Annotated in this window: 115 protein-coding genes and 1 tRNA gene (2 of these 116 cut by a window edge); 63 read left to right on the forward strand and 53 right to left on the reverse strand. The window is 63.8% G+C overall.

Annotated features, from left to right (window positions below; translation table 11 throughout):
- On the forward strand, positions 1 to 239 hold the 3' portion of the coding sequence (locus RMO95_RS08595) for a type II toxin-antitoxin system RelE/ParE family toxin (RefSeq protein WP_310450201.1). It extends 58 nt beyond the left edge of the window; the window shows 239 of its 297 coding nt (coding positions 59–297); the start codon falls outside the window, past its left edge; its stop codon occupies positions 237 to 239.
- 49 nt (positions 240 to 288) lie between these two features.
- On the opposite strand, the gene RMO95_RS08600 is transcribed toward RMO95_RS08595, so the two are convergent.
- From RMO95_RS08600 to RMO95_RS08625, 6 genes are all read right to left on the reverse strand, one after another.
- Entirely contained in the window at positions 289 to 822 is a 534-nt protein-coding gene (locus RMO95_RS08600) for a hypothetical protein (RefSeq protein WP_310450202.1), read from the reverse strand.
- Positions 823 to 851: 29 nt separating this feature from the next.
- Positions 852 to 1,817: a DMT family transporter gene (locus tag RMO95_RS08605; protein ID WP_310450203.1), complete on the reverse strand. Its 966-nt coding sequence runs from the start codon at positions 1,815 to 1,817 to the stop codon at positions 852 to 854.
- Complete coding sequence (locus RMO95_RS08610; protein WP_310450204.1) at positions 1,778 to 2,590, reverse strand: 50S ribosomal protein L11 methyltransferase; 813 nt, start codon at positions 2,588 to 2,590, stop codon at positions 1,778 to 1,780. Before RMO95_RS08610 ends, RMO95_RS08605 begins: the two co-directional genes overlap by 40 nt.
- A 48-nt stretch (positions 2,591 to 2,638) precedes the next feature.
- Complete coding sequence (locus RMO95_RS08615; RefSeq protein ID WP_310450205.1) at positions 2,639 to 3,295, reverse strand: SET domain-containing protein-lysine N-methyltransferase; 657 nt, start codon at positions 3,293 to 3,295, stop codon at positions 2,639 to 2,641.
- Positions 3,231 to 3,770 carry an SET domain-containing protein gene (locus RMO95_RS08620; protein WP_310450206.1) on the reverse strand — a complete coding sequence of 180 codons (540 nt, stop codon included), beginning with the start codon at positions 3,768 to 3,770 and terminating at the stop codon, positions 3,231 to 3,233. Before RMO95_RS08620 ends, RMO95_RS08615 begins: the two co-directional genes overlap by 65 nt.
- Before the next feature lie 108 nt (positions 3,771 to 3,878).
- Positions 3,879 to 4,814, reverse strand: coding sequence for a phosphatidylglycerol lysyltransferase domain-containing protein (locus tag RMO95_RS08625; protein ID WP_310450207.1), 936 nt, complete (start codon positions 4,812 to 4,814; stop codon positions 3,879 to 3,881).
- A 122-nt stretch (positions 4,815 to 4,936) separates the two neighbouring features.
- Between RMO95_RS08625 and RMO95_RS08630 the strand changes: the two genes are divergently transcribed.
- The 8 genes from RMO95_RS08630 (at position 4,937) to RMO95_RS08665 (ending at position 13,604) form a co-directional block, all read left to right on the forward strand.
- Entirely contained in the window at positions 4,937 to 5,353 is a 417-nt protein-coding gene (locus RMO95_RS08630; RefSeq protein WP_310450208.1) for a hypothetical protein, read from the forward strand.
- A gap of 37 nt (positions 5,354 to 5,390) precedes the next feature.
- A complete protein-coding gene (locus RMO95_RS08635; protein ID WP_310450209.1) occupies positions 5,391 to 5,660 on the forward strand; it encodes a DUF1778 domain-containing protein in 270 nt (89 codons plus the stop codon).
- Positions 5,661 to 6,158 (forward strand): GNAT family N-acetyltransferase, encoded by a 498-nt coding sequence (locus tag RMO95_RS08640; RefSeq protein ID WP_310450210.1) that lies wholly within the window; start codon positions 5,661 to 5,663, stop codon positions 6,156 to 6,158. It begins immediately after the preceding gene.
- Positions 6,155 to 6,802, forward strand: a complete 648-nt coding sequence (locus RMO95_RS08645) for a Fic family protein (RefSeq protein WP_310450211.1) — start codon at positions 6,155 to 6,157, stop codon at positions 6,800 to 6,802. Before RMO95_RS08640 ends, RMO95_RS08645 begins: the two co-directional genes overlap by 4 nt.
- Before the next feature lie 253 nt (positions 6,803 to 7,055).
- Positions 7,056 to 10,901, forward strand: coding sequence for an ATP-dependent RNA helicase HrpA (gene hrpA / locus RMO95_RS08650; protein WP_310450212.1), 3,846 nt, complete (start codon positions 7,056 to 7,058; stop codon positions 10,899 to 10,901).
- 30 nt (positions 10,902 to 10,931) lie between these two features.
- On the forward strand, positions 10,932 to 11,645 hold the full coding sequence (locus RMO95_RS08655; protein WP_310450213.1) for an EI24 domain-containing protein: 714 nt from the start codon (positions 10,932 to 10,934) through the stop codon (positions 11,643 to 11,645).
- A gap of 166 nt (positions 11,646 to 11,811) precedes the next feature.
- Positions 11,812 to 12,570 (forward strand): competence/damage-inducible protein A, encoded by a 759-nt coding sequence (locus RMO95_RS08660; protein WP_310450214.1) that lies wholly within the window; start codon positions 11,812 to 11,814, stop codon positions 12,568 to 12,570.
- An 89-nt stretch (positions 12,571 to 12,659) separates the two neighbouring features.
- Entirely contained in the window at positions 12,660 to 13,604 is a 945-nt protein-coding gene (locus tag RMO95_RS08665) for a GGDEF domain-containing protein (RefSeq protein ID WP_310450215.1), read from the forward strand.
- Positions 13,605 to 13,739: 135 nt separating this feature from the next.
- Here the strand turns inward: RMO95_RS08665 and tldD are convergent, their stop codons facing one another.
- From tldD to RMO95_RS08680, 3 genes are all read right to left on the reverse strand, one after another.
- Positions 13,740 to 15,209 carry a metalloprotease TldD gene (gene tldD, locus RMO95_RS08670; RefSeq protein WP_310450216.1) on the reverse strand — a complete coding sequence of 490 codons (1,470 nt, stop codon included), beginning with the start codon at positions 15,207 to 15,209 and terminating at the stop codon, positions 13,740 to 13,742.
- A 135-nt stretch (positions 15,210 to 15,344) separates the two neighbouring features.
- The gene (locus RMO95_RS08675; RefSeq protein WP_310450217.1) at positions 15,345 to 16,139 is read right to left on the reverse strand and encodes a carbon-nitrogen hydrolase family protein; all 795 of its coding nucleotides are present in this window, start codon (positions 16,137 to 16,139) and stop codon (positions 15,345 to 15,347) included.
- 103 nt (positions 16,140 to 16,242) lie between these two features.
- On the reverse strand, positions 16,243 to 20,214 hold the full coding sequence (locus RMO95_RS08680; RefSeq protein WP_310450218.1) for a YhdP family protein: 3,972 nt from the start codon (positions 20,212 to 20,214) through the stop codon (positions 16,243 to 16,245).
- 70 nt (positions 20,215 to 20,284) lie between these two features.
- Between RMO95_RS08680 and glnE the strand changes: the two genes are divergently transcribed.
- The 11 genes from glnE to RMO95_RS08735 all read left to right on the forward strand — a co-directional run bounded on the left by glnE (position 20,285) and on the right by RMO95_RS08735 (position 34,001).
- Complete coding sequence (gene glnE, locus RMO95_RS08685; RefSeq protein WP_310450219.1) at positions 20,285 to 22,972, forward strand: bifunctional [glutamate--ammonia ligase]-adenylyl-L-tyrosine phosphorylase/[glutamate--ammonia-ligase] adenylyltransferase; 2,688 nt, start codon at positions 20,285 to 20,287, stop codon at positions 22,970 to 22,972.
- Between the two features lie 99 nt (positions 22,973 to 23,071).
- Positions 23,072 to 23,329 (forward strand): AbrB/MazE/SpoVT family DNA-binding domain-containing protein, encoded by a 258-nt coding sequence (locus RMO95_RS08690; RefSeq protein WP_310450220.1) that lies wholly within the window; start codon positions 23,072 to 23,074, stop codon positions 23,327 to 23,329.
- A complete protein-coding gene (locus RMO95_RS08695) occupies positions 23,326 to 23,742 on the forward strand; it encodes a type II toxin-antitoxin system VapC family toxin (protein ID WP_310450221.1) in 417 nt (138 codons plus the stop codon). Before RMO95_RS08690 ends, RMO95_RS08695 begins: the two co-directional genes overlap by 4 nt.
- A 173-nt stretch (positions 23,743 to 23,915) precedes the next feature.
- Positions 23,916 to 25,529, forward strand: a complete 1,614-nt coding sequence (locus tag RMO95_RS08700; protein WP_310450222.1) for an RNA-directed DNA polymerase — start codon at positions 23,916 to 23,918, stop codon at positions 25,527 to 25,529.
- 489 nt (positions 25,530 to 26,018) lie between these two features.
- Complete coding sequence (gene argJ, locus RMO95_RS08705) at positions 26,019 to 27,269, forward strand: bifunctional glutamate N-acetyltransferase/amino-acid acetyltransferase ArgJ (protein WP_310450223.1); 1,251 nt, start codon at positions 26,019 to 26,021, stop codon at positions 27,267 to 27,269.
- A gap of 17 nt (positions 27,270 to 27,286) precedes the next feature.
- Positions 27,287 to 27,886: a DUF4202 domain-containing protein gene (locus tag RMO95_RS08710; protein WP_310450224.1), complete on the forward strand. Its 600-nt coding sequence runs from the start codon at positions 27,287 to 27,289 to the stop codon at positions 27,884 to 27,886.
- 44 nt (positions 27,887 to 27,930) lie between these two features.
- Positions 27,931 to 28,806: an NAD(P)-dependent oxidoreductase gene (locus RMO95_RS08715; protein WP_310450225.1), complete on the forward strand. Its 876-nt coding sequence runs from the start codon at positions 27,931 to 27,933 to the stop codon at positions 28,804 to 28,806.
- Positions 28,807 to 28,811: 5 nt separating this feature from the next.
- On the forward strand, positions 28,812 to 29,681 hold the full coding sequence (locus RMO95_RS08720; RefSeq protein WP_310450226.1) for an NAD(P)-dependent oxidoreductase: 870 nt from the start codon (positions 28,812 to 28,814) through the stop codon (positions 29,679 to 29,681).
- 109 nt (positions 29,682 to 29,790) lie between these two features.
- Positions 29,791 to 32,373, forward strand: a complete 2,583-nt coding sequence (locus RMO95_RS08725; protein WP_310450227.1) for an EAL domain-containing protein — start codon at positions 29,791 to 29,793, stop codon at positions 32,371 to 32,373.
- Positions 32,374 to 32,410: 37 nt separating this feature from the next.
- On the forward strand, positions 32,411 to 32,755 hold the full coding sequence (locus RMO95_RS08730; RefSeq protein WP_310450228.1) for an FKBP-type peptidyl-prolyl cis-trans isomerase: 345 nt from the start codon (positions 32,411 to 32,413) through the stop codon (positions 32,753 to 32,755).
- A gap of 73 nt (positions 32,756 to 32,828) precedes the next feature.
- Positions 32,829 to 34,001 (forward strand): pyridoxal phosphate-dependent aminotransferase, encoded by a 1,173-nt coding sequence (locus tag RMO95_RS08735; protein WP_310450229.1) that lies wholly within the window; start codon positions 32,829 to 32,831, stop codon positions 33,999 to 34,001.
- A 375-nt stretch (positions 34,002 to 34,376) separates the two neighbouring features.
- On the opposite strand, the gene RMO95_RS08740 is transcribed toward RMO95_RS08735, so the two are convergent.
- On the reverse strand, positions 34,377 to 34,934 hold the full coding sequence (locus tag RMO95_RS08740; RefSeq protein WP_310450230.1) for a phasin family protein: 558 nt from the start codon (positions 34,932 to 34,934) through the stop codon (positions 34,377 to 34,379).
- On the opposite strand from RMO95_RS08740, the gene RMO95_RS08745 reads away from it, so the two are divergent.
- Positions 34,933 to 35,157: a hypothetical protein gene (locus tag RMO95_RS08745; RefSeq protein WP_310450231.1), complete on the forward strand. Its 225-nt coding sequence runs from the start codon at positions 34,933 to 34,935 to the stop codon at positions 35,155 to 35,157. The genes RMO95_RS08740 and RMO95_RS08745 overlap by 2 nt on opposite strands.
- 21 nt (positions 35,158 to 35,178) lie before the next feature.
- On the opposite strand, the gene RMO95_RS08750 is transcribed toward RMO95_RS08745, so the two are convergent.
- The 5 genes from RMO95_RS08750 to RMO95_RS08770 all read right to left on the reverse strand — a co-directional run bounded on the left by RMO95_RS08750 (position 35,179) and on the right by RMO95_RS08770 (position 38,821).
- On the reverse strand, positions 35,179 to 35,955 hold the full coding sequence (locus RMO95_RS08750; protein WP_310450232.1) for an enoyl-CoA hydratase: 777 nt from the start codon (positions 35,953 to 35,955) through the stop codon (positions 35,179 to 35,181).
- Complete coding sequence (gene lptA / locus RMO95_RS08755) at positions 35,952 to 36,578, reverse strand: lipopolysaccharide transport periplasmic protein LptA (protein ID WP_310450233.1); 627 nt, start codon at positions 36,576 to 36,578, stop codon at positions 35,952 to 35,954. Before lptA ends, RMO95_RS08750 begins: the two co-directional genes overlap by 4 nt.
- Positions 36,575 to 37,150, reverse strand: a complete 576-nt coding sequence (gene lptC / locus RMO95_RS08760) for an LPS export ABC transporter periplasmic protein LptC (protein ID WP_310450234.1) — start codon at positions 37,148 to 37,150, stop codon at positions 36,575 to 36,577. The genes lptA and lptC overlap by 4 nt, the downstream gene beginning before the upstream one ends.
- A 193-nt stretch (positions 37,151 to 37,343) precedes the next feature.
- The gene (locus RMO95_RS08765; RefSeq protein WP_310450235.1) at positions 37,344 to 37,880 is read right to left on the reverse strand and encodes an HAD hydrolase family protein; all 537 of its coding nucleotides are present in this window, start codon (positions 37,878 to 37,880) and stop codon (positions 37,344 to 37,346) included.
- A complete protein-coding gene (locus tag RMO95_RS08770) occupies positions 37,880 to 38,821 on the reverse strand; it encodes a KpsF/GutQ family sugar-phosphate isomerase (protein ID WP_310450326.1) in 942 nt (313 codons plus the stop codon). The genes RMO95_RS08765 and RMO95_RS08770 overlap by 1 nt, the downstream gene beginning before the upstream one ends.
- A 160-nt stretch (positions 38,822 to 38,981) precedes the next feature.
- On the opposite strand from RMO95_RS08770, the gene RMO95_RS08775 reads away from it, so the two are divergent.
- Positions 38,982 to 40,961 (forward strand): monovalent cation:proton antiporter-2 (CPA2) family protein, encoded by a 1,980-nt coding sequence (locus RMO95_RS08775; RefSeq protein ID WP_310450236.1) that lies wholly within the window; start codon positions 38,982 to 38,984, stop codon positions 40,959 to 40,961.
- A gap of 48 nt (positions 40,962 to 41,009) precedes the next feature.
- Here the strand turns inward: RMO95_RS08775 and RMO95_RS08780 are convergent, their stop codons facing one another.
- Positions 41,010 to 41,720, reverse strand: coding sequence for a prepilin-type N-terminal cleavage/methylation domain-containing protein (locus RMO95_RS08780; protein WP_310450237.1), 711 nt, complete (start codon positions 41,718 to 41,720; stop codon positions 41,010 to 41,012).
- Positions 41,721 to 41,950: 230 nt separating this feature from the next.
- Between RMO95_RS08780 and RMO95_RS08785 the strand changes: the two genes are divergently transcribed.
- Positions 41,951 to 43,666, forward strand: coding sequence for an ATP-binding protein (locus tag RMO95_RS08785; protein WP_310450238.1), 1,716 nt, complete (start codon positions 41,951 to 41,953; stop codon positions 43,664 to 43,666).
- Here the strand turns inward: RMO95_RS08785 and RMO95_RS08790 are convergent.
- Positions 43,660 to 44,970 (reverse strand): adenylate/guanylate cyclase domain-containing protein, encoded by a 1,311-nt coding sequence (locus RMO95_RS08790; RefSeq protein WP_310450239.1) that lies wholly within the window; start codon positions 44,968 to 44,970, stop codon positions 43,660 to 43,662. The genes RMO95_RS08785 and RMO95_RS08790 overlap by 7 nt on opposite strands.
- Positions 44,971 to 45,123: 153 nt before the next feature.
- On the opposite strand from RMO95_RS08790, the gene apaG reads away from it, so the two are divergent.
- Positions 45,124 to 45,507 (forward strand): Co2+/Mg2+ efflux protein ApaG, encoded by a 384-nt coding sequence (apaG, locus tag RMO95_RS08795; protein WP_310450240.1) that lies wholly within the window; start codon positions 45,124 to 45,126, stop codon positions 45,505 to 45,507.
- A 108-nt stretch (positions 45,508 to 45,615) separates the two neighbouring features.
- The gene (gene grxD, locus RMO95_RS08800; protein ID WP_310450241.1) at positions 45,616 to 45,936 is read left to right on the forward strand and encodes a Grx4 family monothiol glutaredoxin; all 321 of its coding nucleotides are present in this window, start codon (positions 45,616 to 45,618) and stop codon (positions 45,934 to 45,936) included.
- A 1-nt stretch (position 45,937) separates the two neighbouring features.
- Here the strand turns inward: grxD and RMO95_RS08805 are convergent, their stop codons facing one another.
- From RMO95_RS08805 to argH, 3 genes are read right to left on the reverse strand one after another with little or no spacing between them, the layout of a single operon-like run.
- Complete coding sequence (locus RMO95_RS08805) at positions 45,938 to 46,828, reverse strand: fructosamine kinase family protein (protein ID WP_310450242.1); 891 nt, start codon at positions 46,826 to 46,828, stop codon at positions 45,938 to 45,940.
- Positions 46,825 to 48,138, reverse strand: coding sequence for a serine/threonine-protein kinase (locus RMO95_RS08810; RefSeq protein ID WP_310450243.1), 1,314 nt, complete (start codon positions 48,136 to 48,138; stop codon positions 46,825 to 46,827). The genes RMO95_RS08805 and RMO95_RS08810 overlap by 4 nt, the downstream gene beginning before the upstream one ends.
- A 10-nt stretch (positions 48,139 to 48,148) precedes the next feature.
- A complete protein-coding gene (gene argH, locus RMO95_RS08815; RefSeq protein WP_310450244.1) occupies positions 48,149 to 49,552 on the reverse strand; it encodes an argininosuccinate lyase in 1,404 nt (467 codons plus the stop codon).
- A gap of 323 nt (positions 49,553 to 49,875) precedes the next feature.
- On the opposite strand from argH, the gene RMO95_RS08820 reads away from it, so the two are divergent.
- The 6 genes from RMO95_RS08820 (at position 49,876) to ampD (ending at position 54,699) form a co-directional block, all read left to right on the forward strand.
- Positions 49,876 to 50,805 carry a polyprenyl synthetase family protein gene (locus RMO95_RS08820; RefSeq protein WP_310450245.1) on the forward strand — a complete coding sequence of 310 codons (930 nt, stop codon included), beginning with the start codon at positions 49,876 to 49,878 and terminating at the stop codon, positions 50,803 to 50,805.
- Positions 50,806 to 50,891: 86 nt separating this feature from the next.
- Positions 50,892 to 50,968 (forward strand) — tRNA-Pro (locus tag RMO95_RS08825).
- 23 nt (positions 50,969 to 50,991) lie between these two features.
- Positions 50,992 to 51,210, forward strand: a complete 219-nt coding sequence (locus RMO95_RS08830; RefSeq protein WP_310450246.1) for a PP0621 family protein — start codon at positions 50,992 to 50,994, stop codon at positions 51,208 to 51,210.
- A 2-nt stretch (positions 51,211 to 51,212) separates the two neighbouring features.
- Positions 51,213 to 52,793 (forward strand): sensor histidine kinase, encoded by a 1,581-nt coding sequence (locus RMO95_RS08835; RefSeq protein ID WP_310450327.1) that lies wholly within the window; start codon positions 51,213 to 51,215, stop codon positions 52,791 to 52,793.
- A complete protein-coding gene (locus tag RMO95_RS08840) occupies positions 52,784 to 54,151 on the forward strand; it encodes a sigma-54 dependent transcriptional regulator (protein ID WP_310450247.1) in 1,368 nt (455 codons plus the stop codon). The genes RMO95_RS08835 and RMO95_RS08840 overlap by 10 nt, the downstream gene beginning before the upstream one ends.
- On the forward strand, positions 54,148 to 54,699 hold the full coding sequence (ampD, locus tag RMO95_RS08845; protein WP_310450248.1) for a 1,6-anhydro-N-acetylmuramyl-L-alanine amidase AmpD: 552 nt from the start codon (positions 54,148 to 54,150) through the stop codon (positions 54,697 to 54,699). The genes RMO95_RS08840 and ampD overlap by 4 nt, the downstream gene beginning before the upstream one ends.
- A 101-nt stretch (positions 54,700 to 54,800) precedes the next feature.
- On the opposite strand, the gene RMO95_RS08850 is transcribed toward ampD, so the two are convergent.
- Positions 54,801 to 55,103, reverse strand: a complete 303-nt coding sequence (locus RMO95_RS08850) for a hypothetical protein (RefSeq protein ID WP_310450249.1) — start codon at positions 55,101 to 55,103, stop codon at positions 54,801 to 54,803.
- Between the two features lie 209 nt (positions 55,104 to 55,312).
- On the opposite strand from RMO95_RS08850, the gene RMO95_RS08855 reads away from it, so the two are divergent.
- Positions 55,313 to 55,885: a histone H1-like DNA-binding protein gene (locus RMO95_RS08855; protein ID WP_310450250.1), complete on the forward strand. Its 573-nt coding sequence runs from the start codon at positions 55,313 to 55,315 to the stop codon at positions 55,883 to 55,885.
- A 181-nt stretch (positions 55,886 to 56,066) separates the two neighbouring features.
- On the opposite strand, the gene RMO95_RS08860 is transcribed toward RMO95_RS08855, so the two are convergent.
- Genes RMO95_RS08860 through RMO95_RS08885 form a run of 6 tightly spaced genes read right to left on the reverse strand, consistent with a single transcriptional unit; the run spans position 56,067 to position 62,218 of the window.
- Positions 56,067 to 57,347 carry a sulfate adenylyltransferase subunit 1 gene (locus tag RMO95_RS08860; protein WP_310450251.1) on the reverse strand — a complete coding sequence of 427 codons (1,281 nt, stop codon included), beginning with the start codon at positions 57,345 to 57,347 and terminating at the stop codon, positions 56,067 to 56,069.
- Positions 57,347 to 58,270 carry a sulfate adenylyltransferase subunit CysD gene (gene cysD, locus RMO95_RS08865; RefSeq protein WP_310450252.1) on the reverse strand — a complete coding sequence of 308 codons (924 nt, stop codon included), beginning with the start codon at positions 58,268 to 58,270 and terminating at the stop codon, positions 57,347 to 57,349. Before cysD ends, RMO95_RS08860 begins: the two co-directional genes overlap by 1 nt.
- The gene (locus RMO95_RS08870) at positions 58,267 to 59,163 is read right to left on the reverse strand and encodes a phosphoadenylyl-sulfate reductase (RefSeq protein WP_310450253.1); all 897 of its coding nucleotides are present in this window, start codon (positions 59,161 to 59,163) and stop codon (positions 58,267 to 58,269) included. Before RMO95_RS08870 ends, cysD begins: the two co-directional genes overlap by 4 nt.
- 23 nt (positions 59,164 to 59,186) lie before the next feature.
- Positions 59,187 to 59,714 carry a DUF934 domain-containing protein gene (locus RMO95_RS08875; protein ID WP_310450254.1) on the reverse strand — a complete coding sequence of 176 codons (528 nt, stop codon included), beginning with the start codon at positions 59,712 to 59,714 and terminating at the stop codon, positions 59,187 to 59,189.
- Entirely contained in the window at positions 59,707 to 61,398 is a 1,692-nt protein-coding gene (locus RMO95_RS08880; protein ID WP_310450255.1) for a nitrite/sulfite reductase, read from the reverse strand. Before RMO95_RS08880 ends, RMO95_RS08875 begins: the two co-directional genes overlap by 8 nt.
- 19 nt (positions 61,399 to 61,417) lie before the next feature.
- On the reverse strand, positions 61,418 to 62,218 hold the full coding sequence (locus tag RMO95_RS08885; protein ID WP_310450256.1) for a sulfite exporter TauE/SafE family protein: 801 nt from the start codon (positions 62,216 to 62,218) through the stop codon (positions 61,418 to 61,420).
- Between the two features lie 74 nt (positions 62,219 to 62,292).
- On the opposite strand from RMO95_RS08885, the gene RMO95_RS08890 reads away from it, so the two are divergent.
- Both RMO95_RS08890 and RMO95_RS08895 read left to right on the forward strand, forming a co-directional pair.
- Positions 62,293 to 63,234, forward strand: a complete 942-nt coding sequence (locus RMO95_RS08890; protein ID WP_310450257.1) for a CysB family HTH-type transcriptional regulator — start codon at positions 62,293 to 62,295, stop codon at positions 63,232 to 63,234.
- Positions 63,235 to 63,334: 100 nt separating this feature from the next.
- Positions 63,335 to 63,607 carry a TIGR02647 family protein gene (locus RMO95_RS08895; protein WP_310450258.1) on the forward strand — a complete coding sequence of 91 codons (273 nt, stop codon included), beginning with the start codon at positions 63,335 to 63,337 and terminating at the stop codon, positions 63,605 to 63,607.
- A 6-nt stretch (positions 63,608 to 63,613) separates the two neighbouring features.
- On the opposite strand, the gene yjgA is transcribed toward RMO95_RS08895, so the two are convergent.
- Complete coding sequence (gene yjgA, locus RMO95_RS08900) at positions 63,614 to 64,165, reverse strand: ribosome biogenesis factor YjgA (RefSeq protein ID WP_310450259.1); 552 nt, start codon at positions 64,163 to 64,165, stop codon at positions 63,614 to 63,616.
- 82 nt (positions 64,166 to 64,247) lie between these two features.
- Between yjgA and pmbA the strand changes: the two genes are divergently transcribed.
- Positions 64,248 to 65,585 (forward strand): metalloprotease PmbA, encoded by a 1,338-nt coding sequence (pmbA, locus tag RMO95_RS08905; RefSeq protein ID WP_310450260.1) that lies wholly within the window; start codon positions 64,248 to 64,250, stop codon positions 65,583 to 65,585.
- Positions 65,586 to 65,823: 238 nt separating this feature from the next.
- Entirely contained in the window at positions 65,824 to 66,714 is an 891-nt protein-coding gene (locus RMO95_RS08910; RefSeq protein WP_310450261.1) for a dienelactone hydrolase family protein, read from the forward strand.
- A gap of 226 nt (positions 66,715 to 66,940) precedes the next feature.
- Here the strand turns inward: RMO95_RS08910 and RMO95_RS08915 are convergent, their stop codons facing one another.
- The gene (locus RMO95_RS08915; RefSeq protein ID WP_310450262.1) at positions 66,941 to 68,281 is read right to left on the reverse strand and encodes a fused MFS/spermidine synthase; all 1,341 of its coding nucleotides are present in this window, start codon (positions 68,279 to 68,281) and stop codon (positions 66,941 to 66,943) included.
- Between the two features lie 241 nt (positions 68,282 to 68,522).
- Here RMO95_RS08915 and RMO95_RS08920 point away from each other — a divergent pair, with 241 nt between their 5' ends.
- Positions 68,523 to 69,614 carry a class I SAM-dependent methyltransferase gene (locus RMO95_RS08920; RefSeq protein WP_310450263.1) on the forward strand — a complete coding sequence of 364 codons (1,092 nt, stop codon included), beginning with the start codon at positions 68,523 to 68,525 and terminating at the stop codon, positions 69,612 to 69,614.
- Between the two features lie 232 nt (positions 69,615 to 69,846).
- On the opposite strand, the gene RMO95_RS08925 is transcribed toward RMO95_RS08920, so the two are convergent.
- The 3 genes from RMO95_RS08925 to RMO95_RS08935 form a co-directional block, all read right to left on the reverse strand.
- On the reverse strand, positions 69,847 to 70,965 hold the full coding sequence (locus RMO95_RS08925) for a TRAP transporter substrate-binding protein (protein WP_310450264.1): 1,119 nt from the start codon (positions 70,963 to 70,965) through the stop codon (positions 69,847 to 69,849).
- An 82-nt stretch (positions 70,966 to 71,047) separates the two neighbouring features.
- Entirely contained in the window at positions 71,048 to 72,799 is a 1,752-nt protein-coding gene (locus tag RMO95_RS08930) for a TRAP transporter large permease subunit (protein ID WP_310450265.1), read from the reverse strand.
- Entirely contained in the window at positions 72,796 to 73,461 is a 666-nt protein-coding gene (locus tag RMO95_RS08935) for a TRAP transporter small permease subunit (RefSeq protein WP_310450266.1), read from the reverse strand. Before RMO95_RS08935 ends, RMO95_RS08930 begins: the two co-directional genes overlap by 4 nt.
- Before the next feature lie 354 nt (positions 73,462 to 73,815).
- On the opposite strand from RMO95_RS08935, the gene RMO95_RS08940 reads away from it, so the two are divergent.
- Entirely contained in the window at positions 73,816 to 74,511 is a 696-nt protein-coding gene (locus RMO95_RS08940) for a FadR/GntR family transcriptional regulator (RefSeq protein ID WP_310450267.1), read from the forward strand.
- Positions 74,512 to 74,587: 76 nt separating this feature from the next.
- Here RMO95_RS08940 and RMO95_RS08945 read toward each other — a convergent pair whose 3' ends face one another.
- Both RMO95_RS08945 and RMO95_RS08950 read right to left on the reverse strand, forming a co-directional pair.
- Entirely contained in the window at positions 74,588 to 76,612 is a 2,025-nt protein-coding gene (locus RMO95_RS08945) for an acyl CoA:acetate/3-ketoacid CoA transferase (protein ID WP_310450268.1), read from the reverse strand.
- A gap of 234 nt (positions 76,613 to 76,846) precedes the next feature.
- Positions 76,847 to 78,283 carry a sigma 54-interacting transcriptional regulator gene (locus RMO95_RS08950; protein WP_310450269.1) on the reverse strand — a complete coding sequence of 479 codons (1,437 nt, stop codon included), beginning with the start codon at positions 78,281 to 78,283 and terminating at the stop codon, positions 76,847 to 76,849.
- Positions 78,284 to 78,434: 151 nt separating this feature from the next.
- Between RMO95_RS08950 and RMO95_RS08955 the strand changes: the two genes are divergently transcribed.
- The 5 genes from RMO95_RS08955 to RMO95_RS08975 all read left to right on the forward strand — a co-directional run bounded on the left by RMO95_RS08955 (position 78,435) and on the right by RMO95_RS08975 (position 82,480).
- Positions 78,435 to 79,079 (forward strand): histidine phosphatase family protein, encoded by a 645-nt coding sequence (locus tag RMO95_RS08955; RefSeq protein WP_310450270.1) that lies wholly within the window; start codon positions 78,435 to 78,437, stop codon positions 79,077 to 79,079.
- 70 nt (positions 79,080 to 79,149) lie between these two features.
- Positions 79,150 to 80,394, forward strand: coding sequence for a serine hydroxymethyltransferase (gene glyA, locus RMO95_RS08960; protein ID WP_310450271.1), 1,245 nt, complete (start codon positions 79,150 to 79,152; stop codon positions 80,392 to 80,394).
- A gap of 21 nt (positions 80,395 to 80,415) precedes the next feature.
- Positions 80,416 to 80,889, forward strand: a complete 474-nt coding sequence (gene nrdR / locus RMO95_RS08965; RefSeq protein ID WP_310450272.1) for a transcriptional regulator NrdR — start codon at positions 80,416 to 80,418, stop codon at positions 80,887 to 80,889.
- 159 nt (positions 80,890 to 81,048) lie between these two features.
- Positions 81,049 to 82,116: a bifunctional diaminohydroxyphosphoribosylaminopyrimidine deaminase/5-amino-6-(5-phosphoribosylamino)uracil reductase RibD gene (ribD, locus tag RMO95_RS08970; RefSeq protein WP_310450328.1), complete on the forward strand. Its 1,068-nt coding sequence runs from the start codon at positions 81,049 to 81,051 to the stop codon at positions 82,114 to 82,116.
- Positions 82,109 to 82,480 (forward strand): hypothetical protein, encoded by a 372-nt coding sequence (locus RMO95_RS08975; RefSeq protein ID WP_310450273.1) that lies wholly within the window; start codon positions 82,109 to 82,111, stop codon positions 82,478 to 82,480. Before ribD ends, RMO95_RS08975 begins: the two co-directional genes overlap by 8 nt.
- A 118-nt stretch (positions 82,481 to 82,598) precedes the next feature.
- Here RMO95_RS08975 and RMO95_RS08980 read toward each other — a convergent pair whose 3' ends face one another.
- From RMO95_RS08980 to RMO95_RS09005, 6 genes are all read right to left on the reverse strand, one after another.
- Positions 82,599 to 83,354: a molybdopterin-synthase adenylyltransferase MoeB gene (locus RMO95_RS08980; RefSeq protein WP_310450274.1), complete on the reverse strand. Its 756-nt coding sequence runs from the start codon at positions 83,352 to 83,354 to the stop codon at positions 82,599 to 82,601.
- An 8-nt stretch (positions 83,355 to 83,362) separates the two neighbouring features.
- Positions 83,363 to 83,836 (reverse strand): hypothetical protein, encoded by a 474-nt coding sequence (locus RMO95_RS08985; RefSeq protein ID WP_310450275.1) that lies wholly within the window; start codon positions 83,834 to 83,836, stop codon positions 83,363 to 83,365.
- A gap of 24 nt (positions 83,837 to 83,860) precedes the next feature.
- Positions 83,861 to 85,267 carry a S41 family peptidase gene (locus RMO95_RS08990; protein ID WP_310450276.1) on the reverse strand — a complete coding sequence of 469 codons (1,407 nt, stop codon included), beginning with the start codon at positions 85,265 to 85,267 and terminating at the stop codon, positions 83,861 to 83,863.
- Positions 85,268 to 85,386: 119 nt separating this feature from the next.
- Entirely contained in the window at positions 85,387 to 86,604 is a 1,218-nt protein-coding gene (locus RMO95_RS08995; protein WP_310450277.1) for a murein hydrolase activator EnvC family protein, read from the reverse strand.
- On the reverse strand, positions 86,601 to 87,350 hold the full coding sequence (gpmA, locus tag RMO95_RS09000; protein ID WP_310450278.1) for a 2,3-diphosphoglycerate-dependent phosphoglycerate mutase: 750 nt from the start codon (positions 87,348 to 87,350) through the stop codon (positions 86,601 to 86,603). Before gpmA ends, RMO95_RS08995 begins: the two co-directional genes overlap by 4 nt.
- A 127-nt stretch (positions 87,351 to 87,477) precedes the next feature.
- Positions 87,478 to 88,374 (reverse strand): site-specific integrase, encoded by an 897-nt coding sequence (locus RMO95_RS09005; RefSeq protein ID WP_310450279.1) that lies wholly within the window; start codon positions 88,372 to 88,374, stop codon positions 87,478 to 87,480.
- Between the two features lie 764 nt (positions 88,375 to 89,138).
- Here RMO95_RS09005 and RMO95_RS09010 point away from each other — a divergent pair.
- Genes RMO95_RS09010 through RMO95_RS09030 form a run of 5 tightly spaced genes read left to right on the forward strand, consistent with a single transcriptional unit; the run spans position 89,139 to position 91,388 of the window.
- Positions 89,139 to 89,411 carry a DNA-directed RNA polymerase subunit alpha C-terminal domain-containing protein gene (locus RMO95_RS09010; protein ID WP_310450280.1) on the forward strand — a complete coding sequence of 91 codons (273 nt, stop codon included), beginning with the start codon at positions 89,139 to 89,141 and terminating at the stop codon, positions 89,409 to 89,411.
- Between the two features lie 19 nt (positions 89,412 to 89,430).
- Positions 89,431 to 89,676, forward strand: a complete 246-nt coding sequence (locus RMO95_RS09015) for a hypothetical protein (protein WP_310450281.1) — start codon at positions 89,431 to 89,433, stop codon at positions 89,674 to 89,676.
- Positions 89,677 to 89,687: 11 nt separating this feature from the next.
- Positions 89,688 to 90,848, forward strand: a complete 1,161-nt coding sequence (locus RMO95_RS09020) for a ParB/RepB/Spo0J family partition protein (protein ID WP_310450282.1) — start codon at positions 89,688 to 89,690, stop codon at positions 90,846 to 90,848.
- Positions 90,845 to 91,090 (forward strand): hypothetical protein, encoded by a 246-nt coding sequence (locus RMO95_RS09025; RefSeq protein ID WP_310450283.1) that lies wholly within the window; start codon positions 90,845 to 90,847, stop codon positions 91,088 to 91,090. Before RMO95_RS09020 ends, RMO95_RS09025 begins: the two co-directional genes overlap by 4 nt.
- A gap of 55 nt (positions 91,091 to 91,145) precedes the next feature.
- A complete protein-coding gene (locus RMO95_RS09030) occupies positions 91,146 to 91,388 on the forward strand; it encodes a hypothetical protein (RefSeq protein ID WP_310450284.1) in 243 nt (80 codons plus the stop codon).
- 78 nt (positions 91,389 to 91,466) lie between these two features.
- On the opposite strand, the gene RMO95_RS09035 is transcribed toward RMO95_RS09030, so the two are convergent.
- The 11 genes from RMO95_RS09035 to RMO95_RS09085 form a co-directional block, all read right to left on the reverse strand.
- On the reverse strand, positions 91,467 to 91,712 hold the full coding sequence (locus RMO95_RS09035) for a hypothetical protein (protein ID WP_310450285.1): 246 nt from the start codon (positions 91,710 to 91,712) through the stop codon (positions 91,467 to 91,469).
- Positions 91,713 to 91,724: 12 nt separating this feature from the next.
- The gene (locus tag RMO95_RS09040) at positions 91,725 to 93,017 is read right to left on the reverse strand and encodes a hypothetical protein (protein WP_310450286.1); all 1,293 of its coding nucleotides are present in this window, start codon (positions 93,015 to 93,017) and stop codon (positions 91,725 to 91,727) included.
- Positions 93,014 to 94,111: a zonular occludens toxin domain-containing protein gene (locus RMO95_RS09045; RefSeq protein ID WP_310450287.1), complete on the reverse strand. Its 1,098-nt coding sequence runs from the start codon at positions 94,109 to 94,111 to the stop codon at positions 93,014 to 93,016. The genes RMO95_RS09040 and RMO95_RS09045 overlap by 4 nt, the downstream gene beginning before the upstream one ends.
- A 137-nt stretch (positions 94,112 to 94,248) precedes the next feature.
- Entirely contained in the window at positions 94,249 to 94,524 is a 276-nt protein-coding gene (locus RMO95_RS09050; RefSeq protein ID WP_310450288.1) for a hypothetical protein, read from the reverse strand.
- 4 nt (positions 94,525 to 94,528) lie between these two features.
- On the reverse strand, positions 94,529 to 94,813 hold the full coding sequence (locus RMO95_RS09055; RefSeq protein ID WP_310450289.1) for a DUF2523 family protein: 285 nt from the start codon (positions 94,811 to 94,813) through the stop codon (positions 94,529 to 94,531).
- Positions 94,814 to 94,820: 7 nt separating this feature from the next.
- On the reverse strand, positions 94,821 to 96,236 hold the full coding sequence (locus RMO95_RS09060; protein WP_310450290.1) for a hypothetical protein: 1,416 nt from the start codon (positions 96,234 to 96,236) through the stop codon (positions 94,821 to 94,823).
- A gap of 78 nt (positions 96,237 to 96,314) precedes the next feature.
- Positions 96,315 to 96,590 (reverse strand): hypothetical protein, encoded by a 276-nt coding sequence (locus RMO95_RS09065; protein ID WP_310450291.1) that lies wholly within the window; start codon positions 96,588 to 96,590, stop codon positions 96,315 to 96,317.
- 70 nt (positions 96,591 to 96,660) lie between these two features.
- Positions 96,661 to 96,885 carry a hypothetical protein gene (locus tag RMO95_RS09070; RefSeq protein ID WP_310450292.1) on the reverse strand — a complete coding sequence of 75 codons (225 nt, stop codon included), beginning with the start codon at positions 96,883 to 96,885 and terminating at the stop codon, positions 96,661 to 96,663.
- A gap of 64 nt (positions 96,886 to 96,949) precedes the next feature.
- On the reverse strand, positions 96,950 to 97,300 hold the full coding sequence (locus tag RMO95_RS09075) for a hypothetical protein (protein ID WP_310450293.1): 351 nt from the start codon (positions 97,298 to 97,300) through the stop codon (positions 96,950 to 96,952).
- Positions 97,301 to 97,306: 6 nt separating this feature from the next.
- Complete coding sequence (locus tag RMO95_RS09080) at positions 97,307 to 97,645, reverse strand: hypothetical protein (RefSeq protein WP_310450294.1); 339 nt, start codon at positions 97,643 to 97,645, stop codon at positions 97,307 to 97,309.
- Between the two features lie 12 nt (positions 97,646 to 97,657).
- The gene (locus tag RMO95_RS09085) at positions 97,658 to 99,004 is read right to left on the reverse strand and encodes a phage/plasmid replication protein (RefSeq protein WP_310450295.1); all 1,347 of its coding nucleotides are present in this window, start codon (positions 99,002 to 99,004) and stop codon (positions 97,658 to 97,660) included.
- Positions 99,005 to 99,151: 147 nt separating this feature from the next.
- On the opposite strand from RMO95_RS09085, the gene RMO95_RS09090 reads away from it, so the two are divergent.
- Positions 99,152 to 99,367 carry a hypothetical protein gene (locus RMO95_RS09090; protein WP_310450296.1) on the forward strand — a complete coding sequence of 72 codons (216 nt, stop codon included), beginning with the start codon at positions 99,152 to 99,154 and terminating at the stop codon, positions 99,365 to 99,367.
- Positions 99,368 to 99,375: 8 nt separating this feature from the next.
- Here the strand turns inward: RMO95_RS09090 and RMO95_RS09095 are convergent, their stop codons facing one another.
- A complete protein-coding gene (locus tag RMO95_RS09095) occupies positions 99,376 to 99,525 on the reverse strand; it encodes a hypothetical protein (protein ID WP_310450297.1) in 150 nt (49 codons plus the stop codon).
- A gap of 80 nt (positions 99,526 to 99,605) precedes the next feature.
- On the opposite strand from RMO95_RS09095, the gene RMO95_RS09100 reads away from it, so the two are divergent.
- The 8 genes from RMO95_RS09100 (at position 99,606) to RMO95_RS09135 (ending at position 103,588) form a co-directional block, all read left to right on the forward strand.
- Positions 99,606 to 100,103 carry a DUF2726 domain-containing protein gene (locus tag RMO95_RS09100; RefSeq protein WP_310450298.1) on the forward strand — a complete coding sequence of 166 codons (498 nt, stop codon included), beginning with the start codon at positions 99,606 to 99,608 and terminating at the stop codon, positions 100,101 to 100,103.
- A gap of 141 nt (positions 100,104 to 100,244) precedes the next feature.
- Complete coding sequence (locus RMO95_RS09105; protein ID WP_310450299.1) at positions 100,245 to 100,553, forward strand: hypothetical protein; 309 nt, start codon at positions 100,245 to 100,247, stop codon at positions 100,551 to 100,553.
- A 56-nt stretch (positions 100,554 to 100,609) separates the two neighbouring features.
- A complete protein-coding gene (locus tag RMO95_RS09110) occupies positions 100,610 to 100,936 on the forward strand; it encodes a metalloregulator ArsR/SmtB family transcription factor (RefSeq protein WP_310450300.1) in 327 nt (108 codons plus the stop codon).
- A gap of 6 nt (positions 100,937 to 100,942) precedes the next feature.
- Positions 100,943 to 101,353, forward strand: a complete 411-nt coding sequence (locus RMO95_RS09115; protein WP_310450301.1) for a rhodanese-like domain-containing protein — start codon at positions 100,943 to 100,945, stop codon at positions 101,351 to 101,353.
- Positions 101,354 to 101,367: 14 nt separating this feature from the next.
- Positions 101,368 to 101,625, forward strand: a complete 258-nt coding sequence (gene grxC / locus RMO95_RS09120) for a glutaredoxin 3 (protein ID WP_310450302.1) — start codon at positions 101,368 to 101,370, stop codon at positions 101,623 to 101,625.
- 33 nt (positions 101,626 to 101,658) lie between these two features.
- Positions 101,659 to 102,114, forward strand: coding sequence for a protein-export chaperone SecB (secB, locus tag RMO95_RS09125; protein ID WP_310450303.1), 456 nt, complete (start codon positions 101,659 to 101,661; stop codon positions 102,112 to 102,114).
- A gap of 3 nt (positions 102,115 to 102,117) precedes the next feature.
- Positions 102,118 to 102,570 carry an SH3 domain-containing protein gene (locus tag RMO95_RS09130; protein ID WP_310450304.1) on the forward strand — a complete coding sequence of 151 codons (453 nt, stop codon included), beginning with the start codon at positions 102,118 to 102,120 and terminating at the stop codon, positions 102,568 to 102,570.
- A gap of 37 nt (positions 102,571 to 102,607) precedes the next feature.
- On the forward strand, positions 102,608 to 103,588 hold the full coding sequence (locus tag RMO95_RS09135) for an NAD(P)H-dependent glycerol-3-phosphate dehydrogenase (RefSeq protein ID WP_310450305.1): 981 nt from the start codon (positions 102,608 to 102,610) through the stop codon (positions 103,586 to 103,588).
- 101 nt (positions 103,589 to 103,689) lie between these two features.
- On the opposite strand, the gene RMO95_RS09140 is transcribed toward RMO95_RS09135, so the two are convergent.
- Positions 103,690 to 104,154 carry a tRNA (cytidine(34)-2'-O)-methyltransferase gene (locus RMO95_RS09140; protein WP_310450306.1) on the reverse strand — a complete coding sequence of 155 codons (465 nt, stop codon included), beginning with the start codon at positions 104,152 to 104,154 and terminating at the stop codon, positions 103,690 to 103,692.
- A 115-nt stretch (positions 104,155 to 104,269) separates the two neighbouring features.
- Between RMO95_RS09140 and RMO95_RS09145 the strand changes: the two genes are divergently transcribed.
- The 6 genes from RMO95_RS09145 to RMO95_RS09170 form a co-directional block, all read left to right on the forward strand.
- Positions 104,270 to 105,976, forward strand: a complete 1,707-nt coding sequence (locus tag RMO95_RS09145; protein ID WP_310450307.1) for a GspE/PulE family protein — start codon at positions 104,270 to 104,272, stop codon at positions 105,974 to 105,976.
- 7 nt (positions 105,977 to 105,983) lie between these two features.
- Positions 105,984 to 107,219: a type II secretion system F family protein gene (locus RMO95_RS09150; protein ID WP_310450308.1), complete on the forward strand. Its 1,236-nt coding sequence runs from the start codon at positions 105,984 to 105,986 to the stop codon at positions 107,217 to 107,219.
- Between the two features lie 8 nt (positions 107,220 to 107,227).
- Entirely contained in the window at positions 107,228 to 107,674 is a 447-nt protein-coding gene (locus RMO95_RS09155) for a hypothetical protein (RefSeq protein ID WP_310450309.1), read from the forward strand.
- A gap of 86 nt (positions 107,675 to 107,760) precedes the next feature.
- Positions 107,761 to 108,273 carry a type II secretion system protein gene (locus tag RMO95_RS09160; protein WP_310450310.1) on the forward strand — a complete coding sequence of 171 codons (513 nt, stop codon included), beginning with the start codon at positions 107,761 to 107,763 and terminating at the stop codon, positions 108,271 to 108,273.
- 47 nt (positions 108,274 to 108,320) lie between these two features.
- Positions 108,321 to 108,650, forward strand: a complete 330-nt coding sequence (locus tag RMO95_RS09165; protein WP_310450311.1) for a type II secretion system protein — start codon at positions 108,321 to 108,323, stop codon at positions 108,648 to 108,650.
- Positions 108,651 to 108,719: 69 nt separating this feature from the next.
- Positions 108,720 to 110,261, forward strand: partial view of a PglL family O-oligosaccharyltransferase gene (locus tag RMO95_RS09170; RefSeq protein WP_310450312.1) — the 5' portion only. It continues 288 nt past the right edge of the window; 1,542 of the gene's 1,830 nt are visible here — the first part of the coding sequence; it begins with the start codon at positions 108,720 to 108,722; its stop codon lies beyond the right edge, outside the window.

Raw genomic sequence — 110,261 nt, forward strand, 5'->3', positions numbered from 1 at the left:
ACGAAAAACAGCAGGCGGGACTGGGCGACTATTTTCTCGATTCCCTGTTTTCGGATATCGACTCCCTGCTGCTGTATGCGGGCATCCACCAGAAGGTATTCGGCTACCACCGTACGCTGTCGCGACGCTTCCCCTACGCAATCTACTATCGTGTCGAGGGCGAGGATATCCAAGTCTGGCGCGTTCTCGACTGCCGCCAGAACCCCGCTTTGATCACGGAACGGCTTAAACGCGGCTGACGCCGTCCCGCCAGCGCCGACTTTCGTCAAGCCGCGCTTCGCCGAAGCCTCAGAACTGGTAATTCACCGCCGCGACGGCCTTGGTCGTCCCGTCCGACTTGTCGCGCAGCAGCGCGCCCCAGAGATTGGCCTTTTCCCCGATGCGGAAGACCACCCGCGGGCCGCGACCCGAGTGGTCTTCCATCAGGCCGACCCCGAGCGAATTCCTCAGCCAGTAATTCAGGTACAGCTTGTGCGACGGGCCCGATGCGCCGTTCTCGAAATAGCCCGAGATCGAGCCGATCTCGCCATCGGCCGAGAAATGCGCGCTGCGGCGATGGCGGTTGCCCTCGTTTTCGCGGCCCATGCCGAGGCCAAGTTCCAGCCACGGCAGGGGGCGTATCGTCGGCCCGCCATAGATCTCCCGGTAGCCGTCGGAGTCCTGGTAGGCGAACACGAACCAGCCGAACGGGCCGCCGATCGGGCCATCGATCCAGGCCAGCACTTCGTCGATGCCATTGCCTTCCTGCGGGCGCTGCAGGCCAGCCTCGACCCACAGGTTCGGCCCGTCGGCCAGGGCGAGCGGCGACGCGAGCAGCGCCAAGGCGAGCAGAAAGGTCCTGATCCGGGTCGTCATCGCGCGACCAGCAGGAGGTAGGTGCCCAGTCCGGTGATGCATATGGCAACTCCTTTTAGCGCGACATGAGTCCGGTCGACGGCTTCCGTCGCAAATTGCGGAACGAATCTGGCAATCAGGATCGCCATGAGGAAAACGAAAATCGACTGGAATGTCTCGGTGAGCAGCACCAGCGAGACCGGCGCCAGCATGGCCGCGAGGCCGTAGGAGACCGTCCCCAGCATGTAGAGCACTTCGTTGAGCAGGTTGGCCGAGAGCAGGGGGACCGAATTGGTCCGCATGGCCGCCTGGAAACTGGCGCGGTAACGGGGAATCAACAGGTACATCAGCGCCCCCAGTACCATCAGCACGATGTGTTTCCAGAACAGCGAGCGCCAGGGGTTCTCCTCCAGCGCCACGACCTTGAAGATGGCCAGCTCCGCCGCCCAGCAGGTGCAGGCGAGCAGCATGTAGCCGACCGTGCGGCCCTTGAAGCGGAACCGGCCTTCGACATTCTCCAGCGAGACGATGCTCGTGCCGAGGATGACGACCCCCATCGCCACGAGCTGGTCCTTGCTGACGACCTCCCCGAGAAAGACCCAGCCCGCGACGATGCCGAAGATCGGCACCAACTGGTAATAGACGATGACCCGCGAGGAGTTGTCCCTTTGCATGGCGTTGAGATAGGCCCAGAGCAGAACGATGTCGAGCACGGCGGTGACAACGATGATGCCAAGGTTGCCCCTGCCGACATTGAGCACCGACGGATCGATGATGTACAGGAAGGGCGTCGCGATCACCGAGGCAAGCGCCGATACGATGATCAGCGTGCCGACGCCACCTTCCTTGAAGTAGCGCTCAAGGACGATCTTGTCGATGTGGTTGCACATTGCCCAGAGCAGGGGCGAGATCACCGCGAGGATGAACCAGGTCTGGATGGCGATTACTCCACGGAATATCGCAGCGTCTTCATTCCGCCGCAAATCGTGTAGCCGATCTTCACCTTCAACACCTGCCCCTTGCTCACCTCGCGCGTGTCGATGGGCAGGATCACCGGGTAGCTGTAGGCGTAGCTTGCGCCCAGGGTCGAGCCGTCGAAGAACCGGGTTTCACCGTTCAGGCGTAGGCCGTTGATCTCGCCGCGCCGGATTACGGTAATGCCCAGGTTCTGCTGCACCTCCAAGTCGGTGTTGATTCGGGTGAAATCCACATCGGAGATCAATTGCTTCTCTGAAAACGACTTTGATTTCAATTGGCGCATATCCGAATATTCGTAGCGCACGATCTTGAAGCTGTGCCCGTAGTAGGTCTCCGGATTGTTCACCAGGTCGAGGTAAGTCCGGTAGCCGCTGAGCAGAACGCGCGTCGCATGTCTGCCGCGTTTAGCGAAGCGCAGCATGTTGTTCGTGGCCAGCACCTGGAGTTCCTCGATCAGTGCCGTGGCGATCATTTCGCCGATGATCACGTCGACCTTTTCCGGCAGGTCGACCTTGCACACGTCGCCGTGGATGAGAACGATCCTGTCCTCCAGACCGTTGGCGCGGAACACGGCGTCGAGGGTGGCGATATTGCTTCGGTCAATTTCAATCGCATAGACCTTCTTCGCCCCGGCGCGGGCCGCCAGCATCGCCAGCACTCCCGAGCCGGTGCCCATATCGACGACCACGTCGCCCGGCCGGACGGTGGCGGCGATGGCCTTGGCAAAGGCCATGGTGCGTTCTTCGTCGATCAGGCAATTGAACGTGCCTTCGGTCATCGACCAGTACGGATTGGATTGCGGGGGGGGGGTAGAGTCATGGAGAAATCACCGTTGTTGAAAAGTCGGCGCTGGTAATACGGCGGCTTGCCGTACCTTCCCAGGTGGCTGGGCCGGCATGAGCCTTCGCAGGTCGGCGGAAAAATAGGCAAGCTTGTCCGGGTCGGACATCAGGCGCCGCCAATCCCTGCCGGTCACCACGCCACGGCAATCGTTAGCGCCGCAACGGCATTTCATGCGGAATTTCGGATTGCTCTCGGCGAAGCCATAATCCCAACACAGTTCCTCGCCGCGCCTGATCGCGCGCATGGCGACGAAATCGTCGGCGGCGGTGAAGCCGACATTGGGCCGGCAACTGTGATTCATCTGCCAGGCCGCCGAGATGTAGTTGAGGTCGGCGGGTGCGAGCAAACCTTCCGGCGTGCCGGGGCAGTAGCCCATGAGCTTGCGTTTCGTGACCGCATCAAGCGTCTCGAACACAGCCCACTCCAACAACCTGACATCGGCGAAGTGCGCGGCGGGCACGATGACCGCATCCTTGGCAAAACGTCGCATGGCGAATACGCGGATCTCGCCGGGCAGGATGATCGATGGCCTGATTTCGATGCGAGCTTCGGGGTAGAAATGCGGGGGGGCTTGGTCATCCTGTTGCCTTCCGATGAAAAGTCGGCGCTGGCGGGACGGCGATTTGCTGCGCTTGTTCATGATTGCGTCGATTCAAGCGTCGCTGTCTGAGCTTTGCGATTTCCGCTTCCAGATAGGGCTGAAAGTAGCCGTGATATTTCTCTTGCAGTGCGACGATCTTCCAGTCGTTTTCCGTGACCACTCCCCGGCACGTGCTGGCACCACACAGACAGGCAAGCCGGTAAGTCGGACCCTTGCCGGCCTTGTGCAAGACCATCGCGTAGTCGATCGAGATCTCTTCGTCCTTGGCGATATCGCGCATGGCAACCAATGCGATCTGTCCGTTGAAGCCTGCATTCGGCTCGCAACTGTGGTTCAGGTAGTTCACGCCGCCGTACTCCTTCGGTCGGACGGTGCATAAAACCAGATCCTTCGCAATCTGCACGCCGTTGTCGGCGCTCTTGCCAGGGAGCCGCGATTCTTCCTCGACCGTCAGGATGTAGCCGCCAATCATGAGCAGGCAATCGCCCTTCTTGAGCCTGCTTGTGGCGAACAAGCCGTCGCCGCGGGGGGGGTAGTGGGGCGCGGCTCGATCCTCGGATTGAGCCAATGGAACTTGAATTCGTTCATGTTCGCTTTCTCCGTCCCGGTATTCCTTCGCTTGTCAAACGGCATGCACGATGCATTTCGTGAGGAAATGGCAGGGCTGATATTTCTTCTTCGACTGATGCAGGCCCGGCAGCCCGAGGTCTTGTTCCCAGTTATAGTGCCTGATGCCCCCTGCGTGCAGGAGGCGGGCTTCTTCCCAGTAGAGGACATCGCAAACGCCGCCATGAAAGGCATGGTCGGCTTTTGAGAAATGGACGATGGCCGTATCGCCCGGCAGTCGTTCGAATGATGAAAACCCGACCAACCGCGTGCCGACGTACAGCCCGACAGTTTCGATGCTGGGATCGGCCGACCGCAGAAAGCGTTCGAAGGCGTGATGCTCGTGGCTGGCCTGCGGCGACGCGTAGCCTTTGCGCCGTGCCCACAGCGCGAACAGCGCGCGGAACTCGTCGGCATCGATGGCGTGCAAAGGCGAGTAGCGTACCGAGTAGTCCGGATGCTGCGTTGAAAACCGGCGGATGCGGCGGCGCGCGCTGTGCCCGGTCCATTCGTGCATGCCGGCGACGTGGTCGACGGCGAACACATAATCAGTCGCTCCCTCGTCCGCCGTCACGGCGAAGCCGGCCTCGGTCAGCGCGGGTGCCGCGCACGCGGGAACCAGGCGCAGGACCGCGCACTGGCATTCCTGCTTGGCCAGGTCCAGCAGTTGCATCGCGGTTTCCGCCACGTGGTTACGGCCGATGAAGCTGAAGAAGGGTGCGCCGCTGATGTAGTCGGCAAATCGCACCGCCAGATTGCCATGCAGGGACGATACCTGCGCCCCCCAGGCATACAGGTTGGTGAAACTGAAATCCGAGTAGGGCGGGAAGGAGTGGACCACCGCCTCGATGGCCGCGCGGTCAGCGAGTTCCAGTGACTTGAATTCGGGAAAGACAGGGATCACCCGCGAACGCGGCGGACGTTCGGCGCAGGCTTCCCGCATTTGGCGCATGGCCCGATCCGGCATGACTGGTTTTCCCCTTTGAAACAAGCGTAACCGATTGTAACGTATTGTAGTTGCATACAGCGATCGGTTAAGTAATGGGCCGATGGCGCGGCGGATAAGGTTGCGCCATGGAGACATCAAAGGCGGCGTTTGCGAAACGGTTACGCGAGGCGATGCGCAAAGCCGGCTACGAACCGCGCCCAGCCGTGTTGGAGCGCGAATTCAACCAGCGCTACTGGGGCAAGGCGGTGACGCTGCATGGGGTGCGGCGCTGGCTGCTGGGCGAGACCGTGCCGGCGCAGGACAAGTTGCTGGCTCTGGCCCAATGGCTGGGCGTCGAGCCTCAGACGCTGCGCTATGGCGACGCTGTACCAAAGGCAGTGCGTGATCGCCGCAAACGCTGGGACGAAGGTATCGGCTACCAGGAGCGGGAAATCTTCGAACTGTTCCTCAAGCTGCCGGTGCCGCAGCGCAAGCTGGCGCGCGAGGTGATCGTGGCGCTGGCGAAGGCGAATGGGGTATTGCCATTGAGTGTGGCAAATTGACGTACAATATAGCCTTCAGTTTATGGAGACGTCAGCCATGCCCACCGCCACCCATGCCCCTGAATCCGCCCGCATCAACCTGCGCACCAGCCCCGAAGCCAAGGCGCTGATCGAGCGCGCCGCGGCGCTGATGGGTACCACCGTGTCCGGCTTCATGCTGCAGAACGCCTACGAGGCGGCGCAGCGCGTGGTGTCGGACAACGACACTCTGGTGCTCTCGCAGAAGGCCTTTGATGCTTTCGTAGCGGCTTGCGAACAGCCGTCGGAGCCTAACGAGGCGCTGCGCGCATTGATGGCGCGACGCTGAGTGGCGCCGCGTATCGAATTGCTGGAGGCGCGGCACGGGCGCGAGGACTTCGACTGCGGCAACGCTGCACTGAACGATTTTCTGCTGCGTCGGGCAGGGCAGCAACAACGTCGGGGATTTGGCAAGACCTACGTGGTGCTGGCCGACAACGGGGTGGACATCATTGGATTCGTGACTGTCAGCGTTGGTCAGGTGGAAGCGCGGGCGCTGCCTTCGCAACTCAAACTGCCGCGTCACCCGGCGCCAATGTTGCGCATCGGTCGCCTGGCGGTGGATAAGCGGGCGCAGGGCAAGGGGATAGGCCGGGATTTGCTGGCGTTTGCACTTCATTTGGCGCTGGAGTTTGCCGAGCGCGTTGGCCTTTATGCCGTCGTGGTGGATGCCAAAGATGCCCAGGCTGCCGAGTTCTACCAACGCTTGCATTTCGAGCCGACGTTGGACGATACCATGTGCCTGTTCTTGCCCTTGTCGAGGCTGGCGAAGACCAAGACGCCATGATGTCTCGCTATGACGCTGCCGGCATCGAGGCTGAATTCGAGCCTGGCTCGCGTGACCGCGTGCTACGAAACAAACTTGGCATTCGCCGCGTCAGGGACATGCAGCAGGCAGAAACCGATGCGTTGGTGGCGGTGACGCGCTGGGCCGTGGGGCGCTTCGATGTCGCGCATCGCTTTACCGCAGACGATTTGTGCGAGCTCCATCATCAATGGCTGAGCGGCATTTACGAATGGGCTGGCCGGTACCGCAACGTAAATATCGCCAAGGGCGGCTTCATGTTCGCTGCCGCGCCGCAGGTTCCGCGCTTGATGGCGGAATTCGAGCGCAAAGAACTGGCGGCGGGAACGCCCTGTGCCCACATGGACGCGCCGCGATTGGCCAGGGCTTTGGCGCGAACCCATGCGGAGCTGGTGATCATTCATCCCTTCCGCGAGGGTAACGGACGCTGCGCGCGCCTGCTGGCCTATCTGATGGCTTTGCAGGCCGGGCTGCCGACTCTGGATTTTGATCTGCTGGCGGGGCGGGGCAAGAAGGCCTACATCGCCGCGATTCATGCGGCGTTTTCGGGAAACCATGCGCCGCTGGAAGAACGCTTTGCCGCGGTTATCGGCCGGACTTCGCGACCTTACGGGTTGTCGTCGTGACCGGTTTTTTGCCTGCGGCAAACGGCTTGCGGATGCCTTCGACAGCCGAGGAAGTGGAAACGGCAACCCGTATGGATTCCTCGCGCGTCTTCGGATCGCGCAGATACGGATTTTGCTGGAGGAGTGTTGCCGCCATGGCGAGTGCTGTATTCGTCGGAATTGAACGCATGGAGATTGTCCCATGAATCGAGGCCCAAGAGTCGGTACTGGCGAGACGGCGATGGTGGATCGTGTCCGGTTGTCGGAGTAGGTCTTGAAGTTCGATCCCGAGGCGCGGCGGGCGGCGCGGCCCGCGCTCAGCTATGACGAAGCGCTGCCGGTCAATCAGCGCCGAGCCGAGATCGGCGAGGCGATACTCAAGCATCAGGTCATCGTCGTCTGCGGCGAGACAGGTTCCGGCAAGACCACGCAGTTGCCCAAGATCTGCCTCGAAATCGGCCGCGGCCTCAACGGCCTGATCGGCCACACCCAGCCGCGGCGCATCGCCGCACGCGCCACCGCGACGCGCATCGCGCAGGAACTGAAGTCCGAGGTCGGGCAGCATGTCGGCTTCAAGATCCGCTTCACCGACAAGAGCACGCCGTCCTCCTACATCAAGCTGATGACCGACGGCATCCTGCTGGCGGAAACCCAGACCGATCCGCTCTTGCGCCAGTACGACACGATCCTGATCGACGAAGCCCACGAGCGCAGCCTCAACATCGATTTCCTGCTCGGCTACCTGAAGTCGGTGCTGGTGAGACGGCGCGACCTGAAGCTCATCGTCACCTCGGCGACGCTGGATGCCGAGCGCTTCAGCAGGCACTTCGACGGTGCTCCGGTGATCGAGGTCTCCGGCCGGCTGTTTCCGATCGAAACGCGCTACCGGCCCTTCGACGAAAAGAAGGACACGGACTTGAATGACGCCATCGTCGACGCCGTCGACGAAGCCCATCGCACGGGACCGGGCGACGTGCTGGTGTTCCTACCCGGCGAGCGCGAGATCCGCGAGGCGGCCGAGGCGTTGAGGAAACACCATCCACCGGGGCTGGAAGTACTGCCGCTGTTCGCGCGCCAGACCGCGGTCGAGCAGGGCCGCGTCTTCGCCTCGCATCAGGGACAGCGCGTGGTGCTGGCGACCAACGTCGCCGAGACCTCGCTGACCGTGCCCGGCATTCGCTACGTGATCGATTCGGGGTTGGCGCGCGTCAAGCGCTACAGCCATCGCAACAAGGTCGAGCAGCTGCAGGTCGAGCCGATTTCGCGCGCGGCGGCCAGCCAGCGCGCCGGCCGCTGCGGGCGGGTCTCGGCGGGCGTCTGCTTCCGCCTCTACGACGAGGAGGATTTCAATCAGCGGCCGGCCTACACCGAACCCGAGATACTGCGCTCCAGCCTGGCCGGCGTGATCCTGCGCATGAAGTCGCTGCACCTGGGCGACGTCGAGGACTTCCCCTTCCTCGAAGCGCCGCTGCCGCGCATGATTGCGGATGGGTATCAACTGCTGGCCGAGTTGGGCGCCATCGATGAGACGACGAAGGAACTGACCCAGGTCGGTTTCGAACTGGCGAAGCTGCCGCTCGATCCGAAGATCGGCCGCATGATCCTCGCCGCGCGCGAGCACGGGTGCCTGCGTGAGGTATTGATCATCGCCGCCGCGCTGGGCACGCAAGACCCCCGCGACCGGCCGCAGGAGCACGCGGCGGCGGCCGATCAGGCCCATGCCAAGTGGAAGGACGAGAAGTCCGAATTCCTTTCCTACCTGAAGCTCTGGGCCGCCGGCGACGAAATCTGGAAGCACGAAACCTCGAACAAGCAGCGCCAGTGGTGCCGCCAGAATTTCATCAACTGGCTGCGCCTGCGCGAGTGGCGCGACGTGCATGGCCAGCTGATGGCGCTGTGTCATGAACACGGCTGGAAAATTACGAGTGCCTACCCCCCGCCCCCTGCCCCGAGGGAGGGGGTGACGACAGTTCGCTCCGCTCCGGGTTCAAACGCCGCCCCCGCCTTGGGGCGGCCCGGCGGCGCGGGCGATTCCGGCTACGAGGCGATCCACAAGGCGCTGCTGACCGGCCTGCTCGGCCACATCGGCCTCGTCAGCGAAGAGGACAAAAACTATCTCGGCGCGCGCGGCATCCGCTTCTACATCCATCCCGGCTCCAGCCTGCTGAAGAAGGCCGGGCGCTGGATCGTCGCCGCAGAGATCGTCGAGACCTCGCGCCTGTTCGCCCGCTGCATCGCGAAAATCGAGCCGGAATGGCTGGAGCAGGTCGGCGGCCACCTGATCCGCAAGCATGTCTATGAGCCGCACTGGGAGAAGGGCCCGGGCCAGGTCGTGGCCTGGGAGCGCGTCACGCTGCACGGCCTGATGATCCATGCCAAGCGCCGCGTGCATTACGGTCCGACGGACCCGAAACTGGCGCGCGAAATCCTGATCCGCGAGGCGCTGGTCGAAGGCCAGGTCGGCGAGGACTGGGTCAAGAAGTGGCGCTTCTTTCAGCACAACGCCAAGCTCATGAAGGAAATCCAGGCGCTCGAGCACAAGTCGCGGCGGCCCGACGTGCTGGTCGACGACGAGCTGATCCATGCCTTCTACGATGCCAGAGTTCCCGAGGGCATCATCACCCTGGCGGCCTTCGACCACTGGCGGCGCGAGGCCGAGACCGCCAACCCGAAACTGCTCTGCCTGGAAAAGGAACAGTTGATGCGGCACGAGGCGGCGGGCATCACTACCGATGCCTTTCCGCCGGCACTGACGCATCGCGGCCAGAGCTTCAAGCTCAGTTATCACCATGATCCCGGCGCGGCCGATGACGGCGTCACGCTGACGCTGCCGCTGCCCGCGCTCAACCAGTTGCCGGCCAATCGCTGCGAGTGGCTGGTGCCGGGCCTGCTCAAGGAGAAGGTGCTGGCGCTGCTGAAGACCCTGCAGCAGAAGTACCGCCATCGCCTGCAGCCGCTCGACGAGTTCGCCGGCGATTTCTGCGACGCCGAGCATGACCGCGACGAGCCGCTGGTGCGCGCGCTGACGCGAGCGGCCGAGGAGCACCTGGCGCTGAAGCTGCCGCTCGATGCCTTCCGCAGCGGCGAATTGCGGCCGCACCTGTTCATGAACTTCCGCCTCACCGACGAGCACGGCGGCACGCTGGCAATTTCGCGCAACCTGGCGGAACTGCGCGCCGAATATCGCGGCCGCGTCGAGCAGGCCTATGCCACGGCCGAAGTGCAGCACGAAGCGGCGGCAGGCGACTTGTCGGGCCTCACCGCGTGGAGCTTCGGCGCCTTGCCCGAGCTCATGGAAGTGAAAGTTGGCGCTGGCACCACGGTGGGTTTCCCGGCGCTGGTCGACATGGGCGAGAGTGTGCGCCTGACGGCCTTCGATACCGAGGACAAGGCGCGCGCCGAACACCGGCGCGGCATGGCGCGGCTGTTTGCGCTGCAGTTGGCGGCTCAGGTCAAGGCCATCGAGAAGCTGCCTGGCCTGCGCGAGCTTGCGCTGCAATTCGTGTCGCTGGGCACCGAGAAAGAGCTGCGCGAACAGTTGATCGCGGTGACCCTGAAGCGCACCTGCCTGATGGACCCGCTGCCTGCCGACGAGCCGGCGTTCGCGGCGCGGCGCGAGGCGGCGCGCGGCCGCGTCCTGCTGGTGGCGCAGGAAATCCTGCGCCTGCTCGGCGGCATCCTGACCGATCATGCGGCGCTGGCGAAGAAGCTTGCGGCGCTGCAAAAGGCTTTCCCGCAGGCCTGCGCCGATATCGCGGCGCAACTGGCCGAACTGATGCGCAGTGGGGGAAATGCGAGATTCATCGCGACGACGCCCTTCGAGCGCCTGCAGCACTATCCGCGCTACCTCAAGGCGATCGGCCTGCGCCTGGACAAGGCACGCGCGGATCCGGCGCGCGACACGCGGCTGATGGCCGACTGGCAGGCTCTGGGTCGTCCCTGGGAGCGCGAACGCAATGCCATGCTCAAATCCGGCCAGCAGAATGACACTTTCCTCGACGAGTTCCGCTGGCTGCTCGAAGAGCTGCGCGTGGCGCTGTTCGCACAGGAACTGAAGACCACGTCGCCGGTATCGGTGAAACGCCTGCAGAAGATGTGGGATAGTCGGTTACACAAGTAAGCTGCACAACTGCTGTCGCGGGGGGCGAAAATGATCGAAGTATTTGCGGCCTTCAACAGATCGCTGCGCGACCTGACGCGGCGCGAGGTGCTGTGGCATGCGCTCTGGCCGCCGCTGCTGGCGCTGGTCTTGTGGTTGGTCGTGGGCTATGCGCTGTGGGCTCATGGCATCGACACGATGACGCGCATCCTGCCGCAGCTGCCGTGGGAAGGCTGGGAGTGGGTGGCGCGCTGGGCCGCGGTTTTCCTGCTGCTGGCGGCCTTCGCCGTTCTGGTCTATGTCACCGCGATCCTGCTGGTCGCCGTGTTTGCCTTGCCGCGCCTGATCGAGCTGGTGGCCGCGCGCGACTACCCGGATCTGGGTCGCCACGGCGAGAACGTGTTCTGGGGCAGCCTGGGCACCACCTTGGGGGCCGGCGCGATTTTCCTTTTCGGCAGCCTGCTGATGTTGCCGCTGCTGCTGATTCCGGGCGTCCTGCTGGTGCTGCCGCTGGCCTGGGGCGCTTGGTTGAACCAGCGCACCTTCCGTTTCGACGCGCTGGCCGAACATGCCACGCGTGCCGAAATGCAGCGCCTGGTGCACGAGAATCGCAGCCGCTTTTACGTGGCCGGGCTCGCCACCGCGGCCGCGGCGCATGTGCCGCTGCTCAATCTGCTGGCACCGGCCCTGACCGCGCTGGTGTTCGTCCATCTCGGCCTGGCGGCGCTGCGTCGCCAGCGCCAGCAAGGGGGAATAGAGTTATGAACGACATATCCCCCATCCCCTTCTCCAGGAAAACGCAGTTTCAGTGCAGGCTAACGCCGGCCGTATCGGCGTTAAGCGCAGCGGCCGAAACTAAAAGGGGTGACTACGGCTCGCTGCGCTCGCAGGGTATTGGAGGGGCTGCCTTGGGGCTGCCCGGCGGCAGGCCGTGAAAGGCATAGGCGCCATCGTCATCGGCGACGAGATTACGCGCGGCAAGCGCCCCGACAAGCATTTTCCCAAGCTCATCGAAATTCTCGCCGCGCGCGGTCTGGTGCTGGACTGGACGCTCTACATCGGCGACGACCGCGAACGCCTGACCGAGACCCTGCGCCGCACGCTGGCCAGCGAGGACATCGTGTTCAGCTTCGGCGGCATCGGCAACACGCCGGACGACCATACCCGGCAGGCCGCCGCCGCCGCGGCGGGCGTCGAACTGGTGCTGCATCCGGATGCCGAACGCGAGATCCGGGCGCGTTTCGCCGAGCTCAAGTTCGAGCTGACCGACATGCAACTCGCGCTGGGCAATTTCCCGCGCGGCAGCCGCATCATTCCCAATCCCTTCAACCGCATTCCGGGTTTTACACTGGGCCAGCACCATTTCGTGCCCGGTTTCCCGCAGATGGCCTGGCCGATGGTGGAGTGGGTGCTCGACAGTTTCTACTCCTGGCGCTTCCATGCGCATCCCAGCGACGAAGCGGCGCTGCTGGTGTGGAAGGGCAGCGAAGGCGCGCTGATTCCCCTGATGCGGCGCGTCGAAGCCGAGTTTTCCGGCGTCAAGGTGTTCAGCCTGCCCTTCCTCGGCTCCAAGGAAGTTCAGCGGCATATCGAGCTCGGCGTGCGCGGCCTTCCCGACCAGGTGCCGGCCGCCATGGCGGCACTGCGGCACGGCGTCGAGGAATTAGGTTACGCCTATGACGAAAAATGACGCTGCCGCAAGGGCGGCGTTTTTTTGCGGCCGTTGCGCTTTGTGATCTATGCTACGAATCTCATAGTGAGCAATCAGCAGGAAGGATCATGATCGATAGCATGGATCGCGAGTATCTCCAGCGGGCGAAGCTGTTCGCCAATGTCGGACTGGAAAGCGTCGAGCATTTGTTTGAGGGCTGTCGGCGGATGAAGCTGGAACGCGGTGATCGCCTGCTGCAACCCGGCGTGGCCAACAGCCACCTGTACCTGATTTTCGACGGCGAGCTGCGCGTCTATCTGGAGGATCGCAGCATGCCGGAGCAGGCGGTCCTCGGCGCCGGCGATTGCGTCGGCGAAATGTCGCTGCTCGACGGCCAGGCCGCCTCGGCCCTGGTGCTGGCGGCGCGCGACAGCGAACTCCTGGCGATTCCGCACGACGTGCTCTGGTCGCTGGTGGATTGCTCCCACGGCGTCGCGCGCAACCTGCTGGCGATCATGGCCGGCCGCATGCGCGAAAGCAATCAGTCGCTGGTGAGCTTGCAGACCCGCAGCCTCGAATTCGAACAGGCGGCCAGCGTCGATGCCCTGACCGGAATCTACAACCGGCACTGGCTGCTGGACGCCTTTCCGCGCGCCATCGCCCGTTGCGAGCGGGATGGCGCGCCGCTGTGCCTGGTGATGGCCGATATCGACCTGTTCAAGCATTTCAACGAACGCTTCGGCTATCTCTCCGGCGACGCCCTGCTGCGCCGCATGGCGCGCCGCCTGGCCGACGGCCTGCGTGCGCAGGACCTGATCGCCCGCTACGGCGGCGAGGAATTCCTGATCCTGTTGCCGCACACCAGCCTCGACGAGGCACTGCCGATTGCCGGGCGCCTGCGCGAACTGGTGGCCATCGGTTGCGGGTTGCCGACGGGCGAAGGTGTCACGCTGAGTTGCGGCGTGGCCCCGATGCTCGGCGGCGAATCGCTGGAGGCACTGATCGCCCGCGCCGACGCAGCATTGAAGCGCGCCAAGGAAAACGGCCGCGACCGGGTGGAAGTCGCGGTCTAACGCAATTGCTGTAGGGCCGGCTTCAGCCGGCCAAGGTTGGATGGCCTTGTAGGGCCGACTTCAGTCGGCCAGGGGGGATGGCGGACTGAAGTCCGCCCTACGTTCCGCCCTACGTTCCGCCGCCCGATTCGCTCGCTAGCCGGTCCCGCCCACCGTCAGTCCGTCGATGCGCACCGTCGGCTGGCCGACGCCGACGGGCACGCTCTGGCCTTCCTTGCCGCAGGTGCCGACGCCCGAATCGAGCGCCATGTCGTTGCCGATCATGGCGACGCGCATCATGGCTTCGGGACCGCTGCCGATCAGCGTGGCGCCCTTGACCGGCGCGGTGATCCTGCCGTTTTCGATCAGATAGGCCTCGGCGGTCGAGAAGACGAACTTGCCGCTGGTGATGTCGACCTGGCCGCCGCCGAAGTTGGCCGCATAGAGACCCTTCTTCACCGACTTGATGATTTCCTGCGGATCGTGGTTGCCGTTGAGCATGGTGGTATTGGTCATGCGCGGCAGCGGCAGGTGGGCGAAGGATTCGCGGCGGCCGTTGCCGGTCGGTGCGACATTCATCAGCCGCGCGTTCAGCGTGTCCTGCAGGTAGCCGACCAGGATGCCGTCTTCGATCAGCACCGTGCGCTGCGTCGGGTTGCCTTCGTCGTCGATGGTCAGCGAACCGCGGCGGTCGGCGATGGTGCCGTCATCGACCACGGTGACGCCCTTGGCCGCCACACGCTGGCCGATGCGTCCGGCGAAGGTCGAGCTGCCCTTGCGGTTGAAGTCGCCTTCGAGGCCGTGGCCGACCGCTTCATGCAGCAGGATGCCGGGCCAGCCCGGGCCCAGCACCACGGTCATTTCGCCGGCCGGGGCGGGCTTGGCCGCCAGGTTGACGCTGGCCTGGTGCACCGCCCGCTCGGCATAGTCCAGCAACACGGCGTCGCTGAAATAGGCGTAATCGAAGCGTCCGCCGCCGCCGGCGGAACCCTGCTCGCGCCTGCGTCCGGTGCCAACCCCGTCTTCCATGATCACGGAAATCGAAATGCGCACCAGCGGCCGCACGTCGGCCGCCATGTGGCCATCGGAGCGGGCCACCAGCACCACTTCCCAGGTGCCGGCGACGCTGGCCATGACTTCCCTGACGCGCGGGTCGGCGGCGCGCGCCATGGCTTCGAGCCGCTCCAGCAGTTTGACCTTGGCGGCGTCGTCGAGCGATGCGATCGGATCGTTGCCGGCATACAGCGCTGCCGGCTGCTTGCGGCGCTTGAGCAGCGGCGCCAGGCGCTGGGCGCCGGCCGCGGCGATCGCCCGGGTGGTGCCGGCGGCGGCCTGCAGCGCGGCCATGCTGATGTCGTCGGAATAGGCGAAGGCGGTCTTCTCGCCCGACAGCGCGCGCACGCCGACGCCCTGTTCGATGTTGAAGCTGCCCGACTTGACGATGCCCTCTTCGAGGCTCCAGGCCTCCGAACGCGCGTACTGGAAATACAGGTCGGCGTAATCGACGTGATTGCCGAACAGCTGGCCGAAGACCCGTTCCAACTGATGCGGCGCCAGTCCGTGGGGCTTGAGCAGGGTCTGTTCGGCGATTTCGAAGAGGGGGATGGGGCTGGCGGGAGCGTTCATGGCTGTCCTTGACTAATTGTTCAGAAAATCTTTTTTGCCGCAGAGGACACCGAGATCACAGGAAGAAAAACTCGCGGTGAGCTTGGCCTTTCTGTGTTCTCTGTGATCTCTGTGGCTAGTTGGTTTTGCGGATCGTCACAGTATGCGGTGTTTCAGGGCGGGCAGGCTGGTCCTGGTTTCGACCAGGCGCTGGCGGTCGAGTTCAGCGATGACTAGCCCTTCGCCCTTGTCCATGCGCGCCAGGACTTCGCCCCAGGGGTCGATGACCATGCTGTTGCCGTGGGTCATGCGCCCGTTCGGATGGCGGCCGCCCTGTGCTGCGGCCAGGACGTAACACTGGTTCTCGATGGCGCGGGCGCGCAGCAGGATTTCCCAGTGTGCGCGGCCGGTGGTTTCGGTGAAGGCGGCGGGCAGCACCAGCAGGTCCAATTCACCCAGAGCGCGGAACAGCTCGGGAAAACGCAGGTCGTAGCAGATGGCGACGCCGACGCGTCCGAGCGGGGAGTCGAAGCTCACCACCTGGTCGCCGCGTTCGATGGTGGCGGCTTCGTCGTAGGCCTCGTCGTCCTTCCTGAAATTGAACAAGTGGATCTTGTCGTAGCGCGCCACGCGCTCACCCTGCGGGTCGTACACCAGGCAGCTGTTGCGCAGCTTGGCCGGGTCGTCCGCGCGCAGCGGAATCGAGCCGCCGACCAGCCAAACGCCGTGGCGGCGGGCCGTCGCGGCGAGGAAGTCCTGCATCGGGCCGGCGCCATCAGTTTCGCGTGCCGCGAGCCGGTCGGCATCGGTGGCGCCGATCAGCGGAAAGTATTCGGGCAGCGCCACCAACTGCGCGCCCGCCGCGGCGGCCTCGGCGATCAGGCGGCCGGCGGTTTCCAGATTGGGCGCTACGTCCGGCCCTGAAATCATTTGTACGGCGGCGATCTTCATGGCCTGCCGCCGGGCCGCCCCAGGGCAGCCACTCCAAGACGCTGCGAGCGCAGCGATCCATAGCCACCCCTTTGCCTGGCAAAGGGGGTGGGGGATAAGTCGTTCATTTGTTCTCCTCCGTGGCTTTCTGCGCTCCCAGCTTTTCGACCTTGGGGTCGGCCCAGTTGCCGGTCACCGCGTATTCGAAGGCAAAGGCCTGGTCCAGAGGGTCCCGGAAAATCTTCTGCGCGGCCCAGACCACCGCGCCGGCGACCGGGTTGGCGATCATGGCGCCGACCGCAAGCGATTCTCCCACGGCGGGTTGCACGCGGACCTTGAGGTTCTGCGTCTCGGCGCCGAGGCTGACCGTGCCGTTCATCAGCACCTTGGCCGAGGGGCCCTTGATCTCCAGGTCCTTGGTTTCCATCACCCCGCGGTTCACCGCGAAATTGCCGGAGATATTGTCGAAGGCGAAACCTTCGCTGAAGACGTCGCGGAAATCCAGCGTGATGCGTCGCGGCAGGGATTGCAGGCTGAGGATGCCGAGCAGGCGGCCGACACCCGGTTCCAGCTTGACGAACTGGCCGTTGGCGGCATCGAGGCTGAGCTTGCCGCTGAGACTCGGATAGTCGATGGTGAAGGGCGAGCCGCTCCATGCCAGATTGCCGGCGAGGTTGGCGCTGCCGCGGCGCACCGAGTCGGGGTAGCCGATGCGCGCCAGCATCTTCTCGACACTCTTGGCGCCGAGCTTGAATTCGACATGGGTGGCGGCCGGGGTCGGGCTGGGGCGCCAGCGACCGCTGGCGTCCAGCGTGCCGTCGTCGTTCCTCATCTCGATCCGCGTGTTCCAGGAGCCGTCGACGTTCTCCGCCGCTATGCGCACGGTACCCAGCGCGCGGTCCTTGTAGGAAAGCTGGTCGACCGTGATGTCGAGCGCGGGAATCTGCTCGATGACTTCGCTGGCCTTGGCCTGGAGGACTTCCGGCGAGGCGACGACGGCCGGGATCGAAAACTGGGCGATGCGGCCGGACAGCTTGCCGCCGCCGGCGCTGTTCCATTCGAAGTTGCCGGCCAGCTCGCGGCTTTTCATGTCGAAACGCGTGCTGGTGCTCGCCTCCGGCCGGCTGCCGCTGATGCGTACCTCGTGAAAGTGTTTGTCGTGCAGGCTCAGGTCGGCCGTGCGCAGGTCGAACTGTACCGTGGGCAGCGGCAGCGGCTTTCCGTCTTTGCCGTTGTCATTGGCCGGCCTGGCCAGCAGGCCGCGCCAGAAATCGGCATCGATGTGCGGCAGATTGGCCGCCAGCATCAGGTTGCGTTCCGGCATGGCGGCGCTGACATCGCCGACCGCCAGCAAGCCGCGCGTGACTGCCGCCGGCGTGACATCGTGACGGCGCACCAACTGCAGGCGCAGCACGCGGCCGAGGCTGATGTCGAGCATGTCCTGGGTCGTTGTGCTTCTTGCCGCCGTAGCGCCAGCGCCAACTCTTGCGGCGCCGCGCGCCGCAGGCTCGGGCGGCGGCTTGCGTTCGAAGCTGAAGGCCAGCGCGTCGGTGGCTGGCTTGTTGAAGGGCGCGGGCAGGCTCGACGAAAGGCCGATCAGGTTGGATGTCAGCCTGACTTCCGCCGCGTTCTTCCTGACCTGCACGTTGGCGGCCCATTTCACGCTGCCCGCCAGATGGTCGAACACGGGTTGCGGGAACTCGCGGCGCAGCGTGGCGACGGCGGTTTCGCCGGCGGCATTGACCTGGACATTGCCGTCGCCGGCCGTCTTCACGTCGACCGTCAAGGGCGAACCGAGCAGCGTGCCGCGGATGCCGCGCGCTTCGAGATGGTCGGCGGAAAAGCGCAGGTTGCCGCGCACTTCGGCCAGCGGCGGCAGATCGTTATCCACGGTGAGGCGGTTGCCGTCGAAGCGATAGCTGCCGTCGACCTTGGACTGCGACAGGCGGCGCAGCGGCAGGCTGAGCTTGAGGTCGAGTTCGCCGCGGCCTTCCGCCCGCATCTCCTCGGTGAAATGGTCGATGCGTTCGCCGACCGGGCTGGCTTCGATGAAGCGCAGGAAATCCGCGGTCGGCCCGGCGGCCTTGCCGCTCACCGTGAGCAGCTCCTCGGCCTGCTCGATATCGGCAATCTCGGCGCGCACCTCGCGCAGGTCGACGCCGAAGATGCGGCCCTTCTTGCCGGTGATCAGCATGCGCTGGCCGGCGAACAGCAGTTCGCCTTCGATGTCGTTGATCTCCGGCCAGCTGTCGGCATAGCGCAGCGTCGCGTCGCGGAACTTGCCGCGCACTTCGAACACGCCGCCCAGGCCGTCGCGGTAAGGAAACCGGCGCAGGTCGCCGCGCAGCTTGAGCGTGGTTTCGCTGGCCTTGCCGCCGATGATCGCGACGCGCAGCCATTCGCGGACGTTCTTGCCCACCGCCAGCGGCATGTAGCGCCAGACCGAAGCGCCGCTGCCGCGCGTGAGCCGGGCGTCGAGATCGAGCTGGCCGGGGCCCGCGTCCAGCGCGCGCCAGTTGCCGCTGGCTTCACCGGCGGCATCCTTGTTGTGGAACGAGGCCTTCTGCAGCTTCACCTGCAGGCCATCGGCGGCGGCCTTCCAGTCGAGCTCGGCGGCGAAGGCTTCGAGTTCCAGCCTCGGTTCGGCGAATACGGTGGGCAGTTCGAAGGCGGCGCGCTGGCCGTCGAGCTTGAAGGTGCCGCCGCTCTGGTTGCCATCGACGCGGCCGTTGATCCCGGCGATGCCCGGCACCGGCCCCAGGGCAGTGAGCCCGAGGCCTTCGAAGCGGCCCTTGACGCTCCATTTTTCGAGCGTTCCGGCGCTCTCGGGTGCGCCTTTCCAGTCCAGTTTGAGGTCGAAGACCCGGCCGCGCGGTGCGTGGCGGGCCAGCCGGGCGCGGCTCTCGTCGTCCAGCGGCAGGTGGGCGGCCAGGCGCGCCAGGACGTCGAGGTCGAGGCCGTTGGCCGTCGCCGAACCCTGGGCCGCACGGTTGGCGGCGGCACCCTGCCACGCGAGTTTCAGGTCGGTCGGCGCCAGCGCAAGGCCGTCCCGGGTGGCCAGCGTCAGATGCTTCAATTCGGCCTCGAAGCCCGTATCGAGGCGATGCCCGGCCACGCGCCCTTCGAGTTGCAGCAGATCGAGTTCGGGCAGGTCGGGTCGCAGTTGCAGGCGCACGTCGGCCAGGCGCACGTCGGCGGTGGTCGACACTAGGCGCTGGTCGGCAATGCCCAGCCATAGCCGCAGGGCGCCGCTGCCTTGCGGCACGGCCACCGGGTAATCGACCCAGGCGCGCCAGCCGGCGAGGTCGGCGTAGTCCAGCTCGGCATACACCTCGCCCTTCCAGGCCTGCCACTGGTCGAGGTCCTGCCCCTTGAAATCGCCGCGGATGTCGATGCGTGCCGCCAGGTGGCGCGGCGGCTCGGCGGTAAGGCCGAAGCGATGGCGGCTGCCGCTGTTGTCGAGCTGGAAGTCGAGATGCTTGAGTTCCAGCGGCGCCGCGTTGCGCAGTTCGTCCTGCCAGGCGATGCTGGCGTCGCGCACGACGATGCGCTGCTGCGCCAGCAACCAGTCGGCAAAGCCGGCCTGCTGGTCCGCCTGGGGCGTGATTTCGAGTCCGGCGGCGAACAGGCGGCCCTCGCGATCGCGGCGCAGCACCAGGCTCGGCGTTTTGAGTTCGAGCCGGGCCAGGCGCAACTGGAAATGCCACAGCGAACTCCAGGACAGCTCGGCCTCGACCTGGTCGAAAGCCAGGGCGGCGCGTCCCTCGGCATCGCGGATTTCGAAGCCGCCGAGCTTCAGTGCGGGGTGCAGGCCGGCCCAGTGCGCCTCGATGCGGCCTATGCCGACCGGCCGATTGACGGCCGAACTGATCATCTGCTCGACATCGCCGCGATAGTTTTCGATCTGCGGCAGGATCGCGTAGCGCAAGGCCAGCAGCATCAGGCCGAAGGCAAAGTAGGCGATCGTGATTGCCCACAGCGAGGCGCGCAACAGGGTTCCCAGCCACCGATTGGCTTGCGCCAACCGGCGCAGACGGGAACCGAGGTGAGATCTGATCCGGGAAATGATGGGCGTCGAGGCTCGCGGTGGGGACATGAAGGGGAGGTGCCTTGGCCCACGCTAAAATGATGGGCTACAACAGCGCTTTAGCCGCAAATTCTAACCGATGCCCTCCCTCGCCGATATCGTCGAAACATCCCGTTACCTTGAGCGATTGTTGGCCGCCAGGCCGGCGCTGGCGGCCGAAGTCGAGGCTTCCCTGGAGCAGCCCGTCACCGCCGCCGAGCTTGCGGCCTGGCTCTCCGCGCAGCCGCTGGGCGAGGACAAGCTGAAGCCGGTGCTGCGCCAGCTCAAGCAGCGCGCCTACGCCCGCATTGCCGCGCGCGATCTGGCGGGCCTGGCGCCCCTGGCCGAAGTCACCGAATGCATGACCCAGATCGCCGAACTGGCGGTGAGCAAGGCGGTCGAGGTGCTCGGCCGCGGCCTGATCGAGCGCTACGGTGCGCCGCGCGGCGCCGACGGACGACTGCAGGAACTGATCGTGGTCGGCATGGGCAAGCTCGGCGGGCGCGAACTGAACGTCTCTTCCGACATCGACCTGATTTTCGTGTACCCCGAAGACGGTGAGACCGACGCCGTCAATGCAAGTTCGCGTTCCATTTCCAACTTCGAGTTCTTCACCCGCCTCGGCCGCGGCCTGATCAACGCCATCGCCGAAATCACCGGCGACGGCCAGGTGTTCCGCGTCGACATGCGGCTGCGGCCCAACGGCGAATCGGGGCCGCTGGTGTGCTCCTTCGACATGCTGGAAAACTACTTCATCACCCAGGGCCGCGAATGGGAGCGCTATGCCTGGATCAAGGCGCGGCCGCTGACGGGCAGCCGCCACGATGAGCTGGAGAAAGTCCGCCAGCCTTTCGTGTTCCGCAAGTATTTCGATTTCGGCGCGATCAACGCCATGCGCGGCCTGCACGCCCAGATCCGCCGCGAAGTGGCGAAGAAGGACATGGCGGACAACGTCAAGCTGGGCCCCGGCGGCATCCGCGAAATCGAATTCATCGCCCAGGTGTTTCAGCTGATCCGCGGCGGGCGCGACACGCCCTTGCAGATCAAGCCGACCCAGCAGGTGCTGAAGCTGCTCGCCGAGCGCGGCACCCTGCATGCCGATGCCGCCGCCGAACTGGCGTCCGCCTACAACTTCCTGCGCCGCCTCGAACATCGCCTGCAATATCTCGACGATGCCCAGACCCACAGCCTGCCGCCGGGCACCGAGGACCGCCGCCGCGTGGCCCGGGCCATGGGCTTCGGCAGCTATGAAGCCCTGCTGGAGGAACTCGACGACCATCGCGCCACGGTGTCGCGCCACTTCGAGCAGGTGTTCGCCGACCCGAACCACGGCGAGCATGCGCTGGCGGGTCTCTGGCAGGATGCCGGCGGCGACGATCAGGAGGAAAAATTCGAGCGCCTCGGTTACCGCAACCCGCCGGCCGCCGCGCAACGCATCGCGGCGCTGCGCGCGGGGCCGCTCTACCAGCAGATGTCGCAGGACATCCGCAGCCGTTTCGATGTCCTGGTGCCGCGCCTGATCGAGGCCGCGGCCGAGCTGCCGAATCCCGACGAGACCCTGTCGCGCGGCGTCGATCTGCTCGAATCGATCTCGCGCCGCGCCGCCTATCTGGCGCTGCTGCAGCAGTACCCGCAGGCCTTGCAGAAGGTCGCGCAATTGCTCAGCAGCTCCAGCTGGGCGGCCAACTACCTGCAGCGCCATCCGATCCTGCTCGACGAACTGCTCGACCCGCGCCTGCTCGACGCCGTCTCCGACTGGGCTGCGTTCCGCAGCCAGCTCACGGCGCGGCTGGAGGAACTGGAGCCCGACACCGAGCAGCAGATGGACAGCCTGCGCGAGGCGCACCACGCCCAGGTGTTCCGCCTGCTGACGCAGGACGTCGCCGGCCTGCTGACGGTGGAAAAGCTCGCCGACCACCTCTCGGAACTGGCCGACATTCTGCTCGCCGCGGCGATTCAGCGCGCCTGGCTGAAAATGCCCAAGCGCCACTGCGAGACGCCGAAGTTCGCCGTCATCAGCTACGGCAAGCTGGGCGGCAAGGAACTCGGCTACGCCTCCGATCTCGACCTGGTATTTCTCTTCGACGATCCCGCCCCCGAGGCCGGCGAAAATTACGCGCGGCTCGGCACCCGGCTGAACACCTGGCTGTCGGCGCAGACCTCGGCCGGGCAACTGTTTGAGACCGACCTGCGGCTGCGGCCCAACGGCGATTCCGGCCTGCTGGTCAGTTCCATGGCGGCCTTCCGCCAATACCAGCTCGAATCGGCCTGGGTCTGGGAACACCAGGCCCTGACCCGCGCCCGCTTTTCGGCCGGCGACCGCGCCGTGGGCGAGGCCTTCGAGCGCATCCGCTGCGAAGTGCTGCGCCAAAAGCGCGATCTCGCCAAACTGCGCGAGGAAGTGCTGGCAATGCGGCAGAAGATGGTCGACGCGCACGGCACCAAGGGCGACCAGCGCGAGTACGTCTTCGATCTCAAGCACGATCCCGGCGGCCTGGTCGATGTCGAATTCATGGTCCAGTACCTGGTGCTCGGCTACTCCCATCTCCACCCCGAACTGACCGGCAACCTCGGCAATATCGCGCTGCTGAAGATCGCCGCCGGCCTGGGCCTGATCCCCGCCGAGCTGGCCGACCAGGTGCGCAACGCCTACCGCGATTACCGCCGCATGCAGCACGAACTGCGTCTCAACGCTGCGCGCGCAAGGGTTGCGCCCGACCTGGTGCAGCAGCGTGTCGATGCGGTGCGCGAATTGTGGCGGGTCGTGTTCGATAGTGGGCAACGCTGATTCAAGTCGGTGCAAATCCTCGGAGCTGATCGTTGAACGCAGTTGAACGACAGCGGTAATCGGCTTACACTGACGTTATTCGAACCTCAGGAGGCCGCCATGACTACCATGATTCTTTCGGGCAAGCGACAAGTGGTGTTGCCCGCCGAGCTCTGCCGGCAGGTCTCGCTGGCGCCGGGTGCCCGTGTTCGTGTCGAGCTGGCACCGAATGGCGACGGAATTCTCGTGCGCGCCGACAGTGCAGGGGAGAGAAAGCCGGCAGCAGTCCTGTTTGACCGGGTTGCCCGTCGCGGCAAGCCGCTGGCGGTCGAAGACTTGCAGGGGCTGGCGGTGGCGAAGAAGCAAGGCAAGCCATGATCGCCCTGGACACCAATGTCCTTGCCCGCGCCATTGCGAACGAAATCGATGCCGACGCGGCGACCAAGGCACAAAGAAAGCGCGCCCAGGCGCTGCTGTCGTCGGGCCAGCAACTCTTCGTGCCGGTGACAGTGATCGAGGAACTCGAATGGGTGCTGCGCGGAGCCTACGACATGTCGCCGGACGATATCGCCGCCGTGTTCGAGGACATGCTCTCGGTCGAGAACCTGACCGTCGACCGTGCCGCCGCCGTGGGTCAGGCGCTTGCCTGGTATCGCCAGGGACTGGATTTCTCCGATGCCTTGCACCTGGCCCAGTCCGGTCTGTGCAACGGCCTCGCCACCTTCGATGCGCGCTTTGCCAAGACTGCGCGCCGTCTCGGCCTGACGCCTCAGGTGTCGGCGCCGGGCTAAGGTTCCGACTGGGAGTCGCAAAAAGTCGGCGTTGGTGGGACGGCGATCGATGTTGGGGGAAAGGTAATGCGACACCGACCACATTGACCACAAATCGAACAGTTCGTCGAGGACGTCAAGGCGCAGAAAGTCGGTGTTGGCGGGATGGTGATAGCATGCGATCAACCTCAATCATGACTACACCCCTCTCAATAATTCTCGCGCGAGGATACTTTCCCAAGGAGTTGCCTCCGCCATTCAACACGAAGTCGTTCGGCGCATTCGCGGATACGGCGCCGGCGGTGCTGTATCTGGACATCACCAAGAAGGGAAGCAAGTCCAACCTGACGACATTGCCGGCGATTCATAACCAAGCCCGGTCTGGAACCCTGCGAAGAAAGCTGACCATACCCAATCCGGTAAGCCAATATCAGATTGCTCGCGCTGTCGCCGAAGGATGGGGGACGCTGAAGTCCGCGTGCGCGGTGTCGCCGATTTCGCTGACAACGCCGCGATACCTTAAGCATGGCCTTCGCGCCATCAATACACGCTACGCGTTCGATGCAATGCCCGTGGCGCGGGCGCGCTCCCGAGTGGCGTCCCGATACCTGCTCACCACTGATCTGAGTCAGTTCTATCCCAGCATTTATACGCATTCGATTCCTTGGGCGCTGCATACGAAGAGCGTGGCAAAAGCCAGACAGAACGACTACACCCTGCTTGGAAATGTTTTGGACTTGGCGACACGGAACGGCCAGGACAAGCAGACAGTCGGTATCCCCATCGGGCCGGATACGTCCCTCGTGATTGCCGAGGCTATTCTTTCATCCGTGGATGCCAAGCTCGGCGGGGCAATTGCGAAACGAGGATTTCGCTATATCGATGATATTGGCTGCGGCTTTCGGACGATTGCCGAAGCGGAGGAAACATTGGGGCAATTGCAGCATTTGATCGGCGACCTTCAGCTTCAATTGAACCCGAGGAAGACCCGGATTACTGAACTCCCTTCGGAGCTTGAGGCATCTTGGGTTCCGCACCTCCGATTATTTGCTTTCCGTGTATTGTCTGCCAGCACCCAGCAAACGGATCTGCTGAGTTATTTTGGGAGGGCTTTCGAGCTGGCCGCGAGTAATCGGGAAGAGGCCATTCTTCGTTATTCGGTCCAGCGCATGCGGTCGGTGAATATTTTCGAGACGAACTGGGCGCTCTACGAAAGCTTGTTGCTTCAGTGCCTGTCCGTTGAGCCTGGAACTGCGCCGGCAGTGATTGGCGAGCTTTACAAATATCACCTACGCATGCCGCTTGATTTGTCCCGAATCGCCGAATCCCTGCAGCAACTGATTGAGCATCACGCGCCACTACATCATGGCAGTGAAGTGGTCTGGGGGCTATGGGGCGCGATTTGCCTTGACTGCAAACTTGACGCCAAGACCGTGGAGCAGTCCCTGTTGGCATCCGACCCCTGCGTGGCTCTCTGCGCCTTGCACGCGATATCGAAAGGGCTTGTTCTCGGGCCGGTGGATGTCTCAGGTCTTGCGGCGCTGATGCATGAAGGGGAGTTGGTCGAGAGCCAATGGCTTCTCGCTTATGAGTCCAACGTGAAGGGTTGGCTTCCAAATCTCGGCGGAATCGACTTTGTAGCCGCCAGCAAGCATTTCAGCCCGATGAAAGCGGCTGGCGTTTCGTTTTACGACGAAGCCGCTTCCCTTCCGATAACCGTCAAGCCGGTCGTTCCCAAAGACTATGGTAATGCGGACGACGATTTCGATCTTGAGCTGGAACACTTGCTTGGGGATGTTTCCGGATAATCCCATTGGCGTCAGCATGATTTGATTCTAGGCGCGGCCCAGGAAAAGGAGCCAGGATCGCAGTTACTTGGAGGATGTCGAGCAGCAATGCAGCGTAGCTCCGTGACCGATACCTCAATGCGTTTGAATCTACCCGCAGGGCCAGCGTCGGCGGGATGGTCGCAGCGGTGGCCCTTGAGAGCCGCCGCAGCGAGGAGCCGTGCCAGGGGGCGTCCGCTGGCGTTGTCCGACGACGATGCCGGCTTCATCGGCAGCGGCTAGTTTAGCCAGCGGCCTGGCGCGGCCCCGCAGTGAGGGCAGCCGCAGGCCGGCGAACCAGGGCCGGCGCTGCGACCGTCCCGCTGGTGCGGAACCCGGAGCATGGCCTTGCTCTGCACTACCTTCGGGGCTTCGCCAGCGCCGACTCTTGAACCAGCTTGGACCGGACGCGGATAAACTGCGCGTTTCGCTTGCCCTCCCTTCCATTTACAGCAAGAGCCATCACAAACCATGCCCGTCAACTACGCCACCCCCGCCCCTGAAGCCCTGTTCCCCGTCGCCGGCGTCCGGCTCGGCACTGCCGAGGCCGGTATCCGCAAGCTGAATCGGCGCGACCTGACCGTGATCGAATTCGCGCCGGGCAGCCGCGCCGCGGGCGTGTTTACCCAGAACCGCTTCTGTGCGGCGCCGGTCACCGTGTGCCGCGAGCATCTGGCCGGCGACAGCGGGATACGCGCGCTGGTGATCAACACCGGCATCGCCAATGCCGCCACCGGCGAGCAGGGCCTGCAGGCCGCGCGCGACACCTGCGCCGCGGCGGCCGGGCTGCTGGGCTGCGCGCCGCGCGAGGTACTGCCGTTTTCGACCGGCGTGATCCTCGAACACCTGCCGGTGGAACGCCTGATCGCCGGCCTGCCTGCGGCGCAGGCCGATCTGGCGGCCGATCACTGGCATGCCGCGGCGCACGCCATCATGACCACCGACACCGTGGCCAAGGCCGCCAGCCGCCGTGTCGCCAGCGCCAACTCTCAATTCACCGTCACCGGCATCAGCAAGGGCGCCGGCATGATCCGCCCCAACATGGCGACCATGCTCGGCTTCGTCGCCACCGATGCGGGGCTCAGTCCGGCCCTGCTGCAGCAACTGGCGAAGGATGCCGCCGATGCCTCGTTCAACTGCATCACCGTGGATGGCGACACCTCGACCAACGACTCCTTCGTCGTCATCGCCACCGGCGCTTCCGGCTGCATGATAGACAGCGAAGCCTCGCCGCACTGGCCGGCGTTGCGCGACGCCGTGATCGGCGTGGCGCAGGAACTGGCCCAGGCCATCGTGCGCGACGGCGAGGGCGCGACCAAGTTCATCACCGTGAAAGTTGGCGCTGGCGCCACGGTGGCGGAATGCCGTCAGGTGGCCTATGCCATCGGCCATTCGCCGCTGGTGAAGACGGCCTTCTTCGCTTCCGACCCCAACCTCGGCCGCATCCTTGCCGCGATCGGCTACGCCGGCATCGCCGATCTCGACAGCGCCGGCGTGCGCGTCTGGCTTGGCAACAATGACAAAAAACCGGGCGGGGAAGTGCTGGTCTCGGAGCACGGCGGCCGCGCCGCCAGTTACCGTGAGGAGGATGGCGCCCGCATCATGCAGGACGCCGAGATCACCGTGCGCATCGACCTCGGCCGCGGCCAGGCTCAGGCCACGGTATGGACCTGCGATTTCTCCTATGATTACGTGAAAATCAACGCCGATTACCGCTCTTAGTTCAATCCGAGGACACCATGACCATTCAAGACCCGCAGCGCTTCGAGCGCGCCATCGCCCTGTTCGACGCCGCCAATGCCGCCGACCCGAATCTCGACGAAGGCCAGCCCAAGGAGCTGCTCTATGCGCAGCGCATGACCGAGATGATCGGCCGCTACGCGCCGGATGCCAGCGAGGTCGCCCAGCTCGCCGTGCGCGCCCAGCACATCAAGCGCTGGACGGTGCCGCGCAGCAGCTACCCGATGACCAAGGAAGGCTATCTGGCCTGGCGCACCGGGCTGTACAAGTTCCACGCCGAGACCGCCGGCGAGCTGATGCGCGAGGCCGGCTACGACGACGCCATGATCGATCAGGTCAAGGCTGCCGTCGGCAAGCGCGGGCTCAAGGTCAATCCCGACACGCAGATGATGGAAGACGTCACCGACCTGGTGTTCATCGAGTACTACATGCTCGGTTTCGCCGGCCAGCATGCGGAATACAGCGAGGAAAAGTGGCTCGACATCATCCACAAGACCTGGCGGAAAATGTCGCAGCGCGCCCACGACTTTGCCACCGGTGGCGGCATCAAGCTGCCGGAACCGCTGGTGCCGTTGATTCTCAAGGCCATCAGCGCCTGACGACAAACTACAAGCCCAACCCAACCCAACAGAGGAGAAAAACCATGCAAGTAGGATTTATTGGCCTTGGCCTGATGGGCCGTCCGATGGCCCTGCACCTGGAAAAGGCCGGACACACGCTGCATCTGTGGGCGCGGCGGCCGGAGTCGCTGGCGCCGTTTTCGACGGTCAATGCCAAGACCCACGCCACTCCGGCGCAGGTGGCCGCGCATGCCGAAGTGGTGATCGTCATGGTCGCCGATGCGCCGGATGTCGAGGCCGTCTGCCTTGGAGCGGACGGTCTCGCCAGTGGCGGCAAGCCCGGCCTGATCGTGGTCGACATGTCCACCATCAACCCGAATGCGGCGCGCAACATCGGCCTGCGCCTGGCGGAGCAGGGCATCGACTTCGTCGACGCGCCGGTGTCGGGCGGCGAGACCGGCGCCATCAACGCCGCGCTGACCATCATGGTCGGCGGCAAGGCGGCGGCTTTCGACAAGGTGAAACCCTTGCTCGAGAAAATGGGCAAGTCGGTGACCCTGATCGGCGATTCCGGCGCCGGCCAGGTGGCCAAGGCCTGCAACCAGATCCTCACCGGGGTCGGTGTGATGGCGGTGGCCGAGGCCTTCAATTTCGCGGCGAGAAGCGGCGTCGATCCGGCCAAGGTGCGCGAGGCCTTGCTCGGCGGCTTCGCCTATTCGAAGATCCTTGAAAACCACGGCCAGCGCATGCTCGACCGCAACTTCAAGCCGGGCTTCAAGGCCTGGATGCACCAGAAGGATTTGCGCATCATCATGGAAGAGGCGCACCGCATGGGCCTGATGCTGCCCTCGGCGGCGGCGACGGCACAGATCTTCAACGCCATCGTCGGCAGTGGCATGGGCGAGAACGATTCGATCACGGCCTTGCAACTGCTGGAGAAGATGAGCACGCCGGAGTAGTCGCCGTGAATCTGGGCTTCATCGGCTTCGGCGCCATGGGCCACCCGATGGCGGAGCATCTGCTGAATGCCGGGCATAAGCTGTTCGTCTGGAGTCGCCGTCCCGCCAGCGCCAACTTTCTGTTGGCGCAGGGCGCGAGCTGGTGCGATTCTCCCGCCGCGGTGGCAGGCGCCAGCGAGATAGTCTGCACCAATGTCACCGGCAGTGCCGACGTCGAGGCGCTGGCCGGCGACCTGGCCGGGGGTTTTGCGCCGGGCGGCATTCACCTCGATTTTTCGACCATCGCGCCGAGCGCGGCGCGGCGCATCGCCGCGAGCTACGCGCCGCTTGGCGTGGACTTCGTCGATGCGCCGGTGTCGGGCGGCAGCGCAGGCGCCCGGGCCGCCACGCTGGCGATCATGTGGGGTGGAAAGTTGACGCTGGCGCCACGCCTCCAGCCTGTCTTCGAAACCCTGGGCAAGACCGTCGTGCATGTCGGCGAGACCGGAGCCGGCCAGGTGGCCAAGGCCTGCAACCAGATGGTGATGGTGGCGGCGATCGAGGCGGCGGCCGAAGCGGCGCGGCTGGCAGCGGCCTCCGGCATCGACTTCGCCAGGGTTCGCACGGCGATGCTGGGCGGTTCGGCCGGTTCGCGCGTGCTTGAGGTTTTCGGCGAGCGGATGGCGGCGCGTAATTTTGCGGCCGGCGTCGAGGCGCGGCTGCATCACAAGGACTACGCGCTGCTGATGGACGAGGCGACGCGCATCGGCGCCCCCTTGCCGGTTTCCGCCACGGTGTGGCAGCAACTCAACGCATTGATGGCACAGGGCCGCGGCAGGCAGGACACCAGCGCCTTGCTGCGCGTGCTGGAAACCGGCGCCGGACCGGCGCGATGAGCGCCCCGCACGGCCGCCCGAAGGTGCGCCAGTCATCACGCGGAGCCGCGCAGCGGCGAACCATCGTCACCCTCTCGCTTGGCGAGGGGGCTGGGGGGAGGGTAGTCCAGTGAGCGCCGGCCGGCCGGCGGTGCCGCCCAAGAAAGCCGCACTCGAACTCAACGCGATTTTCGAGAATGCCACGGTCGGCATCGTGTTCACCCACAATCGCCGGCTGGTACAGGCCAACCGGCTGTGCGCCGAAATGTTCGGCTACACCCTGGATGAATTCGTCGACCAGTCGGCGCTGATTCTCTATCCCGATCAGGAAGCCTATTCGGCCCTCGGGCGCGAGGCCGGACCGGTGCTCGCGGCCGGCCGTCCGTTTCGCGCCGAGACCCAGCTCAAGCGCAAGGACGGCAGTTGCTTCTGGTGCCGTGTTTCGGCCAAGGCGGTGGATCCGGAACGCCCGCGCGACGGCACCCTGTGGATCATCGAGGACATTGCCGAAGATCGCCTGATGCTGGAGGCGCTCGAAGGCAGCACGCGCGAACTGTCGGCCATCCTCGATACCGCCTCGATGGGCATTGCCGTGGTGCGCAACCGTGTGGTCGTGCGCTGCAACCGGCGTTTCGAGGAATTGTTCGAGCTGCCGCAGGCCAGCCTGGTCGGCCATTCGGTGCGGCAACTGTTCAGCAGCGACGAGGAATTCCAGCGCATCGGCGAGCAGGTCTATGCCGAATTCGCCGCCGGCGCGGTGCATCACCGCGAGCAGCTGCTGCAGCGGCGCGACGGCAAGCCGCGCTGGCTGCGCGTCAGCGGCAGCGCCTTCGACGCGGCCAATCCGCATCTCGGTTCGGTCTGGCTGGCGGAGGACTACACGGCGACGCGCGAGGCCGAGGCGCGTGCGCGGCAGGCCTTCGACGAACAGCGTTTGATTTTCGACAACGCGGCAGTGGGCATCCTGTTTGCGCGGGATCGCATGGTGCAGCGCTGCAACCGCCGCATGGCCGAGATTTTCGGCTACCGGCCGGAGGAGCTGGCGGGACGCTCGACGCGCGTGTTCTACCTCGGCGAGGAGGACTACCAGCGTCACGGTGCCGAAGTCATGCCGGTGGTCACGGCCGGCGCCACCTATGTCGGCGAGAACCGCGTGCGGCACCGTGACGGCCATCCCTTCTGGGTGCGCGCCACGGGGCGCCAGGTCGCCAGCCAGGCCGGCAGCGTCGACCTGATCTGGATTTTCGAGGACGTCACCGAGCGGCATCAGGCGGAGGAGGCGCTGCTGCGCGCCCACGAGGTGCTGGAGCAGCGCGTGGTCGAGCGCACCGCCGAACTGGCGAACGCCAACACACAGCTGCAGGAGGAGGTGTTCGAAAGGATGCAGGCCGAGCAACGCATCTGGCATGTCGCGCATCACGACAGCCTGACCGGCCTGCCCAATCGCGCGCTGCTGCACGACCGCCTGCAGCAGACGCTGGCACTGGCCCAGCGCGACCGCCACCGCGTAGCGGTGATGTTCCTCGACCTCGACCGCTTCAAGACGGTCAACGACACCCTCGGCCATGCCATCGGCGACGAACTGCTCAAGCATGTCGCGCAGCGCCTGACCGGTGTGGTGCGGGCGGTCGATACCGTGTCGCGCCTGGGCGGCGACGAGTTCGTCATCGTGCTGCACGAGATGTCCTCGCCCGACGATGCGGTGCAGGTCGCGGAGAAGATTCTCGGCGCCCTGGCCACGGTGGTGAGCATCGACAATCACCAATTGCGGGCCACGCCCTCGATCGGCATCAGCATTTTCCCCGATGACGGCGACGAGGTGTTCGCGCTCATGAAGAACGCCGACACGGCGATGTATCACGCCAAGGCGGCCAGGCGCAACAACTTCCAGTTCTTTGCCAAGCGCATGAACGAGCAGGCGGCGCACTTTTTTACCCTGGAGAACCGCCTGCGCCAGGCCATCGAGGGCGGGCAGCTGCTGCTGCACTACCAGCCGCTGATCGACTGGCCGCGCCGCGCGGTCTGCGGCATGGAAGCGCTGCTGCGCTGGGACGACCCCGAGCACGGCATGATCGCGCCGGGCGAGTTCATTCCGATCGCCGAGGAAACCGGACTGATCGTGCCGATCGGCGAATACGTGCTGAGCGAGGCCTTGCGCCAGAACCGCGTCTGGCAGCAGGAGGGCCGGCCGCTGCTGCCCGTTTCGGTCAACCTCTCGCCGCGCCAGTTCCGGCAGGCGGGCCTGGTCGACATGCTGCGCCGCATCCTGGCCGATACCGGGCAGCCGGCGCGGCTGCTGGAACTGGAGATCACCGAGTCGACCCTGATGCACGACATCGAAGAAACCCAGGCCAGGCTGCAGGAGATTTCGGCGATGGGCGTGCAACTGGTCATCGACGATTTCGGCACCGGTTATTCGAGCCTGAGCTATCTCAAGCGTTTCCCGGTGCACAAGCTGAAGATCGACCAGAGTTTCGTGCGCGACCTGACCATCGACCCGGAGGACGCGGCCATCGTCACCGCCATCATCGGCCTGGCCGGGAGCCTGGGCCTCGACACGCTGGCGGAGGGTGTCGAAACCCGCGAGCAGCTCGACGTCCTGCGCGGGCTCGGCTGCGAGAAGTTTCAGGGCTATCTGTTCGCGCGCCCCTTGCCGCCGGCCGCAGCCGATGAAATCTTCAGTCCGCAGTTGATCCGGGGCGCTGGGGCATAATGCGGGCCTTCACCCATAAATATTCTGGAGCAGCGCAATGAGTCAAATCACCACGGCCAGCGGCCTTGTGTTCGAAGAAGTCGTCGTCGGCGAGGGCGCGGAAGCCTGTGCCGGGCAGATGGTTACGGTGCATTACACGGGCTGGCTCACCGACGGTTCGAAATTCGATTCGAGCAAGGATCGCAACGACCCCTTCCAGTTCGCGCTGGGCCGCGGGCAGGTCATCGGCGGCTGGGACGAAGGTGTGCAGGGCATGAAAATCGGCGGCACGCGCAAGCTGACCATCCCGCCCGCGCTCGGCTACGGTGCACGCGGCGCCGGCGGGGTGATTCCGCCCAATGCGACGCTGGTGTTCGAGGTGGAACTGCTCGGCCTGGATTGAGTCCGGCGCTACCGGGCAGCGGCGGCGATCTGCCGGCGTTGCCTGCCCCACCGCTCCATCATCACTGACCGCCATGGCACTCTATCCCGCTTCCCGCCTGCCGAACGTCGGCACCACGATTTTCACCGTCATGTCGCGGCTTGCCGCGGAACACGGGGCGATCAACCTGTCGCAGGGTTTCCCCGACTTTTCGCCCTCGCCGCGGCTGCTGGAGCGCGTCACGCACCACATGGCCGCCGGCGCCAACCAGTATCCGCCGATGGCCGGCGTGCCGTCCCTGCGCGCGGCGATCGCGGCAAAGGTCGAACGGCTTTACCTGGCCGTGTACGACCCGGAAAGCGAAGTGACGGTGACCGCCGGCGCAACCCAGGCGATCTATACCGCAATCGCCGCCTGCGTCAGGCCGGGCGACGAGGTGATCGTCTTCGCCCCGGTGTATGACTCCTACGTGCCCGGCATCACGCTCAACGGCGGCCACGCCGTGTACGCTCATTTGCGCTTTCCCGAGTTCAGGCCCGACTGGGACGAAGTGCGCGCGCTGATCACGCCGCGCACGCGCATGATCATCATCAATTCGCCGCACAACCCGAGCGGCTCGGTGTGGTCGGCGGGCGACCTGGCGATGCTGGAAACCCTGGTGCGGGACACCAAGATCGTGGTGGTCAGCGACGAGGTCTACGAACACGTGGTGTTCGACCAGGATCACGGCGCCGGCGCCAAGCCGCGCCACGAGAGCGTGACCCGCTATCCCGGTTTGCGCGAGCGCAGCTTCGTGGTTTCGAGTTTCGGCAAGACTTACCACGTAACGGGCTGGAAAGTCGCCTATTGCCTGGCGCCGCGCAGCCTGATGAACGAATTTCGCAAGGCGCACCAGTTCATCGTATTCACGGTGCATCACCCGGCGCAGCTCGCGCTGGCGGATTTCATGAGCGAGCATCCGGAGTTCGCCGACGACCTCGCGGGCTTCTACCAGGCCAAGCGGGATTTCTTCCGCCAGCAGCTGCAAGGCTCGCGCTTTGTCCTGCTGCCCTGCGCCGGCACCTACTTCCAGCTCGCCACCTATGCCGCAATCAGCGACGAACCCGATACCCGCTTTGTCCAGCGCCTGACCAAGGAGCACGGCGTCGCGGCAATTCCGGTGTCGGTCTTCAATCCCGACGGCGACGACCAGCGCGTGATCCGTTTCTGCTTCGCCAAGAACGAAGCCACCCTGGCAGCGGCCGGGGAGCGTTTGCGCGCACTGTAAGCGCCGTTTATTCGTAGGAGCGAGCTTGCTCGCGAATCGGGCAGCCAAGGTATCGCCGAAGCTTTTCGCGAGCAAGCTCGCTCCTACCGGGCTTGGACCCGAGGATGCAACATCCCGGTCGGGATGCCGTCTCCGCATTCCGCACGGGGCTTTGCCTGCCGGGGATAGCGCTTTATGTCCCGCAGGGACGGTATCCCCTGGTGGGACGCGCGCCGGCAATATCGCTGGGATACCGTCCGTGTATTCCGCACAGGGCTTTGCCTGCCGGGGATAGCGCTTCGCGTGCCGGCAATAAAAAAGACCCGATGCATTGCGGCATCGGGTCTGAAACCAGCCCCTTTGCGGGGCCGGAGGAGGAGACGTTGCGAAAGTCGCTTAGGCGGCTTTCTTGGCCTTCGGCGCGCCGGTGCCGACAGCCTTGACGGTCGCGGTGGTGGCCGCGGCGACGTTGGCTTCAGCGATTTCGGCAACTTGCTTGGCAGCCTTGGTCATGCTGTCGTAGGCCGAGTTGGCGGCGGCGATCGCCGACTTCACGGCAGCCACGGCGACATCGGAGCCGGCCGGGGCGTTCTTGACGGCCTTGTCGAGAGCGGAAGTGACATTCTTGTTCAGTTCGGAAAACTGGCCTTCGACGACCTTGGACAGTTCTTCCTGGGTCTGGGTGGCGATCTCATACACGCTGCGCGAGTAAGCGACTGCCTTCTCGACGGCGGGCTGGGCCAGCGTGGTCTGCATGGCGATCAGTTGCTGCACGTCCTTGACGCCGAGCAGGGCCTTGGCGTTGGCAACGCTGTCTTCCAGCATGGCGCGGGCGGTGTTGAGGTTCAGCGCGGCAAGGCGCTCGGCGCTGGCGAAAGCCGTGTTGGCAATGGTCAGCAGGGTTTCTACGGTGGCCTTGTTGGCAGTGGCGAATTGTTCGGTGGTGGCGTTCATGGTGATCTCCTGGGACTGGTATCAAATCGGCAATGTGTCGGATTGGTATCGCTCACCCCTGACCGCCGGGGCGATGTTGCAGTGCATCATGGTTCCCATTATAGGGATGAAAGACGCCCTGTCAAGAGTTTTTTGGTGCGATGCAACAAAATTTTTCCATGGAATATTAACCAGCCTAAAACAATGGCTTGCAAAAACAAAAAAGGCCCATGAGGGCCTTTGATGCTGCGATGCAGAAGCCTGTCTAGGCGTCGCGGAAAATCGCCTTGCGCTTTTCGACGAAGGCCGTCATGCCTTCCTTCTGGTCGGCCAGGGCGAAGGCCGAGTGGAAAGTGCGGCGCTCGAACAGCAGGCCTTCCTGCAGGCTGGATTCGTAGGCGCGATTGACCGATTCCTTGATCATCATGACCACCGGCAGCGAGAATCCGGCGATGGTCGCCGCTGCCGCGAGAGTTTCTTCGAGCAGTTTGTCGGCGGCGATGATGCGCGACACCAGGCCGGCGCGCTCGGCCTCCTGGGCATCGATGAAACGGGCCGTCAGGCACATGTCCATGGCCTTGGCCTTGCTCACGGCACGCGGCAGGCGCTGGGTGCCGCCGGCGCCGGGCAGGATGCCGAGCTTGATCTCGGGCTGGCCGAACTTGGCGGTGTCGGCGGCGTAGATCATGTCGCACATCATGGCCAGTTCGCAGCCGCCGCCCAGCGCGAAACCGGCAACGGCGGCGATGATCGGTTTGCGACAGCGGGCGATGCGGTCCCAGTTGCGGCTGATGTAGTTGGCCTTATAGACGTCCATGAAGTCCCAACCGGCCATGGCGCCGATGTCGGCGCCCGCGGCGAAGGCCTTTTCCGAGCCGGTGATGACCATGCAGCCAATGGCCGCGTCGGCCTCGAAGCCGTCCAGGGCGGTCCCGATTTCGTCGATCAGGCCGTCGTTGAGGGCGTTCATGGCCTTGGGCCGGTTGAGCGTGATCAGGCCGACCTTGCCGCGGGTTTCGACGATGATGTTTTCATAATTCACTGTGCTGTCTCCTTGCGGGGGCTGAGGTTATCGGCGCCCTTCAGCGCCGGGGCGGCGTCGGCGGGGCTTTGCGCTTGCGCGCCGGTGTCCTTGTTTTTCGGCTGGATCACCGCGCGCACGCGCTCGTTGCTGCCTGGTTTGGCGCGGGTGCCGTTGGGGCCGCTGGTGACGAAGTAGTTCTCGGTCAGTGCGTTATAGGAAATGAACTGGCCGCGAACTTCGTCGCGCCCGCTCTTGACCCGGGCACGGTTGAAAAACTCGGTTTTCTCGGCCTTGGCGTCGTGCTCGATGCGCTCGGCTTCGCCGTCGATGTATTCGTCCAGGCCCTCGCGCTTTTGCCTGAAGCTCGCCAGCCCATTGGCGCCGCCGGTGGCGACGCCGCGCTGGTAACCGTTGTCGTCCTGGGTGACCACGATGCGTGCGGCGCGGATCACCAGCGTGCCCTTCTTCAATTGCACGTTGCCTTCGAAGGTCTGCATCTTTTTCACATCGTCGACCGAAACCCGGTCGGCCTCGATGTTGACCGGCTTGTCCTGGTCGGCTTTTTCCGCCCTTGCCGCGCCCGCGGCAAGCGTGAGGCCGGCAAGACCGGCAATGGCGGCGTGTCGAAGAAGAAATTTCATGGTGTCTCGGTCCGGTTGCGATGGAGGGTGCCCGTCACGCGGCCGTGCAGGACCGTGATGCCGGATTTGTTGTCTAGCTCTAGCCCGCTGCCGTGCATGATGCTGTTGCCCCGGGTGATGACGACGGGATCGCGGGTGCGGGCCTTTTCATCATCGGGAAATACCTTCAGCGTCCTGGTTTCCAGCACGGTGGCGGGCGAGCCGTCTTGCGTGCCGTGACGTATCACCTTCACCTCATCCACCAGGTCGATCTCCTTGCCGTCGCGGCCGACGTAGGCCATGCGGGCGGACACTTCGGACGGCGGTTGCCGGCGATAGCTGATGTGCGGCGCCGTGACGATCGTGGTGTCGTCGTCGGGGTAATGCACCAGCTTGTCGGCAACCAGGGTGTGCTGCAACTGGCCGTCGATGTCGAAGCGGCGCACCTCGAAGCGTTCGACCCAGTAGTCGGGATCGTGCCGCTGCGGGCCGCGCGGCCTGTCGTCCTGGATCAGGCGGTTGAGCCAGAAGGTCAGCGCGGCCAGGAGCACCAGCATGGCCAGCGGAAACAGCGAGGCGCCGCGATCTTTCATAGGTCTGCCGCCGGGCCGCCCACGCTGGCGCGGGGTAAGACAGGGCACCCCCTCCCATCCTCCCCCGCCAGGCGGGGGAGGTGACTAGTCACCTCCGCCCAATGGGCGGGGGATGGGGGGGGGGCCAATATATTCCCCGAAGGGGTGCGCGTGCGCACCCCTTCTCCTGGAGAAGGGGAGGGGGATAAGCTGTTCATGCCAGATATTCCGCCATCGCGGCGTCCCACTTGCCCTGCGCGCGCAGGATCAGGTCGCAGACTTCGCGCACGGCGCCGCGCCCGCCGCCCTTGCTGGCGACGTAATCGACGCGGGAACGGACTTCGTCGTGGGCGTCGGCCACCGTCGCGGAAAAGCCGCAGGCACGCAGGATCGGCAGATCGACGACGTCGTCGCCCATGTAGCCGGCCTGTGCGAGTTCGATGCCGCGTTGCGCCGCGAGTTCGGTGATCAGCCCGCGCTTGTCCTCGACCCCCATGTGTAGCGCGGCAATGCCGAGATTCTGGGCGCGCAGTTCCAGGGCCCTTGAACTGCGGCCGCTGATGATGGCCACCTCGACGCCGGCGCGCTGCAGCATCTTCAGGCCGTGGCCGTCGAGGCTGGAAAAGACCTTGATTTCGTCGCCCTGGGAGCTGAAGTAGAGGCTGCCGTCGGTCAGCACGCCGTCGACGTCGAAGCCCATCAGCGCGATCCGCGCCGCCCGGGTCATGGCCGCAGGCGCGAAACCGGCCATCAGACTACCTTGGCGCGGAACAGGTCGTGCATGTTCAAGGCGCCGCAAAGCTTGCCGGCCTCGTCGGTCACCAGCAGCTGGTTGATCTTGTTGGCTTCCATCATCTCGACGGCCTCGACCGCCAGGCGCCGGGCGCCGATGCTGCGCGGATGGCGCGTCATGACCGCGGCCACCGGTGTCGCGCGCAAGTCGCCGAGGCGCTCCATGGCTCGCCGCAGATCGCCGTCGGTGAAAATTCCCGTGATGCCCGCCTGCGCATCGAGCACCACCGCCATGCCCATGCCGCCCTTGGTCATCGCGGCCAGCGCGACGGGGACCGCTGCGCTTTCGTCCAGCATCGGCACGTCGGTCTGCATGACGTCGGCAACGTGGGTCAGCAGTTTGCGGCCGAGCGCGCCGCCGGGATGCGAGCGGGCGAAGTCCTCGGCACCGAAGCCGCGCGCGTCGAGCAGGGCCACCGCGAGCGCGTCGCCCAGCGCCAGCGCGGCCGTGGTGCTGGCGGTCGGCGCCAGGTTCAGCGGGCAGGCTTCCTGGTCGACGCGGGCGTCGAGATGGATGTCGGCCTCCTGAGCCAGGGAGGAAGTCTCGTTGCCGGTGATGGCGATCAGCTTGCCGCCCAGGCGCTTCACCAGCGGCACGATGGTCAGCAACTCGTCGTTCTCGCCGGAATTGGAAATCGCGATCAGTACGTCGTCGCGCGTGATCATGCCCAGATCGCCATGCACGGCTTCGGCGGCATGGACGAAATAGGCCGGGGTGCCAGTGCTGGCGAAGGTGGCGGCGAGCTTGCGCGCGATGTGGCCCGATTTGCCTATGCCGCTGACAACCACCCGGCCGCGGCTTTCGAGGATCAGCACCACCGCCTTGCCGAACTCGCTGCCCAGGCGCTGCCCCAGCGCGGCGACTGCCGCTGCTTCGATCTCCAGCACCTGGCGGCCCATGCGCACGGCGCGATCGAGATCATGGGCGCGAAGCGCGGACGATGGCTCGGTCGACTTGATGGCTTGGTTCATCGGGGGGCTGGCGTTTATGATGGAACCAAATTATAGCAACCGCGCCCCGCACTCCTTTGCATCTTCTTCGCTGCTACCCCTCTGCCCGATGACCGACGTCCTGCCCCTGATTCTGTTGCTGCTCGCCGCCGCCGTGGTTGTCGTGGTGATCTTTCGCATGCTCGGCCTGCCGCCGATCATGGGTTACCTGCTGGTGGGCGCGGCGCTGGGGCCGCATGCCGCGGGCTGGGTGCCGGACACCGAGCAGACCCGGCATCTGGCCGAGTTCGGCGTGGTCTTCCTGATGTTCAGCATCGGCCTCGAATTTTCGCTGGCGCGGCTCTACAGCATGAAGCGCATCGTGTTCGGCCTGGGACTGGCGCAGGTGACGGTGACGGTGCTGGTGGCGACCCTGCTGGCGCGATTGGCCGGCATCCCCTGGCTGGCGGGCATCGCCCTGGGCGGCGCGCTGGCGATGTCATCGACCGCCATGCTGTCGAAGCTGCTGGCCGAGCGCGGCGAACTCGATGCGCCGCACGGGCGCGAGGTGATCGGCGTGCTGCTGTTCCAGGACATCGCGGTGGTGCCGCTGCTGGTGCTGATCCCGGCCCTGTCGCAACCGGTCGAGGTGATGGCCGAAGCCCTGCTGCTGGCGGCCCTCAAGGCCGCGGTGCTGCTGAGCCTGGTGCTGTTCATCGGGCAGCGCGTGCTGTCCGCCTGGTTCTACATGGTGGCGCGCCGCAAGTCCGCCGAGCTGTTCATGCTGAATGTGCTGCTGATCACCCTCGGCCTGGCCTGGCTGACCGAACTGGCGGGCCTGTCGCTGGCGCTGGGCGCCTTCACCGCGGGCATGCTGATCGGTGAAACCGAATACCGCTATCAGGTGGAAGAGGACATCAAGCCTTTCCGCGATGTCTTGCTGGGCCTGTTTTTCATTGCCATCGGCATGCGTCTGGATGTGCCGCAGATCCTCGGCCAATGGGCGCTGGTGGCTGGCTTGCTGGTGGCGCTGGTGGCGCTCAAGCTGGTGATCGTCGGCGCCGCCTCAAGGCTGCTGGGCGGTTCGCCGGGCACCGCGCTGCGCAGCGGGCTGTGGCTGTGCGCCGGCGGCGAATTCGGCTTTGTGGTGCTGGCGCGCGCCGGCGACGTGAATCTGCTCGACGCCGCGACCTTGCAGCCGGTGCTGGCGGCGATGGTGCTGTCGCTGCTGCTGGCGCCGCTGATCGTGCATTTTTCCGACCGCCTGGTGTTCCGCTTCGTCGCCTCGGAATGGCTGCTGCGTTCGATGCAGTTGACACAACTCGCCGCGCAGTCGCTCACCAGCGACAAGCACGCCATCATCTGCGGCTACGGCCGCACCGGCCAGCATCTGGCGCGCTTTCTCGAAGCCGAGGGCGTCTCCTTCATGGCCCTCGACCTCGATCCCGAACGCGTGCGCGAGGCCAGCAAGGCGGCCGAGGCGGTCTCCTACGGCGACTCGTCGCGGAAGGAGACCCTGCTGGCGGCCGGCTTGTCGCGGGCCAGCGTGGTGATCATCAGCTTCGCCGACATCGATGCCGCGTTGCGGGTGATCCACCGGGTCAGGGAGCTGCGTCCCGACGTCGCCATCGTGTCGCGCGCCAGGGAGCAGGACGATGTCGAAAAACTCTACGCTGCCGGCGCTGCCGAGGTGGTGCCGGAGGCTCTCGAATCCAGCGTGATGCTGGCCACCCATGCGCTGGCCCTGTCGGGCATACCGATGCACAAGGTAATCAAGCGCCTGCGCGGCGTGCGCGAGCAGCACTACGCCCTGCTGCGCGGCTTCTTCCACGGCGCCGCGGACGCCGGCGCCCATCTGGCCGATGCCGACCAGCCGCGCCTGCATGCGGTGACGCTGGCGCCCGGCAGCTGGGCCATCGGGCGCCAGGTGGGCGCGCTCGATCTGGCAAGAGTTGGCGCTGGCGCCACGGCGATCCGGCGCCGCACGCAACGCGCGCTGAAACTCGAACCGGCCCTGGTGCTGATGGAAGACGACGTGGTGGTGCTGCTCGGGTCAGCCGCGGCCGTGGGGGCGGGCGAGGAACTGCTGCTGCGCGGCAAGCAGAAATGAAGAAGCCCGCCGAAGCGGGCTTCTCCAGCAATCATTTCCGATGCTGCTTCAGGTAACTTTCTTGCAGACGGTGTACATCGTGTTGCCGTCATCGACATAGGTTGTGGCCGGGCTAGGACTTCCGGTGGCCGCTGCCGTAATATCCACAGCGGTCGTGGCCGCGTCAGCCGCCACCAGCAGGCCTGCCCCCTGGGTCCATGACCTGACTGCGCCGCTGTTCGGCCTGCCGTCATCCAATTGATTGTCCATCGCTTCCGCGATCCTGCCCAAGATATTCGATTGGCAAACGACCAGACCGGCAAGCCCTTGCGTCAAAGCCGCAACCGTCTGGTTGCCGGCACCCCACTGCACGCCCGTGATGCCGCCGACGGCGTTGATCGGCTGGGTGGTGGTGGGGTCGCCGCCGATGAAGCCGGCCAAACGGAGATGTTGCCAGAACAACCGCGATTCGTCTGTGACCGTCGCCGAATTGAATACCCCTTGTAAGGTCGCATTGCCAACGGAAGTCGCGGGAAGGGCCGCCGCAGTGTTGGCTGCCCAGCGGCCAACGGCACCAGAGTCATCTCCCGGCAGGCCCTTGTATCGATCCTGATAAGCATAGACCGCGGTGCTGATGCCGTTCATGTCCGCTATGAGATTCTTGATCTTGGCGCTGTTGATCAGTTCCTGGCCCTTGAGCACGCCGCCCAACAGCAGGCCGATAATGACCAGCACGATGGCGATTTCGACCAGGGTAAAACCGGATTGTCTGCTTTTCATGATCATCTCCCCTGTGGGGTGGTTATAGGTAGCCTACATAAAGCACAACTCATACCTGTTATTTTAATGCATTAAATTCAACAGCTTCAAGTTTAATCTAAATTAAATTCGAACGGCATCTGTCGAAATTTGGACAGGTTTGTCGGTTATCTGGCGGATTCCTGGCCGCCCTCGCCGGCTAGAATCGGCCTATCCTCCGTTCTTCCTGCTTTGGCCGCCGATTCGATGCCGTGGTGATTTCTCCCCTTTCTTCGACGCTGTCGGCGCGGCTGATCACCCTGCGCCGCGGTTTGCTCATGGCGCTGCTGGTGGCCCTGTACCTGGTGCTCTGGCAGGGGCCGGACACGCTGATCGGCAGGACGCTGTTTGTCGTCCATCTCGGCCTGTTCATGCTCTGGCAACCCTTCGTGCAGGCCGAGCAGCGCCTGTCGCCACATTGGCTGCTGGTGGTGGGAGCCGTGGTTCTGGTCGCCGCGGCATTTCTCAAGGGCTGGATGATCGCGCTGTGGATCATGATGCTGGCAGGCATTGTCGGTGGCAAGGTGTTGCTCTTCGGCGCTCGCGCGTCCCGCCTGTTCTACCTGCTGGCGCTGGGCTTCCTGGTCATGGCGCTGATGCTGATGGCGGCGCCGCTGGCGGTGCCGCAGGCGCGACCGCCGGCGGAGATTCTCTGGCTGGGCCGTGCGGTCCTGCCCGTGGTGCTCGGGGTGATGGTCTTGTTGCCCCGCGGGCAGGAGATCGACAGCGGGCGCGAAGTGGTGGATTTCGTCTACAGCCTGTTCGTCTTCCTGTTGCTGGCCGTGCTGATGCTGGGCAGCCTGGCGGCCATGTTGCTGCTGGGCAGCGGCTATGTCGAGGCGCTGCTGCAGACCCTGCTGGTGACCGGCTTGATGCTGATGCTGCTGGGCCTGGTGTCGAATCCGCGTTCGGGCTTTTCCGGGATCGGCGGGCTGATTTCCCGCTACCTGATGTCGATCGGCCTGCCCGTCGAGCAGTGGTTGCAGGCCCTGTCCAACCTGGCCTTGCGCGAAGAAGACCCGCAGGACTTTCTGCAGCAGGCCTGTGCCGAAATCGTCCAGCGCCTGCCGTGGGTCAGGGGCGGGGAATGGATTGCCGGCGGCGGCAGCGGGCGCTTCGGCGTGACCGACGGGCGCCGCTGGGAATTCAGCCACGGCGGCATGGTGCTGGTGTTCTACACCCTGCACGCACCGTCGCCGACGCTGATCTGGCACTACAACTTGCTGGCCCAATTGCTGGCGCAGTTTTACGCCGACAAGCAGCGCGCGCTGGCGCTCAAGCATTTGTCTTACATGCAGGCGATCCACGAAACCGGGGCGCGGCTCACGCATGACGTCAAGAATCTGCTGCAATCGCTGAATACGCTGTGCTCCGCCGGCATCGAGCCCGGTGCCGAGTCGTCGCGCGACTATCAGGCACTGCTGCGGCGCCAGTTGCCGGCCATCACGGATCGGCTGGCCGATACCCTGGCCAAACTCAACGCGCCGCAAGGCCGATCCGCAGCCCGCCAAATCATCGCGGCGGAGTGGTGGCTGGCCTTGCAACAGCGCATGGCGGCGCTCACCTGGTTGAGTTTCGAGGCCGACCGGGTGGCGCCCGGCGAACTTCCCGCCGAGGTGTTTTCCGGCGTGGTCGATAACCTGATCAGCAACGCTGCGGAGAAACACCTGAGGGAACCGGGCATTCGCGCGCGCGTCGAGCTGAAGAGCACCGACGCCGGTTTCGAACTGCTCGTCTGCGACAATGGCGCGGCGGTGGCGGAGGACGTTGCGCCCAGGCTATTTACCGGTCCCGTATCTTCGGCGGGCGGCTATGGCATCGGGCTCTATCACGCGGCGCGTTACGCCCAGGTCGCGGGATACCAGCTTAGCCTGGCCGAAAATCGACCCGGCCGGGTTTGCTTTCGACTGGCTCTGGCAACTCAATAGTTGTCGTCGGGATCGGTCGCGCCCTTGCGGCCGATCAGCCGATACACGGTCATGTTGCCCTTGCCCTTGAGGTAGATGGTTTGCGGCTCGTGAAAATCGAAGCTCGTGGCCAGGCGGTGGTAGGTCATGGTGTCGCACTGGATCATGCCGGGCACGCCTTCCGAGGTGATCCGGCTGGCGATGTTCACCGTGTCGCCCCACAGGTCGTAGATGAATTTCTTCTTGCCCAGGACGCCGGCGACAATCGGACCGGTGCCGATGCCGATGCGAACTCCAAGATGGGAGGCATTGATCGCGAAGTCGCGCCTTAGCAGGTCGCGCATGGCCACCGCCATGTCGGCGACGGCCGCCGAATAATCGCTCAGGTCTTCATTGAGTCCCCCGGCGACCATGTAGGCATCGCCGATGGTCTTGATCTTTTCCAGGCCGTGGCTTTCCGCCAGCTCATCAAAGGCCGAAAAGATGCGGTTCAGCATGGCGAACACCTGGGACGGCGACATGTTGGCTGCCACCTGGGTGAAGTTCACGATGTCGGCGAACATCACGGTGACATCGGCAAAGCCGTCGGCGATGGTCTTGTCGGAGTTCTTCAGGCGTTCCGCGATCGTGCCGGGGAGGATGTTCAGCAGCAGTTTTTCGGAGCGTTCCTGTTCGATCTGGATTTGCCGGTGGGCGTCTTCGAGGCCTTTCTGCATCCTGCGCTTTTCCTCTATCGACATGCGCAGCAGCAGATAGATGATGGTCGCCACGGCGACGAAGTTGAGGGCAAAAAACACCACGGTGGTGCGGATCGGTACATCGGCTCTCAGCGAGATCGCCGCGTCGGCCAGATACCAGTCGGTGGCGGCCGACACGAAAGTCAGCGTGACCCAGGCAATGAACCAGCCCATGGATTGCCGGACACCGATGCAGAGGATGGCGCCGATCGGCGCGAGCAGAGCCCACAACACCACGCCGCTGGTGGACACGATGGTGCCGGCGGTCCATTGCGCGATAAAGGGCCAGAACAGGAACAGCCCCAACTGGGTGACGCGAAAGAATTCGAAGTTCTTCGACTTGATGTAGGCCAGCATGTTGCCGGCGAGCAGCAACTGCAGGAAGAAGGGCAGCGTGACAGAAAACTGCGGCCCGAGGATCGAGTAGATCCCGACCCAGATTATCGTCGCCAGACTCACCAGGCCGGTCGCGAACATCAAGAGCGACTTGTTCAGCCGCAGTTCTTCGCTGTCGCCCGGCTCTATGCCGGCGTTCTGCAGCCGTTCCAGAAAATGCGGCGGCGTGGCGCTTGATTCGGGAGATGTCATGAAACGGCTTTAGGCCGGTTGGTCGACCGTCAATTGGTTCGCATACTTGAAGTGTCGCGGAATCGCCCGCAATGGTCAAGAATGATCAGTGAATGGCACATCCGCCAAATGGATTCTTGCTCCGCCGCGCGAATTGGTGTTCAATGGCCGCCCATGGCGGAGTCAAAGAAATACGAGATCGAGGTTGCCGTGGCGACCCACTATATTGCGGAGCAATCCGATCCGGCGATCAATCGTCACGTCTTCTCCTATACCGTGACCATCAGCAACACCGGCAACGTGCCGGCGCAGTTGATTTCACGGCACTGGATCATCACCGACGCCGAGGGCCATGTGCAGGAAGTGCGAGGTCTGGGGGTGGTCGGCCACCAGCCTTTGCTGGAGCCGGGGCAGAGCTTCGAATACACCAGCGGCTGCCAGCTGGCCACCGCCGTGGGCACCATGAAGGGCAGTTACCAGATGACCGCGGAAGACGGCGTGCAGTTTGCGGCGCCGATCGCCGAGTTCGTCCTGTCCATGCCGCGCGTCCTGCATTGAACCTGGGCACAGCTGCGCGCCGACCGTAGCCAGACAATCAGTTGACCGAGGGGCATAGGCACCGTTAGAATATCCCGACTTATTTACTCAACTATTAAACGACAAACCATGGACACCAAGCAGAAGATTCACGATACCGTCACCGGCAACCCGGTGGTGCTCTACATGAAGGGTACCCAGCAATTTCCGCAGTGCGGTTTTTCCGCGCGTGCAATCCAGATTCTGCAGGCCTGCGGCGTCAAGAACCTGGTCACGGTGGATGTGCTGGCCGACCCGGACGTGCGCCAGGGCGTCAAGGACTACGCCAACTGGCCGACCGTGCCGCAGCTTTACATCAACGGCGAATTCGTCGGCGGCAGCGACATCATGACCGAGATGTATCAGTCGGGCGAACTGCAGAAACAGCTGGAACCGATCGTCAACGCCTGAATCAGCGCCGGAGTTCCGCCAGCAGGCGCTCGATCATGCGCTGCGCCTGACCCAGATAGGCGCCGCCGAACAGGTTGAAGTGATTGAGGATGTGGTACAGGTTGTAAAGCGGCTTGCGTAGCTCGTAAGCCGGGTCCAGCGGCCAGGCAGCGCGGTAGGCGGCATAGAAGCTGGCGGGGAAGCCGCCGAACAGTTCCGCCATCGCAATATCGGTTTCACGATCGCCGTAGTAGCAGGCCGGGTCGAAGATCACCGGCGGCCCGTCGCTGGTTTGCGCGGCGTTGCCCGACCATAGATCGCCATGCAGCAGGCTCGGCGCCGGCCGGTAGTCGATGAAAAGACCGCCGATACGCTCGATGACGCCATGGCCTTTTGTCACCAGCGCTTTGTCCATGCCGTTTTGCAGCGCGAGTTGCAGCTGCGGTCGCAGCCGGCGTTCGCCGAAGAAATGCGGCCAACCCGGATGCGGCGCATTCTGCTGCGGCGTGGCGCCGATGAAATTGTCCGCCGGCCAGCCGAACGAGTCGCCGGTCACGCGATGCAACTGTGCCAGCGCCGTGCCGAGCCGGGCAGCGCCGGTCTGATCCAGCGGCTTCAGGTCAAGATAGTCGAGCACCAGGAAGGCCTCGGCTTCGGCTTGGCCCAGGGTGATGAAAGTTGGCGTTGGCACCACGGCGGCAGCAGTCAGTGCCTGCAATCCCAGCGCTTCCGCGGCGAACATCGGTGCCGCGGCGATGCCGCCGGTCTTTACGAAGAAGCGGCGATGTCCGTCATCGAGCTGCCAGGCGCGATGAATCGAGCCGCCGCCGACCGGACTGACGGTGCATGGCGCGAAGCGAGTGCCCGTGCGCTCGTCGATCGCCGCTGCGATGGCGTCGAAGCCGGGCGTCAAAGCGAAGCCAGGCGGGCATTCGCATCGGCCAGGCGACCGGCGATGACGTCGAGGAAGCCCTGATAAAAGTGCATCCGGCATGCATCCGAGGCATGTTGCAGCGCCTGCGCCGAGATGGTGACGACGCGGGTGGCGGTCTGTGCCACGACATCGGCACCGCGCGTGTGTTCGCCGCGGCGGATGATGGCCATTTCGCCGAAGCATTCGCCGGCGGCCAGGGTTCCCAGCGCGTGGCCGCTTTTCGAGACCGTCAGTTCGCCGTCGAGCAGGAAGGCAAAAAAGTTGCCACGCTCGCCGTCGCGCATGATCACCGTGCCGGCGGCAACTTCGTCCCAGCGCGAGAAGCGCACCACTTCCCAAAGGTCGACGTCAGAAAACTCGCCGAAGAATTTCAGCGCGCGTAGCGCCTCGAATTTTTCGCTGTCCGGAAATGCCTGACGCTGCGACACCAGCAGCTTGTTGCGGAAGGACTGGGCGAGATCGTGGGAAAACTCCTCCCAGCTCTGGTATCGCGCCGCGATTTCCTTTTGCATGGCGCGCGCCACCACGGCATCCAGGCTCACCGGCATGTCGGCGCGGAAGGTCGACGGCGGTGGCGGATCGGTGTTGCAGATCTGGTAAATCATGCCGTAATTGGATGTCGACTGGAACGGCAGCCGGCCGGTCAGCAACTGGTACATCACCACGCCCAGGGAGTAGATGTCGGTCTGGTGATTGAGCGTCATGTCGCGCACCTGCTGTGGCGACATGTAGGCCGGCGAGCCGACGCCCGATACCTGGGTGCGGGTTTGTTCCCCGCTGCTCATCATCGCCGCGCCGAAATCCGAGATCTTGATGTCGCCGCCGGCCTGCTCCGGGTTGTCGCTCGGATTGACCAGCAGGATGTTGGCCGGCTTGATGTCGCGATGCGTGATGCCGGCGCGAACGGCGTAGTCGAGTGCACGGGTGCACTTGAAGATCATCTCCACCAGGCGATCCACCGGCAGCAGCGTGCTCGGCGTGCAGAAGGGTTCCAGCGTGCCGCCCCTGACATACTCCATGACGATGTAGCTCTGCTCCTGGTCCACCACGGCATCGAAAATCTGCACGATGTGCGGATGGTTGAGCTTGCCGGCCAGCGAAGCCTCGGTCATCAGCAGGTTGCGATAGAGCTTGCCTCTTTCCTTGTCGCGCAGCACCTCGGGAAAGATCGCCTTGACCGCCACTTCGCGTTCGGCGAAGGGGTCATAGCCGAGGTAGACGATGGAAGTGGCGCCTTCACCGAGTTTGCGGCGAATCTCGTACTTGCCGACGCGCTCGGGAATTGCCATCGATTGGCGGTTAGATCCGAGTGCGCGAACGTGCGATGGCGGCCCTCACCTGGGCCGGCGCAGTGCCGCCAAGGTGGTCGCGTGCGGCGAGCGAACCGGCCACGGTCAGCACGGCGAATGCATCCTCGGTCACCAGCGGCGAGAAGGAGCGCAGTTCTTCGAGCGTCAGGTCCGGCAGGTCGCAGCCGCGCGCTTCGCAGGCACGCACGGCGCGGGCGACCGCTTCATGGGCGTCGCGGAAAGGCAAGCCCTTCTTCACCAGGTAGTCGGCCAGGTCCGTTGCCGTGGCATAGCCCTGGCGCAATGCGGCCGCCATGGCCTCCGGCTTGACCCGAATGCCCGGTACCAGGTCGGCAAAGATGCGCAAGGTGTCGATCAAGGTGTCGGCCGTGTCGAACAGGGGTTCCTTGTCTTCCTGATTGTCCTTGTTGTAGGCCAGCGGCTGTCCCTTCATCAATGTCAGCAAGCCCATCAGGTGGCCGAAGACGCGGCCGGTTTTGCCCCGCGCGAGTTCCGGCACGTCCGGGTTCTTCTTCTGCGGCATGATCGACGAGCCGGTGCAGAAGCGGTCGGCGAGATCGATGAAGCCGACGCGCGGGCTCATCCACAGGATCAGTTCTTCCGAGAAGCGGGAGATGTGGGTCATCACCAGTGCAGCGGCGGAACAGAATTCGATGGCGAAGTCGCGATCGGATACGGCGTCCAGCGAGTTTTCGCAGACGGATTCGAAACCGAGCTCGCGCGCCACGGCTTCGCGGTCGATCGGAAAGGTGGTGCCGGCCAGGGCGGCGGCGCCCAGCGGCAGGCGATTGACCCGGCGCCGGCAGTCGGCTAAGCGCTCGCGGTCGCGGCGCAGCATCTCGAAATAGGCCAGCAGGTGATGGCCGAAGGTCACCGGCTGGGCCACCTGCAGATGGGTGAAGCCGGGCAGCGGCGTGTCGACGTGCGCCTCGGCTGCATCGAGCAGCGCGGCCTGGAAATTGCGCAGCAGGGCGTCGATGTCGTCGATGGTGTCGCGCAGCCAGAGCCGGATGTCGGTGGCCACCTGGTCGTTGCGCGAGCGGCCGGTGTGCAGGCGCTTGCCGGCATCGCCGACCAGCGCAGTGAGGCGTTTCTCGATGTTGAGGTGCACGTCCTCGTCGTCGAGATTCCAGTTGAAACTGCCGGCCTCGATCTCGCCGGTGATCGTCACCATGCCCTGTTCGATGGCGGCCAGATCGGCGGCCCCGATGATGTCCTGGCGCGCCAGCATGCGCGCATGGGCCAGGGAAGCGCGTATGTCCTGTCGCCACATGCGGCGATCGAAGAACACCGAAGCCGTGTAGCGTTTGACGAGATCGGAAACCGGCTCGGAAAAGCGGCCCGACCAGGCGGTCTGGTTTGCCGGAGAATTTGAAAGTTTTGGTTCGGTCATAATCGGGCTGGCACGTCGGGCACCGGTGCATTCCATAAAAACACTGGAAAATCAACGGTGACGGGCAATTGAGTCAAGCCCGAAGTATAAGGGAAAACCCCACCGTGCCGACGCATGGCGCAATGGTGAATGTCATCTGCGTGGCGGGGCCGCGCGCCCTTTGCCGGTGTCGGGAAATCCGCCGGCGAAAGCGAAGCCGGGACGCACCGGCCAACGATTGCGCGTTGACGCCGACTGATGCGCCGCCTAACATCGCGCCTTTGCTTGGCCCCTTGATATCCGCCGTGGACATTGCCAGTTTGTACGCCCCCATTGACGCCGATATGCGCGCGGTAGACGCCGTGGTTCGGACCCGACTTCATTCCGAAGTGGTACTGGTGCGCCAGGTCGCCGAGTACATCATCTCGGCCGGTGGCAAGCGCATGCGTCCGGCGCTGTTGCTGCTGTCGGCCGGTGCCTGCGGCTATTCGGGAACCCGTCATCATGAACTGGCCGCCGTGGTCGAATTCATTCATACCGCGACGCTGCTGCACGACGACGTGGTAGACGAGTCGTCGCTGCGCCGCGGCCGCGACACCGCCAATGCGGTGTTCGGCAATCCGGCCAGCGTGCTGGTCGGTGACTTCCTCTATTCGCGCGCCTTCCAGATCATGGTCGGCGTCGGCAGCATGCGCGTGATGCAGGTGCTGGCCGATGCGACCAACATCATTGCCGAAGGCGAAGTGCTGCAGTTGATGAACTGCCGTAACGCCGATATCGGGGTCGATGCCTACCTGCAGGTGATTCGCTACAAGACCGCCAAGCTGTTCGAGGCCGCCGGACGGCTTGGCGCGATTCTCGGCAACGTGAGCCCGGAGATCGAGGAAGCGATGGCGGCCTACGGCACGCATATCGGCACGGCATTCCAGTTGATCGACGACGTGCTGGACTACTCCGGGCAGGAAGCGGAAACCGGCAAGCACCTCGGCGACGATCTGGCCGAAGGCAAGCCGACCCTGCCCCTGATCCATGTCATCCAGCATGGCAGTCCGCAGCAGGCGGCCCTGGTTCGCAGTGCCATCGAGAATGCCAGCGGCGACAGTTTTGCCGGAGTGTTGGCGGCGGTGCGCGCCAGCGGCGCATTGGATGCCGCGCGTCAGCATGGCGTGGAGGAGGCCGAGATGGCCAAGGCTGCATTGGCTCCGTTGCCGGATTCAAAGTTTCGGCAAACGCTGCTACAATTAGCGGACTTTGCGGTGCAACGAAGTTTCTGACCGCCGCAATGTTTGCAAGGATGACCTCTCGGGCCGATATTTTTGGCCTGTTCCCGCAATGTCCTTCCTTGCCACCAACTTACCATCGGGGCGTAGCTCAGCCTGGTAGAGTACTGCGTTCGGGACGCAGGAGTCGGAGGTTCGAATCCTCTCGCCCCGACCAGCTTGCTGTGTGGGCTTGACGCCATGGCGAAATTTCTCCTTTTCGTCGCCGTGATCGCCGTGATCGTCATGCTGGTACGCGCATCGAATCGACGCAGCAAGACGCCACCCGCGGCGCCCAAGCCCGAGGCGATGACGCAGTGCGCCCACTGCGGCGTCCATTTCCCCCGTAGCGAGGCTCTCAGCCAAGACGGGCGGGACTATTGCTGCGAGGACCATCGCCGCCTGGGATCAAGGCCTTGAGCGTGCAGTCTGCGGAGTTGGAGGGCAGCGACGCAATCGAATCATTCTGGCGTTCGCTGCGATTCTTCTCGATCTATCGCCTCTCGATAGCACTGCTGTTCCTGGTTGCAGCCGTTGTTTTAGGCGATTCGGTGAGCCTTGGCACCCAGGATCCGCAACTGTTCGGCAGGGCTGCCGCCGTCTATCTGCTGCTTGCCGCGGCATTTCTTGTCGCCCTGCTGCGTCGGCCGCAGCGCTTCAATCTGCAGTTGTCGGTGCAAGTGGCGGTCGATATTGCGGCCTTGACGTTGATGATGTTCGCCAGCGGCGGACAGAAGAGCGGCATCGCCGTACTTCTGCTGGTTGTCGTGGCGGGCGCCGGTCTGGTGGGGCAGGGGCGCATGACCCTGTTCTATGCAGCGCTGGCATCTGTGGCGATGCTGCTCGAGGAGAGTTGGCGCGCATTGACCCGCGAGGCCGATCCGGCGGACTTCGTTCGCACCGGGATCATCTGCATCGCCTTTTTCGGCACGGCGATCATCGCCCGGCTGCTGGCGCGAAGGGTCGTCGCCAACGAAACCCTGGCCCGCCAACGGGGGCGGGAACTCAACGACCAGTTGCGGATCAGCGAACGGATCATTCGCGATATGGAGGACGGTGCGCTGGTAGTCGACGGCGATGGCCGGGTGCGACTGCTGAACCCGCGCGCCGAGTCCTTGTTGGGCGTGCAAGCGACCGATGGCGCCGACCTTGCATCCTTGTCGGGCGGACTGGCCGATCGCTACCGGGCATGGAGCGCGCAGCCGGTCGAAATGGTTGAAATGCTGCGGCAGGAAAGCGGACGCCTGTTGCGCGTGCGTTTCCTGCCTTCCTCCGAGACGGGGGGGCATGCGCTTATTTATCTGGAAGACATGGAGCGGGTTCAGTCCCAGGCGCAGCAATTGAAGCTTGCTGCGCTGGGGCGGCTCACGGCCAATATGGCGCACGAAATCCGCAACCCGCTGGCCGCCATCAGCCATGCAGCCGAACTGCTTGCCGAGGAAGACAGCGACCCGTTGCATCAGCGCCTTGCCCGCATCGTTCACGACAATACGCAGCGCCTCAACCGACTCGTGACCGAGGTCCTGGAACTCGGTCGCCGCGATCGCGCGCAGCCCGAAACGCTGCGCTGGCAGGTCTTTCTTGCCGGATTCATCGAGGAACTGGCTTTGCACGATCCTTCGGCCGGCAGGCGGATCCAGGTCGGCGACGGCGATTTCGAACTGCGTTTCGATCGCGGCCACCTCTATCGCATCTTGTGGAACCTGCTGGGCAACGCCTTGCGCCACGCCAGCACGGCAGACGGCTCGGTTCGACTTGAGGCGCGGGCGGCGACCACCACGCGTTCCATCGAATTGCATATCATTGACGATGGTCCCGGCGTGGATGAGGCGCAGCGCAGCCAGGTGTTCGAACCTTTCTTCACCACGCATGGAGCCGGCACCGGGCTCGGGCTCTACATTGCACGGGAGTTGTGCGAGGCCAACGGTGCCCGCCTCGAACTGCTGAGCGACGGGCCCGGTGCCCATTTCTGTATTTCCGCCGAGGGGTCTGCATGCCGCTGAAGAACGAACGCCGTCCTCGCAGTCGTGGTGAAGCCAAGCGCGTGCTGGTGGTAGACGACGAGGCGGACATCCGCGAATTGCTCGACCTGACCCTGGCGCGCATGGGTCTCCAGGCGGATTGCGTCGGATCTCTTGCCGAGGCGCGCCGCATGCTGGCCAGTCAGCGCTATCAGCTATGCCTGACCGACATGCGACTGCCCGATGGCGAGGGGCTGGAACTGGTGCGCCATATCGCCGATACGGTAGCCGACCTGCCGGTGGCGGTGATCACCGCCCATGGCAGCGCCGAAAATGCGGTGTCGGCGCTGAAGGCCGGGGCATTCGACTACATCGCCAAGCCAGTCTCGCTCGATCAGTTGCGCGGCATGGTCAAGTCGGCGTTGGAGCTACCCAATGCAAATCCGGCAGGCGAGTGCAGCGACGGCTCGGATTTGCTGGGCGAATCGCCGGCCATCGAGCAGGTGCGCAAATTGATCGACCGTGTCGCGCGCAGCCAGGCGCCGGTCCATATCACCGGCGAATCCGGAAGCGGCAAGGAACTGGCGGCGCGCCTGATCCATGCGCTGGGTGCCCGTCGCGACCGCGCCTTCGTACCGGTTAACTGCGGCGCGATTCCCGAAAATCTGATGGAAAGCGAGTTTTTCGGTTATCGCAAGGGCGCCTTCACCGGAGCCAACGACGACCGGGAAGGCTTCTTCCATGTCGCCGATGGCGGCACGCTGTTTCTTGACGAAGTGGCGGAATTGCCGCTGACCATGCAGGTCAAGCTGCTGCGCGCGATCCAGGAGAAGCGCGTGCGCAAGGTCGGTGCGACCGCCGAGGAAAGCGTCGACGTGCGAGTCATCTGCGCTACCCACCAGGATCTCAAGGCGCTGGTGGACCAGGAGCGCTTCCGCCAGGATTTGTTCTACCGGCTCAACGTCATCGAGTTGCGCATGCCGGCCCTGCGCGAATGTCGCGAGGACATTCCAATGCTGGCGCAGCACATTCTGACCCGGCTGGCGCGGGCCGCCGCCCTGACGCCGCCGCCGCTGACCGCGTCCGCACTTGCGGCCTTGCAGAGCTATCCTTTTCCGGGCAACGTGCGCGAACTCGAAAACGTGCTGGAGCGGGCGCTGGCCCTGATGGTCGATGACCGCATCGACGGCGCCGATCTGAATCTGGCGCCGACCCAGTTGCCCGGCATCGGTGGCAACTCGGCCGGCTCGCTGCAGGAGCACCTGGACCATGTGGAACGCCAGGCCATTCTCGATGCGCTGAAACAGTCGAACAACAATCGAACCGCTGCGGCAAGACTGCTCGGCGTCACCTTCCGCTCGCTGCGCTATCGCATGGCGCGGCTGGGAATGAACGAGTGACCCACCCGTCGCCGGCGGCCGACGACGCCGAATGGTGGCCCCAGGCGCGCCGCGTGTCGTCGCCGAATTTCGATGAGCGCCCGGAGCATGCGCCGATCGATTTGATCGTCATCCACGCCATCAGCCTGCCGCCTGACGAATTCGGCGGCCAGGGAATCATGCAGCTGTTCACCAACACGCTCGATCCGCTGGAACATGCCTATTACAGCGAAATCCAGCATCTACGGGTTTCGGCCCACTTCCTGGTTCGCCGCGACGGCGAATTGATTCAGTTCGTTCCCTGCGCCCGGCGTGCCTGGCATGCGGGCGTTTCGGCCTGGCGGGGCCGCGAGAGCTGCAACGACTTTTCCATCGGCATTGAACTCGAGGGTTGTGACCAGCTTCCATTCGAGGATGTTCAGTACCGGATCCTGAACCGACTCCTCGCGCAACTGCATGATCGCTACGGGATCGATGCGGTGGTCGGGCACAGCGACATCGCGCCGGGGCGCAAGACCGATCCAGGTCCGTGCTTCGACTGGCATCGAGTACGCGGCATCGGTGCATGACTGTCGCAAAGCTGCAACGCGCGCTGCCGAATCGACAGCAGAAAACTCTTGCAGTCAAAAAAATCAAACACTACAATTAGTAGCGAATTGTCGATGACCTACTAGATATAGTAGGTTGCCGTGCAGAAGGGGCGATGCCGGTTGTTCACCACAGCGTCCCGATCATCACCGGCTTCATTACGCCAAGACGGGAGATCTGAATGCAGGAAGCCGCGGGCACCGACCAAACCGATTTGAACCGGTCCGCCCAGCAATCTTCTGCTGATCTTGATACGGATCAGCGCCTGCATTCCTTCCCCTGCATCGAATTCAATCCCCTGATCCAGGCATTCGTTTGCCGCGCAGATTTGCCGACCGGCAATTTCCGCGGCGGGCACGCGTCCGCGCCAGTGTCCGCGGGACATCCGTGTCGCATCGGGGTTGCCGCGATATGATAAATGCATGCGTGTGCGTTTGTCATCGGGCGTTTCAAAACGAAGTGATAGGCGGATAAACGTGAGGAATTCGTCGCTTTCGATTGCATCGGAGCGTTGGATAATCCGTGCTAGCCCAGACGGGTTGCAGTAAAAAGTAGTGGTGGTTCTTTCCTGTTAATTTGTTAAGGAGGTTCAACATGGCTGATACCAAGAAAGCCAAGAAGCCGGCCGCAAAGAAGGCTGCGGCTAAGCCCGCCGCTAAGAAGTCTGCGGCCCCGAAGAAGCCAGCTGCCAAAAAGCCGGCTGTAAAGAAGGCGGCTGCCAAGCCCGCTGCGAAGAAGGCTGCGCCGAAGAAGGCGGCTGCCAAGCCCGCTGCGAAGAAGGCTGCGCCGAAGAAGGCTGCTGCCAAGCCTGCTGCGAAGAAGGCCGCGCCGAAGAAGGCTGCTGCCAAGCCCGCTGCGAAGAAGGCTGCGCCGAAGAAAGCTGCTGCCAAGCCCGCTGCGAAGAAGGCTGCGCCGAAGAAGGCTGCTGCCAAGCCCGCTGCGAAGAAGGCTGCTCCGAAGAAGGCTGCTGCCAAGCCCGCTGCGAAGAAGCCCGCTGCAAAGCCGGCTGCAAAGCCGGCTGCCAAGCCTGCTGCGAAGAAGGCTGCTCCGAAGCCGGCTGCAAAGCCTGCCGCTGCCGCAGCGCCTTCAACCGCTGCTGCACCCGGCATCAAGTCGTCGCTGAATCCGGCCGCAGCTTGGCCGTTCCCCACCGGTTCCCGTCCCTGACGGTAGCATCGGCCTGCGCTCGGTCCTGCGGGACTGATCGCGGTGCCAAGTGGATTAGCAAGCGCGTGCTGTCCCCAGCACGCGCTTTCTTTATGTCTGCCGTCTGCCGCAGACGGTATCCCCGGGTGGGATTGCAGCCGCTGGATGCCCTCGGTGCTGCAGCCCGGGCGCTTTTCCGCAATCAGAGAATCATGCCGGCGCCGACGGTGTTGTTGCTCGACTCGTCGATCACGATGAAGGCGCCGGTCGAGCGGTTTTCGCCATAAGCATCGACGCATAACGGCTGCGCCAGTTTGAAGGTCACGCGCGCGATGTCGTTCATGCCCAGGCGCTCGGCGGGCAGTTGCTGCAGGGTATTGATGTCCAGCCGGTAGTCGATGGCCTCGATCATGGCTTTGGTCTCGCGCGTGGTCTGGCGGATCAGGTATTTGCGCTGTGGATCGAGCGCTGTATCGCCCAGCCAGCAGAGCATGGCTTCGATGCGCCGTGTCACCAGCGCCAACTCTTGTGCGCGCACGATCATGTCGCCCCGCGAAATGTCGACTTCATCTTCGAGCAGCAGCGTGACCGACTGCTCGGCTATCGCGCGCGGCAGCGAACTGCCATGGATCTCGATTGCCTTGATACGGGTCCGCTGCTCCGATGGCAGGACCAATACTTCGTCGCCCACGGCAATCTCGCCGGACTCGACACGGCCCATGAAACCCCGGTAGTCATGGAGTTTCGGGTCGCCGGACTTTTGCGGCCGGCAAACATACTGCACGGGAAAGCGGAAACGTTCGTCGCGCTCGCTGTGCGCGGTGGGCGCATTCTCCAGGATATCGAGCAGCGTCGGACCCGAATACCAGTCGAGGCGTTCGCCGCGATCGACAATCATGTCGCCGTTCAGCGCCGACAGTGGAATGAAGGTGACGTCGCCGATGCCCAGCGTCGCGGCAAATTCCAGGTACTCGCCGCGGATGCGATCATAGACGGCTTGGTCGTAGTCGACCAGGTCCATCTTGTTGATCGCGACCACGATGTGCGGAATGCCGACCAGGTGCGCCAGGTAGGAATGGCGCCGGGTCTGGGTCAGCAGGCCCTTGCGCGCGTCGACCAGGATGATCGCCAGATTGGCCGTCGAGGCTGCGGTGACCATGTTGCGCGTGTACTGTTCGTGACCCGGCGCGTCGGCGATGATGTATTTGCGTCGCCCCGTGGTGAAGTAGCGATAGGCCACGTCGATGGTGATCCCCTGCTCGCGTTCGGCGCTCAGGCCATCGGTGATCAGGGACAAATCGACTGCCTCCAGCCCGCGCCGTTCCGAGGTGCGCGTGATCGCGTGCAGCGTGTCGGCAAGTATGGTCTTGGTGTCGTAGAGCAGCCGGCCGATCAGGGTGCTCTTGCCATCATCGACGCTGCCGCAGGTGAGAAAGCGCAGCAGGCCGTTGTCGATACCGGGCAGATGTTCGATTGCGCTCATCAAAAGTAACCTTCCTTCTTGCGTTGTTCCATCGAGGCTTCCGAGGTTTGGTCGTCCAGCCGCGTCTCGCCGCGTTCGGTGATGGTGGTCGTCGCGGTCTCCGCGATGATGCGGGCGACCGTGTCGGCACCGGATTCGACAGGCGCGGTGCAGGTGATGTCGCCGACCGTGCGAAAGCGCACGGTGAGCTCCTCGACCACGTCGCCGGCGCGCGCCGGCGTCAGCTCGGTGACGGGTTGCAGCAAGCCGTTCCTGCGGATCACCTCGCGCCTGTGGGCGAAGTAGATCGAGGGCAGCGCCAGCTCTTCGCGTTCGATGTACTGCCAGACGTCGAGTTCGGTCCAGTTCGAGATCGGAAAGGCGCGGATGTTCTCGCCCTTGTGTACCCGCGCGTTGAACAAGTCCCACAACTCGGGGCGCTGGTTCTTCGGGTCCCACTGGCCGAACTCGTCGCGGAAAGAGAAGATGCGTTCCTTGGCCCGCGCCTTCTCCTCGTCGCGCCGCGCGCCGCCAATGCAGCAGTCGAAGCCGAATTCCTCGATGGCTTCGAGCAGGGTCACCGACTGGTGCTTGTTGCGTGACTCGCCGGGCGACTTCAGCACCACGGTGCCGCGCCGCATCGAATCCTCGACCGAGCGCACGATCAGGCGTTCGTTCAACTGGCAGGCGCGCAAGTCGCGGAAGTCGATGACCTCGCTGTAGTTGTGGCCGGTGTCGATGTTGAGCAGGGGAAAGGGGAAGCGCCCCGGGCGAAATGCTTTTTCGGCCAGACGCAAGAGCACCAGCGAGTCCTTGCCGCCCGAAAACAGCAGCGCAGGATTGGCGCATTGCCCGGCGACTTCGCGCAGGATGTGGATGGATTCGGATTCCAGCCAGTCCAGGTGCGACAGCGTTGCATGCTGCTGCAAGGCGAGTGCACTCATGCCTCCACTCCCGGTTTGGCAATTCGTTGCAGGCGGCCATCGACCAGATGCAGGCCGCATGCCTTGGTCTCATCGATTTGGCTTCGGCCGGCACCTGACGGCGCCTTAACCTCGGCTTCGCCGACGTTAGCCTCCGCCGAAGCGCGGACAAGAGTACCGTCCGGCCTCCTGTGGAGGCCGCACTCTTTGGTGTCTGCGCTTTCCCACCACCAGCGGCCGGCGCGCACGTCTTCGCCGGGCTGGATGGCGCGGGTGCAGGGCGCGCAGCCGATGCTCGGATAGTTGCGGTCGTGCAGCGCGTTGTAGGGCACCTTGTTGGCGCGCAGGTAAACCCATATCTCGCGTTCGCTCCAGTCCGCCAGCGGACTGATCTTGACCAGGTTGTTGACGCTGTCGAAGCTCACGGTCTTGAGCTTTTCGCGGGTCTGCGACTGCGCCGCGCGCAGGCCGGTGATCCACGCCTGCTTACCGGCCAGGGCGCGCTGCAGCGGCTCGACCTTGCGTGCATGGCAGCAGGCCTTGCGCGCTTCGACCGAGTCGTAGAAACCGTTGATGCCGAAGCCCGTGACGAAGTCCTGCACCGCGTCGTGGCGCGGCGCAAACACCTCCAGGCGGCGGCCGTAGTGGCGCTCTGCACGCGCCATCAGCTCATAGGTTTCGGCCGGCAGGCGTCCGGTGTCGAGCGAGAAGATGCCGATCTGCGTGCCCTCGCTCCAGATCATGTCGGTCAGCACCATGTCCTCGGCGCCCAGGCTGTTGGCGAACACGGCGGGCGCATAGTCGCGTGCCACGTCGCGCAGCAGTTGCTTGACGCAGACGGCTTTTTGGGCAACGGCGGCGACCAGTTCGAGGTCGGCCAGATCCGGTATGGCGGGCAGGTTTTCACGCAGCATGGCAGGCTCCTTCCGGTCTTGGTTCAGGCGGCCCGTCGGCGGAACAGGGGCAGCGGCTGCACCGCATTGCCCTGATAGCTCTCGGGGAAATCGTCAAAGGCGGCCAGCGCGTCTTCGGCGCTCTTGCCCTCGCCGATCACGAAGGCATCGAAGCCGACGCGATTGAGGAAGAAAATCTGGTCGCGGCCGATGTCGCCGAAGGCGCGCAACTCGCCGTCATAGCCGTAGCGCTCACGCAGCAGGCGTGCGGTCGAGTAGCCGCGGCCATCGGCGAATTTCGGAAAATGCACGGCGATCACCGTGAAATCGTCGAGGTCGGCGGCGATCTCGGCGAGATCGTCCTCGGGCGCGAGCCAGATACCCAGCGGCGTGCCGTGCTCGTACTCGCGATGGATCAGGCAGGCCTTCTTCGCCTTCCAGACCGACACCGGCACCAGCAGCGGGCCGACCGGCAGGCAGACGTCGAACGGCGCCTCGCCGTCGACCAGGGTCACGACCTTCCACGCGTCATCCTGCAGGCGACGCTCCTTGATGATCTGTTTGCTAGCCATTTGCGACTCTCCTTGATTGATGGGGATGGGCGGTGTGAATATATGCGGCACTACGGAAGGGTTCGATTCCGACCCGCTGCACGGTATCGATGAAGCGTTCGTCGGCATGGCGGGCGGCGAGATAGACACCTATCAGGCGCTCGACCACGTCAGGAACTTCGGCGGCAGCGAAGGAACGGCCGATCACTTCGCCGATGCTGGCGCGATTGCCCTGCTGCCCGCCGAGCGTGACCTGGTACCACTCCTCACCGTTCTTGTCGACGCCGAGAATGCCGATCGCGCCGAGGTGATGGTGGCCGCAGGAATTCATGCAGCCGGAAATGTTCAGTTCGAATTCGCCGATGTCGTGCTGGTAATCGAGATCCTCGAAGCGCTCCTGGATCGCCGCCGCGATCGGCAGCGAGCGGGCGTTGGCCAGGCCGCAGAAGTCGCCGCCGGGGCAGGTGATCAGGTCCTGGATCAGGCCGACCGTGGGCGAGGCCAGGCCGGCGGCCTTGGCGCGGTGCCAGACGGTGTAAAGCTCGCGCTGCGGCACGTCGGCGAGGATCAGGTTCTGTTCGTGGGAGACGCGGATTTCGCCGAAGCTGTAGCGCTCGGCCAGGTCGGCAGCGGCTTCCATCTGCTCGCTGCTGGCATCGCCCGGAGCGGCCCCGGGCCTCTTCAGCGACAGCGTGACGGTGGCATAGCCGGCCACTTTATGCGTCTGCACGTTGCGTTCGACCCAGCGCGCGAAGGCCTTGTCTTCGCGCAGGTGGGCGAGGTGGCAGAGATCATCCTCGGCCAGGGTTTCGTAGGCTGGCGCCGCGAACTGCCTGGAGACGCGGTCGACTTCGGCTTGCGTCAGGGTGGAAGGGCCATCCTGCAAATACGCCCATTCCTCTTCGACCTGCCGCGCGAACTCCTCGCGACCGAGCGCCTTGACCAGGATCTTGATGCGCGCCTTGTAGATGTTGTCGCGGCGGCCGTGACGGTTGAACACGCGCACCAGCGCTTCGGTATAGGTCAGCAGATGCTGCCAGGGCAGGAACTCGCGCACCACCTGGCCGAGCAGCGCGGTGCGGCCGAGGCCGCCGCCGGCGTAGACCTTGAAACCGATCTCGCCCGCATCGCTCCTGGCCACCTGCAAGCCGAGGTCATGCACCTGGATCGCGGCGCGGTCCTCGGTGGCGCCCGAAATCGCGACCTTGAACTTGCGCGGCAGGTAGGCGAACTCGGGGTTGAACGTCGACCACTGGCGCAGGATCTCGGCCCAGGGCCGCGGATCGGCGATTTCGTCGGCGGCGACGCCGGCGAAATGGTCGGTCGTGACGTTGCGGATGCAGTTGCCCGAGGTCTGGATCGCATGCAGTTCCTCCTGCGCCAGATCGGCGAGGATCTGCGGCACCTCGGGCAGCTTGACCCAGTTCAGCTGCAGGTTGTGGCGCGTGGTGAAGTGGCCGTAGCCGCGGTCGTAGCGGTGGGCGATGTCGGCGAAGCGGCGCAACTGCGCGGCCGAGAGCAGGCCGTAAGGCACCGCCAGGCGCAGCATGGGGCCGTGGCGCTGAATGTAGAGGCCGTTTTGCAGGCGCAGCGGGCGAAACTCGTCGTCGCTCAATTCGCCGGCAAGATAGCGCTCGGTCTGGCCGCGGAACTGGGCAACGCGGGCCTGGACAATGGCGTGGTCGTAGTCGTCGTATTTGTACATGGCGCGTATTTCCCTGGGGTTAGACAAAGATCAGCTTGCCGCCGACCAGCAGCAGCACGGAGACGAGCAGGCCGCGTAGCGCCCGTTCCGGCACCCTGGCGGCGAAATGGGCGCCGAGCGCGATGCCGGGCAGCGAACCGATCAAGAGCGAGGCCAGCAGCACCACGTCGACCGTGCCCAGCCACCAGTGGCCGAGTCCGGCGACCAGGGTCAGCGGCACGGCATGGGCGATGTCCGAGCCGACGATGCGCCGTGTGGCAAGTTCCGGGTAGAGGAAGGCGAGCGCGGTGACGCCGAGCGCGCCGGCGCCGACCGAGGAAATCGTCACCAGCGCGCCGACGATGGCGCCGACGAGAATCGTCAGCGCCGCGGTGTGCTTTTGAAAGTTGGCGCTGGCGGGACGGCGATGCGCGAGTTCGAGCAGGCGCCGGCGGAAGATCAGCGACGCGGCCGTGAGCAGCAGGGCGATGCCCAACACTACAGAGATCAGGCCGGTGGCGCCGTGGCCTTGCACGCCGAGCTGCGCCAGCAGCAGCAGGGTCAGGCCGGCGGCGGGGACGCTGCCCAGGGCGAGGCGCCCGGTGATCGCCCAGTCGATATTGCCGTGGCGGTGGTGCACCCAGGAACCGCCGCTTTTGGTGATCGCTGCATACAGCAAGTCAGTGCCCACTGCGGTCGCCGGCTTGAAGCCGAACAGCAGTACCAGCAGCGGCGTCATCAGCGAGCCGCCGCCGACGCCGGTCAGGCCGACCAGCAGGCCAACGGCGAAGCCGGAAATCGACAGGGCGGGGTTGAAGATGAATTCCATGATGGAGGCCATCGTAGCGAGTTCATATAGGCCTGAAAAATACTTAATATGTATTTAGATAGAACCAATGGGTATATAATGAAACCATGAAACTCCAGCAGCTGCGTTACCTGGTCGAAGTCGAGCGGCGCGGACTCAGCGTGTCGGCTGCCGCGGAGGCTTTGTTCACGTCGCAGCCGGGGGTCTCCAAGCAGATCGGCATGCTCGAGGAAGAGCTCGGCGTGACGATTTTCGAACGCAGCGGCAAGCGCCTCACCGGGGTGACCGCTCCGGGCCGGATCGTGCTGGCGATGGCGCGGCGCATCTTGACCGAGGCGCAGAACATGAAGCGGGTGGGCGAGGACTATGCCGCGGAAAGCAGCGGCATGCTGTCGATCGCGACCACCCACACCCAGGCGCGCTACACCTTGCCGCCGGTGATCCAGCGCTTCGTTCAGCGACATCCGCAGATTCGCCTGCACATCCAGCAGGGCAGCCCCTTGCAGGTCGCGGACTGGGTGCTGGACGGCAGCGCCGATCTGGGCATTGCCACCGAGGCACTCGACCGCCATGCCGAGTTGCTGACCCTGCCCTGTTTCCAGTGGGCGCATCTGGTGGTGACGCCCAAGCGGCATCCGCTGCTGGAGCACCAGCCGCTGACGCTGGCGGCGCTGGCCGACCATCCGCTGATCACCTATGACGCGACCTTCACCGGGCGCTCCCGCATCGACCGCGCCTTCGAGCGCCAGAGCCTGCGGCCCAACGTGATGCTGACCGCGATCGATTCCGACGTGATCAAAACCTATGTCGAACTGGGCCTGGGCGTCGGCATCATCGCCGAAATGGCCTTTGATCCACTGCGCGACGCGGCGCTGGCCGCCATGCCGGCCACCCACCTGTTCGAGGGCAACACCACGCGGATCGCCTTTCGCCGCGACATCTGGCTGCGCGGCTACGAATACGACTTCATGGAACTGCTGGCTCCGCATCTGACGCGGCGCATGGTCGAGGCCACGTTAAAGGGCGAAGGCGCCGATCCCGGCCTGTGATTCACCGATCCGCGTAGATTTCGTCCGGGCAAAAGCCTGCGCTCGCGGATCCGGAAGCTAGAATGCGTCCATTGCCGTACATTCAAGAGCGAGGTTTGACATGCCCTACACGCCTGATCTGGTCCATGAACTGAATACCCTGATCCGCTTCGACCTGGAGACCAGCCAGCATGGCATCAAGGTGCACAAGACCGCCGACCCGGAAGTCATTGCCGCGACGCAGCGTTTGCATGCCAAGGGTCTGCTGACCCTGGTCGACGGCGGCTATCTGACGGGACTGGGGCGCGACGCGGCGGAACATGCGCAGGCGGTGCTGACCATACTGACCTCGAGCACCAGCCCGGCGGCCGCAGCGCAAAAGGATTTTGCCTAAGCGCCGTTAAACGGCGTCTTCGTCCGCCGCTTGGTCCGTCGTCTCGTCGGCGGCACTGCCTTCGAGGGCGCGCAGTTCGCGGAACAGTTCGCGGTAGGCGCGCGGCGGCTTGCCCTGCTGGGCTTCCTTCAGCGCATTGCGGCGCAGTTGGCGCAGATGCTGCATATCCGCCGCGGGAAAATCGCGGGCCACTTCGCTGAACACCGCCTCGTCTTCCATCAGCCGCGTACGCAATCTTTCCAGCTGGTGCTGGCGAATCGTGGCGGCTTTCGACACGCCGTTGATTTCGTCCATCGCCGCACGCAAGGGCGCCGCATCGACCGTGCGCATGACCTTGCCGATGTATTGCATCTGGCGGCGTTTGGCTTCGTGCTTGGTGATGCGCTGCGCTTCGAGCAAGGCGTCGCGCAAGCGTTCCGGCATGTCTATCTTCGCCAGGCGCTCCTTCGACAGCGCCACCAGTTCTGCGCCCAGATCCTGCAAGGCGGTCATCTCGCGCTTCAGTTGCGACTTGCTGGGACCGGAATATTCGTCCGGTTCGTTATCGATCTCTTCCACGGTTATGTCCCCGGAGCTTGCGAGGGGGACGGTATCCCCCGGTGGGATATGATTATAGCTTCGCCAATCGAAGGGTTCCCGCATGTCCCAAGGTTTCGCTCATTCTCAAGTGGTGTTGCGCGCATTGGCGCAGACCGTCCTCGATCACGCGGCCAGCAAAGGCGCGACCGCATGCGAGGTCGATGTTTCGGAGGGTTTCGGCCAGTCGGTCAGCGTGCGCCGGCAGGAGGTGGAAACCATCGAGTACAACCGCGACAAGGGGCTCGGCATCTCGGTGTACATCGGCCAGCGCCGCGGCCATGCCAGCAGTTCCGACTTTTCGCCGGCGGCGGTCAGGGCCTCGGTCGAGGCTGCGCTGTCGATTGCCCGTTTCACCGCCGAGGACGATTGCGCCGGCCTGCCCGATGCGAAGCTGCTGGCGACGCAAGGCATGGATCTCGATTTGTTCCATCCCTGGGATATTTCGGTGGAAGACGCCATTCAGCTTGCGCGCCGCTGCGAACAAGCCGCCTTCGATGTCAGCCCGATGGTGAAGAACTCCGAAGGCGCCACGGTGTCGGCGCAACAGTCGCAATTCGTTTCGGCCAACAGCCTGGGTTTCATGGGCGGCTTCGCCACCTCGCGCCACTATGTCTCCTGTTCGGTGATCGCCGGCGAAAGCGAGGACATGCAGCGCGACGACTGGTATGCGACGCGGCGCAACGCGGACGAGTTTCCCGATGCCGCCCGCATCGGCGACTACGCGGCGCGGCGCGCGCTGGCCCGGCTCGGTGCGCGCAAGCTGAAGACGCGCAAGTGCCCGGTGATATTCGAGGCGCCGCTGGCGGCCGGACTGATCGGCAGCTTCGTGCATGCCATTTCCGGCGGTTCGCTGTATCGCAAGACCTCCTTCCTGCTCGATAGTCTGGGCCAGCAGATCTTCCCCGACTTTGTCCAGATCAGCGAGCGCCCGCATATCCGCGGCGCCTTCGCTTCCTCGCCCTTCGATGACGATGGCGTCGCCACGCATGACCGCGAGGTGGTGAACAACGGCGTGCTGCAGGGCTACTTCCTGTCCACCTACTCGGCGCGCAAGCTGGGCATGGCGACCACCGGCAATGCCGGCGGCTCGCACAACCTGCTGGTGCAATCGGGACGCCACGACCTCCAGGGACTGCTGCGCGAAATGGGCAGCGGCCTGCTGGTGACCGAGCTGCTCGGCCAGGGCGTGAATTACGTGACCGGCGACTATTCGCGCGGCGCCGCGGGCTACTGGGTGGAAAATGGCGAGATCGCCTATCCGGTGGAGGAGATCACCATCGCCGGCAATCTGCGCGAGATGCTGCGCGGCATCGCCGCCATCGGCAACGACGTCGAGGTGCGCGGCTCGAAGCAGGTCGGCTCGGTGCTGATCGAGCGCATGACGATTGCGGGTAACTGAGGCTGGTCCGCAAAACGCGGTTGTGAAGGTCGACAGAAAGCCGGTGCTGGCGACACGGCGCTACTTTGGTCCTGTGCGCTCGTGATGGCTGACGGCCACAAGAGGGTGATTGAGTTCCTTGCCTGACTGACGCGATGCTCTCTTTCGCGAGCGAAAAGCAATTGACATCTAAATGTTCTTCATTACTATGTCGTAATGGGCGTCTTCCAGTTTCCATTTGATACCGAAGGAGATCGCAATGGCACCTATACGAATAGTCCCCGTGTTTGCGGCGATTCTATGGACAGGGTTTGCGTTCTCGTACGGAACGCCTGAGACGCTTAAGGCTGAACTTAAAGATGGCGATGATCTTTCCTTCTCCAATGATGCCAAGGGAGATCTGAGCGCATTCACAAATCTCTCGAACAGCTTGTTTGCACCGCACAGAAAGGGAGGCGAGAAGCTGCCTGCTCTCGTCATTTTCCACACCTGCGGAGGCATCAAACAGAATATTCGCGATTGGACGGGGGTGGCATTAAAGGCCGGCTACGTTGTTTTGGTACCGGACGCCATGCGTGGCCTGCGAAGTGATTGTGGCTCGCCGCCGCAGATCCCCAACGCACGCTTGATCAAGGATGCTCTCGATGGCGTTGCCCATCTGGCGACCCTCCCATACGTCGACAGCAAGCGCATTTCAATTCTTGGATTCTCGAAAGGCGCGCTTGTCGCCACGTGGCTCGCAAGCTCAGGGGTGGCGAATGCCCTGCGGCCAGGCACGCCGTCGATTGCATCTACGGTCTCCGTGTATGGATTTTGCGCTTTGGGCCCCACGCGGAACAGACCGCAGGGGGTGACGATTCTTCAGCCCGACACGGATCGCCCACATTTGATGCTGCTGGGAGGGCAAGACAACGAAACACCCCCAGCTTCATGCCTTGAGCGCTTGCCAAAGCTCAAGGAGTCTGGCGCACCCGTGCAGTGGCACTTGTACCCGGAAGCAACGCATTCCTGGGATGCCTCGGACTTGGATGGTTTTAGCAAGGTTGCATATAATAATGAGCGAGTGACCTATAAGTATGACAGAGAAATAACAGAGGATTCAAGGAGGAGGGTGCTTGATTTCTTGTCAGTGACTGCTGGCAAGAAGTAGAGAAACAAATCTTTTCAAGTGGCACCCCTTACCTAAAAGTTGATTGTCCGCTTCCTGAACCGACGAATGCCTGCTGCGGATCGGTTGCCGCGGGTCGTAATGTTGATGCCCCATCCCGCCGGCGTGGTGAATGCAGATTCGGCGTTCCCCGCCCACGCATTCGCCGTGTCGCCAGCGCCGACTTTCTCGCGTATCGATTTCGGAAGTTGTTTCCTGCGCGTCGGCGTCAGGGCGAACCGGCGCTGTCGATGTCGGCCAGGTTGCGCTCGTCAACATAGATTCGGGTTGCATCGGCAGTCTCGCCGGCAAAGCAGGTGACGATGACGTTGCTGCTGGTGGCGGCCTTGGCCAGCACTTCGACCGCGCAGCGGCCGTAGGCACTTTCGATGGTGGCGAGCAGGTTGCGCGCGTAGCTGCCGGCGAGCCGGCCGTCGAGGATCAGGTTGGCCAGCATCACGCCGCCGGGCTTCAGCGCGTGCCGCGTGTCGCGCCAGAATTCGCGCGTCACCAGATGGCCGGGAATCGAGCTGCGCGAGCTATAGACATCCACCACCACGGCGTCATAGCGCCGCGTGGTTTCGATCACGAAGCGGCGTGCGTCGGTGGCGACGAACTCGCCGCGGGCCGGCTCGCGCAGAAAGTCGCGTTGGGCAATGGCGCGGATGGCCGGATCGATATCGACGTAGGTATAGCGGTTCAAAGGTTCGCGGTGCGACAGTGTGAAGCCGCCGGCGCCCAGCACCAGAACGTCGCGCTCCTTGAATCGCAGGTCGTCGAGCAGGATGCGTCGCAGGTGCTGCACGTAGCGCGCGTATTGCGGCGGCTCGCTGTCGTCGATCAGGGACGCGACCTGGTTGTTCACGCGGAAGGCGCGCGGCGTCTGCATGCCTTCGCGCGCCACGGGCTCGACTGCATAATCGGCATAGGCGGTATCGGCGCGCTGCCGGTCACCGAGGTTGGCCGCCACGCTGAGAGCGGCGGCACCGATCAGCAGCCCGGCCGCCAGCGGTCGCGGGCGCTGCACCAGCGCAGCGCCGGCGACCAGCATCCAGGCGCCGAGCAGCACCGCGGCCCAGACGCCGAACAGTTGCATCACCACCAGCGACAGTGTGACCGAGCCGAGGAAGGAGCCGAGCGTGGACCAGTAGAGTGCGCGTCCGGCCGCCTCGCCGCTGCGTTGTACGCGCATCAGGTTGGTCAGGATCGGCACGGTCTGTCCCAGCAGCCAGGCCAGCGGGCAAAGGATCGCGCCGATGAATATGAGATAGGCCAGCCCCGCCGGGGCTCCGGCGAAGATGGCGTTCACGCTGCCGCCGGCGAGGCCGGCGCCCATCAGCAGTGCGGAAATCAGGAAATTGCGCGCCACCACGGTGCGGTAGTCTGCCGCCACGCGGCTGCCGGAGTGGTAGCCGAGGGCGAGGGCGAGCAGGAACAGGCCGATGGTCGGCGCCGTGACCACGATGGAACTGCCAATGTGGGGAATCAGCCGCCGCAAGGCGACGATTTCCGCGCCGAGCGAGCAATAGCCCTCGATGAAGACGATGGTGAACAAGAGGCGAGGTGACATTGCGTGCTGACCGGTGCCAGGGATCGCGACTTTACCGCAAGAGTTGGTGCTGGCAGTACGGCGCGGCATGGCTGGCCCGGGCGTCCTCGCTGGAAAATTTACAGGTCGCCGGCGGCGACGTACCATGCGCCTCACCCCCTTGAGTCGAGGTAAGCATCGTGTCCTTCCCAGCCAGGCCCTGCCCGTGACAGTCAATGCTGCAAGTCCTGCCGCGGTGATTTCGTGGACCGAGCAGGGCGCAATGCGTTCCGCCCGCTGGCACTCGGAGGGCGGCACGGCGCCGCCGGGCAAGGTGGTGGTCGCCGACGATCGCATCACCGCCGATGCGGCCTATCGCCTGGCCTGCGAGGGCACGGCGCTGCTCTGGCGCGGCGATTTCCAGAACGCGCGCCAGTTGCTGCAGGCCATGGCGCGGCGCGTCGAGCGCAAGCCGCGCCGGGCGCCCGCGGAGCCAGCGACCGCCGCCGAAGCCTTTCATCGCTATCGGCTGGCACAGTCGCAGCGCGCGCGCACGCTGGGCATGCTGCTGCTGCCCTTCGACGACGATTACGTGGTGCCGCTGCGCCGCGCGCCCGACGTGCGCGAGGCATGTGCCGCGGCCTATGGCCCGGCCGCCGGACCTTTTGTCGCCTCGCTGCGCGAGCTGCTGGGCCTGATCGGCGCCCACGAGTGGCGCAAGAAGGGTGTCGCGGTGCCGGCGCTCGGTGCGCGCATTCATCCGCATTACGGCGTGTTTGCCCCGGTGCGCGGCGAGTATGTCGATCTGGTGGCCGCGGCACCCCTGCCGGCGGCATGCACGCTCGCCTTCGACATCGGTACCGGCACCGGCGTGCTGGCCGCGCTGCTGGCGCAGCGGGGTGTGGCCCGCGTTGTCGCCACCGACCAGGACCCGCGCGCGCTGGCCTGTGCCGTCGAAAACCTGGCGCGACTCGACCTCGCGGACCGAGTCGAAGTGATCGCCGCCGACCTGTTCCCGCCGGGGCGCGCGCCGCTGATCGTCTGCAATCCGCCCTGGTTGCCGGCCCGCGCCGCTTCGCCGCTGGAGCGTGCGGTCTATGACCCCGACAGTCGCATGCTGATGGGATTCATTGGCGGCCTTGCGGCACATCTGGCGCCGGGCGGTGAGGCTTGGCTGGTGCTCTCCGATCTTGCCGAACACCTGGGCCTGCGCACCCGCGACGAACTGCTGGCGGCCTTCGATGCGGGCGGCCTGCGACGGGTGGGGCGGCTCGATGCCAAGCCGAGCCATCCGCGCAGCGCGGACCGCAGCGACCCGTTGCACGCCGCACGCGCCGCGGAGCTGACCTCGCTCTGGCGTCTCGCGTTGCGCTGACGAGCGTCGCGCTCTGCGTGCCGGGGAAAGCGCCTTATGTCCCGAAGGGACGGTATCCCCCGGTGGGACGAGCGCCGGCAATCCCGCCAGGGGATACCGTCTCTCCCTTTGGTCGAGACATATCCCACCGGGGGATACCGTCCGCACTTCCAGTGCGGACATAAAAACAAACCCCGCATGAAGCGGGGTTTGTTATCGGGTTCCGGTACTCGATGACCGGATTGACTCTGTCTTACTTCTTCTTCGGCGCCGCCTTGGCCTTGGAAGCGAAGCGACCGCTTTGCATGAAGTTGTCGAAGCCGGCTTCGGCAAAACGGAACCAGAGGTGCTGCTCGTCGCGGAATGCGGCATAGTCCTCGTAGACCTTCTTCCAGGCCGGGTTCTTGGCCGACAGGTCGGAGTAAAGCGCCATCGCTGCGTCATGGGCGGCCATCAGGATGGTCTTGTCGAACTGGTGCAGCTTGGCGCCGGAAGATACCAGGCGCTTGAGGGCCGCCGGGTTTTTCGCGTCGTACTTGGCCTGCATGTCGACGTGGGCATGCGATGCGGCGGCGGCGAGGATCGCCTTGTAATCGGCCGGCAGCGAGTCGTAGGCCTTCTGGTTGACGTAGAGCGAGAGCTGCGGACCGCCCTCCCACCAGCCCGGATAGTAGTAGTGCTTGGCGACCTTGACGAAGCCGAGTTTCTCGTCGTCGTAGGGGCCGACCCACTCGGTGGCGTCGATGGTGCCTTTTTCCAGGGCCTGATAGATCTCGCCGCCGGGGATGTTCTGCGGCACGCCGCCGATGGCCGACAGCACCTTGCCGCCGAAGCCGCCGATGCGCATCTTGAGGCCCTTGATGTCGGCCAGGGTCTTGATCTCCTTGCGGTACCAGCCGCCCATCTGTGCGCCCGTGTTGCCCATCGGGAAATTGACGATGTTGTAGTTCTTGTAGAACTCACGCAGTAGCTTGAGGCCGTTGCCTTCGTACATCCAGGCGGTCATCTGGCGGCTGTTGAGGCCGAAGGGAATCGCGCAGTCGATGGCGAAGGTGTCGTCCTTGCCGAAGAAGTAGTACGGGGCGGTGTGGGCACACTCGACGGTGCCCTGCTGCACGCCATCCACCACGCCGAAGGGGGGCATCAGTTCGCCGCCGGCATGAATCGAAATGGTGAACTTGCCGCCGGTAGCCTCGGAGACCGTCTTCGAAAAGACATCGGCCGCGCCAAAAATGGTATCGAGCGCCTTGGGGAAGCTCGATGCCAGGCGCCAGCGGATGGTGGGCGCGCCTTGGGCATGGACCGCCGGTGCGACACCGGCAGCCAGGATGCCGGCGATACCGGCGTTTTGCAGAAATTTGCGACGTTCCATGTATGAATCTCCTCGACGTTGTTTAACCAAAACGGCGGGGCCGGAATGGCCTGCCGCCGGATACTACACCACAACTTTTTTCTTACTTGCCCTTGTCGATCGACTGCTGCAAAGCTTTTGCCGGGTCTTCCTCCTCTTCCTTCTCGCGCTCCGCCTTGGCCTCCTCGGTTTCTTCCTTGCCTTCTGTTGCCTTGTCGTTGCCGTCGGCCGGCGCATCCTGTTCGGTCGCGGGCGGCGCCTCCAGCTGGATGGTCTCCGCGGCGGCGTTCGGTGCTTCGGCACTGCCGGTGACCAGTTGCGGGAAGGCGATGATGATGCCTACCATGATCACCTGGATGATGACGAAGGGCACCGCACCCCAATATATCTGGGTGGTGGTGACCGGCGGGATGGTTTTCTTGGTCAACCGGTCGATGTACTCGTTGTGCGGCGCCACGCTGCGCAGGTAGAACAGCGCGAAGCCGAAGGGCGGATGCATGAACGATGTCTGCATGTTCACCGCCATCAGTACACCGAACCAGACCAGGTCGATGCCCAGCTTCTCCGCCACCGGCCCCAGCAGGGGAATCACGATGAAGGCCAGTTCGAAGAAGTCGAGGAAGAAGGCCAGGAAAAAGACCAGCAGGTTCACCACGATCAGGAAGCCGATCTGGCCGCCGGGCAGGCCGGTAAGCAGGTGCTCGACCCAGATCGAGCCATCGACGGCCTGGAAGGTCAGGCTGAATACCGTGGCGCCGAGCAGGATGAAGACGACGAAGCAGGACAGTTTCATGGTCGCGTCCATGGCCTGCTTCATCAGGTTCAGGTTCAGGCGGCGGCGCGACATGGCCATGATCAGCGCGCCGGTGGCGCCCATGGCGCCGCCCTCGGTCGGCGTCGCGATGCCGAGGAAGATGGTGCCGAGCACCAGGAAGATCAGCGCCAGCGGCGGGATCAGGACGAAGGTCACGCGTTCGGCCATACGCGAGAGCAGGCCCATCTTGGTCACGCGGTTAAGCACGGCCAGCGCGAAGGCGATGCCGACGCCGACGCACATCGAGACCACGATCAGTTCGTCGGTCGGCGTTTCCGCCGGCCGCGTCTTGGCGTAGGCGATCGCGGCAGCGGTGGAAACGACGACCAGCGCCAGCACCGAAGGCAGACCGGCGGTGCCGTTGTCCTCGCGGATGGTGCGGGCTTCCAGCGGCAGGGCCGGGACATAGGCCGGCTTGACCATGCTGACGAGGAACACGAAGCCGACATAGAGGCCGGTGAGGACGAAGCCGGGGATGAAGGCGCCGGCATACAGGTCGCCGACGCTGCGACCGAGTTGGTCGGCGATCACGATCAGCACCAGTGAGGGCGGGATGATCTGCGCCAGCGTGCCCGAGGCGGCGATCACGCCCGAAGCGATGCGGCGGTCATAGCCGTAGCGCAGCATGATCGGCAGCGAGATCAGACCCATCGAAATCACCGAGGCGGCCACCACGCCGGTGGTCGCGGCGAGCATGGCGCCGACGAAGATGACCGCATAAGCCAGGCCGCCGCGGATCGGCCCGAACAGCTGGCCGATGGTGTCGAGCAGGTCCTCGGCCATGCCCGAGCGTTCGAGGATCAGGCCCATGAAGGTGAAGAAGGGAATCGCCAGCAGGGTGTCGTTCTGCATGATGCCGAAGATACGCAAGGGCAGCGCTTGCAGCAGGGAGTGCGGCAGCAGGCCGAGTTCGACGCCGAGCCAGCCGAAGAACAGGCCGCAGGCCGCCAGCGAGAAGGCCACCGAGTAGCCCATCAGCAGGAAAATGATCAGGCCGCCGAACATGATCGGCGCCAGATTGTGCTGGAGAATTTCGATCATTTCGTGCTCCCGCTGCCGCCATTTCGGCTTTGATCGGACACCATGTCGATTGCGTCCTCGACACGCCCGATCACTTCGGGGGCGACTTGATGTTTGAGGATTTCTTCGGCCAGTTCTTCTTCGGCCGTCTTGGTTTGCACCGGCTGGGTGGGATCGACCGCCACTCCCGTCAGGAAGCCGATGCGCTTGATCAGTTCCGAGAGGCCCTGCAGGCCGAGCAATATGAAGCCGGCCGGGACCAGGGCGTAGACCGGCCAGCGGATCAGGCCGCCGGCATTCTGCGACATTTCGCCGCTGTTATAGGCCTGAATGACCAGCGGCCAGACCAGCTCATTGACCTTATAGACGAAAGGCAGCAGGAAGAAGACGATGCCGACGCATTCGACAATGATCTGGGTGCGCTTGGAGAAGTGCCCGACGATGACGTCGATCTTGACATGGCCCTGGCGCAGCATGGTGTAAGCGGAGCCGAGCAGGACCACGGCGGCGAACAAATACCACTGGATTTCGAGGAAGGCGTTCGAGCTCATGTCGAAGGCCTTGCGCACCACGGCGTTGACGGCGGAAATAAGCACCGCGAAAAGCACCAGCCACATCAGGTTGCGGCCGATGCGTTCGTTGAGGCCGTCAATCAGTCGCGACAGCTTGAGCAAGGCATTCATGCACGAATCTCCCGAGTTGCACATCTGTCGCGCCGTGCGCGCAGTGTTTTTCTTTTGATGACTGGAACTATATTAACCTGAGCTTTCAGCATTCGTTGATTCAAGAACTTCTCCTTGATTTCAGACGTGTTTTGCAGCGGGTGACCAAGGCGTTTGGACGCTGCATCCAATCGGTGAACCGTCATCAATGGATCATTGGTCAGACCAAGGTTTTTTATGTTAACGGCCGCAATCGGCGTTGTCAAGCGAGGTCACGGAAACTTCCAGGTCAATATGCTCTAGTTGATATCTTGGTCAGACCAATGTTATATTGAAAAAATGGACGGAAAAATGATAGCGCCGCGACTCGCCGATGTGGTTGCGCGCGAGATTGAGCGGCGGATGCTTGAAGGAGGACTCAAGCCCGGCGATCGCCTGCCTTCCGAACGTGAATTGTCTGCGCAACTGGGGGTCTCGCGGGCTTCGTTGCGGGAAGCCATCCAGAAGCTGGTGGCGCGGGGTCTGCTGGAAAGCCGGCAGGGGGGCGGCACCTTTGTCACCGACCGGCTCGATACGAGCTTCGCCAATCCGTGGGAGGAAATTCTCCGCGACCATCCGGCCGTCCATGACGATCTGCTCGAGTTTCGCCACATGCTGGAGGCCCGCGCGGCGGAATGTGCCGCGCGCCGCGCCACCGCGGCCGACCGCGAGCGCGTCCGCCTGAGGCTGGCGCAGCTTGAGGAAGCTTTTGCCGGAAGCGATCTGGATGCCCAGGTGGATACCGATCTGGCATTTCATCAGACGATTGCCGAGGCCTCGCATAACGTCATCGTCGGCCACTTGACCGCCAGTCTGCTGCGGCTGCTGCGCGACAATCTGCGGCGCAACCTCAGCGAATTGATGCAGGTGCCGGCGGCGAAGGAGAACCTGCTCGACCAGCATCGCGCGGTGTGGCGGGCCATCGAACAAGGCGACGCCGAACAGGCGCGGGACGTGGCGGCCGACCACATCGGTTTTGTGCGCCAGAATCTCAGCCGCATGCTGCGCAGCGACGCCCGCCACAAGTCCTGATCGATCCGCCGCTGCACCACGCGGGGCGCCCAGGGCCGATGGCGATCTCCGATTTGCAGTGCGGGTTTGCATCGGTTTACCGTCCCCTTGCCTGGAGGTGCTGCTGGGCTTCGGTTCGGGTTTCGAAGAAGTTGGAGTCGGTCACGCGCTTGCCGAAGGACTCACCGAGCTTGGCACGCAGGAAGGCGCTCGCGGTATAGCGCGTCACCTCGCTGTAGTGGCGGTCCATGAGGCCCTTGACCATTCCCGTATAGTCGTCGATCAGTTCCGGCGCAATGCTGAAGCGATCGTAATTCACGATCGCCGCCACCTTGTGTCCGATCGGCGCCAGGCGGCCTTCCACGGCGCGCAGCACGCGGTCGACGTCTTCCGCGGTACGCACCGACATCCCCTCGAAATTGACGAAGAATATATTCTGCTCCGAGTCGTAGCTCAAGCGGTCTTCTATCGGCATCTCCAAGATTTGGCTGCGCAGGCCCATCGGGCCGGGAGCGAAGATGCGCGCATCCATCAGCGTCGGCTCGCGGCGCAGGATGGGGGCGAACTCCATGCGTGCCAGGATGTCATGCTCGATATCCACGCCGGGAGCTACCTCGATCAGTTCCAGGCCCTCTTTGCACAAGCGGAAAACGCAGCGTTCCGTGATGTAGAGCACGGTCTTGCCGCTGCGGGCGGCAACCCGGCCGCTGAAACTGCGCTGCTCGACTTCCTGCACGAACTTCCTGGCCTTGCCGTCGGCGAGAATCCGAAGGCAGCCCGCCTCAAGGGCAATTTGCAGCTTGCCGGCGGTGAAGGTGCCGACGAACACCACTTTCCTGGCGTTCTGGCTGATGTTGATGAAGCCGCCGGCGCCGGCCAGCTTGGGTCCGAATTTCGACACATTGAGGTTGCCTTCGCGGTCGGCCTGGGCCAGTCCGAGAAAGGCGATATCGAGCCCGCCGCCATCGTAGAAATCGAACTGGCTGGGCTGATCCAGGATCGCCTCGGTGTTGGTTGCGGCGCCGAAGTTGAGGCCACCTGCCGGTATGCCGCCGATCACTCCAGGCTCCGCGGTGAGCGTGATGAGGTCGATGATCTTTTCTTCCGCCGCGACCGAGGCGATTCCCTCCGGCATGCCGATGCCGAGATTCACCACGCTGTTGGCCGCCAGTTCCATTGCCGCGCGCCGGGCGATGATCTTGCGCTCGTCCATCGCCATCGGCGCGTCGTTGCCGAACGAGGGCGCCATCGGTACGCGGATTTCGCCTGAAAATGCCGGACTATAGGCCTCGATGAAGGTTTGCATGTGGTACTCGGGCTTTTCCGCGACCACCACACAATCCACCAGCACGCCGGGGATCTTCACCTGCCGCGGGTTCAGGGTATTTCTTTCGGCGATGCGCTCGACCTGGGCGATGACGATTCCGCCCGAGTTGTGCGCGGCCATCGCGATGGCCTGAGCTTCCAGCGTCAATGCTTCCTTCTCCATGGTGATGTTGCCCGCGGAATCTGCCGTGGTGCCGCGAATGATGCCGACGTTGATCGGGAAGGCCTTGTAGAAGAGGTATTCCTCGCCGTCGATTTCCATCAGGCGGACCAGATCCACACCGCTGCCGATGGTCATCTCGTTGAGCTTGCCGCCGCCGTGGCGCGGATCGACGAAGGTATCGAGTCCGACGCGGGTCAGCGTGCCGGGCTTGCCGGCGGCAATGTCGCGGAACAAGTGGCAGATCACGCCTTGGGGCAGGTTCCAGGCTTCGATGCGGTTGGCCACCGCGAGTTGCTGCAGCTTCGGCACCAGACCCCAATGACCGCCTATCACGCGCTTGACGAGGCCGTCGTGGCCGAGGTGGTTCAGGCCGCGCGCCAGTCCGTCGCCTTGCCCGGCGGCATACACCAGCGTCAGGTTTCGGGGCCGGCCGAGGCCATCGATGTCTGCTTCATCTTCTTCGAGGAAAAGCGCTTCGAGCGCGACGGCGATGTTTTCGGCAAAGCCGATGCCGACAAAGCCGCTGGTGGCGACGGTGTCGCCGTCGCGGATCAGTTGCACGGCTTGGCGCGCGGTGACGATCTTGCCGGTATCGGCGGCGCGCAAGGATGCGATGAGCGGATGCTGGGCCAAGACGTATTCCTCGGATCGAAAAGCCGGCGCGGATAGTTGCCGCAGTATTCGCCCCAGGCATCGATCGGAATGGTCGGGGTTCGCGAGCTAACGCAAGGAGTGGGCCATGCCCCGAAATACCGGGGGAAACGAGTTACCGAGACCGACCGGCGGCGACCGGGATGGGTAAGTGTTCGCTTGGCCGAACAGTTGGTACGGCGCAGCGAACACCCTGCGCTCGAAACGGCGCCGCTGTCAGCCCAGACCGAGCAGCGCGATTTTTTCGTAGAGCGAGGTACGCGAAATGCCTAGCTCGACGGCGGCGCGTGCCTTGTTGCCGCCACATGCGGTGAGCGCCTTGCGGATGGCGGCCCGCTCCGCTTCCGCGATCGCCCCGGCAAGGCCGAGGCCGACAGGGTCGGCGGCAGCCGGGGCGGCTCTGGCGATGGGCAGGACGGCATCGATATCGGCGGGTGTCAGGACTTCTCCGTCGCTCATCATCTGCGCCCGCTCGAGTACGTTCTGCAATTCGCGGACGTTGCCCGGCCAGGCGTGCCGGTAAAGCGACTGCAGTGCCTCGGGCGAGATTTCACGCAACGGCAGGCCGAGTTCATGGCATTGTGTTTCAAGCATATGCTCGCACAGCAACGGCAGGTCGGCGAGTCGCTCGCGCAACGGCGGCATCGACAAGGTGACGACATTCAAGCGGTAGTAGAGATCGGTGCGGAAGCGTCCTGCCTCGATCTCGGCCTCCAGGTCGCGGCTGGTGGCAGCGACGATGCGCACGTCGACCGGCACCAGGCGGTTGGAACCCAGGGCTTCGAATTCACCTTCCTGCAGCACGCGCAGCAACTTGGCCTGGAGCGCGCCGGACATGTCGCCGATTTCGTCGAGGAACAAGGTGCCGCCGTCGGCGAGCTTGAACTTGCCGTCGCGTCCCTTGCGGTCGGCGCCGGTATATGCGCCGGGCGCGGTACCGAAGAACTCCGATTCGAGCAGCGTGTCGGGTATTGCCGCGATGTTCACCGCGACGAAGGCCTTGTCGGCGCGCTGGCTGGCATTGTGGATGGCATGCGCCAGCAGCTCCTTGCCGGTTCCGGTCTCGCCCTGGATCAGCACGGGGGCGCGGGTGCGGGCGGCACGCCGCGCCTGCTGCTTGAGTGCGACGCAGGCGTCCGACGTTCCCACGATGCTCGATAGCGTGTATTTCGCCCGCCGCGCCTCGGCCAGTCGGCGCTGGGAGTCGGCAAAGTCGACCTTGAGGCGGTTGAAGCGCGAGACCAGAGGCGCCAGACCCATGGCGTCGTCGAGCAGCATCAGGCCGATGCCGCCGATCACCGTGCCGGCTTTGTCGCGCAAGGGCAGCCGCACGACGACGAAGGACTCCTCGCCGAAGTCCATGATGTCGAGCATGATCGGGCGCCCGGTTTCGACCACTTCGCGCATCAGGCTGTTGGGCAGGATGCTCTCCACCGGCCGGCCGATGGCGGCGGCGGGGTCGGTAACGCCGAGTCGCTTGGGGTAGCGGTCATTCATCCATACGATGCGCGCATGGCGGTCGACGATGACGGCGCCCTCGCAGATTTCCGCAAAATGACCGAGCAGCGATTCGGTGGCTATCTTCAGCAGATGCTCGGCTTCACTGGCGGCCAGCGGTGTGGCCGAGGTGATTCCCGTGGGCGGCGATGACATGGTTTGCATTCCTTTCCTCCAGCCCGATTCCCTACGCAGGGCGGGCGATGTTTTCGCGACACTATAAGCAGAAACCGGTCCCGTGCTCTTGCGGCAATGCGGGTGTGCATGAGGATGAGTCCCCCGTTGGCGGAACGGTAGAATACCGCTCATGCCAAATACACCGCGTACCCGATTCTGCCTCGTTCGTCACGGCGAGACCGACTGGAATGGCGAGCGACGGATTCAGGGGCAGATCGACATCGATCTCAATGCGAGCGGCGAAGCCCAGGCCCGGGCCTTGCGGCCGGGGCTGGCGCAGCAGGGCTTCGCCGCGATCTACAGCAGCGACTTGCTGCGCGCCTGGCGCACGGCGCAGATCGCCACGGCAGGTCTCGGCCTCGCCGTGGCGCCAGCGCCAACTCTGCGCGAACGGCATTTCGGGGTGCTGCAGGGCGCTACCCTGGACGAAGCCAGTCTGCGGCATCCGGAGGTGCATCGTCATCATCTGGCACGGACGCCGGACCATGACTACGAGACCGGCGAATCCCTGGTGGATTTTGCGGCACGCGTAATGGGCGGGCTCGATGCGCTCGCCGCGCGCCACGCCGGACAGAGCGTGTTGGCCTTCACCCACGGCGGCGTGCTGGATGTCGCCTATCGCGCCGCCACCGGCCGGGCGCTCGACGCTGCGCGCGATTTCCCGGTGGCGAATGCCGCCTTCAACTGGCTGGAACGCGACGACCATGGCTGGCGGCTGCTTGCGTGGGCCGACTGCAGTCATTTGACCCGGGCGCTCGACGAGCTTACGGGCTAGGTTGCAACTGGCGGGGCATCGGGCACGGGTGCTAAAATCCGCGCCTTCCCATCCCTCTCCGGATTCCGCCATGTTTGCCAAGCAGAACACCCTCGCCAAGAGCGATCCCGAACTCTGGGCCGCCATTCAGAACGAGAACCGCCGCCAGGAAGACCACATCGAGCTGATCGCTTCCGAGAATTACGTGTCGTGGCCCGTGATGGAAGCGCAGGGCTCGCAGCTGACCAACAAGTATGCCGAAGGCTATCCGGGCAAGCGTTACTACGGCGGTTGCGAGAACGTGGACGTCGTCGAGCAACTGGCCATCGATCGTGCGAAAAAGCTGTTTGGCGCCGACGCGGCCAACGTCCAGCCCAACTCCGGCTCGCAGGCCAACCAGGCGGTGTTCTTTGCCTTCCTCAAGCCCGGCGACACCATCCTCGGCATGAACCTGGCCATGGGCGGCCACCTGACCCACGGCATGCCGCTCAACATCAGCGGCAAGTGGTTCAACATCGTGCCTTACGGTCTCGACGAAAATGAAGAAATCGACTACGCGGAGATGGAAAGGCTGGCGCACGAGCACAAGCCCAGGCTGATCATCGCCGGCGCCTCGGCCTACGCCCTCAAGATCGACTTCGAACGCTTCGCCAAGGTGGCCAAGGCGGTCGGCGCCATCTTCATGGTGGACATGGCCCACTATGCCGGCCTAGTCGCCGCCGGCTTCTACCCGAATCCGATACCCCACGCCGATGTCGTCACCACCACCACGCACAAGACCCTGCGCGGTCCGCGCGGCGGCCTGATCCTGATGCGCGCCGAACACGAAAAGGCGATCAACTCGGCGATCTTCCCCGGCATTCAGGGCGGACCGCTGGAGCATGTCATCGCCGCCAAGGCGGTGGCACTGAAGGAGGCGATGACCTCCGAGTTTCGCGACTACCAGGAGCAGGTGATCGACAACGCCCAGGTCATGGCCAAGGTATTGAAAAGCCGCGGCCTGCGCATCGTGTCCGGACGCACCGAGTCGCATGTGTTCCTGGTCGACCTGCAGGCCAAGAACATCACCGGCAAGGACGCCGAGGCGGCGCTGGGCCGCGCCCATCTGACAGTCAACAAGAACGCCATTCCCAACGATCCGCAGAAGCCCTTCGTGACCTCCGGCATCCGTCTCGGCACGCCGGCCATGACCACCCGCGGCTTCACCGAGATCGAAGCCGAGCAGGTGGCCAACCTGATCGCCGACGTGCTCGACGCGCCGCATGACGAAGCGGTGCTGGAACGCGTGCGCGGCGAGGTGTCGGTGATGTGCAAGAAGTTCCCGGTTTACGGTTGAGCCGCAGCGGCGGAGCCGGCCATGAAGTGCCCGTATTGCGCCGAGCCGAACACCCAGGTCGTTGACACCCGCGAGAACGAGGACGGCGACACGGTGCGCCGTCGTCGTCGCTGCCTGTCCTGCGACAAGCGCTTCACCACTTACGAGCGGGTGGAACTGCAACTGCCGCAGGTGGTGAAGAAGAATGGCAGCCGCACCGATTACGACCGCGACAAGCTCAAGGCCAGCATGATGCTGGCGATGAGGAAGCGCCCCGTCACCACCGAGAGCATCGACCTGGCGCTCGATCGCATCGAGGAAAAGCTGGTGCAACTGGCGCTGCGTGAAGTCGCCTCGGACCGCATCGGCGAGTTGGTGATGCGCGAGCTGAAGAAGCTCGACAAGGTGGCCTACATCCGCTTCGCCTCGGTGTATCGCAATTTCGAGGATGTCGACGAGTTTTCCGACGCGATCCGCGAAATCAAGAAGCCGCGGCAGCCCCGGGCCAAAGTGTGATGGACTGCGGCAGATGAGCGCACTCCGCCGGGCCGCCCCAAGGAGGGCGCAGCCCATCCACGAAGCCGCGCAGCGGCGCACCGCCGTCACCCCCTCGCTTGGCGAGGGGGCCGGGGGGAGGGTAGTCCAGTGAGCTTTTCGGCCGCCGACCACGGCTTCATGGCGCGTGCGCTGCAACTGGCGCAGCGCGGCCTGTACAGCACCACTCCCAATCCCCGCGTCGGCTGCGTCATGGTTCGCGATGGCAACGTCATAGGCGAGGGCTGGCATGAAAAGGCCGGACTGCCGCATGCCGAAGCCGCGGCGATCGCCGCAATAGTTGGCGCTGGCGACTCGGCGCGGGGCGCCACCGCCTATGTCACGCTGGAGCCCTGCAGCCATTTCGGCCGCACGCCGCCCTGCGCCGACGCGCTGATCGCCGCCGGTGTTGCGCGCGTGGTGGTGGCGATGCAGGACCCGAATCCGCTGGTGGCCGGGCAGGGCCTGGCGAAGCTGGCGGCGGCCGGCATCGATGTCGCCAGCGGACTGCTGGCGAGCGAAGCCCATGAACTCAACATCGGCTTCGTCTCGCGCATGACGCGCGGCCGGCCCTGGCTGCGCCTGAAAGTGGCGGCCAGCCTGGACGGCAAGACCGCGCTCAACAACGGTGTCTCGCAATGGATCACCGGTCCGGCTGCCCGCCGCGATGCCCACGCCTGGCGCGCGCGATCCTGCGCGGTGCTGACCGGCATCGGCACGGTGAAGGACGACAATCCGCGGCTCACCGTGCGCGAGGTACCGACCACCCGCCAGCCGCTGCGCGTGGTGATCGACAGCCGGCTCGAAACGCCGCTCGATGCCGCCGTGCTGGACGGCGGCAATGCGCTGATCGCCGCGGCCCAGGACAATCCGGTGCGCAGTGCGGCCTTGAAGGCGCGCGGCGCCGAAATCGTGATTCTGCCCAACTCCCAGGGCAAGGTCGATCTCGCCGGCCTGCTGCAGGAACTGGGCAGGCGCGGCATCAACGAAGTGCTGGCCGAAGCCGGGACCCGGCTCAACGGCTCGTTGCTGCGCGAAGGCTGTGTCGATGAACTGCTGATCTACCAGGCGCCGATCCTGATCGGCGATGCTGCGCGCGGCATGTTCGGCCTGGCGGAACTGACCGATCTGGCCGGCGTGCAGCGGCTCAACATCATCGAGCGCCGCGTCGTCGGCGCCGACTTGCGCATCCGGGCCCGCCTTGCGTAGCCAAAAGGACGACGACGGCCATCGCGATTTCCCCGGCCGCGGTCTGCTGATCAACATTCTGCGCGTGTTTCACATCGTCGGCCTGGCCGGGATTTCGGCGGTGGTGCTGGCCGGTGCCGGAGGTGCCGAGCGGTGGGGCGGCCTGATGCTGGTCTCGGGGCTCGGCATCGTCGCCCTCGACGCCTGGGCCAATCCGCTTTACTTCCGCCAGGCCAAGGGCCTGGGCACCCTGTTGAAGATTGCGCTGGTCGGCTTGCTGGTGCTCTGGGAGCCCGGGCGCCTGCCCTTGTTCTGGTTCGTGCTGGCCTTCTCGGTCGCGCTCAGTCACGCGCCGGGACGCTACCGGCATCGTCAGCTGTTCTGATGGACAACCCCCAAAACCATTAGCCACAGAGGACACAGAGATCACAGAGGAAGATCAACAGCACAAGGCTTTCTCTGTGTCCTCTGTGATCTCTGTGGCTGAATTCATGGTTTTTGTATTACTCGGCAATCTTCCCGCACACCACGCAGCCCGGATCTCGCGGCACGCGGATTTCGCGCCACTCCATGCCCAGGCCGTCGAGCAGCAGCAGGCGCCCGGCGAGGCTGGTGCCGCAGCCGATCACCAGCTTGAGCGCTTCGGCCGCCTGCACCGTGCCGATGATGCCGGTCAGCGGCGCGAACACGCCCATCACGGCGCAGCGCACTTCCTCGACATCCTGTCCTTCCGGGAACAGGCAGTGGTAGCAGGGTGCGTCCGCCTGGCGTGAATCGAACACCGCGACCTGGCCGTCGAAACGGATCGCGGCGCCCGAAACCAGCGGTTTGCGGAACTTGACGCAGGCGCGATTGACGGCGTGACGCGTGGCAAAGTTGTCGCAACAGTCGAGCACGATGTCGGCCAGCGCGACTTCCTCGTCCAGGCGCTGTCCGGATAGGCGCTCATTGAGGGCGACCACATGGCATTCGGGGTTGATCTCGCCCAGCGTGCGTTCGGCCGAGGCGGTCTTGGTCATGCCAATGGAGTCGGTGCGATGCAGGATCTGGCGCTGCAAATTGGTCAGGTCGACCGTGTCGCCGTCGGCCAGCACCAGGGTACCGATGCCGGCCGAGGCCAGGTAGTAGGCGGCGGGTGACCCCAGGCCGCCGGCGCCGATGACCAGGGCGCGCGCCTCGACGATGTTCTCCTGACCCTCGATGCCGATTTGCGGCAGTAGGATGTGGCGGCTATAACGCAGCAGTTGCTCGTCGGTCACGGCAGCGCCTAGCGTTCCTGTCTCAACTCGGGCGGCGTTTCGTCGTGGTCGCCGTGCGGGTGATGCTCCCAGGCCTTGGAATATATCTCATGCGATTTCTTGATCAGGCGCTCGGGCACGCGCATGTTGCGCATCTGGGTTTCTTCGCAGAAGTACACCACGGTCCGCATCAGCTTGCTGTACATGCTGTTGTCGAGATGAAAGCCCTGGCGCGTCAGCGCAGCTTCGAGGCCTTCGAGCGAGTAATCGCTGATCTCGTACCAGATCGACAGGCTGTAGGGCGCCAACCCGGTATCGATTTCCATGCCATCGAGTCCGGCCAGCAGCTTGCGCGCCTCCTCGACATGTTCCGGATGCTGGTGGTCGAAGCGCAGTTCGCGGTGCTTGCGCGTGCCGGGTTGCGGAACGAAGGCGGCAGGACGCTGGCGCGGCTTGCCGTCGCGCTTTTCATCGCGCAACTCGCGGGCCTTTTCGGGGTTCATCCGGCTCATCGCTCGCGTCCCGCCTCAGCGCTTGATGATCTGCCAGGCTTTGAGCAGATTCACGGCCTGCCCCAGTTGATAGTCCTTCGGCGAGGCAAATTCCATCGGCGCGTGCGGCGACTCTTCCGCGTCGTCGGGTTTGCCTTTCTTGTCGCTCTTGGTCTGCGGCTTCGGCGCAGCCGGCTCCGCGGCCTTTTCCTTGTCGTTGCCGAGATGGCGCTCAAGATCGGCCTCGCGTATGCGTTCGCGCGATCCGCCGTTGGCGCTTTCCTCGACGATGATGTCGGGCGTGATGCCCTTGGCCTGGATCGAGCGGCCCGAGGGCGTGAAATAGCGCGCGGTGGTGAGCTTGATCGCGGCATTGTTGGACAGCGGCAGCACGGTTTGCACCGAACCCTTGCCGAAGGTCTGGGTGCCCATCACGACGGCCCGCTTGTGGTCCTGCAGCGCGCCGGCGACGATTTCCGAGGCCGAGGCCGAACCGGCATTGACCAGCACCACCATGGGCGTGGTCCTGGCGTAAGCCGGCAGGTTCTTCATGAAATCGTCCTTGTGGCCGCGCTGGTAGTCGTCCGGGCTCGCCAGGTAACGCCGCTTGGCATCCTCGGTGCGGCCGTCGGTCGAGGTGACCAGGGTCTGCGGCGGCAGGAAGGCGGCAGAAACGCCGACCGCACCGTTGAGCAGGCCGCCGGGATCGTTGCGCAGATCGAGCACCAGACCCTTGATGCCGGTGCCCTTGGCTTCCTGGTCCGCCTTTGCCAACTTCTCCAGGTGCCTGACCACGTCGGGTGCGGTCTCTTCCTGGAACTGGGTGACCCGCAAATAACCGTAGCCGCCTTCGAGCAGTTTCGACTTGACGCTCTGCACCTTGATCTTCTCGCGCGTCAGCGTGACTTCGAAAGGCTTCATCTCACCCTTGCGCACGATGGTGAGCCGGATCTGGGTTTTCGGCTTGCCGCGCATCTTCTTCACGGCGTCGTTCAGCGAAATGCCCTTGACCGGCGTGTCGTCGATCTTGATGATCAGGTCGCCGGGTTTCAGCCCGGCCTTGTGCGCCGGCGTGTCCTCGATCGGCGCCACCACCTTGACGAAGCCGTCTTCCATGCCGACCTCGATGCCGAGTCCGCCGAATTCTCCCTGAGTGCTGACCTGCAGGTCCTTGAACGAGTCCGCGTCCAGGTAGGCCGAATGCGGATCGAGATTGGCCAGCATGCCGCTGATGGCATGGGTGATCAGCTTCTTGTCATCGACCGGTTCGACATAGCCTTGCTTGATGGCGTTGTAGACATCGGCGAAACTGCGCAACTCTTCGATCGGCAGGGCCGACGTGGCGGCGTCCTTGCCGGCGCTGGCGGAAAAATTCAGACTCACCAATACGCCGGCAATCAGACCGGTGACTACCAGACCCACTTGTTGCAGCTTGCTGCTCATAGGAACTCCGAAGGACACAAAGGCAATTTGAACACCCCCACCCCCCATCCCCCGCCCGGGCGGGGGCTACTGGTTGGCTCGCTACGCTCGAAAATCAAGGGCCACTCCTTTGAAGCACACTAGCGCTTGTCGGCCCATTTCAGGGGATCGAACGGCTGGCCCCGATACCTGAGTTCAAAGTATAAACCCGAGTCGGGGTTACCGCCGCTGTTTCCCACGGTGGCGACTGGTTCGCCGCTCTTGACGCTGGCACCCACCGCCGCCAGCAGGGATTCGTTGTTGCCATAGACCGACAGAAAGTCATCGCCGTGATCGATGATCAGCAGATTGCCGAAGCCGCGCAGCCAGTCCGAGAAAACCACGGCGCCGCTGGCCACGGCCTTGACCTCGACGCCTTCGGCGGCACGGATGAAGAGGCCTTTCCAGGCGGCGCCGCCTTCCGGGCGCGGGCTGCCGAAGCGGCCGTCGATGACGCCCTTGACCGGCAGGCGCAGCTGGCCGCGCAGCGCGGCGAAGGCGCCGCCGACATTGCCCGGGTCATGGTTTTTGAGCTTCGGCGCCCTGGCCACCGCCGTGCCGCCAGCGCCAACTTTCGGCCTGGCGCGCTTCGATGCCGCGATGCGGGCCAGTCCATCGATCAGTTTTGCCAGCCGCTGCTCATCGCGTTTCAGGGTGTTGATTTCACGGCGCTGCGCCTTGAGCCGGTCGGCGATCGCGATCAGCTTGGTCAGCCGCTGCTTCTTGCGGTCGAGCAGTTGGGCGCGGCTTTCCTGTTGCCGGCGTTCGATTTCGGCCAACTGTGCTTGGCGCGCCTGCGCCGCATCCGTCAGACGCTTTTTCTCGGCCGCAACCGCGCGCAATTGGTTGATCAGATCGGCCTTGGCGCGCGAGAGCTGGGTCAGGAAATATTTGTCGCGGGCCGACTGGTTGGGGTCGCGGCCCGACAGCAGCAGCTTCAGCGCGTCGGCGTCGCCGCCGACGAACTGGCGGTTGAGCAGGCGCGCCAGTTGGTTCTGTTGTGCGCCGGTCTGACGGTCGAGCCGCTGGCTCTGTGCAAGGAGCTCGTCCAGTTGGACTTTCAGGCCGGCACGTTCGGCAGCCAGTTCGTGCAGGCGCCGGTTGGTGTTCGAGATCGCCGATTCGGTCTCGCGCAACTGGTCGGCGGCGGAGGTTTTCGATTCCTCGGCGGCCGCCATGTCGCGCTGCAAGGCCTCGATGCGGCCTTTCAGGTCCTGCAGCTCACCCTTCTTCGCATCGACGCCTGCGGCGAACGCCGTCGAAGCGAGGAGGGCTGCAAGGCATAAGGCATTGACGCAAATTTTGCGTCGAGGAATCACGCCTTTGCTTTGCCCTGGTTCGCCACCGCCTGCATGGCCGCCTTGATCGCTTCCTGATCGCCCAGGTAGTAGTTGCGGATCGGTTTCAGGTCGGCGTCGAGTTCATAGACCAGCGGCTGTGCGGTCGGAATGTTGAGGCCGACGATGTCGGCGTCGGACACCTTGTCGAGGTATTTGATCAGCGCCCGCAGGCTGTTGCCGTGGGCCGCAATGACCACCTTCTTGCCCGACTTGACCGTGGGCGCGATGGTTTCATGCCAGTAGGGCAGGAAGCGCTCGACGGTATCCTTGAGGCACTCGGTGCGCGGGAACTGTGCCGGCGGCAGGTCCGCATAGCGCGGGTTGCCGGTCTCCAGGCGCGGATCGTCCTCGGCCAGCGGCGGCGGCGGCGTGTCGTAGGCGCGGCGCCAGACCAGCACCTGCTGATCGCCGAACTTGGCCGCGGTTTCGGCCTTGTTGAGCCCCTGCAGCGCCCCGTAATGGCGTTCGTTCAGGCGCCAGGAATGCTGCACCGGAATCCACATCCGGTCCATTTCTTCCAGCACCGTCCATAGCGTCTTGATCGCGCGGCGCAGTACCGAGGTATAGGCGATGTCGAAGGCGTAGCCTTCATTTTTCAGCAACTGGCCGGCGGCCACGGCTTCCGCCTGGCCTTTTTCCGTGAGGCCGACGTCGGTCCAGCCGGTGAAGCGGTTTTCCTGGTTCCAGGTCGATTCGCCGTGGCGAAGCAGAACGATCTTGTACATGGGGGTAAGCCTTAGCGCACAAAAAACGCCATTGTACCGCCCGCACCATCGCCCGACCCGGGCCGATCCGGTGGCTGCCGCGCCGAAATGATGATCCGTCACGCCTCTAACAGTAATCTAAAACATTTCATTCTTCGTCCAGCACTGCGACTGCTTGAACTAATGCGGATTGCGCCAAGTGCGCATAGCGCTCTGTCATTTTGATGGAGCTGTGGCCGAGTAGGTCCCGGACCACGTAGAGCGATATACCTTTCATGACTAGCCAACTCGCGAACGTGTGGCGCAAGTCATGGATTCTAAAGTCTTCAATCCCCGCCTGCTCCAACGCCTCGCGCCACGACGCATAGATTGATTTCACCCGTTCGCCCGATCTGTCGGCGAACACCCAGCGAGAATCCCTGCAATGCTTGTGCACCCACTGCCGCCTCGACTCAACGGCGGCCCTTGCTTCCTTGTTCAGCGGTACGACACGTGGACAGGCGTTTTTCGTGTCGCCACTTCGAAGAATGACATTGCTGGCCTTCAAGCACACTCGATCCCAGGTCAATCCGAGTATTTCGTTTTTGCGCATCCCGGTATTAATGGCCATGGCCACGAAGTCGGGCAGCACGTGCGATCCCCTGCGGCGGACCTGGCCGGCCGCGTCGAGCAGCTGCCGCTTTTCCGACGTATCCAGGTAGCGCAGTCGGCCGGCCGGCCATTTGACGTACTGACCCGGCACTGGATTGGGCATGCTCCAATCCCAACGCCGGCACACGTAGTTGATGGCGGCCGAAAGCGTCAGCAACTCGCAATTTATGGTGCCGTTGGATGCGCCGAATTTACGGCGCTGCGACACGTAACAGGCGATGTCGACCTTACGCAACTGGCGCATTGGCACGTCGGGTAGAGCCGATGCCATGCGAATAAGCGTCAGTTCGACGGCGCGAATGCTTTTGAGTTCGCCACGCCGTGCGTCGACGTAACGATCTGCAAAGTCCACCAGGCGAATTTGCGATTGTTGTTCGAGATCGAGGTCAAGCATAGAGCGATCGAGAATAGATTGCCAAAACGCCCTCTAATACCGTGAGCATGGCTTCGCCACCGGGCTTACTCCGGGTTTCGCTGTTCGCTCATCCCACAATAAAGCCGTGGGACCTGCGGCCCTCCGAATCCCTTGCTCCTGCGCGCTGCGCTTGCAACGGCAGCGAACGGCGTGCCGATCGCCCACAGCCAGGCGCGAAGAAACGACGACATGAACCTGGAGCGTCGACGTTCCATCGCAAAGCCAGAGTCAACAGCGATCCAGTTGAACGAAAAGGCTAGGCCACGGCGTGATGGAAGCGCCGGCCTGCGGCCGCAATTAGACGCGCTGCGCGCTCTTGGTTTCTGACAACCCCGGATCGAGGCGCCTCGCCTTGTTGCGGCCATCCGTCCTAAACGATTGCAGTACCCGAATGCGCCGACCTGACCACAGGGCAAGCCAAAAGCAAGGGGGAACCGTAACCCCGTCGAAATCAGAAAAGACCCGATGAAGTGCGCCTTACGGCGCTGCTGCGCAATTGGTCTTGAGAAACGAAAGCGGCTTCGCCGCTGCGACGGCGTTACAGACGCCCGCCCCCTTGCTTTTGGCAGACCGCCCTGTGGTGCATGACGGCACGGGTACTGCAATCAGGACGGATAACCACCACAAGGAGACAACGCTATGCACATCGATCCGAAGTCAGAAACCAAAGCAACCCCGGCGCCGGGATGCATCAGTCCAGATGTGGGGAAACCGACATGAAGCCTAGAACCGACCGATTCACCTTGACGCGCCTGGCACGTTTGCAAGCCAGCATCGAGCTGGAACTGAAGACAACTACCGCCAAGAAAAAGCCCGCGCCCGCGATCGACCTGGCCGACCTGGGCATGACGATCCGCACAACCCATTGCCTGCGCGCGGAGGGAATCCACACCTTGCGCGACATCGTGAGCAGAAAAGAAATCGACCTTTTGAAGCTGCCCAACTTCGGCCGCCACTGCCTAAACGAAGTCCGCGCCGTATTGCAGGAACGCGGCTACAGCATTCCCATTCGATAACCCGACCAGGAGAAATGACATGACGACGAAACAACACGCGCAACGCAAGCTGACGGCGGCCGAGAAAGCCACCACCCTTGTTTTAGAGGGCAAGAACGGCGCAATAAACGCACTCACGCACGACACGGTAAATGGTTACGGAATCTTGCGCGATCCCCAAACCACACGGCGACAGCTGGAACAAGCCCGCGTTTTAATTCAGGCCGACATCGCAATGCTCGTTGCCACCGACTGGCCCACCGATAGCGACTACGACCATTTTTAAGGAGCGACATCATGACGACGACACCCAAGACAGCCAAGGCCGCCGCTCCCAAAAACCCGGCGAAGGTTTCGCTTGCGAAAACCAAGGCCGCCGCGCCCGAACTGCCGACGATTTCCAGCGTGAAGCTGGTGCCCCTGGCCTTGATCGACATCGCGCCCCAGGTGCGGACCGTGTTCGATGAAGACTCAATCCGGGAACTCGCCGACGACATCCTGACGCGTGGATTGCTGCAGCCGGTCCTATTGAATCCGCACGGCGCACGGTTCACGCTCATCGCCGGCGAGCGGCGCTTGCGCGCCTGCCGCCTGGCGGAACTCTCCGACATACCGGCGCTGGTCACCAAAGCATCAGCGGCCGACGCGCTGCTGATACAGCTGGCGGAGAACATCCAGCGCGAAGACCTCGAGCTGCAGGACCAGGTCAACACGATCCGGTTATTGCATGACAACCTCAAGAGCGTTGCGGCCGTGGCCGAGACGGTGAAGAAGTCGGCGGGATGGGTGTCCAAGCGCCTCGCCCTGTCACATCCTGATCTGCACTGGATGGCCAGCAACCTCATGCAAGACGGCGTTACCGAGGACGTCGAAATTCTCAATTGCTTGAGTTCGATTGCAGAACTCAGCTACAGCAAAGGCAACGAATTGACGCAACAAATCCGCGAAGGCAAAGCGACCCGGGAAACCGCGCGCCAGGTGCTCAAGGCGTTGAAGACCGAGGCGAAGGCTAAACCCGGGCCGATCCTGTCCGACGCTGACCGCGAACAGACGCGCCAGGCGCAAGAAGAACGGATGGCCACACTGGCGGCCGAGCGCATCGCCAAAGATAAAGAAGCCAACGAAGGCCACGGCCCGCGCTTCATCGAGCGCGCTTTGCGCCAGCTGCAGACACTGTGCGCCGAGCCGAGCGAAGACGCACCGAACGCGGCCGATGAATTCCTGAATACCCTCAACACGGAGCAGCACACCGCCCTACTCGACCACCTGCAGCAACACCAGGAGAGCGCACAACGCTGGACCTTCGAGGAATGGGCCAGGGCGCTGCATCCTTGGAATGATGGACCGAGTTACCTTGAGCATTTCGTCGCCCTAATGGCGATTAAAGGACAGAAGTTCGACAACCTCTATGCCCTGGTAACGATCCTGCAGAGCGCGAACCGGGAGGGCGAGCAATGACGCCGGCGACCGAAGCTAAAGCGGCCGCGATCCGGGCCGCTTTAAGTAATGAACCCTTCCACAAGGAGCGACCTAACACCAAAGCCGCCGCATTACTCGCCATGCTCACCAGCGCCAACAAGGAAGAACGCGAAAGCGGGAAACGTGAAGTGCGCGAGCTGGTGAAGATCGGCGCCGAGGTCCTGCAGGCCGACCAGGACGCCGCCGACCTGGCCAACTTTGCCAACCGGCACGAGCCTTGAGCTTTCGCATGCGAAAATCTTTTAGGCTACACTTACCGCACAGGAGAACCGCACCATGACCGACGCTGTAGAGAATCTGATCCTCGAACACCTGAAGCGCTTCCAGGTTGGACAGGACAACATTAACCGCAAGCTTGACGAGCTGATCCGGCGCACAGGCAATCTTGAAGCCGGCCAGGCGTCGATCATTCAGCATCTGGGCCACCTGGCCGCCGCCGACGCTTCGCAGCAACTCACGGCCGACGGCCTCAATGAACGTCTTGAACGCATCGAGCGCCGGCTGGAATTGAACGGTTGAGTTATCCCCAGTTTGTGTGGACAAACGCCCTCAATAGAGGGCGTTTTACTTGGTGGATCAAGGGGCCGCTGGCGCTGGTTAAAACTTGTCCCCGCCATTACTCCAAGCGACCAGGGCGCGCACTTCATCGGGCCACATCGCCCGCCCGCCTCGCTCCTGATCTTCCTTGAGCATCGCCATCAACGCGGAATACTCAAAGGGGCTGTACCAGGTGCCGCGAAAGCGGCGATAGCCCAGCGACCACCACACGGCCGCATTGATCGCCCGCAACCACACGAACAGCAACGCTGCTCCGGAGGCGAGCCACAACAGATAGGCGATCATCGCGGCGACAGCCTATATCCGCACCGCTTCGATGAATACCAGAATCTCGGAGCGTTTCTCCTGCCGCTCTTCCCCCAGCAGCCAGCCAAAGAACGGCATCCTGTTCTGAGATTCATCCTCTTGGTCATCCTGCAGGCCGGCCAGGACCACGACTTCGCCAGGCATCAAGCCCAGCTTGGTATTCACGGCGCGCTTGATCAAGGTCGGCGAGCCATTGACGCCGGTCTTCGTGACAACAAAATTGGACAGCTCCTGCTGCAGCTGCAATTCAATGATGTCCTCGCGGATCTCCGGGGTTGCAGTCAGGATTACGCCGCTTTGCTTGTAGTCGACGGACTGGATCGGATTACCATTCTTGTCGAGCTGGGCCGCACCGAGCACCGGGACATCCTGTCCGACGCTAAAACGGGCCTGGGCGCCGTTTCTGACTCTCACCTGGGGCCGAGACACCGACTTAAACCTTACGTCGGCGTCCAGGGCCGATAACACCGCCTCGATGCCGCCCTGCGAGAACTTGACCGACACCCCGCCAAGGATGTTGCCGGCGATCGTGCCCGAGAGCCTGCCGGCCATGATGCTGGCCGCGACCTGGACGGCCGAACCTTCGCGGCGATCGAAGCCGACCTCATACACGGCCGCCTTGAGTACCACTTCACCCATCGGCGTATCCAGATCCGCGAGCAGCTTTCGAATCCTGCTGGTTTCCTTCGAATCGACGCTGAACGCTATCTGGTCGACCTCGCTGCGGTCTATCTGACCTTCGACGCTGGTCGGACTCGGCTGCAGCGGCCCCGGCTGCGTCGGCTGCAGGTCGCGCGTTGGCTGCACTTCCCTGCCCTGCCCGGACTTGATCGAGCGCGCCAGCACAGAGCGCGCCCCCGTGACGCTTTGTACAACGTCGGCCAGGTAGCGCGCCGACCGATAGCGCGGCCGATACACAATTGTTTCATCAACGGCCGCGCCAGGCTTGCCGATCAGCACCACGCCGCCACGTTGCACGACCTCGAAGCCGGCCGACCGCACCAGGTCGGCGACCGCCAACACGGCACGCGCGGTCGACACCTGGCGAAGATCCACCGTATACCGGTCCTGCGATTCGAGCAGTTCATGGGACAACACGAAGGGTTGCCGCGACAGCTCGCCGTAAGCCACGCGTACCAGATCCACCAGGCGCATTTCCGACAGGACCAGCGACACCTTGTCATCAGCGTAGACCGCTGTGCCGAGCATCAGGCCGGCCAGCAACAACCACAAGCGCAGACCGACCGACGCCAGCACGGCCAGCATTAGCTCTGCATACGTCATTTCATCCCCTCAACCAGTCCGCCCGACTTGACACCCGTCCAACCCGACGCCACTTCACCACTCGGCAGCACCACTTCCACGCCCAGGGCTGACAACTTGACGTTAGGCGGATTCTGCAAGACGCGCAGCGACCGCCCGGCACTCAACACGACCGCCATATCCCCGCCCCTCCCGTAATAACCCGCCGCGCGCCAGTCGTCGGTCAGCTCCGGTCCTGCTTTCGCATGCGAAACATTCGCCGGTTGTGCCGCGCCCGGTTTCGCCTGGTTCGCGGCCACCGCTGCCTTGTTGTCTTTCGGTTTGGGATTGAAGAACGAGAACACCACATAAAACGCGCCGAGCATCACCAGGGCGCCGACCGGCAGCACGACCTTGAAAAGCGCCCCCCTCAGGATGTTGCCGCGCCCGTCGATGTTCTCCTCGACGGCATCGGCATCCCCTGCTTTTTTCTGGCTGTGCGACTGGTAGAAAGCGAACTTCGCCGGATCGTAGCTGCGCTGATGGCTGGTCAACGGCCGCCGCGTGAGGCGGGTTTTTTGGAAACAATCGACGCGATAGCGACTATCCGAGCCGATCGCCGTCAGCTTGGTCATCTGGTAAGTTTCCTCGATCACGCCGCGCACCGATCGATGAATGTCGGCCGGGTCCTGCGTAATGATGGCGAGGTCACAGCAAACGCCGGTGACAGGGTGCAGCATCTGCCGGTGCATGCGGATGAAGTTCATCACGCGATCGGGCCGCTTTTCCTTGCCGTCCTCGCTTTTCGGGCCGAGGCCGTTCCAGAAGCGCCAGATTTCATCCAGGGCCAGCAGGTCGCCGCCCTGGATGAACGCCTCGATGTCGTCCTCCTGGTCATGGTCGGTGCGCCAGAACTTCGGCTCGAGCACTTTCTCATGAGGAATGCAGACCAGCTCACCGATGCGGCTTTCCTCGACCCCTTCGCCCAGCATCGCGGCCTTCATCGCCTCGAAGTTCAAACCGGCGATGTTCGACACAACGCGCCGGCCGCGCTTCAGCGCGTTGTAAATGACGACGGTAACGACTTCGTAGGTTTTGCCGGACCCCATGATTCCGACATAGGCTTTAATGGACATACCCTAAAGCCCCAGACGCCGAAACACCTGCCGCAAGCGCAACGCCAACCACACATCGCCGGCGATCGAGAACACCGCAGCCACCCACACCCACCAGGGCGGCTCTAACCAGACAAGCAGCGCAACGGCAAACATCGTCAGACCTTGATGCGCTTGATTTTTACGGAAGCACGAGGCCACGCATCCAGAGCGCGCGCAATATCCTGTGCCTCCCCAACCGTCTTGTAAGCACGGTACGGCTTAAGGTTCTCCCCCGGCGACAGCATCGAACCGAGGAACACCACAAACGCCTCGCCGCGATCCTTGGCAAAACTCCGGGCGCGCGCGAGCACCTTTTGCACCTCGCGGCCCTCATCGTAGGTTTCGCGGTATTCCGCGCCGCCATCATCATGGTCTGAATTGCGTTTGCTCATGACATCACCCTATGAACGGCAAGCGCCGAATCAGGAACCGCGAGACGCCGGCCGAGATCATCAACGGCACGCCGTAGCCGAGTTGGAAGAAATCGAGGAAGTACCAGACGCCCGACCCGACCGACGCAAACGCACTGCTCAGGCCCGACGTCCCGATGAAGCTGCCCAGGTAGCCGACCGCCTTCGGCACCAGGAACACGACCAGCGCAAAGACCGCGCTGAACACCATGAACTTGACGATGACGTCCCGAAAAATCCAGGTCACCAGCGGCGCCAGCAAAAGCGGCATAGGCATATCAGGCCCTCAGAAGTAGGAACAACGCCGCCACAGTCCACACCACGGCCATCGCTGCAGACAGCGTTCCAAAATGACTGTTGATCAGCTGGCAATGACTATCGATTGCGTAAGTGCCACCATTCCAGGCAAATGAGCCCGTCGGACACTCGCTGCTATGTGCTGGCAGCTGCCAGCCGAGCAGGTTGTTAAACGTGCCCGAGAAGAACGCGTCATTGAAGATCGATTCCTCCGGCAACAGCGGGTCTACCGGGTCATCGCCCGTATTCGTGATCGCGTCGATCTTCGGGCCGAGCGTGTTGCTCATCGACTGCGCGGCGCTGGCCGCTTCGCCCGCCCTGGCGTAATCGCTCGGGAATACGATCGGCTCCGACCCCGCACCCGTGCCCGCCGCTGCCGGCGCGTAAGTGCTGGTCGGCGCCGCCGTTACAGTCATCGTGCCCGTCGTCGCGTTGTATTCAAGCCGCTGCGCCGTTGACGTAGTGCTCACTGCATTGACCGCGCCGGCCGCACTGACCTGGACTATCTTGTTTTCAACATACGAATTGCCGTTCGCGTCGACTCTCTGAGTCCTCGTCGTGATCAACGAACCACCGGTTGACACCGCTTGCACCGACACCTGGCGAGGATTGCCGTCCGCGTCGGTCCCCACCGCACTTACCGTGTCATTGGCTGCCGACGTTGAGCTGACCGCGCCTTTGATCTTCGTCGGCGTGTCATCGCCGCTGTATGGCGAAATCGTGGTACCGGTGCGCTGGTAGTCCGCTTTATTGTCCGGTACCGCCGCCCGAACATTGGACACCACACACGAGCCACTAACGAGCGAATACCCGACATCACACCCATCCCGGTAATCCAACGCCGCCACGCTGGTCTGATCCGTATCAAACACAGTACCGAGGGGCGGACTCGATCCGCCGCTGTCCGACGTAACTTTGCACGACCGACCGCCCGTCAGCGGCTGATAATTCACAAAGCACGCGCTACAGGATTCGATCGTTCCCACGGTCGCCCCATAATCCCCCGACCGCCCGCACGAAGTCGCGTCATACGCAGCCTGAGAGTATGGCGCCGGTATCACCGGCACTGTTGGCGCCGCCACAGGTGCCATTGCAGTCATCGCCGCCGTCGATCCGGTCGCCGTTGATAGCGGCACGCGAACCTGACCATTCTCCACCGGCGAATCACCAGGTGTTAACAGGATCGCCGCCATCGCGATGCCGCCCAATACAGCGGACCCCGCCGCCACGGTTGCATCAGCCATCAACACCGCGCCAGCTGCATCCACCAGCGCAACACCGATCGGAACCGCCAACGGCAGAATTGCCCGCGCCTCGCGATACGGCATCACCGTCAACCACACGGCCACGATCGGCAGCAACAGACGCGCCACCAGGCAACGACGGGCGTTAATCACTGGAAAGCCCCTTGATCATCGCCCAGGCGGTCAGCATGCCGTACAGGGCGAAAACGAGATACCACGCATCAGACGAGTTCATTGCCGGCGATCGAATTCAGCTTCAGACAACACCGGCAAGCCGGCCGCGCGATTGTCCCGCGCGTATTCCGAATAGCTGTAATCCTCGTAAGGGTCGAAGCCCTCCGGGTCCAGCTCGTAACCATCGCCACCACGGACGGCCGCAAGAATCATCTTGACGCCCTTCACGGCGACATAGACGTAAACCAACGCGATAGCCACAAACAGCACCGTTTCCACAACAGTCGATAAATCGACCATCGCAGTCACTGCAGATAGATCGGGACCGGCCATGATTTACCCCTTGTAATTTCGCATGCGAAACGCGGGAAGGCGTGCACACCCCCCCGCTGTTCGTCAGGTATTAACCGCCACGGACAGCGGCGATGACCATCTTGGCGCCCTTCCAGGCGATGTAGACCACGATCAGCGCCGCGGCCACACCCAGGACAGCGGTGGTCACCGTGCCGAAGTCCACGGCGGTGGTCAGCGTGCTCAGGTCCGGACCCACGGCGTGCGCCGAGAAGCCCAGCATGGACAGGCCCGCGAACAGAAGGCCGACCAGGTACTGCTTGGTTTTTGCAAACATGGTGTATCTCCCTACAGGTGCGCGGATGCCGCCGCGCCGGTTTTGGCGAACTCGCCAGAAATCGTTACCACTTCTTTACGGCCTCGAGGATCAGGCCGACGTTTTGCGACAGGAGCCAAGTCATCGACACGCCCAGGAAGAAGAAGGCGAAGACCCCGCCTGCCGCGACTGGATCAAAGTCCGGCGCGTCGGGCGTGCTACAGGTCGCCAGTTGGATCGAGCCGGTGCGACTATTCAGGCCGTTGCCGGTCATTGCCCGCGTTTCGACGGAATAGCTCAGGTTCCCCGTTCCGGTGATGCTCGACGCCACATGCCCGGTCCACTGCACTTCACCAATCACCGGGAAGGTTGTCTGGAAAGCTTCCAGGGCTTCCTCGGCGGTGGCGTAGCAATGGCCGGCGTAGGCGAAGAACATCAGGTCTTACTCGACCAGGCGCAATTTGATGTCGGCGGTCTGCACCGACTCGATAACGCCGTCCTCGTCAGGTTTCTTGTTGTAGCGCCGGCCATAGCCGGAGAGCCGACAGCGCGCCGTGACAATCTCGCCCGGTGCGCCGAATTTCTGATCTGACATAACTTCGACCGTTCCCGGCGCTTCGAACTCATCGCCACTCGCCGGCAGACGAACCAGAGTGAAATACAGCTTGCGCTTGTCTTTCGTGGTTTCACCACGGACCCCCGTGACCTTGCCGTAAATCACGACTTCGTTATTTACAACTTCCACCTTTTTGCCTGCTTCCAGCTTGGTTACAGCGTTCATCACACTTCTCCTTTAGGCCGCAGCCCGTAATTGGCCCCACTCAACAGGGCATTGGTTGAACAACGAATGATTGGACACAGGCGAACGGCATAGACGCGCATTGGTGCGCAGCGGCGCGAAGTCGCGCGGCAATGCAGCTTCATTGGCGATGATGATCACGTTCGACGCGAGCCACGACACACCGGCATCCACCAGGCGGCGGCGATTGACGTAAAACTGGCTGCGACCGTATTCGGTCTGCACAACATCTTCGCCGCGCGTTGTCATCTGGAGCCAGAAGGCAAACAGGCCATTGGCCGAGCGCTTGCCATAGATCGAGTTAAGCCTGGCTTTCACCTGGTCATGCGTGCGCACAGTTTCCATTTCCGTTTTCCCTTCCCGTAGCAGCTTGAATACTTCGTGGTCGTGAATCTTCTTCAAATACTCATCCGTGATTTCTGACACCAAAGGAAAATGACCGAAGTCGTACATGAGCTTTTCCGCATTGATCTGAACTTCCGCACGTAACCTGTTATCCGCTAATCGCTGTAATGCCTTGATCCGCTTTTCCACTTGCGGGCGGTAGTTGCCAACATCGCCGCCCTCTTGACCTCTGAACCAATCGTTGACCTGCAATCGCTCGCCGCGCTGGCGCTGGTAGTAGAACGAGAGCGCTTTGCGCACTCTCGGAATTTCATGCTCTTTGAATTCCGGCCCCTTGTGATAAATCCGCAAGGTGGTGAAGGACCCCGGGAAGTGCACCGAGTTGATGCCGTACTTGGCCGACTTCGCCGATCGGCGCGGAAACTTGCAATGGCTGATCCCCCGAAAGAATTCGCCGATCGCGGCCGGCGTCAGGCGGAACACTTCGGCCCAATCGACGCGGCGGACTTCCCACCGATCGGCCGAGGGGAGCGCGCCTTGCGGATCGCCGAACTTATCCACCGGACAGCGGAACAGTTCACCCAGAAGATCGATGAACAGCCGGCAGCGCCCCGGGAAGTTCTCGACCTGGCCGAACACGTTCTGGCCGTAGAAGACTTTATGCAGCGATGTCTCGACCAGAATGTAAGGATCGCAGTCGACCAACTCCGTGCGACCGGACGGACCTGCCACCCAATCCTTGCGCATCACGTTGAAGCTGATCCGGGAATCCCACGAGCCCTCGAGCTGGCCGTTCGTGATCGCGTACAGCGTTTCGCCGGTCGAGAGGTCTACGCCGGTCTTGAGAATGGTCTGGTTGTAGAGAAAGTCAGCGAGACTTTCATCAATCGTGGGCGATCGAAGCTTCACTGTGTCAATGCCCATCCGGGAAATCCTCAAAATCCGGTAAACCGGACTGATCTGCGGTGCTACACCGCCGCAGATCAGAAAACCCAAGGTCAAAACCGGTGGGCTTTTCTTTGGTTTGGGGCGCCGAGGCCATCGCCGGCTGGCTGTCCGTCCTCGCTTCGCTCCGGGCGGGCAGGCAGGCGGCGACGGCGGCCGCCCATTCGTTCAATTGACCAGGTACGCCGTACATCAGGAATGACCTCGATTGACAACAATCGAAGCGGCCGGCCGACCGGCGCCGGTCCGATCGGGGACCGCAAACGGGGATTTTTGTCGGAATTGTTGCTGCCATCGCAACGAACGACGGCGCAGAAGGATGCCAAGCACTTTCATCGCGCCAGGCTTCAATGGCTGGAACTGACAGAGCTGCAGGCCGATGCGCGCCCAACGGATAGCGCCACCACTTCGTAGACCGAACATCAGCGAACACCCGGCAGCGCGAGCAGCTCGCGCAGCGTGAGATACGGGAACGGCGAGGGCCCCTGTTCCGGGCGTTCGTCCAGATCGAGGCCTTGCCACATCGTGCCAACGCAGCGCGCCCAAAGGTCCAAATCCATTCTCAGGCCCATGAAGCCTCCTTGAAAGATGGGGCGGCATGCCCTTGGTATGATGCGAGTTCCACGTCATAAACACACCTTGGGAGCCGCCCGTGATCGAAAAGTACATATTCGGCATCGTCGTGTTCGTAATACTGATCAGTGCCGCAACAGTTGTGATCTACGTCGAACGCCAAAGCAAACGACAAATCAGCCTTCCGGCCTACAACCACCGAAGGCTCATGACATCCATCGAAGTCTTGTTCTACGAAAAATTGCGTGCCGCGCTGCCCGAGCTCGCGATATTTCCGCAAGTCGCCCTTTCGGCCATCGTTGACACAATCAAACAGCCCGGCGAAATCACTTGGCGCAACAAGATCGCAAACAAGGTGCTCGATTACGTCGTTTGCGTTCCCGGAAGCTATGAAGTCATCGCCATCATCGAGCTCGACGACAACACGCATAAGCGACCGGCGCGCGTCAAAGCCGACGCTGACAAGAATGCGGCTTTGAACGTCGCCGGCCACAGGCTTTTTCGTTACGAAGCGCGCCAAATGCCATCGCCGGAACGAATCCGAGCCGATTTCTCCAACGCACCCAGCAGAACGTGACAAACCCACGCGACGTTTCCCCTTGACTGACTCGGCCCCGATCGGGCAGAGTGCGCATAACCCAAGATTGGGTATAACCAAAATTGGCTAATTGGACGCGATTAGAACTAACCAAAACTGGTTAGTCAAGGAGAATTTGTAATGGAACTGAAAACCTATATCGCTAAAGGAATAGAAGCGGCACAAGGACCCGCAGCACTGGCGCGCCTTATAGGCGTTCGCCACTCAAGCCTAAACGAAGCGAAACACGGCAAGCGTGGACTACCCCCCGTCGCTTGCGGAAAGCTCGCCGATCTACTAGGCGTCGATCGTTGGGATGTAGTCGCAGCGTCTGAAATACTGACCGAGAAGGACGAAGCGAAGAGGCGGTACCTGCTCCCTTTTGTCCTAGAGATTGTGACGTCTGCCAAGAACCAGCCTGCCCGGATCGCGAACAGTAGTAATCTATAATATTCAAAATTGCCGCGACAAAAAGCTGGATAAATCACAATTAGGGGTAGCACGGCATGAATACAGCGATCAACGAACTGATAGGAAAGCAGGAGCACATAGAAACGGCCGCAAGGGCGCTGAAGGCGATTTCGCATCCGCTGCGCCTGAAAATCCTCTGCGTGGTGGGTGACCAGGAAACCTGCGTGCAGGATATCGTCGAGGCCGTCGGCACTTCACAGAGCAATATCTCGCAACACCTCGCCATTTTGCGCGACAAGGGCGTCCTGCAAACCCGCAAGGATGCCAACCGGGTTTTTTATCGTATTGCCGACCAGCGCACCCTTCAGCTCATCGCCATGATGCGCGAGGTGTTCTGCGGCGTTTCGGCACACAGGGACTAGACGACAATGGAATTTGTGCAAGAGAACATGATTTGGGTGGCGCTGGCCTTGGTCAGCGGCGGCATGCTGTTGTGGCCGATGGTGGCAGGCGGCGGTGTCGACAATCTGACTCCGGCGCAGGCGACCCTGCTGATGAACCGCGAAGACGCGCTGGTGCTGGATGTGCGCGAAGCCGCAGAGTGGAGTTCCGGCCACATCACCGGGGCGCGCCACATCACTCTCGGTCAGCTTGAGAAACGCATGTCCGAACTGGAGAAATTCAAGGACAAGCCGATCATTGTCATCTGCGCGTCGGGCAACCGCTCCTCGTCGGCCTGCGGCCAGTTGAAGAAAAGCGGCTTTGCCAAGGTATTCAGCCTTGCCGGCGGAATTGCCAGCTGGCGGGATTCCAGTCTGCCCCTGACTACCAAGTCCTGAGCTGGGAAACTCAAATGGCCAAAGTTTTGATGTATTCCACCGCCGTCTGTCCTTACTGCGTGCGCGCCGAGCAACTGCTGACACGCAAGGGCGTCACCGAAATCGAAAAAGTCCGCGTCGACCTCGCGCCCGACCGGCGCGAAGAAATGATGCAGAAGACCGGCCGCCGCACGGTGCCGCAGATCTTCATCGGCGAGACCCACGTCGGCGGTTGCGACGATCTCTACGAAATGGAGCGCCAGGGCAAGCTCGATCCACTGCTGGCCGCGTAGAATTCGACCCTTTCCCTCACTATCCAATTCATCATGAGCGACGAGCAGCCGGTTTTCAGCATCGAAAAGATTTACGTCAAGGATCTGTCCATCGAAGTGCCCAACGCACCGCAGATCTTTCTGGAGCGCGAGACGCCGAGCATCGAGGTGCAGATCCAGAGCGCAGCGGTCGCCATCGGCGAGGGCATGTTCGAAGTGGCGCTGACGGTCACCGTGAATGCAAAGGAAGGCGAAAAGGCCTTCTTCCTGGTCGAGGTGGTGAAGGCCGGGATATTCCAGATTCGCAATGTGCCCGAGCAGGACATGGAACCGATACTCGCCGTGGCCTGCCCCAACATCCTGTTCCCCTATGCCCGTGAAACGGTCTCCGACGCGATCAACCGCGCGGGCTTTCCGCCGGTGATCCTCGCTCCCGTCAACTTCGAGTCGCTTTATCAGCAGCGCCTGATGGAACAGCAGCAGGCCGAGAGCAAGATTCAGCTGCAATAGTTGATGATGGCGGCACGCCGATTTACAGCGTTTGTAGTCGGTCTGGCGGCCCTGGCCGCCGCGCCCGCGGCGCATGCGCTGGATTACCTGTCGCTGGCCGAGGCGGCGCCGGCCTACGACGCGCCGTCGGCCAAGGCCCGGCCCCTGTTCGTGGTGCTCGCCGGTACCCCGGTGGAACTCGTGGTCGGCCTCGACGGGTGGTCCAAGGTACGCGACAGCCGGGGCGAACTGGTCTGGATCGAGAAGAAACACCTGACGGACAAGCGCAATGTGATCGTGCGCGTGGATCGGGCGCAGGTCCGCGCCGCCGCCGAAGACCAGGCTGCGCTGGTGTTCGAGGCCGAACGCGACGTGGTGCTGGAATTCGTCGAATCCGTTCCGGGCGGCTGGGTCAAGGTCAGGCATCGCGACGGACAGAGCGGTTTTCTCAAGGTGCCGCAAGTCTGGGGCCTGTGAAGTCAGCGACAGGGATGCTGCAAATGAAGGATGCGCGATGCGGATAGCGGTGCTGGGCGCCGGTGCCTGGGGTACGGCGCTGGCCATCGCTTTTGCGGCACGGCATCAGGTGATCCTCTGGGCGCGCGATGCGCAGCGCGTCGCGGACATGGCCCGCCGCCGCGAGAACCAGCGCTATCTTCCGGACTGCCCGTTTCCCGCCGACTTGCAGCTCACCGCCGATTTCAGGGCAGCCCTGGCCGCCGCCGATCTGGCGATCCTCGCCGCACCGCTGGCCGGCCTGCGTTCCCTGCTCGAGCAACTCAAGGCCGACGCGCCAGCCCTGCCATTTCTCTGGGCGTGCAAGGGGCTCGAAGCCGGCAGCGGATTGCTGCCGCATCAGGTGGTGGCCGAAGTGATGGGAGATGCGGCCTGCGGCGTGCTCACCGGACCGAGTTTTGCCCTCGAAGTGGCGCGCGGCCTGCCTACCGCCATCACCCTGGCGTCGAGCGATGCCGCCTTTGCCGAGGCCACCGCGCAGCGCCTGCACGGCGGCAACCTGCGCATCTATGCCAACCCCGACCTGATCGGTGCCGAAGTAGGCGGTGCGGTGAAGAACGTGCTGGCCATCGCGACCGGCATCTGCGACGGACTCGGTCTCGGGCTCAACGCTCGCGCTGCCCTGATCACGCGCGGCCTGGTGGAGATCACCCGATTTGGCGAGGCGCTCGGCGCCCGACGTGAAACCTTCACGGGATTGGCCGGCATGGGCGATCTGATCCTGACCTGCACTGGCGAGCTTTCGCGCAATCGTCGCGTCGGCCTGCTCCTCGCCGAGGGCCGGGCCCTGCCCGAAATTGCCGGCGAACTGGGGCATGTCGCGGAAGGTGTTCCCGCCGCGCGCGAGGTGGCCCGTCGTGCCGCCGAACTCGGCATCGAAATGCCCATCACACGCGCGGTGACCGCCGTACTCGACGGTCGCATCACGCCGCGCGCCGCCGTGGAACAACTGATGGCGCGCGAGGCGAAGAACGAGTGAACTGCTCATCCCCCAGCCCCTTCTCGGCGAGAAGGGGTGACTTTGGCTCGCTACGCTCGCGGTGACTACGACGGCCTGCCTTGGGGCGGCCCGGCGGCAGGCTAGACGCCGCCGGCGAATCCCTGCTGTCGCCAGGCCTCATAGACCATGACCGCCACGGCGTTCGACAGATTCAGGCTGCGATTTCCAGGTATCAAGGGCAGGCGCAGGCGGTGGCCTTGCTCGATGTCGGCCAGTACCGCGGCCGGCAGTCCGCGCGATTCCGAACCGAAAACGAAGACGTCGCCGGGCTGAAAGGCTTTATCGCAGTGAGGGGAACTGCCCTTCGTCGTCAGCGCAAACAGCCGGGCATCGCCCAGCACCGAGCGGCAGGCGGCCCAGTCGGGATGCACCGAAACCTTCACCAGTTCGGCGTAATCCATACCGGCGCGGCGCAACTGTGCTGCCGACAGGTCGAAGCCGAGCGGTTCGACGAGGTGCAGCCGGGCTCCGGTGTTGGCGCAAAGACGAATCACATTCCCGGTGTTGGGCGGGATTTCCGGGGCCACGAGGACAACATGGAACACTTGCAGGGACCTCCGAAAAACACTGGTTCAGAAGAATCAGCTGATTAGCCAAAAACTTTCGTGCAAAATCACAAAATCAAGGCCAGGATTCTAAGGCCGCATTGGAGATAGCCTGATGGCACGTCCGGAAAAGATCCGCCTTGGCGACATGCTGGTGCAGCAGAACCTCCTTACCGGAGAGCAGCTCAAGCTTGCGCTTGACGAACAGAAACGCTCGGGTCGCAAGCTGGGGCGGGTTCTGGTCGACAGCGGTTTTGTCACGGAAGACGGCATTTCCGTCGCTTTGGCGCGTCAACTCGGCACGGATTTCGTCGATCTCAAGACCTTCCGCCTACAGCCCGAACTGATCCGGCTGTTGCCCGAAGCCCAGGCGCGCCGGCATCGTGCCCTGGTATTGAGCGAGCGTGCCGGGATGCTGGTGGTGGGCATGGCCGATCCGACCGATCTTGGCGCGTTTGACGAACTGGCGCGCAATCTCAAGCGCGAGATCGACCTTGCCGTGGTGACCGAAAGCCAGCTCCTGTCCGCGATCGACCGCGTCTATAGTCGCGCGGCCGAAATCAGCGGTCTGGCCAAGGAACTCACGGCCGACATGGGCGACGTGTCGACCGAGTTCGGCAACATCCTGGGCCTGACTGCCGGTGCCGAGGATGCGCCGGTGGTCAAGCTGCTCAACACGGTGTTCGAAGAGGCGCTCAAGATGCGCGCCTCCGACATCCACATCGAGCCGCAGGAAGCATCGTTGCTGATCCGCTTTCGCATCGACGGCGTGCTCCACGTGCAGACCGAAGCAGATGCGAAGATTTCAACGGCGCTGGTATTGCGCCTGAAGCTGATGTCCGGCCTGGATATTTCCGAAAAGCGCCTGCCGCAGGACGGACGCTTCAACATCAAGCTGCGCACTACCGCGATCGACATTCGTATTTCGTCGATGCCGACCCAGCACGGCGAATCCGTGGTCATGCGTCTGCTGGCGCAGAATACCGGCCTGTTGCAGCTTGACCGCCTCTATATGCCGCCGCGCATCCTGGAGCGCTTTCGCCACGCCATCGCGCGGCCGTCGGGCATCGTGCTGGTCACCGGCCCGACCGGATCGGGCAAGACCACCACGCTGTACGCAGCGCTGAACGAACTGAACACGCCGGAAAAAAAGATCATCACCGTCGAGGATCCGGTCGAATATCGTCTGCCCGGACTCAACCAGGTGCAGGTGCACGAAAAGATCGATCTCTCCTTCTCGCGTGTGCTGCGCACCGCCTTGCGCCAGGACCCGGACATCATCCTGCTGGGCGAAATGCGCGACCAGGAGACTGCCGAGATCGGCATGCGCGCGGCCATGACCGGCCACCTCGTACTCTCGACCCTGCACACCAACGACGCGCTCTCGACGCCGATTCGCCTGCTCGACATGGGCGTGCCGCGCTACATGGTGGCCTTGTCGATCCAGATGGTGCTGGCGCAGCGCCTGGTGCGCGTCACCTGCCAGAACTGTTCGGTTCCCTACGCGCCGAACCCGCACGAGCATTTGTGGCTGAAGGCCGAGCTGGGCGACCATGTGGACGGCGTCGAGTACAAGCATGGCGAAGGCTGCAGCCACTGCGCCAACACCGGCTATCAGGGCCGTCAGGCGGTGTATGAGATTCTCGACATGAACAATGCATTGGTCGAGGCGGTGAATCGCGGCGATCCCAACGAATTCATGCAGATCGGACGCGAGCAGATGGCCGGCAATACCCTGCGTCGGGATGCCGTACGGCTGGTCGTCAGCGGCCGCACCACCATCGAAGAAGCGATGCGCATCAGCACGCAGCTCGACGAGTAGCAGGCGGATGCCCAACTTCGCCTATCGCGGCCGCAATGCCGCCGGGGAAATCGTGCAGGGCATCATGGAGGGCGCGACCGCCGGGGCCGTGGCCGACCTGCTGGTCGGCAAAGGCACCACGCCGATGGAGATCAAGCCGACAACGGCCGCCCTGAACCGGGCCGACAACGATCTCGGCATGAACCGAAGTGTGTTCCGGCAAAAAGTCGAGCACATGGATGTGCTGCTGTTTTCACGGCAGATTCACACCCTGCTGCGCGCCGGGGTGCCCATCATGCGCGCGCTGGCCGGCCTGCAGGAATCCAGCACCAATTCGGCGATGAGGGAGGTCTTGCAGGATGTGCGCGAAAGCCTGGATTCCGGCCGCGAACTGTCGCTCTCGCTGGCGCGCCATCCGAAGGTTTTCTCGCCCTTTTACCTGTCCATGGTGCGCGTCGGCGAAATGACCGGCCGCCTGGAGGAAGTCTTCATCCGCCTGTTCGATCACCTGGCTTTCGAGCGTTTCATGAAGGATCAGGTGAAGTCGGCGCTGCGCTATCCCTCGTTTGTCATCGCCGCGATGGCACTGGCCCTCATCGTCGTCAATATTTTTGTGATTCCGGCCTTCGCCAAGGTATTCAAGGGCTTCGGCGCCGAACTGCCGTTCATGACACGGCTGCTGATCGGCTTTTCGGATTTCATGCTGAACTGGTGGCATGCGCTGCTGCTGGGCATCATTGTCGCTGTGCTCGCCTTCAATGCCTGGCGCAAGACACGCAAGGGCCGCTATGACTGGGACCGATTCAAGCTGAAAATTCCGATTGCCGGAAAGATAGTCCGCAAGGCTACATTGGCGCGCTTTGCGGCAAGCTTTGCCCTGGCATCGCGCAGCGGGGTGCCGATCATCCAGGCCTTGACCAATGTCGCGGAAACGGTGGACAACGCCTATATCGCCGACAAGGTGGAAAAGATGCGGGACGGCGTCGAGCGCGGCGAAAGCATCCTGCGCACGTCGATTGCCGCGGGGGTGTTTACGCCCGTGGTGCTGCAGATGATTGCCGTGGGCGAGGAGTCCGGTGCACTGGACGACATGATGAAGGAAGTCGCCGATATGTATCAGGGCGAAGTCGAATACGAACTGAAGACCCTGGCGCAGCAGATCGAACCGATCCTGATTATTTCGCTGGGCATCATGGTCCTGATCCTGGCGCTCGGCATCTTCCTGCCGCTGTGGGACCTGGGCAAGGTGACCATGAAAAAGTGAGCGTCGACATGAAGCGTCAGCGCGGGGCCAGCAAGTTCGAATTCGCCATCACGGTCGCGATCCTCGGCGTCCTCGCCGCTGCCCTGCTGGTACGTCTGGACGCGATCCAGGCCGAGGCGGAGCGTACCGAGGTCGCCCTGACGGTGCGCAACATGCGCGTTGGCATACAGTGGGCGATCGGCGAGCGCATCATGCGCGGCGAGGAAGGTCGCATCGGCGAAGTGGCGGAGGCCAGCCCGATGGATTTTCTCGGGCATCGCCCGCCTGGCTTCACCACAGGGCGGGTCGCCGAGACTCCCGGGCAGTGGGCCTACGATCCGCTTACCCGCGAACTCAGCTACCTGCCGCGCCTGCCGCAGGCTTTCGACCATGCCGGGGAGTTACGCTGGCGCTACGTGGCCCGCGTCGACGCGTCGGGAAAAACCGTTGGCGCCAGCCTGGTGGGCCTAAACTGAGTGTCTCCGGGGCCGATAATCGCCTCAATGACTTCGATCCGATCTGCTACTTTTCGCCAGTCCTCGAACAGAAAGTCCCCGCGACCATGAAATCAGGCTTCAGTACTCAGCAGGTACGTGGTTTTACGCTTATCGAACTGGTGATCGTGATTACCATCATCGGCATTCTCGCCGCCGTGGCACTGCCACGCCTGATCGACGCCCAGCGCGACGCGCGGGTGGCCAAGGCCAACGCGATCTATGGCTCGATGCGTTCCGCGGTGGGCCTGGCCCGTTCGCGCTGCGAACTGGATCTCGCGGGTACCGCGCCCAGCCTCACCCTGACGAATTGCACCTCGACCCCGCCCAAGGTGAACATGGACGGCCTGATGGTCGATATCGTCAATCGCTATCCGGCCGCCACGGCGACCGGCATCGATGCCGCGGCGGCCCTCAACCTCGCGGCGGACGGCTTGACTGCCGGAGGCACCGGAACCGCGCGGACCTTCGACGTCTCCGGCGGCACCGTGCCCGACTGCCGCATCACCTATCAGGAGGCGACGCTCAGTGGCGGCGTCATCGTCGCGCCGGTAATTTCGGTGGTAACTTCAGGTTGTTAGCGCTAAACTAACCCCATAAAGATTGTGGTATTACTAAGGAGATAGCAATGAAGGCAAGAGGTTTTACCTTGATCGAACTGGTCGTAGTGATAGTGATTCTTGGCATTCTGGCGGCGACGGCGTTGCCGAGGTTTGTCAACCTGACGGGTGACGCCGAGCAGGCAGCGGCCGAAGGCACGGCAGGGGGGATTGCGTCCTCGGCGGCGATTCAGTACGCGGCGAATTTGGCATCGTCCGGCAGAGGCTACTCGGCGGGCGCGGCATGTGGCGGTTCCTATATGCAGACGCCGATCAGCGCCAACTGCCTTACCGCTGGCGATGTTAATTGCACCGTTACCTGCGGTAGCGGTTCATCGGTGGTCACGCTGCCGAATTGATATGGATTTCGCGGCAAGGCTGGTGCAGTCGCGGCGTAGCGGTTCGGGTGGGGATTTCCCAAGCCTAGCTTGACGCGGAATTCAGTTGCCTGCCCGGTCGTGACGACAGCGGCAAGTCTTGGCCTGCTCGCCCTGATGGTGAGCGGGCCATTTCTTTGGCCATTCCACAGCGATCCCCTGCCGGGCTTCTGGAGCGAATGGTGGGCCGCAGCCCTGGGGCTGGCGGCAGTGACGACCGGCTTGGTCGTGATTCGCGGCCGCGCCCTGACGCTGCCCTCGGTGCTGCTGCTGCCGGCCGTCCTGCTGCTGGCCCTGTTGCTCCAGTTCGGACTGCAGCGCCTGGCTTTCCCGCAGATCGGGCTGCTCTATGCGGTCTATCTGCTGTGGGCCGGGATGCTGATGGTACTCGGGCGACATCTGGCCGCAACGCTCGGCCTGGTCCGCCTCGCCGATGTCCTGGCCGGTGCCGTGGCGCTGGCTGCGCTGATCGGCGCGGGAATCGCCCTGGCGCAGTGGCTGGGTGTCGGCGCGGGCCGGGAATGGATATTTCCCAAACTGGGCGGCAGCATTTACGGCAATCTCGGCCAGACCAACCATCACGCGCACTACTCCTGGCTCGGCATCGCCTCGGCGTTCTACCTGCGCGGTCGTGGACTGCTGTCCAGGCCGCTGTTATGGACAGTGATTTCGTTCGTCGCCTTCGGCAGCGTACTCAGCGGTTCGCGCAGCGTGTTCGTCTACCCGCTGGTGCTCGCCGCCGTGTTCGGCTGGTCGCGATTGCGGCAGGCTGACGGCGCGGCGGCAGGCCTGCTGGCCGATGCGGTGCTCCTCCTGCCCGTGGTGATCGGCCTGAGCATGCTGGGCGCCTGGGCGACGCCCCACCTGGCCGAATTGGCGCCCCGGCTCGGTCTGGAACCCGCGGGCGGTCCGGCCTCGATCACGGCAGGCTCGCGCTTGTACGAAATCGCGTCCGGACCCAGCACGCGCTTGGAGATCGCGCGCTCGGCCTGGTCGGCTTTTCTCGAACAGCCCTGGCTGGGGCAGGGTGCAGGCAACTATGCCTGGGCGAGCTTCGTCGCGGCCTCCGCTCATGTTGGGGCCGAGCACTATGCGGTGACGGAGCACGCGCACAATCTGATCCTGCAGATGCTGGCGGAGTTCGGCGCACCGGTGACGGGATTTGTCCTGGTCGTGCTCGGGATCTGGCTCAAGGGTTTTTTCCGCAAACCATGGGAGCTGGAGCAGTCCTGGTGCGCGGCGGTTCTGGCGATTGGCGCGGTCCATGCGTTGCTTGAATATCCGCTGTGGTATGCGTATTTCATGGGGCCGACGGCGCTGCTGCTGGGTGCGGCCGACAGTCGGTCGATCATGGCCTTGTCCGCACGGCGCGTGGCCGTCTATTTGTGCCTGGTTGCCGTCGCGGGGGGGATCATACTTACCGGTTTGCGCAAGGACTACGCCACCCTCGAAGTGGCTGTCTACGCGCCCCTGGCCGCGCATCCGGAGCGGGAGCAGGCCTGGCGCATCACCATGGACCGGCTGCTGATGCTGCATCAGGAATCCCTGCTCTCGCCCTGGGCCTTGCTCGGCTTTGCCACGCTGGCCGAGCCG

The sequence above is a fragment of the Sulfuritalea sp. genome, assembly GCF_031426875.1.
Lineage (GTDB): Bacteria > Pseudomonadota > Gammaproteobacteria > Burkholderiales > Rhodocyclaceae > Sulfuritalea.

Excerpts from the sequence above, each read along its gene's own strand:
- RMO95_RS08810 (WP_310450243.1), bottom strand. The coding sequence starts at position 48,138 with ATGGCAATTCCCGAGCGCGTCGGCAAGTACGAGATTCGCCGCAAACTC.
- RMO95_RS08935 (WP_310450266.1), bottom strand. The coding sequence starts at position 73,461 with ATGAATGCCTTGCTCAAGCTGTCGCGACTGATTGACGGCCTCAACGAA.
- RMO95_RS09045 (WP_310450287.1), bottom strand. The coding sequence starts at position 94,111 with ATGTCCATTAAAGCCTATGTCGGAATCATGGGGTCCGGCAAAACCTAC.
- RMO95_RS08690 (WP_310450220.1), top strand. The coding sequence starts at position 23,072 with ATGACTACCATGATTCTTTCGGGCAAGCGACAAGTGGTGTTGCCCGCC.
- RMO95_RS09025 (WP_310450283.1), top strand. The coding sequence starts at position 90,845 with ATGACGCCGGCGACCGAAGCTAAAGCGGCCGCGATCCGGGCCGCTTTA.
- grxC (WP_310450302.1), top strand. The coding sequence starts at position 101,368 with ATGGCCAAAGTTTTGATGTATTCCACCGCCGTCTGTCCTTACTGCGTG.
- RMO95_RS09015 (WP_310450281.1), top strand. The coding sequence starts at position 89,431 with ATGACGACGAAACAACACGCGCAACGCAAGCTGACGGCGGCCGAGAAA.
- RMO95_RS08635 (WP_310450209.1), top strand. The coding sequence starts at position 5,391 with ATGCCCACCGCCACCCATGCCCCTGAATCCGCCCGCATCAACCTGCGC.
- RMO95_RS08700 (WP_310450222.1), top strand. The coding sequence starts at position 23,916 with ATGACTACACCCCTCTCAATAATTCTCGCGCGAGGATACTTTCCCAAG.
- RMO95_RS08790 (WP_310450239.1), bottom strand. The coding sequence starts at position 44,970 with ATGACATCTCCCGAATCAAGCGCCACGCCGCCGCATTTTCTGGAACGG.
- ribD (WP_310450328.1), top strand. The coding sequence starts at position 81,049 with ATGGCGCGTGCGCTGCAACTGGCGCAGCGCGGCCTGTACAGCACCACT.
- RMO95_RS08630 (WP_310450208.1), top strand. The coding sequence starts at position 4,937 with ATGGAGACATCAAAGGCGGCGTTTGCGAAACGGTTACGCGAGGCGATG.
- RMO95_RS09150 (WP_310450308.1), top strand. The coding sequence starts at position 105,984 with ATGCCCAACTTCGCCTATCGCGGCCGCAATGCCGCCGGGGAAATCGTG.
- lptA (WP_310450233.1), bottom strand. The coding sequence starts at position 36,578 with ATGAAATTTCTTCTTCGACACGCCGCCATTGCCGGTCTTGCCGGCCTC.
- RMO95_RS08780 (WP_310450237.1), bottom strand. The coding sequence starts at position 41,720 with ATGAAAAGCAGACAATCCGGTTTTACCCTGGTCGAAATCGCCATCGTG.
- RMO95_RS08715 (WP_310450225.1), top strand. The coding sequence starts at position 27,931 with ATGCAAGTAGGATTTATTGGCCTTGGCCTGATGGGCCGTCCGATGGCC.
- RMO95_RS09030 (WP_310450284.1), top strand. The coding sequence starts at position 91,146 with ATGACCGACGCTGTAGAGAATCTGATCCTCGAACACCTGAAGCGCTTC.
- grxD (WP_310450241.1), top strand. The coding sequence starts at position 45,616 with ATGGACACCAAGCAGAAGATTCACGATACCGTCACCGGCAACCCGGTG.
- RMO95_RS09035 (WP_310450285.1), bottom strand. The coding sequence starts at position 91,712 with ATGATCGCCTATCTGTTGTGGCTCGCCTCCGGAGCAGCGTTGCTGTTC.
- RMO95_RS08870 (WP_310450253.1), bottom strand. The coding sequence starts at position 59,163 with ATGCTGCGTGAAAACCTGCCCGCCATACCGGATCTGGCCGACCTCGAA.
- RMO95_RS08730 (WP_310450228.1), top strand. The coding sequence starts at position 32,411 with ATGAGTCAAATCACCACGGCCAGCGGCCTTGTGTTCGAAGAAGTCGTC.
- RMO95_RS08885 (WP_310450256.1), bottom strand. The coding sequence starts at position 62,218 with ATGGCCTCCATCATGGAATTCATCTTCAACCCCGCCCTGTCGATTTCC.
- RMO95_RS08765 (WP_310450235.1), bottom strand. The coding sequence starts at position 37,880 with ATGGCCGGTTTCGCGCCTGCGGCCATGACCCGGGCGGCGCGGATCGCG.
- tldD (WP_310450216.1), bottom strand. The coding sequence starts at position 15,209 with ATGAACGCTCCCGCCAGCCCCATCCCCCTCTTCGAAATCGCCGAACAG.
- RMO95_RS08920 (WP_310450263.1), top strand. The coding sequence starts at position 68,523 with ATGCGTTCCGCCCGCTGGCACTCGGAGGGCGGCACGGCGCCGCCGGGC.
- RMO95_RS09165 (WP_310450311.1), top strand. The coding sequence starts at position 108,321 with ATGAAGGCAAGAGGTTTTACCTTGATCGAACTGGTCGTAGTGATAGTG.
- RMO95_RS08645 (WP_310450211.1), top strand. The coding sequence starts at position 6,155 with ATGATGTCTCGCTATGACGCTGCCGGCATCGAGGCTGAATTCGAGCCT.
- RMO95_RS08770 (WP_310450326.1), bottom strand. The coding sequence starts at position 38,821 with ATGGGCCGCCAGGTGCTGGAGATCGAAGCAGCGGCAGTCGCCGCGCTG.
- RMO95_RS08855 (WP_310450250.1), top strand. The coding sequence starts at position 55,313 with ATGGCTGATACCAAGAAAGCCAAGAAGCCGGCCGCAAAGAAGGCTGCG.
- RMO95_RS08860 (WP_310450251.1), bottom strand. The coding sequence starts at position 57,347 with ATGAGCGCAATCGAACATCTGCCCGGTATCGACAACGGCCTGCTGCGC.
- RMO95_RS09090 (WP_310450296.1), top strand. The coding sequence starts at position 99,152 with ATGACCTCGATTGACAACAATCGAAGCGGCCGGCCGACCGGCGCCGGT.
- RMO95_RS08915 (WP_310450262.1), bottom strand. The coding sequence starts at position 68,281 with ATGTCACCTCGCCTCTTGTTCACCATCGTCTTCATCGAGGGCTATTGC.
- RMO95_RS08955 (WP_310450270.1), top strand. The coding sequence starts at position 78,435 with ATGCCAAATACACCGCGTACCCGATTCTGCCTCGTTCGTCACGGCGAG.
- RMO95_RS09110 (WP_310450300.1), top strand. The coding sequence starts at position 100,610 with ATGAATACAGCGATCAACGAACTGATAGGAAAGCAGGAGCACATAGAA.
- RMO95_RS09135 (WP_310450305.1), top strand. The coding sequence starts at position 102,608 with ATGCGGATAGCGGTGCTGGGCGCCGGTGCCTGGGGTACGGCGCTGGCC.
- RMO95_RS08745 (WP_310450231.1), top strand. The coding sequence starts at position 34,933 with ATGGTGATCTCCTGGGACTGGTATCAAATCGGCAATGTGTCGGATTGG.
- gpmA (WP_310450278.1), bottom strand. The coding sequence starts at position 87,350 with ATGTACAAGATCGTTCTGCTTCGCCACGGCGAATCGACCTGGAACCAG.
- RMO95_RS09075 (WP_310450293.1), bottom strand. The coding sequence starts at position 97,300 with ATGTTCTTCGCCTACGCCGGCCATTGCTACGCCACCGCCGAGGAAGCC.
- RMO95_RS09155 (WP_310450309.1), top strand. The coding sequence starts at position 107,228 with ATGAAGCGTCAGCGCGGGGCCAGCAAGTTCGAATTCGCCATCACGGTC.
- RMO95_RS08990 (WP_310450276.1), bottom strand. The coding sequence starts at position 85,267 with ATGAGCAGCAAGCTGCAACAAGTGGGTCTGGTAGTCACCGGTCTGATT.
- RMO95_RS08625 (WP_310450207.1), bottom strand. The coding sequence starts at position 4,814 with ATGCGCCAAATGCGGGAAGCCTGCGCCGAACGTCCGCCGCGTTCGCGG.
- RMO95_RS08910 (WP_310450261.1), top strand. The coding sequence starts at position 65,824 with ATGGCACCTATACGAATAGTCCCCGTGTTTGCGGCGATTCTATGGACA.
- RMO95_RS08610 (WP_310450204.1), bottom strand. The coding sequence starts at position 2,590 with ATGACCGAAGGCACGTTCAATTGCCTGATCGACGAAGAACGCACCATG.
- RMO95_RS08680 (WP_310450218.1), bottom strand. The coding sequence starts at position 20,214 with ATGTCCCCACCGCGAGCCTCGACGCCCATCATTTCCCGGATCAGATCT.
- RMO95_RS08675 (WP_310450217.1), bottom strand. The coding sequence starts at position 16,139 with ATGAAGATCGCCGCCGTACAAATGATTTCAGGGCCGGACGTAGCGCCC.
- apaG (WP_310450240.1), top strand. The coding sequence starts at position 45,124 with ATGGCGGAGTCAAAGAAATACGAGATCGAGGTTGCCGTGGCGACCCAC.
- RMO95_RS08655 (WP_310450213.1), top strand. The coding sequence starts at position 10,932 with ATGATCGAAGTATTTGCGGCCTTCAACAGATCGCTGCGCGACCTGACG.
- RMO95_RS09080 (WP_310450294.1), bottom strand. The coding sequence starts at position 97,645 with ATGAACGCTGTAACCAAGCTGGAAGCAGGCAAAAAGGTGGAAGTTGTA.
- RMO95_RS09160 (WP_310450310.1), top strand. The coding sequence starts at position 107,761 with ATGAAATCAGGCTTCAGTACTCAGCAGGTACGTGGTTTTACGCTTATC.
- nrdR (WP_310450272.1), top strand. The coding sequence starts at position 80,416 with ATGAAGTGCCCGTATTGCGCCGAGCCGAACACCCAGGTCGTTGACACC.
- RMO95_RS08695 (WP_310450221.1), top strand. The coding sequence starts at position 23,326 with ATGATCGCCCTGGACACCAATGTCCTTGCCCGCGCCATTGCGAACGAA.
- glyA (WP_310450271.1), top strand. The coding sequence starts at position 79,150 with ATGTTTGCCAAGCAGAACACCCTCGCCAAGAGCGATCCCGAACTCTGG.
- RMO95_RS08665 (WP_310450215.1), top strand. The coding sequence starts at position 12,660 with ATGATCGATAGCATGGATCGCGAGTATCTCCAGCGGGCGAAGCTGTTC.
- RMO95_RS09005 (WP_310450279.1), bottom strand. The coding sequence starts at position 88,374 with ATGCTTGACCTCGATCTCGAACAACAATCGCAAATTCGCCTGGTGGAC.
- RMO95_RS08775 (WP_310450236.1), top strand. The coding sequence starts at position 38,982 with ATGACCGACGTCCTGCCCCTGATTCTGTTGCTGCTCGCCGCCGCCGTG.
- RMO95_RS08925 (WP_310450264.1), bottom strand. The coding sequence starts at position 70,965 with ATGGAACGTCGCAAATTTCTGCAAAACGCCGGTATCGCCGGCATCCTG.
- glnE (WP_310450219.1), top strand. The coding sequence starts at position 20,285 with ATGCCCTCCCTCGCCGATATCGTCGAAACATCCCGTTACCTTGAGCGA.
- RMO95_RS08615 (WP_310450205.1), bottom strand. The coding sequence starts at position 3,295 with ATGAACAAGCGCAGCAAATCGCCGTCCCGCCAGCGCCGACTTTTCATC.
- RMO95_RS08890 (WP_310450257.1), top strand. The coding sequence starts at position 62,293 with ATGAAACTCCAGCAGCTGCGTTACCTGGTCGAAGTCGAGCGGCGCGGA.
- RMO95_RS08930 (WP_310450265.1), bottom strand. The coding sequence starts at position 72,799 with ATGATCGAAATTCTCCAGCACAATCTGGCGCCGATCATGTTCGGCGGC.
- RMO95_RS08875 (WP_310450254.1), bottom strand. The coding sequence starts at position 59,714 with ATGGCTAGCAAACAGATCATCAAGGAGCGTCGCCTGCAGGATGACGCG.
- RMO95_RS09095 (WP_310450297.1), bottom strand. The coding sequence starts at position 99,525 with ATGGGCCTGAGAATGGATTTGGACCTTTGGGCGCGCTGCGTTGGCACG.
- RMO95_RS08735 (WP_310450229.1), top strand. The coding sequence starts at position 32,829 with ATGGCACTCTATCCCGCTTCCCGCCTGCCGAACGTCGGCACCACGATT.
- RMO95_RS08820 (WP_310450245.1), top strand. The coding sequence starts at position 49,876 with ATGCGCGCGGTAGACGCCGTGGTTCGGACCCGACTTCATTCCGAAGTG.
- RMO95_RS09050 (WP_310450288.1), bottom strand. The coding sequence starts at position 94,524 with ATGAGCAAACGCAATTCAGACCATGATGATGGCGGCGCGGAATACCGC.
- RMO95_RS08895 (WP_310450258.1), top strand. The coding sequence starts at position 63,335 with ATGCCCTACACGCCTGATCTGGTCCATGAACTGAATACCCTGATCCGC.
- lptC (WP_310450234.1), bottom strand. The coding sequence starts at position 37,150 with ATGAAAGATCGCGGCGCCTCGCTGTTTCCGCTGGCCATGCTGGTGCTC.
- RMO95_RS09145 (WP_310450307.1), top strand. The coding sequence starts at position 104,270 with ATGGCACGTCCGGAAAAGATCCGCCTTGGCGACATGCTGGTGCAGCAG.
- RMO95_RS08740 (WP_310450230.1), bottom strand. The coding sequence starts at position 34,934 with ATGAACGCCACCACCGAACAATTCGCCACTGCCAACAAGGCCACCGTA.
- RMO95_RS09115 (WP_310450301.1), top strand. The coding sequence starts at position 100,943 with ATGGAATTTGTGCAAGAGAACATGATTTGGGTGGCGCTGGCCTTGGTC.
- cysD (WP_310450252.1), bottom strand. The coding sequence starts at position 58,270 with ATGAGTGCACTCGCCTTGCAGCAGCATGCAACGCTGTCGCACCTGGAC.
- RMO95_RS09055 (WP_310450289.1), bottom strand. The coding sequence starts at position 94,813 with ATGCCGCTTTTGCTGGCGCCGCTGGTGACCTGGATTTTTCGGGACGTC.
- RMO95_RS09040 (WP_310450286.1), bottom strand. The coding sequence starts at position 93,017 with ATGACGTATGCAGAGCTAATGCTGGCCGTGCTGGCGTCGGTCGGTCTG.
- RMO95_RS09070 (WP_310450292.1), bottom strand. The coding sequence starts at position 96,885 with ATGTTTGCAAAAACCAAGCAGTACCTGGTCGGCCTTCTGTTCGCGGGC.
- RMO95_RS09020 (WP_310450282.1), top strand. The coding sequence starts at position 89,688 with ATGACGACGACACCCAAGACAGCCAAGGCCGCCGCTCCCAAAAACCCG.
- RMO95_RS08710 (WP_310450224.1), top strand. The coding sequence starts at position 27,287 with ATGACCATTCAAGACCCGCAGCGCTTCGAGCGCGCCATCGCCCTGTTC.
- RMO95_RS09130 (WP_310450304.1), top strand. The coding sequence starts at position 102,118 with ATGATGGCGGCACGCCGATTTACAGCGTTTGTAGTCGGTCTGGCGGCC.
- RMO95_RS08950 (WP_310450269.1), bottom strand. The coding sequence starts at position 78,283 with ATGTCATCGCCGCCCACGGGAATCACCTCGGCCACACCGCTGGCCGCC.
- secB (WP_310450303.1), top strand. The coding sequence starts at position 101,659 with ATGAGCGACGAGCAGCCGGTTTTCAGCATCGAAAAGATTTACGTCAAG.
- RMO95_RS09105 (WP_310450299.1), top strand. The coding sequence starts at position 100,245 with ATGGAACTGAAAACCTATATCGCTAAAGGAATAGAAGCGGCACAAGGA.
- RMO95_RS08880 (WP_310450255.1), bottom strand. The coding sequence starts at position 61,398 with ATGTACAAATACGACGACTACGACCACGCCATTGTCCAGGCCCGCGTT.
- argH (WP_310450244.1), bottom strand. The coding sequence starts at position 49,552 with ATGACCGAACCAAAACTTTCAAATTCTCCGGCAAACCAGACCGCCTGG.
- argJ (WP_310450223.1), top strand. The coding sequence starts at position 26,019 with ATGCCCGTCAACTACGCCACCCCCGCCCCTGAAGCCCTGTTCCCCGTC.
- RMO95_RS08840 (WP_310450247.1), top strand. The coding sequence starts at position 52,784 with ATGCCGCTGAAGAACGAACGCCGTCCTCGCAGTCGTGGTGAAGCCAAG.
- RMO95_RS08850 (WP_310450249.1), bottom strand. The coding sequence starts at position 55,103 with ATGTCCCGCGGACACTGGCGCGGACGCGTGCCCGCCGCGGAAATTGCC.
- RMO95_RS08985 (WP_310450275.1), bottom strand. The coding sequence starts at position 83,836 with ATGAACCCCGAAAAGGCCCGCGAGTTGCGCGATGAAAAGCGCGACGGC.
- RMO95_RS08830 (WP_310450246.1), top strand. The coding sequence starts at position 50,992 with ATGGCGAAATTTCTCCTTTTCGTCGCCGTGATCGCCGTGATCGTCATG.
- RMO95_RS09065 (WP_310450291.1), bottom strand. The coding sequence starts at position 96,590 with ATGGCCGGTCCCGATCTATCTGCAGTGACTGCGATGGTCGATTTATCG.
- pmbA (WP_310450260.1), top strand. The coding sequence starts at position 64,248 with ATGTCCCAAGGTTTCGCTCATTCTCAAGTGGTGTTGCGCGCATTGGCG.